Origin of the sequence: Moritella yayanosii, from assembly GCF_900465055.1 — a bacterium.
GTDB classification, from domain to species: Bacteria; Pseudomonadota; Gammaproteobacteria; order Enterobacterales; family Moritellaceae; genus Moritella; species Moritella yayanosii.
The window spans coordinates 3,229,604-3,344,946 of sequence record NZ_LS483250.1 but is presented as its reverse complement, the minus strand read 5'-3'; the positions used below and the strand labels follow the sequence as shown (position 1 = coordinate 3,344,946).

The 115,343-nt window shown below is 41.7% G+C and carries 109 protein-coding genes, 1 tRNA gene, 4 rRNA genes, 1 other RNA gene and 1 pseudogene (2 of these 116 running past the window's edge); 35 read left to right on the top strand and 81 right to left on the bottom strand.

Going from position 1 to position 115,343, the window contains the following annotated elements; translation table 11 throughout:
- From mraY to rsmI, 8 genes are all read right to left on the bottom strand, one after another.
- A protein-coding gene (gene mraY / locus MORIYA_RS15545; protein WP_112716584.1) for a phospho-N-acetylmuramoyl-pentapeptide-transferase crosses the window boundary here: on the bottom strand, positions 1 to 901 show its 5' portion. Its footprint begins 182 nt before the window's first position; 901 of the gene's 1,083 nt are visible here — the first part of the coding sequence; the start codon lies at positions 899 to 901; its stop codon lies off the left edge, out of view.
- A complete protein-coding gene (locus MORIYA_RS15540; RefSeq protein ID WP_112716582.1) occupies positions 895 to 2,331 on the bottom strand; it encodes a UDP-N-acetylmuramoyl-tripeptide--D-alanyl-D-alanine ligase in 1,437 nt (478 codons plus the stop codon). Before MORIYA_RS15540 ends, mraY begins: the two co-directional genes overlap by 7 nt.
- Positions 2,328 to 3,806, bottom strand: coding sequence for a UDP-N-acetylmuramoyl-L-alanyl-D-glutamate--2,6-diaminopimelate ligase (murE, locus tag MORIYA_RS15535; protein ID WP_232011645.1), 1,479 nt, complete (start codon positions 3,804 to 3,806; stop codon positions 2,328 to 2,330). The genes MORIYA_RS15540 and murE overlap by 4 nt, the downstream gene beginning before the upstream one ends.
- A gap of 84 nt (positions 3,807 to 3,890) precedes the next feature.
- Positions 3,891 to 5,621, bottom strand: a complete 1,731-nt coding sequence (locus MORIYA_RS15530; RefSeq protein WP_112716578.1) for a peptidoglycan D,D-transpeptidase FtsI family protein — start codon at positions 5,619 to 5,621, stop codon at positions 3,891 to 3,893.
- Positions 5,618 to 5,932: a cell division protein FtsL gene (gene ftsL / locus MORIYA_RS15525; RefSeq protein ID WP_112716576.1), complete on the bottom strand. Its 315-nt coding sequence runs from the start codon at positions 5,930 to 5,932 to the stop codon at positions 5,618 to 5,620. Before ftsL ends, MORIYA_RS15530 begins: the two co-directional genes overlap by 4 nt.
- A gap of 1 nt (position 5,933) precedes the next feature.
- Positions 5,934 to 6,875 carry a 16S rRNA (cytosine(1402)-N(4))-methyltransferase RsmH gene (gene rsmH, locus MORIYA_RS15520; protein WP_112716574.1) on the bottom strand — a complete coding sequence of 314 codons (942 nt, stop codon included), beginning with the start codon at positions 6,873 to 6,875 and terminating at the stop codon, positions 5,934 to 5,936.
- 179 nt (positions 6,876 to 7,054) lie between these two features.
- An RNA gene (rnpB, locus tag MORIYA_RS15515) (RNase P RNA component class A) lies at positions 7,055 to 7,430 on the bottom strand.
- A gap of 43 nt (positions 7,431 to 7,473) precedes the next feature.
- Complete coding sequence (rsmI, locus tag MORIYA_RS15510) at positions 7,474 to 8,313, bottom strand: 16S rRNA (cytidine(1402)-2'-O)-methyltransferase (RefSeq protein WP_112716572.1); 840 nt, start codon at positions 8,311 to 8,313, stop codon at positions 7,474 to 7,476.
- Between the two features lie 83 nt (positions 8,314 to 8,396).
- Here rsmI and MORIYA_RS15505 point away from each other — a divergent pair, with 83 nt between their 5' ends.
- From MORIYA_RS15505 to MORIYA_RS15490, 4 genes are read left to right on the top strand one after another with little or no spacing between them, the layout of a single operon-like run.
- The gene (locus MORIYA_RS15505; RefSeq protein ID WP_112716570.1) at positions 8,397 to 10,271 is read left to right on the top strand and encodes a penicillin-binding protein activator; all 1,875 of its coding nucleotides are present in this window, start codon (positions 8,397 to 8,399) and stop codon (positions 10,269 to 10,271) included.
- On the top strand, positions 10,234 to 10,641 hold the full coding sequence (locus tag MORIYA_RS15500) for a YraN family protein (RefSeq protein WP_112716568.1): 408 nt from the start codon (positions 10,234 to 10,236) through the stop codon (positions 10,639 to 10,641). The genes MORIYA_RS15505 and MORIYA_RS15500 overlap by 38 nt, the downstream gene beginning before the upstream one ends.
- A gap of 11 nt (positions 10,642 to 10,652) precedes the next feature.
- A complete protein-coding gene (locus tag MORIYA_RS15495; RefSeq protein ID WP_112716566.1) occupies positions 10,653 to 11,246 on the top strand; it encodes an SIS domain-containing protein in 594 nt (197 codons plus the stop codon).
- 50 nt (positions 11,247 to 11,296) lie between these two features.
- On the top strand, positions 11,297 to 11,800 hold the full coding sequence (locus tag MORIYA_RS15490) for a BON domain-containing protein (protein WP_232011644.1): 504 nt from the start codon (positions 11,297 to 11,299) through the stop codon (positions 11,798 to 11,800).
- A gap of 101 nt (positions 11,801 to 11,901) precedes the next feature.
- Here the strand turns inward: MORIYA_RS15490 and sspB are convergent, their stop codons facing one another.
- The 9 genes from sspB to zapE form a co-directional block, all read right to left on the bottom strand.
- Positions 11,902 to 12,393: a ClpXP protease specificity-enhancing factor gene (sspB, locus tag MORIYA_RS15485; RefSeq protein ID WP_197713394.1), complete on the bottom strand. Its 492-nt coding sequence runs from the start codon at positions 12,391 to 12,393 to the stop codon at positions 11,902 to 11,904.
- A 3-nt stretch (positions 12,394 to 12,396) separates the two neighbouring features.
- On the bottom strand, positions 12,397 to 13,032 hold the full coding sequence (gene sspA / locus MORIYA_RS15480) for a stringent starvation protein SspA (RefSeq protein WP_006032937.1): 636 nt from the start codon (positions 13,030 to 13,032) through the stop codon (positions 12,397 to 12,399).
- 112 nt (positions 13,033 to 13,144) lie between these two features.
- Positions 13,145 to 13,945, bottom strand: a complete 801-nt coding sequence (locus tag MORIYA_RS15475) for a cytochrome c1 (protein ID WP_112716560.1) — start codon at positions 13,943 to 13,945, stop codon at positions 13,145 to 13,147.
- On the bottom strand, positions 13,945 to 15,159 hold the full coding sequence (locus tag MORIYA_RS15470; protein WP_112716558.1) for a cytochrome b: 1,215 nt from the start codon (positions 15,157 to 15,159) through the stop codon (positions 13,945 to 13,947). The genes MORIYA_RS15475 and MORIYA_RS15470 overlap by 1 nt, the downstream gene beginning before the upstream one ends.
- Entirely contained in the window at positions 15,159 to 15,749 is a 591-nt protein-coding gene (gene petA, locus MORIYA_RS15465; RefSeq protein ID WP_112716556.1) for a ubiquinol-cytochrome c reductase iron-sulfur subunit, read from the bottom strand. Before petA ends, MORIYA_RS15470 begins: the two co-directional genes overlap by 1 nt.
- 371 nt (positions 15,750 to 16,120) lie before the next feature.
- Complete coding sequence (gene rpsI, locus MORIYA_RS15460; RefSeq protein ID WP_112716554.1) at positions 16,121 to 16,513, bottom strand: 30S ribosomal protein S9; 393 nt, start codon at positions 16,511 to 16,513, stop codon at positions 16,121 to 16,123.
- 18 nt (positions 16,514 to 16,531) lie between these two features.
- Positions 16,532 to 16,960, bottom strand: a complete 429-nt coding sequence (gene rplM / locus MORIYA_RS15455) for a 50S ribosomal protein L13 (RefSeq protein WP_006032932.1) — start codon at positions 16,958 to 16,960, stop codon at positions 16,532 to 16,534.
- 248 nt (positions 16,961 to 17,208) lie between these two features.
- Entirely contained in the window at positions 17,209 to 18,141 is a 933-nt protein-coding gene (gene coaA, locus MORIYA_RS15450; protein WP_112716552.1) for a type I pantothenate kinase, read from the bottom strand.
- Positions 18,142 to 18,391: 250 nt separating this feature from the next.
- Positions 18,392 to 19,504: a cell division protein ZapE gene (gene zapE, locus MORIYA_RS15445; protein ID WP_174216936.1), complete on the bottom strand. Its 1,113-nt coding sequence runs from the start codon at positions 19,502 to 19,504 to the stop codon at positions 18,392 to 18,394.
- 179 nt (positions 19,505 to 19,683) lie between these two features.
- Between zapE and MORIYA_RS15440 the strand changes: the two genes are divergently transcribed.
- From MORIYA_RS15440 to degS, 3 genes are all read left to right on the top strand, one after another.
- On the top strand, positions 19,684 to 20,055 hold the full coding sequence (locus MORIYA_RS15440; protein ID WP_112716548.1) for a YhcB family protein: 372 nt from the start codon (positions 19,684 to 19,686) through the stop codon (positions 20,053 to 20,055).
- 67 nt (positions 20,056 to 20,122) lie between these two features.
- Positions 20,123 to 21,481, top strand: coding sequence for a DegQ family serine endoprotease (locus MORIYA_RS15435; protein ID WP_112716546.1), 1,359 nt, complete (start codon positions 20,123 to 20,125; stop codon positions 21,479 to 21,481).
- 93 nt (positions 21,482 to 21,574) lie between these two features.
- Positions 21,575 to 22,663 carry an outer membrane-stress sensor serine endopeptidase DegS gene (gene degS / locus MORIYA_RS15430; RefSeq protein WP_112716544.1) on the top strand — a complete coding sequence of 363 codons (1,089 nt, stop codon included), beginning with the start codon at positions 21,575 to 21,577 and terminating at the stop codon, positions 22,661 to 22,663.
- 104 nt (positions 22,664 to 22,767) lie between these two features.
- On the opposite strand, the gene murA is transcribed toward degS, so the two are convergent.
- Both murA and MORIYA_RS15420 read right to left on the bottom strand, forming a co-directional pair.
- Complete coding sequence (gene murA / locus MORIYA_RS15425; RefSeq protein ID WP_112716542.1) at positions 22,768 to 24,030, bottom strand: UDP-N-acetylglucosamine 1-carboxyvinyltransferase; 1,263 nt, start codon at positions 24,028 to 24,030, stop codon at positions 22,768 to 22,770.
- A gap of 11 nt (positions 24,031 to 24,041) precedes the next feature.
- A complete protein-coding gene (locus MORIYA_RS15420; RefSeq protein WP_112716540.1) occupies positions 24,042 to 24,299 on the bottom strand; it encodes a BolA family protein in 258 nt (85 codons plus the stop codon).
- A 322-nt stretch (positions 24,300 to 24,621) separates the two neighbouring features.
- Between MORIYA_RS15420 and MORIYA_RS15415 the strand changes: the two genes are divergently transcribed.
- From MORIYA_RS15415 to mgtE, 10 genes are all read left to right on the top strand, one after another.
- The gene (locus MORIYA_RS15415) at positions 24,622 to 25,590 is read left to right on the top strand and encodes a calcium/sodium antiporter (RefSeq protein WP_112716538.1); all 969 of its coding nucleotides are present in this window, start codon (positions 24,622 to 24,624) and stop codon (positions 25,588 to 25,590) included.
- A 57-nt stretch (positions 25,591 to 25,647) separates the two neighbouring features.
- Positions 25,648 to 26,619 (top strand): KpsF/GutQ family sugar-phosphate isomerase, encoded by a 972-nt coding sequence (locus MORIYA_RS15410; RefSeq protein WP_112716536.1) that lies wholly within the window; start codon positions 25,648 to 25,650, stop codon positions 26,617 to 26,619.
- Positions 26,620 to 26,621: 2 nt separating this feature from the next.
- Positions 26,622 to 27,170 (top strand): 3-deoxy-manno-octulosonate-8-phosphatase KdsC, encoded by a 549-nt coding sequence (gene kdsC / locus MORIYA_RS15405; protein WP_112716534.1) that lies wholly within the window; start codon positions 26,622 to 26,624, stop codon positions 27,168 to 27,170.
- The gene (lptC, locus tag MORIYA_RS15400; RefSeq protein WP_112716532.1) at positions 27,167 to 27,727 is read left to right on the top strand and encodes an LPS export ABC transporter periplasmic protein LptC; all 561 of its coding nucleotides are present in this window, start codon (positions 27,167 to 27,169) and stop codon (positions 27,725 to 27,727) included. The genes kdsC and lptC overlap by 4 nt, the downstream gene beginning before the upstream one ends.
- Positions 27,711 to 28,211: a lipopolysaccharide transport periplasmic protein LptA gene (gene lptA, locus MORIYA_RS15395; RefSeq protein WP_112716530.1), complete on the top strand. Its 501-nt coding sequence runs from the start codon at positions 27,711 to 27,713 to the stop codon at positions 28,209 to 28,211. The genes lptC and lptA overlap by 17 nt, the downstream gene beginning before the upstream one ends.
- Positions 28,212 to 28,226: 15 nt before the next feature.
- Positions 28,227 to 28,952, top strand: a complete 726-nt coding sequence (gene lptB, locus MORIYA_RS15390) for an LPS export ABC transporter ATP-binding protein (RefSeq protein ID WP_112716528.1) — start codon at positions 28,227 to 28,229, stop codon at positions 28,950 to 28,952.
- A gap of 48 nt (positions 28,953 to 29,000) precedes the next feature.
- A complete protein-coding gene (locus MORIYA_RS15385) occupies positions 29,001 to 30,515 on the top strand; it encodes an RNA polymerase factor sigma-54 (RefSeq protein WP_112716526.1) in 1,515 nt (504 codons plus the stop codon).
- A gap of 31 nt (positions 30,516 to 30,546) precedes the next feature.
- Entirely contained in the window at positions 30,547 to 30,834 is a 288-nt protein-coding gene (hpf, locus tag MORIYA_RS15380; protein WP_112716524.1) for a ribosome hibernation promoting factor, read from the top strand.
- A 200-nt stretch (positions 30,835 to 31,034) separates the two neighbouring features.
- Positions 31,035 to 31,898: an RNase adapter RapZ gene (rapZ, locus tag MORIYA_RS15375; RefSeq protein WP_112716522.1), complete on the top strand. Its 864-nt coding sequence runs from the start codon at positions 31,035 to 31,037 to the stop codon at positions 31,896 to 31,898.
- 147 nt (positions 31,899 to 32,045) lie between these two features.
- On the top strand, positions 32,046 to 33,404 hold the full coding sequence (mgtE, locus tag MORIYA_RS15370) for a magnesium transporter (RefSeq protein ID WP_112716520.1): 1,359 nt from the start codon (positions 32,046 to 32,048) through the stop codon (positions 33,402 to 33,404).
- Between the two features lie 103 nt (positions 33,405 to 33,507).
- On the opposite strand, the gene pmbA is transcribed toward mgtE, so the two are convergent.
- Entirely contained in the window at positions 33,508 to 34,848 is a 1,341-nt protein-coding gene (gene pmbA / locus MORIYA_RS15365; RefSeq protein WP_112716518.1) for a metalloprotease PmbA, read from the bottom strand.
- Positions 34,849 to 34,973: 125 nt separating this feature from the next.
- Here pmbA and yjgA point away from each other — a divergent pair, with 125 nt between their 5' ends.
- On the top strand, positions 34,974 to 35,525 hold the full coding sequence (yjgA, locus tag MORIYA_RS15360; RefSeq protein ID WP_112716516.1) for a ribosome biogenesis factor YjgA: 552 nt from the start codon (positions 34,974 to 34,976) through the stop codon (positions 35,523 to 35,525).
- Positions 35,526 to 35,630: 105 nt separating this feature from the next.
- Here the strand turns inward: yjgA and tldD are convergent, their stop codons facing one another.
- From tldD to MORIYA_RS15230, 26 genes are all read right to left on the bottom strand, one after another.
- The gene (gene tldD, locus MORIYA_RS15355) at positions 35,631 to 37,079 is read right to left on the bottom strand and encodes a metalloprotease TldD (RefSeq protein ID WP_112716514.1); all 1,449 of its coding nucleotides are present in this window, start codon (positions 37,077 to 37,079) and stop codon (positions 35,631 to 35,633) included.
- A gap of 8 nt (positions 37,080 to 37,087) precedes the next feature.
- Positions 37,088 to 37,954, bottom strand: coding sequence for a carbon-nitrogen hydrolase family protein (locus MORIYA_RS15350; RefSeq protein ID WP_112716512.1), 867 nt, complete (start codon positions 37,952 to 37,954; stop codon positions 37,088 to 37,090).
- Entirely contained in the window at positions 37,954 to 41,838 is a 3,885-nt protein-coding gene (locus MORIYA_RS15345) for a YhdP family protein (protein ID WP_112716510.1), read from the bottom strand. Before MORIYA_RS15345 ends, MORIYA_RS15350 begins: the two co-directional genes overlap by 1 nt.
- Position 41,839: 1 nt before the next feature.
- Positions 41,840 to 43,315: a ribonuclease G gene (gene rng, locus MORIYA_RS15340; RefSeq protein ID WP_197713393.1), complete on the bottom strand. Its 1,476-nt coding sequence runs from the start codon at positions 43,313 to 43,315 to the stop codon at positions 41,840 to 41,842.
- Positions 43,316 to 43,331: 16 nt separating this feature from the next.
- A complete protein-coding gene (locus MORIYA_RS15335) occupies positions 43,332 to 43,949 on the bottom strand; it encodes a Maf family protein (RefSeq protein WP_112716508.1) in 618 nt (205 codons plus the stop codon).
- 38 nt (positions 43,950 to 43,987) lie between these two features.
- Positions 43,988 to 44,470, bottom strand: a complete 483-nt coding sequence (mreD, locus tag MORIYA_RS15330; RefSeq protein WP_112716506.1) for a rod shape-determining protein MreD — start codon at positions 44,468 to 44,470, stop codon at positions 43,988 to 43,990.
- Positions 44,467 to 45,336: a rod shape-determining protein MreC gene (gene mreC / locus MORIYA_RS15325; RefSeq protein ID WP_112716504.1), complete on the bottom strand. Its 870-nt coding sequence runs from the start codon at positions 45,334 to 45,336 to the stop codon at positions 44,467 to 44,469. The genes mreD and mreC overlap by 4 nt, the downstream gene beginning before the upstream one ends.
- 60 nt (positions 45,337 to 45,396) lie before the next feature.
- Positions 45,397 to 46,437: a rod shape-determining protein gene (locus MORIYA_RS15320; protein WP_112716502.1), complete on the bottom strand. Its 1,041-nt coding sequence runs from the start codon at positions 46,435 to 46,437 to the stop codon at positions 45,397 to 45,399.
- Positions 46,438 to 46,537: 100 nt separating this feature from the next.
- Complete coding sequence (locus MORIYA_RS15315) at positions 46,538 to 49,480, bottom strand: DUF6701 domain-containing protein (RefSeq protein ID WP_162629281.1); 2,943 nt, start codon at positions 49,478 to 49,480, stop codon at positions 46,538 to 46,540.
- A gap of 329 nt (positions 49,481 to 49,809) precedes the next feature.
- Positions 49,810 to 50,241, bottom strand: a complete 432-nt coding sequence (locus MORIYA_RS15310; RefSeq protein ID WP_112716498.1) for a PilX N-terminal domain-containing pilus assembly protein — start codon at positions 50,239 to 50,241, stop codon at positions 49,810 to 49,812.
- Positions 50,231 to 51,034 (bottom strand): PulJ/GspJ family protein, encoded by an 804-nt coding sequence (locus tag MORIYA_RS15305; protein WP_112716496.1) that lies wholly within the window; start codon positions 51,032 to 51,034, stop codon positions 50,231 to 50,233. The genes MORIYA_RS15310 and MORIYA_RS15305 overlap by 11 nt, the downstream gene beginning before the upstream one ends.
- A complete protein-coding gene (locus MORIYA_RS15300) occupies positions 51,034 to 51,591 on the bottom strand; it encodes a type IV pilus modification PilV family protein (RefSeq protein WP_112716494.1) in 558 nt (185 codons plus the stop codon). The genes MORIYA_RS15305 and MORIYA_RS15300 overlap by 1 nt, the downstream gene beginning before the upstream one ends.
- Positions 51,581 to 52,099: a type II secretion system protein gene (locus MORIYA_RS15295; protein ID WP_112716492.1), complete on the bottom strand. Its 519-nt coding sequence runs from the start codon at positions 52,097 to 52,099 to the stop codon at positions 51,581 to 51,583. Before MORIYA_RS15295 ends, MORIYA_RS15300 begins: the two co-directional genes overlap by 11 nt.
- 254 nt (positions 52,100 to 52,353) lie before the next feature.
- Positions 52,354 to 52,827, bottom strand: coding sequence for a type II secretion system protein (locus MORIYA_RS21635; protein WP_112716490.1), 474 nt, complete (start codon positions 52,825 to 52,827; stop codon positions 52,354 to 52,356).
- 264 nt (positions 52,828 to 53,091) lie between these two features.
- Entirely contained in the window at positions 53,092 to 54,309 is a 1,218-nt protein-coding gene (locus MORIYA_RS15285; protein ID WP_112716488.1) for a type II secretion system F family protein, read from the bottom strand.
- 22 nt (positions 54,310 to 54,331) lie between these two features.
- Entirely contained in the window at positions 54,332 to 56,242 is a 1,911-nt protein-coding gene (locus MORIYA_RS15280; RefSeq protein ID WP_112716486.1) for a GspE/PulE family protein, read from the bottom strand.
- Positions 56,242 to 57,363 (bottom strand): tetratricopeptide repeat protein, encoded by a 1,122-nt coding sequence (locus MORIYA_RS15275; RefSeq protein WP_112716484.1) that lies wholly within the window; start codon positions 57,361 to 57,363, stop codon positions 56,242 to 56,244. Before MORIYA_RS15275 ends, MORIYA_RS15280 begins: the two co-directional genes overlap by 1 nt.
- Positions 57,360 to 58,256 carry an ExeA family protein gene (locus MORIYA_RS15270; protein WP_112716482.1) on the bottom strand — a complete coding sequence of 299 codons (897 nt, stop codon included), beginning with the start codon at positions 58,254 to 58,256 and terminating at the stop codon, positions 57,360 to 57,362. The genes MORIYA_RS15275 and MORIYA_RS15270 overlap by 4 nt, the downstream gene beginning before the upstream one ends.
- Positions 58,256 to 59,854, bottom strand: coding sequence for a pilus (MSHA type) biogenesis protein MshL (mshL, locus tag MORIYA_RS15265; RefSeq protein WP_112716480.1), 1,599 nt, complete (start codon positions 59,852 to 59,854; stop codon positions 58,256 to 58,258). Before mshL ends, MORIYA_RS15270 begins: the two co-directional genes overlap by 1 nt.
- Positions 59,855 to 59,869: 15 nt before the next feature.
- Positions 59,870 to 60,214, bottom strand: a complete 345-nt coding sequence (locus MORIYA_RS15260; protein ID WP_112716478.1) for an MSHA biogenesis protein MshK — start codon at positions 60,212 to 60,214, stop codon at positions 59,870 to 59,872.
- Positions 60,207 to 60,992 (bottom strand): glucose-6-phosphate isomerase, encoded by a 786-nt coding sequence (locus MORIYA_RS15255; RefSeq protein WP_112716476.1) that lies wholly within the window; start codon positions 60,990 to 60,992, stop codon positions 60,207 to 60,209. The genes MORIYA_RS15260 and MORIYA_RS15255 overlap by 8 nt, the downstream gene beginning before the upstream one ends.
- A complete protein-coding gene (locus tag MORIYA_RS15250) occupies positions 60,989 to 61,588 on the bottom strand; it encodes an MSHA biogenesis protein MshI (protein WP_112716474.1) in 600 nt (199 codons plus the stop codon). The genes MORIYA_RS15255 and MORIYA_RS15250 overlap by 4 nt, the downstream gene beginning before the upstream one ends.
- A complete protein-coding gene (pilM, locus tag MORIYA_RS15245) occupies positions 61,588 to 62,481 on the bottom strand; it encodes a pilus assembly protein PilM (RefSeq protein ID WP_112716472.1) in 894 nt (297 codons plus the stop codon). The genes MORIYA_RS15250 and pilM overlap by 1 nt, the downstream gene beginning before the upstream one ends.
- A gap of 149 nt (positions 62,482 to 62,630) precedes the next feature.
- Complete coding sequence (locus MORIYA_RS15240; protein WP_112716470.1) at positions 62,631 to 64,547, bottom strand: EAL domain-containing protein; 1,917 nt, start codon at positions 64,545 to 64,547, stop codon at positions 62,631 to 62,633.
- A 260-nt stretch (positions 64,548 to 64,807) separates the two neighbouring features.
- The gene (gene ssb / locus MORIYA_RS15235) at positions 64,808 to 65,446 is read right to left on the bottom strand and encodes a single-stranded DNA-binding protein (RefSeq protein WP_112716468.1); all 639 of its coding nucleotides are present in this window, start codon (positions 65,444 to 65,446) and stop codon (positions 64,808 to 64,810) included.
- 1 nt (position 65,447) lies between these two features.
- Entirely contained in the window at positions 65,448 to 66,821 is a 1,374-nt protein-coding gene (locus tag MORIYA_RS15230; RefSeq protein WP_112716466.1) for an MFS transporter, read from the bottom strand.
- A 426-nt stretch (positions 66,822 to 67,247) separates the two neighbouring features.
- Here MORIYA_RS15230 and MORIYA_RS15225 point away from each other — a divergent pair, with 426 nt between their 5' ends.
- From MORIYA_RS15225 to MORIYA_RS15215, 3 genes are all read left to right on the top strand, one after another.
- The gene (locus MORIYA_RS15225; RefSeq protein ID WP_112718633.1) at positions 67,248 to 67,886 is read left to right on the top strand and encodes a LuxR C-terminal-related transcriptional regulator; all 639 of its coding nucleotides are present in this window, start codon (positions 67,248 to 67,250) and stop codon (positions 67,884 to 67,886) included.
- Between the two features lie 124 nt (positions 67,887 to 68,010).
- Positions 68,011 to 70,887, top strand: coding sequence for an excinuclease ABC subunit UvrA (uvrA, locus tag MORIYA_RS15220; protein WP_112716464.1), 2,877 nt, complete (start codon positions 68,011 to 68,013; stop codon positions 70,885 to 70,887).
- Between the two features lies 1 nt (position 70,888).
- Complete coding sequence (locus MORIYA_RS15215; RefSeq protein WP_112716462.1) at positions 70,889 to 72,598, top strand: PglL family O-oligosaccharyltransferase; 1,710 nt, start codon at positions 70,889 to 70,891, stop codon at positions 72,596 to 72,598.
- 163 nt (positions 72,599 to 72,761) lie between these two features.
- Here the strand turns inward: MORIYA_RS15215 and MORIYA_RS15210 are convergent, their stop codons facing one another.
- From MORIYA_RS15210 to bioH, 5 genes are all read right to left on the bottom strand, one after another.
- On the bottom strand, positions 72,762 to 73,880 hold the full coding sequence (locus MORIYA_RS15210; RefSeq protein WP_112716460.1) for a pyridoxal-phosphate-dependent aminotransferase family protein: 1,119 nt from the start codon (positions 73,878 to 73,880) through the stop codon (positions 72,762 to 72,764).
- A 194-nt stretch (positions 73,881 to 74,074) separates the two neighbouring features.
- Complete coding sequence (locus MORIYA_RS15205; protein WP_174216979.1) at positions 74,075 to 74,668, bottom strand: YhgN family NAAT transporter; 594 nt, start codon at positions 74,666 to 74,668, stop codon at positions 74,075 to 74,077.
- Positions 74,669 to 74,967: 299 nt separating this feature from the next.
- Positions 74,968 to 75,552, bottom strand: coding sequence for a DUF4202 domain-containing protein (locus tag MORIYA_RS15200; protein ID WP_112716456.1), 585 nt, complete (start codon positions 75,550 to 75,552; stop codon positions 74,968 to 74,970).
- A gap of 65 nt (positions 75,553 to 75,617) precedes the next feature.
- Positions 75,618 to 76,343 carry a hypothetical protein gene (locus tag MORIYA_RS15195; RefSeq protein ID WP_112716454.1) on the bottom strand — a complete coding sequence of 242 codons (726 nt, stop codon included), beginning with the start codon at positions 76,341 to 76,343 and terminating at the stop codon, positions 75,618 to 75,620.
- 189 nt (positions 76,344 to 76,532) lie between these two features.
- Positions 76,533 to 77,369, bottom strand: coding sequence for a pimeloyl-ACP methyl ester esterase BioH (gene bioH / locus MORIYA_RS15190; protein WP_112716452.1), 837 nt, complete (start codon positions 77,367 to 77,369; stop codon positions 76,533 to 76,535).
- Positions 77,370 to 77,434: 65 nt separating this feature from the next.
- On the opposite strand from bioH, the gene MORIYA_RS15185 reads away from it, so the two are divergent.
- Both MORIYA_RS15185 and nfuA read left to right on the top strand, forming a co-directional pair.
- Complete coding sequence (locus MORIYA_RS15185) at positions 77,435 to 78,148, top strand: ComF family protein (protein WP_112716450.1); 714 nt, start codon at positions 77,435 to 77,437, stop codon at positions 78,146 to 78,148.
- Between the two features lie 71 nt (positions 78,149 to 78,219).
- Positions 78,220 to 78,798: a Fe-S biogenesis protein NfuA gene (gene nfuA / locus MORIYA_RS15180; protein WP_112716448.1), complete on the top strand. Its 579-nt coding sequence runs from the start codon at positions 78,220 to 78,222 to the stop codon at positions 78,796 to 78,798.
- Between the two features lie 94 nt (positions 78,799 to 78,892).
- On the opposite strand, the gene gpsA is transcribed toward nfuA, so the two are convergent.
- The 3 genes from gpsA to MORIYA_RS15165 form a co-directional block, all read right to left on the bottom strand.
- Positions 78,893 to 79,900 carry an NAD(P)H-dependent glycerol-3-phosphate dehydrogenase gene (gene gpsA, locus MORIYA_RS15175; RefSeq protein WP_112718631.1) on the bottom strand — a complete coding sequence of 336 codons (1,008 nt, stop codon included), beginning with the start codon at positions 79,898 to 79,900 and terminating at the stop codon, positions 78,893 to 78,895.
- A 3-nt stretch (positions 79,901 to 79,903) separates the two neighbouring features.
- Complete coding sequence (secB, locus tag MORIYA_RS15170) at positions 79,904 to 80,389, bottom strand: protein-export chaperone SecB (protein ID WP_112716446.1); 486 nt, start codon at positions 80,387 to 80,389, stop codon at positions 79,904 to 79,906.
- A 68-nt stretch (positions 80,390 to 80,457) separates the two neighbouring features.
- Positions 80,458 to 80,886 carry a rhodanese-like domain-containing protein gene (locus MORIYA_RS15165; protein ID WP_112716444.1) on the bottom strand — a complete coding sequence of 143 codons (429 nt, stop codon included), beginning with the start codon at positions 80,884 to 80,886 and terminating at the stop codon, positions 80,458 to 80,460.
- A 312-nt stretch (positions 80,887 to 81,198) separates the two neighbouring features.
- Between MORIYA_RS15165 and gpmM the strand changes: the two genes are divergently transcribed.
- A complete protein-coding gene (gene gpmM / locus MORIYA_RS15160) occupies positions 81,199 to 82,731 on the top strand; it encodes a 2,3-bisphosphoglycerate-independent phosphoglycerate mutase (protein ID WP_112716442.1) in 1,533 nt (510 codons plus the stop codon).
- Positions 82,732 to 82,760: 29 nt separating this feature from the next.
- Positions 82,761 to 83,894: a murein hydrolase activator EnvC family protein gene (locus tag MORIYA_RS15155; RefSeq protein WP_112716440.1), complete on the top strand. Its 1,134-nt coding sequence runs from the start codon at positions 82,761 to 82,763 to the stop codon at positions 83,892 to 83,894.
- Here the strand turns inward: MORIYA_RS15155 and MORIYA_RS15150 are convergent, their stop codons facing one another.
- Positions 83,895 to 84,146 carry a YkgJ family cysteine cluster protein gene (locus tag MORIYA_RS15150; protein WP_112716438.1) on the bottom strand — a complete coding sequence of 84 codons (252 nt, stop codon included), beginning with the start codon at positions 84,144 to 84,146 and terminating at the stop codon, positions 83,895 to 83,897.
- A gap of 66 nt (positions 84,147 to 84,212) precedes the next feature.
- On the opposite strand from MORIYA_RS15150, the gene MORIYA_RS15145 reads away from it, so the two are divergent.
- Positions 84,213 to 84,629 carry an acetyl-CoA sensor PanZ family protein gene (locus MORIYA_RS15145; RefSeq protein ID WP_112716436.1) on the top strand — a complete coding sequence of 139 codons (417 nt, stop codon included), beginning with the start codon at positions 84,213 to 84,215 and terminating at the stop codon, positions 84,627 to 84,629.
- A 183-nt stretch (positions 84,630 to 84,812) separates the two neighbouring features.
- On the opposite strand, the gene rrf (MORIYA_RS15140) is transcribed toward MORIYA_RS15145, so the two are convergent.
- The 8 genes from rrf (MORIYA_RS15140) to MORIYA_RS15105 form a co-directional block, all read right to left on the bottom strand.
- Positions 84,813 to 84,928: ribosomal RNA gene (gene rrf / locus MORIYA_RS15140) — 5S ribosomal RNA — on the bottom strand.
- Positions 84,929 to 84,993: 65 nt separating this feature from the next.
- A 5S ribosomal RNA gene (rrf, locus tag MORIYA_RS15135) occupies positions 84,994 to 85,109 on the bottom strand.
- 150 nt (positions 85,110 to 85,259) lie between these two features.
- Positions 85,260 to 88,153: ribosomal RNA gene (locus MORIYA_RS15130) — 23S ribosomal RNA — on the bottom strand.
- A 219-nt stretch (positions 88,154 to 88,372) separates the two neighbouring features.
- A tRNA-Glu gene (locus MORIYA_RS15125) sits at positions 88,373 to 88,448 on the bottom strand.
- Between the two features lie 120 nt (positions 88,449 to 88,568).
- Positions 88,569 to 90,113, bottom strand: a 16S ribosomal RNA gene (locus MORIYA_RS15120).
- The 16S, 23S and 5S rRNA genes sit together here with 1 tRNA gene alongside, the layout of an rRNA operon.
- Positions 90,114 to 90,513: 400 nt before the next feature.
- Positions 90,514 to 90,744, bottom strand: coding sequence for a DUF411 domain-containing protein (locus MORIYA_RS21835; protein WP_162629280.1), 231 nt, complete (start codon positions 90,742 to 90,744; stop codon positions 90,514 to 90,516).
- 32 nt (positions 90,745 to 90,776) lie between these two features.
- A complete protein-coding gene (locus tag MORIYA_RS15110; protein ID WP_232011643.1) occupies positions 90,777 to 91,910 on the bottom strand; it encodes a glycosyltransferase in 1,134 nt (377 codons plus the stop codon).
- A gap of 13 nt (positions 91,911 to 91,923) precedes the next feature.
- Positions 91,924 to 92,787: a polysaccharide deacetylase family protein gene (locus MORIYA_RS15105; RefSeq protein WP_112716432.1), complete on the bottom strand. Its 864-nt coding sequence runs from the start codon at positions 92,785 to 92,787 to the stop codon at positions 91,924 to 91,926.
- Between the two features lie 219 nt (positions 92,788 to 93,006).
- Here MORIYA_RS15105 and rraA point away from each other — a divergent pair, with 219 nt between their 5' ends.
- Positions 93,007 to 93,492, top strand: coding sequence for a ribonuclease E activity regulator RraA (gene rraA / locus MORIYA_RS15100; RefSeq protein ID WP_112716430.1), 486 nt, complete (start codon positions 93,007 to 93,009; stop codon positions 93,490 to 93,492).
- Between the two features lie 50 nt (positions 93,493 to 93,542).
- Here rraA and zapB read toward each other — a convergent pair whose 3' ends face one another.
- From zapB to MORIYA_RS15085, 3 genes are all read right to left on the bottom strand, one after another.
- Complete coding sequence (zapB, locus tag MORIYA_RS15095) at positions 93,543 to 93,767, bottom strand: cell division protein ZapB (RefSeq protein WP_174216935.1); 225 nt, start codon at positions 93,765 to 93,767, stop codon at positions 93,543 to 93,545.
- Positions 93,768 to 93,928: 161 nt separating this feature from the next.
- Positions 93,929 to 94,708, bottom strand: a complete 780-nt coding sequence (gene cysE, locus MORIYA_RS15090; RefSeq protein WP_112716426.1) for a serine O-acetyltransferase — start codon at positions 94,706 to 94,708, stop codon at positions 93,929 to 93,931.
- Between the two features lie 37 nt (positions 94,709 to 94,745).
- A complete protein-coding gene (locus MORIYA_RS15085; RefSeq protein ID WP_112716424.1) occupies positions 94,746 to 95,636 on the bottom strand; it encodes a cation diffusion facilitator family transporter in 891 nt (296 codons plus the stop codon).
- Positions 95,637 to 96,062: 426 nt separating this feature from the next.
- Here MORIYA_RS15085 and MORIYA_RS15080 point away from each other — a divergent pair, with 426 nt between their 5' ends.
- Both MORIYA_RS15080 and MORIYA_RS15075 read left to right on the top strand, forming a co-directional pair.
- The gene (locus MORIYA_RS15080; RefSeq protein ID WP_112716422.1) at positions 96,063 to 96,746 is read left to right on the top strand and encodes a response regulator; all 684 of its coding nucleotides are present in this window, start codon (positions 96,063 to 96,065) and stop codon (positions 96,744 to 96,746) included.
- Positions 96,747 to 96,851: 105 nt separating this feature from the next.
- Positions 96,852 to 98,144: an ATP-binding protein gene (locus tag MORIYA_RS15075; RefSeq protein WP_174216934.1), complete on the top strand. Its 1,293-nt coding sequence runs from the start codon at positions 96,852 to 96,854 to the stop codon at positions 98,142 to 98,144.
- Positions 98,145 to 98,178: 34 nt separating this feature from the next.
- Here MORIYA_RS15075 and MORIYA_RS15070 read toward each other — a convergent pair whose 3' ends face one another.
- Entirely contained in the window at positions 98,179 to 98,415 is a 237-nt protein-coding gene (locus MORIYA_RS15070; RefSeq protein WP_112716418.1) for a hypothetical protein, read from the bottom strand.
- Between the two features lie 79 nt (positions 98,416 to 98,494).
- On the opposite strand from MORIYA_RS15070, the gene trmL reads away from it, so the two are divergent.
- Entirely contained in the window at positions 98,495 to 98,959 is a 465-nt protein-coding gene (trmL, locus tag MORIYA_RS15065) for a tRNA (uridine(34)/cytosine(34)/5-carboxymethylaminomethyluridine(34)-2'-O)-methyltransferase TrmL (protein ID WP_006030983.1), read from the top strand.
- A 58-nt stretch (positions 98,960 to 99,017) separates the two neighbouring features.
- Here trmL and fghA read toward each other — a convergent pair whose 3' ends face one another.
- The 8 genes and pseudogenes from fghA to lexA form a co-directional block, all read right to left on the bottom strand.
- On the bottom strand, positions 99,018 to 99,863 hold the full coding sequence (gene fghA, locus MORIYA_RS15060) for an S-formylglutathione hydrolase (RefSeq protein ID WP_112716416.1): 846 nt from the start codon (positions 99,861 to 99,863) through the stop codon (positions 99,018 to 99,020).
- A 55-nt stretch (positions 99,864 to 99,918) separates the two neighbouring features.
- Entirely contained in the window at positions 99,919 to 101,049 is a 1,131-nt protein-coding gene (locus tag MORIYA_RS15055) for an S-(hydroxymethyl)glutathione dehydrogenase/class III alcohol dehydrogenase (RefSeq protein WP_112716414.1), read from the bottom strand.
- A gap of 131 nt (positions 101,050 to 101,180) precedes the next feature.
- Positions 101,181 to 101,360, bottom strand: a complete 180-nt coding sequence (locus MORIYA_RS21450; protein WP_232011641.1) for a hypothetical protein — start codon at positions 101,358 to 101,360, stop codon at positions 101,181 to 101,183.
- Positions 101,361 to 101,503: 143 nt separating this feature from the next.
- The gene (locus MORIYA_RS21445; RefSeq protein ID WP_269461246.1) at positions 101,504 to 101,662 is read right to left on the bottom strand and encodes a methyl-accepting chemotaxis protein; all 159 of its coding nucleotides are present in this window, start codon (positions 101,660 to 101,662) and stop codon (positions 101,504 to 101,506) included.
- Positions 101,663 to 101,696: 34 nt separating this feature from the next.
- Positions 101,697 to 101,834, bottom strand: coding sequence for a hypothetical protein (locus tag MORIYA_RS21440; RefSeq protein ID WP_232011640.1), 138 nt, complete (start codon positions 101,832 to 101,834; stop codon positions 101,697 to 101,699).
- A gap of 266 nt (positions 101,835 to 102,100) precedes the next feature.
- Entirely contained in the window at positions 102,101 to 102,853 is a 753-nt protein-coding gene (locus tag MORIYA_RS15045) for an Hpt domain-containing protein (protein WP_232011639.1), read from the bottom strand.
- A 2-nt stretch (positions 102,854 to 102,855) separates the two neighbouring features.
- Positions 102,856 to 103,217: pseudogene (locus tag MORIYA_RS15040) on the bottom strand (response regulator).
- Between the two features lie 345 nt (positions 103,218 to 103,562).
- On the bottom strand, positions 103,563 to 104,186 hold the full coding sequence (lexA, locus tag MORIYA_RS15035; RefSeq protein ID WP_112716412.1) for a transcriptional repressor LexA: 624 nt from the start codon (positions 104,184 to 104,186) through the stop codon (positions 103,563 to 103,565).
- Positions 104,187 to 104,383: 197 nt separating this feature from the next.
- Between lexA and plsB the strand changes: the two genes are divergently transcribed.
- The gene (plsB, locus tag MORIYA_RS15030) at positions 104,384 to 106,819 is read left to right on the top strand and encodes a glycerol-3-phosphate 1-O-acyltransferase PlsB (protein ID WP_232011638.1); all 2,436 of its coding nucleotides are present in this window, start codon (positions 104,384 to 104,386) and stop codon (positions 106,817 to 106,819) included.
- Between the two features lie 106 nt (positions 106,820 to 106,925).
- Here the strand turns inward: plsB and ubiA are convergent, their stop codons facing one another.
- Together ubiA and MORIYA_RS15020 are read right to left on the bottom strand one after the other, a co-directional pair.
- Complete coding sequence (gene ubiA, locus MORIYA_RS15025; RefSeq protein ID WP_112716408.1) at positions 106,926 to 107,786, bottom strand: 4-hydroxybenzoate octaprenyltransferase; 861 nt, start codon at positions 107,784 to 107,786, stop codon at positions 106,926 to 106,928.
- A gap of 17 nt (positions 107,787 to 107,803) precedes the next feature.
- Positions 107,804 to 108,400 (bottom strand): chorismate--pyruvate lyase family protein, encoded by a 597-nt coding sequence (locus tag MORIYA_RS15020; RefSeq protein ID WP_112716406.1) that lies wholly within the window; start codon positions 108,398 to 108,400, stop codon positions 107,804 to 107,806.
- Between the two features lie 173 nt (positions 108,401 to 108,573).
- On the opposite strand from MORIYA_RS15020, the gene MORIYA_RS15015 reads away from it, so the two are divergent.
- Entirely contained in the window at positions 108,574 to 108,972 is a 399-nt protein-coding gene (locus MORIYA_RS15015; protein ID WP_112716404.1) for a flagellar basal body-associated FliL family protein, read from the top strand.
- A gap of 86 nt (positions 108,973 to 109,058) precedes the next feature.
- Here MORIYA_RS15015 and hldE read toward each other — a convergent pair whose 3' ends face one another.
- The 3 genes from hldE to glpE are packed head-to-tail and all read right to left on the bottom strand — an operon-like array spanning position 109,059 to position 111,676.
- Entirely contained in the window at positions 109,059 to 110,480 is a 1,422-nt protein-coding gene (hldE, locus tag MORIYA_RS15010) for a bifunctional D-glycero-beta-D-manno-heptose-7-phosphate kinase/D-glycero-beta-D-manno-heptose 1-phosphate adenylyltransferase HldE (RefSeq protein WP_112716402.1), read from the bottom strand.
- A 17-nt stretch (positions 110,481 to 110,497) separates the two neighbouring features.
- On the bottom strand, positions 110,498 to 111,346 hold the full coding sequence (gene glpG / locus MORIYA_RS15005; RefSeq protein WP_112716400.1) for a rhomboid family intramembrane serine protease GlpG: 849 nt from the start codon (positions 111,344 to 111,346) through the stop codon (positions 110,498 to 110,500).
- Positions 111,347 to 111,355: 9 nt separating this feature from the next.
- On the bottom strand, positions 111,356 to 111,676 hold the full coding sequence (gene glpE / locus MORIYA_RS15000; protein ID WP_112716398.1) for a thiosulfate sulfurtransferase GlpE: 321 nt from the start codon (positions 111,674 to 111,676) through the stop codon (positions 111,356 to 111,358).
- 313 nt (positions 111,677 to 111,989) lie between these two features.
- Between glpE and MORIYA_RS14995 the strand changes: the two genes are divergently transcribed.
- From MORIYA_RS14995 to waaA, 3 genes are read left to right on the top strand one after another with little or no spacing between them, the layout of a single operon-like run.
- Complete coding sequence (locus MORIYA_RS14995) at positions 111,990 to 113,024, top strand: CDP-glycerol glycerophosphotransferase family protein (RefSeq protein ID WP_112718627.1); 1,035 nt, start codon at positions 111,990 to 111,992, stop codon at positions 113,022 to 113,024.
- A 33-nt stretch (positions 113,025 to 113,057) separates the two neighbouring features.
- Positions 113,058 to 113,333 carry a nucleotidyl transferase family protein gene (locus MORIYA_RS14990; protein WP_112716396.1) on the top strand — a complete coding sequence of 92 codons (276 nt, stop codon included), beginning with the start codon at positions 113,058 to 113,060 and terminating at the stop codon, positions 113,331 to 113,333.
- Positions 113,334 to 113,358: 25 nt separating this feature from the next.
- Complete coding sequence (gene waaA / locus MORIYA_RS14985) at positions 113,359 to 114,666, top strand: lipid IV(A) 3-deoxy-D-manno-octulosonic acid transferase (RefSeq protein ID WP_112716394.1); 1,308 nt, start codon at positions 113,359 to 113,361, stop codon at positions 114,664 to 114,666.
- 83 nt (positions 114,667 to 114,749) lie between these two features.
- Here the strand turns inward: waaA and MORIYA_RS14980 are convergent, their stop codons facing one another.
- Positions 114,750 to 115,343: the 3' portion of a TetR/AcrR family transcriptional regulator gene (locus MORIYA_RS14980; protein WP_112716392.1), read on the bottom strand. It continues 81 nt past the right edge of the window; only the last 594 of its 675 coding nucleotides appear in the window; the start codon falls outside the window, past its right edge — the gene reads right to left on this strand; its stop codon occupies positions 114,750 to 114,752.

Genomic DNA, 115,343 nt, shown 5'->3' with positions numbered 1-115,343 from the left:
TTTCCATGACAAACACCCCACCCATGATCAGCAACATAAATTCTTGGCGAACTAATACCGCGAGCGTACCTAAACCTGCACCTAAGGCTAATGAACCAACATCGCCCATGAATACTTGTGCAGGATAAGTATTGAACCAGAGGAAACCGAGTCCGGCACCGACCATTGCCGCACAGACAATCACTAATTCACTGGCTTGGGGGATATAAGGGATAAACAGGTATTCGGCAAATTTAACATTACTGGTTAAGTAAGCCACTAACATAAATGCACCAGCCACTAACACTGTAGGTAAGATAGCTAAACCATCTAAACCATCGGTTAAGTTAACCGCATTACTACTCCCTACAATCACAAAGTAGGTTAATACAATGAATAACAGTCCCAATTCTGGCATGTACTCTTTAAAGAAAGGCACCACTAATGTTGTCTCTGCCGCAGAACCTGCCGTTACATAAAGGTAAACCGCAACGCCAATTGCAATCACGGATTGCCAGAAGTACTTCCAACGCGCGATCAGGCCATCCGTGTCTTTACGGATCACTTTGCGATAATCATCAACAAAACCAATCGCACCAAAAGCGACAAACACAAACATCATGATCCAAACATAGGCATTATCCAATCTTGCCCATAATAGCGTCGAGATTAAAATTGCAGCTATGATCATCACGCCACCCATTGTTGGCGTACCACGTTTACTAAAATGCGATTCTGGACCATCATCACGCACGACTTGACCAATCTGCATATCTTGCAAATAACGGATAAGCTTAGGTCCCATCCATAAGGTCAGGAATAACGAGGTGAGTATCGTGATAATTGCACGAAAAGTGAGATACGAAAAAACTCTAAATAGCGAGAAATGCTCACTTAACGATTCGAACAACCAAACTAACATTTTCTTTCCTTTACTGTATTTTCAACTAACGTTGTATTTTCGATTAATATAGCAGTGTGCTCAGCGAGCTTAGTGGTTAACAAGCCGATTGCTTGTTCCATTTTTGCGCTGCGAGAGCCTTTAAATAATAAGGTAAACATCTGCGATTCAGGCGCTGTGGTGATTAATTCAACTAACGCATCAACTAGTGCTGGTTGCGTTAAAAAGGCGCGCCCGCTAGCACCAGCGGTCAACGCGGCTTCACGACTGACCGTGCCACAGGTGTAAACATGATCAACCTGTTGCTCCTGGGCATAATGACCAATCTGCTGATGCATGTCCACGGTACTGCCGCCAAGTTCCCTCATGTCACCCATCACTAATACATTTTTCGATGGGAAATGGGTTAATACATTAATGGCCGCTTTTACCGACGCAATATTGGCATTATAGCTATCATCAATAATACGAATTCGCGGGGTTAATTGTGATATATTCAATCGACCCTGCACATTAACCATAGATTCCAGACCTAACTTAATGGTGTTAATATCAATACCAAAACAACTTGCCATTGCTGCGGCAGCTAATGCATTAGCAACATTATGACGACCTGCAACCGCTAAATTAATACCGCAATCACCGCTTGGCGTACATAAGGTAAATGCCGGGTTACCAGCGTCATCAAATTCAATATCAGCAGCAAAATAATCCGCGCTTGCATCAACCACCGAAAAGTTAACCTGTCGCTGCGCATCCACTTTGCGTAACCAGTATGAATAAAACTTATCATCACGGTTGAGTACCGCTAGACCTTGTTGTTTAACGCCGGATAATATCTCACTTTTAGCCAATGCGACCCCTTGTAGATCACCAAATCCGTCTAAATGTGCGGCATCCACATTATTAATTAACACCACATCTGGCAATACCAACCCTGTGGTATAAGCAATTTCTTTCTTGTGATTAGCACCAAGCTCCATCACCGCAAATTTGTGTTGTTGCTGTAAGCGCAATAAGGTCAGGGGAACACCGATATCATTATTAAAGTTACCCGCCGTCGCCAATGTGGGTGCGACTAATTTTAAAATAGCCGCCAACATCTCTTTGGTGGTGGTTTTGCCATTACTGCCGGTAAGCGCAGCAACTTTAGGAGCAACTTGTTCACGCACCATTTTTCCTAATAAACCTAAGGCAATACGGCTATCTTTGACAATGATTTGTGGGATATCAACCGCTTGCTTTTTTGTCACAATCGCAGCGATGGCCCCTTGTTCTGCCGCTGTCGCCACAAAACGATTGGCATCAAAGTTATCACCACTTAACGCAATAAATAAATCGCCCGCTTTGATCGTGCGGGTATCTGTTGACACAGCTGTGATAACAACATCATCACCCTGCCATTTACTATTAAGCTGTGCAGCAATAGCACTTAACGCTAAACTAATCATTGTTGGTTATCCAGCAGTTCGGAGATCGTCTCACGATCACTATAATGGTGTTTCTCGACACCGATAATTTGATAATCCTCATGACCTTTACCCGCCACTAAGATAATATCCTTTGCGCCGCTTTGCGCCATCGCCCACTGAATAGCACGACGGCGATCGTGAATAACGTGCACAGCATCAGGCTTAGCAAGACCGCTAAGCATATCCTTTACAATCGCAGCGGCAGACTCAGTACGCGGATTATCATCAGTAATGACAGCCATATCTGCAAATTGTTCAGCAACTTGTGCCATTAATGGTCGTTTACCTGTATCTCGGTCGCCACCACAACCATAAATACACCAAAGTTTGCCTTCACAATGCACACGTAATGCCTGTAATGCCTTTTCCAATGCATCTGGTGTATGAGCATAATCAACCACGCAAGCGGCTTGTCCCACTTGCTTAAATAGTTCCATACGGCCACACACTGCCGTTAATTTTGGTGCTACCTGTAATAAATCCTCCAGATCATAACCGAGCGCTAATAAACTCGCGCAAGCGGCCACTACATTAGAGGCATTGAATTCACCTATTAAGCCGCATTGCAGGGTACCGTCACCCCAGCTGGTTTTTAACTCACAGCGAAAACCGCCAGTATCAAAACTTAAATCGTTGCAATAAATAACAGCCCCGTGATGGGAAAATAAATCTTGTTGTACCGAAAATTGGATAGCATCCGGCCATTGCTGTGCCCACATTTTACCGTAAGCATCATCAACATTGAGGATCTTATGCTTTACCGACCCTTGAAATAAGATTTTTTTGGCATCGGCGTAAGCCTCCATATCACCATGATAATCAAGATGATCTCGGGTTAAATTGGTAAATAATGCTACATCAAAATCCAGCGCATTGACGCGACCTTGGATCAAACCGTGTGAGGATACTTCCATGGCGCATAATTCGGCACCTTGTTGCACCTGATTAGCGATTTCAGCTTGTACATCTAAGCCGCTACCGGTGGTATTTTCTGTTTGCACTAATTGATCGAATAAGCCATTACCGATCGTCCCCATCACCCCAGCTTTACCGTTTAATAAAGTTACCCAATTAGCAATGATCTGGGTAATAGTACTTTTACCATTGGTGCCAGTAACACCGATCAACTTTAATTGCTGTGAAGGCGATTGATAAAAGTTATCCGCTAATGCGGATAGGGCCTGATTAAGACCAAAGAAAGAAATGATAGGGCGCTGGTCGATATAGGTGATATGACCGTGTTCAGCAGGGTTATCGGCATCTTTGAGTACCGCCGTTGCACCACTTTTTAATGCCTTACTAATAAAACGACGACCATCAAGTGCATGACCATTGACCGCGACGAAACAGTCGCCAGCTTGTACCTTGCGACTATCAATGATCAACGCGTTAACGGCTAATTCAAGATCTATATTCCACGCTTGTAGCGATAATACTCGACAGGACGAATTCATTTCCAAACCCTTAATATTTAAAGCCCATGGCATTAAACAATCCTTAGCATCAAACAGTTCTTCAACGCCTGAGCGCCGTTTAATTTATTCAGAGTTTTTTGCTGTTATCGTTAAAGATTGTTTTTTATCTGGTGTGACATTCAACATTTGTAATGTTCTTTCCATGACTTCCGCAAATACTGGCGCCGCGATCACACCGCCGTAATAACGATCACCACTTGGCGAGTCAATCACCACTACTAATGCAAAGCGCGGATTAGATACGGGTGCGACACCGGCAAATAACGCAACATAATCATCGCCATAACCTCCCGCAATCGCCTTTCTAGACGTACCGGTTTTACCTGCAACGCGGTATCCATCGATGCGTGCTTTATCACCCGTACCGCCTTTTTCCACCACACTTTCCATCATCAGTAATAGCTCTTGCGCGTGCTGTTCAGATAACACTCGCTCTGACAATGGCGTGGTGTCTTGTTTTATGATCGTCAATGGGCGATATAACCCCCCAGAAGCAATCGTAGCATAAGCATGAGCAAGCTGTAATGTCGTCGCCTGCATACCATAACCAAAGGATAATGTCGCATTCTCAAATTCTGACCAACGCGAACGGCGTGGCATATAGCCTCTACTTTCACCGTTTAAGATCAAGCTGCTTTCATTACCAAAGCCAAATTGATAGTAAGTATCGAGTAACCGTTGATGGCCTAATTTCAGCGCAATTTTACTCACACCCATGTTCGACGAATAACGCAGAATGTTGCCCAGTGAAATTTCACCACGGTTGCGGGTATCTTGTACTAAACGCCCGCCTAAACGCATACGGCCAGGATTGGTATCAATGATAGAATCAGCAGCAATAATACCATTATCCAAGCCACTCGCAATAACCAGCGGTTTAATCGTCGAACCCGGTTCGTAACTATCTGTGATCGCGCGATTCTTTAACTTATAACTGTCATATTTACTGCGATTATTGGGATTAAACGACGGGCTATTGACCATTGCTAATATTTCCCCGGTTTTCACATCGATCATCACTAACGAGCCCGATACAGCGCCATTGTATTGCACCGCTTTTTTCAACCGTTGATAAGCTAGTGATTGAATACGCTGATCGATACTGAGTTGAATATTATTGGCTTGTTCAGTCTGCTGAATAACAGAGATATCCTCAATCACATTACCTAAGCGATCTTTACGGACCATACGTTTACCAGGAGTGCCGGTAAGGAAATCATTATAGGCTCTTTCAACACCTTCAATACCAATGTCATCAATATTGGTCATGCCGACCAGTTGGGCGCTTACTTCACCCGTGGGATAGAAGCGGCGTGACTCTGGTGCCTGACCCACACCGACTAATTTTAATTCATCAACATACTTAGCGACCGCAGGACTAATTTGGCGCTTGATATACATAAAACGACCATTAGATGCCATGATCTTGGCTTTTAGCTCAGCAAGATTTAGATCCAAAATCTCGGCAAAAGCCTGCCATGCGCGTTTGTTATCAAAGCTATTTTTATTCTTAATAGTACGAGGATCAACATGAATGGCCATCACCGGGACACTCACCGCCAATTCAACACCATTACGATCGGTAATAATACCGCGTTGCACTTGCTGTGATGTCACCCGCAGAGAACGCATGTCTGCTTGTTTACGCAGGTGTTCAGGATTGATCACTTGGATGTAAGCAGTGCGGGCGAGTAAGCTTAAAAAGATAATAACGACCGTGGCCACAATTAAGTGATAACGCCATAAGATAAAATTGGCGGGTTCTACGCTGGCAATATTTCGACGATTTGTCACTGCTGTATCACCAATTGCTCTTCTGCGGTACTTGGGCGATACATACCGAGTTGGTGTTTTGCGATATATTCAATTTTACTGTGTTCTTCTAGCGTACTTTGCTCTAACAATAAATTGCGCCATTCAATATCAGCAACGTCGCGTTGAGTCAGTAACTGTTCTTTGTTACTCGTAAGCAAGCGGGTTTCATGCGTTAACATGATCACGGCAAAAGCAAGAATTAAGATAGCCAATAACAGACTAACCACGCCTCGATGTTGGCCGATGTCAGTCATTACCACTTTGCCTAAATCCCACTTAATACCGAACATATTACAATTTTTCCGCCACGCGTAATACCGAACTACGCGCTCGAGGGTTTAATTCTAATTCTAGTTCTGAAGGTTTTAGCATTTTACCGATCGCCTTCATGGTACGCGTTTTATCAATTTCTGCTTGCATGATAGGTAAGCCGTATGGCACTTCTTTACCACGCGCTTGTTTACGAATAAATTGTTTAACAATGCGATCTTCTAACGAATGGAAGCTGATCACAGATAAACGGCCGCCTGACTTAAGACATGTTAATGCGCCAGCTAATGCACGTTCGATTTCTTCTAATTCACTGTTGATGTAAATACGGATCGCTTGAAATGAGCGTGTGGCCGGATGCTTGGTTTCTTTTTTCGATTTTGGCACCACACGGCAAATTAAACTTGCTAACTGTGATGTTGTTTCAAATGGCTTGTCGTCACGATCAAATACCACAGCACGGGCAATCTTACGGGCAAATCTTTCTTCTCCAAATACTTTCAACACCCAAACAATATCATCATAATCAGCTGTCGCTAACCATTTTGCGGCGCTAATACCGGATGTTGGATCCATACGCATATCTAATGGGCCATCACGTAAGAAACTGAAACCACGTGATGCGTCGTCTAACTGTGGCGAAGAAACACCTAGATCGAGCAACACACCGTCGATTTTTCCTGTCAGTCCTTTATTTTCCATGTAGTCGGCAATACCAGAAAATGGTCCGTGAACAATGTCAAAGCGCGGATCTTCTAATTTTAATGCTTCACCTACCGCGATTGCTTCAGGGTCGCGATCGATTGCGATCAAGCGACCATTTTCACCCAGCTGAGACAAAATAAAGCGAGAGTGACCACCGCGACCAAAAGTACCGTCAATATAAATACCATCCGGTTTTAGGTCTAGCCCAGCTACGGTTTCGTTAAGTAAAACGGATACGTGTGCAAATTCTTGTGTCATGTCGATGAAAGCTCTTAAAAATACTTTAGATTATAGCAGGTGCTAAAATGGTTATTGTAACGTAAAAGGTCTAGTTTAGGGAGGGGTTAAACGTATTGCAAGTGATGTAGGTAATCAGAAGGAAAAAATAAACAAGAACTTATCTATAATAAAGAAAGTTAAAGAAAGTATAGATAAGTTCTTGGAGTTGGTCGATAAGCCGGGTTTTGTCGTGGACAATCATTCCTCTAGGTCTGCAATCGCTCACAGACTCAAGCAACCTACCCGCTTTCAGCGTGGGCCACGCCTATAGAAAGCCTATTTGGTCTTGCTCCGGGTGGAGTTTACCCTGCAACGAACTATTACTAGTCGTCCGGTGCGCTCTTACCGCACCCTTTCAGCCTTACCTGTGCTTCCGAAAAAGCCATCGGCGGTCTTCTCTCTGCTGCACTTGTCGTAGGCTTGCGCCTCCCAGGCGTTACCTGGCACCCTGCCCTGTGGAGCCCGGACTTTCCTCCCCTCTATAACCTCGATATAAATACCGAGTCATAAAGCGGCGATTGTCTGACCAACTCCAAGGCGGAGGATAGTACATAATCTACATCAGAAAATCCAGCGATTAATTAAAGTTTTCTAAACCCCATTTGTACAAGGCGTTCTTTTTGCAGCCGTGGATCTCGGCAGTTAATGCGGCAGCTTTTTTAAGGGGTAATTCTTCATTTAACAACTTAAGTGTATTCAATACTTTAGCTGGAATTTCCAGGCCGGTTGGTTTATAACCAGAAACCAATAACACAATTTCACCACGACTTCGGTTGCTGTCTTGGGCAACCCAAACGGCTAATTCTCCAACAGGCATAGTGGTAATACTTTCAAACGCTTTGGTCATTTCGCGTGCAACACACACTTGACGTTCAGGGCCCATGATCGCCGTTAATGCATCTAAGGTATATTGTAGGCGACGCGGTGATTCATAAAAAATCATTGTGCGGGTTTCTTCTTTCAGCTCGGTGATCTTATCATTACGGGCTTTTTCTTTCGACGGTAAAAAACCTTCAAACGAGAAACGGTCAGACGGTAAACCAGAAGCACTCATCGCGGTTACTGCTGCGCAAGGTCCAGGTAACGGCACCACTTTAACACCATGTGCACGACAGGTATTCACCAAATGATAACCAGGATCACTGATCAACGGCGTGCCAGCGTCTGAAACCAGCGCGATGCTGATACCAGATTTTAATTTTGATACTAAATATTCGGCTTTTTGTTGCTCATTATGATCATGCAACGCAAATGTTTTGGTCTTGATTTGATAATGGTTTAGCAGTTTTCCGGTATGACGGGTATCTTCTGCGGCGATCAAATCAACACTTCTTAATATCTCTAAACCGCGTTCAGTGATATCAGAAAGGTTGCCAATCGGGGTTGGAACGATAAATAAAGTTGCTTGTTCAGACATTTCATTCTCATGGGTAGTTTTTTGTTAAGCGATGATGCTTTAGTATAGGGGTATTATAAATCTCTTTGCAGGATAATACACCAATGGAATTTAAGCACAGCTATTCCCGCTTGATTATGTTTTTTAGCTTGAGTTTACTGCTCAGCGCGTGTTCAAGTATCACGACATCTGAAAAAGCAACATCGACACCACAACCAATCGTTGCACCAGACGTACTGACAAAAATTGATCAGCCAGCACAATTCTACATTGATAAGATTGCATTAGCGAATAAACCACAAGCTATCGCATGGCAGTTATTATCTGCACGGGCTTTGATTGCAGAAGGTCACTCGCAGCCCGCACTGGATATGTTACTGTCGGTTGAACGTAATCCATTATCCACCCAACAATTATTTGAGATCGCATTAATTAAATCTGAAGCTTACCTCTTAGAAAAGCGTTATCAAGATGCCGCGACAGCACTTAATTTTAGTTCCACGCTAAGCACCACTGAACTGCCGCATTGGCAACGCTTCTACTTATTGAATGCGACTATTAGCGAATTGCTGAATAATAACGCTAAAGCGGTTGAATACCGTGTTGCGCTAAACGATTTCCTCGATGCTGAACTGCACAGCACCAACAATTCTCGTTTGTGGGAATTGGTTTCGGTAATACCATTAGCTAAACTACAAGCATTAACACTGCGTTTTAACACTGAACATCCGACGTTATCAGGTTGGTACCACTTAGCGGCAATCGCACAGCAATATCGTACTGAACCACAGTCATTAATCAATGAGTTACAAGCATGGAAAATAACTTACCCACAACATCCTGCATTAAGTGGTTTCCCTATTGCGCTTGTTAAAGCCATGGCAACAATCCCTTACGCGCCAAGTCAAATCGCGGTGCTGGCACCATTAACCGGTAAACGCGCAGTCGCAGGTAAAGCCATTCGAGATGGCATACTAAGTGCTTACTATCAAGTTAACGCCGCGGATCGTATCGATTTACGTTTCTATGATACCGCCACAGTAAGTGCTGATAAACTGTATTTGCAAGCCCTTGATGATGGGGCAGACTTTGTGGTTGGACCATTATTAAAATCAAATCTAGCGAAAGTATTACCGCTAGTGAAAGACGTGCCAATCATTTCGTTAAATAAACTGCCAGAAACACTGGCAGCAGAAAATATCTATTACTTTTCATTAAGCTCAAATGACGAGGCCATTGCCGCGGCTAAAAAGATGCATCACGATGGCATCAAACAACCTTTAGTCCTGGCGCCAAATAACCGTACAGGTAACCGTTTATCTGAGGAATTTAACCAACAATGGCAATCTTTGACGGGAGGTAGCAGCGAAACATATAAATATAAGAGTCGTAGCGATATGCAAAATACCGTAACCTCGCTGTTTGCTGTTACCTCAAGTAACCAACGTATTCGCTTAATGCAAAATTTGGTTGGTGCGGACGTTAAAGCAAAAACCCGTAGCCGCCGCGACATTGATGCTATTTATATTATCGCAACGCCTTCTGAAGCGATGTTAGCCATTCCTTACATTAGGACCACGCAGAACCCGTATGCACCTCAAGTAGCCCTATATGCGAGTTCACGTACCCATGGTAATAATCTATCTCGAAGCCAAAACCGCGACCTTAATGGCTTAATCTTCAGTGATATGCCTTGGTTGTTGAACCCAGATCGCGAACTAAAACAACAAACTTTGGCTCTGTGGCCAAATATGTCTAAAATACAACAAAACCTGTTCGCGATGGGCTACGATGCATTTAAATTAATTCCGACTCTGCTACAGCTACGTAATTTCCCTAATTTACGCTTAGCGGGCCAGACCGGCATTCTTTATATCAATGATAATGGTATTATTGATCGCGAATTTAGCTGGGCAAAATACCGTTCAGGAAAAATAAAACTTGAGGAAAGCTACCCTGAACCGAAAACAGCCCCGTAAACGCGGTCAGTATTTTGAAGGCATAGCGGCCGATTTTTTACAGCGCCAAGGATTAATCATCTTGGCGCGAAATTTTGCTTGTCGGCAAGGTGAAATAGATCTAATCTGCCAACACGGTGCCAGCTGTGACACTAAATCTTCAACAACACTACCCACCTTAGTATTTGTCGAGGTGAAATATCGCCAATATACCCATTACGGCGGTGCTATTTCTGCAATTCCAATCGCGAAACAACGAAAATTGCGTTATACAGCGCAATATTATATGGTGCGCCACGGAATAAATGAAAACTATACTCCTTGCCGTTTCGATGTGATTGCTATTGAAGGTTGCAGTGATAATATTCAATGGATAACCAATGCTTTTTAGAGTAGATACCCATGTTAGAGCTAATTAAAGAAAATTTTACTGAAAGTATTCAAACCAAGATCGCCGCAGCCGAGGCGTTACCAGAATACATTCAAAACTCAGCCATGATGATGGCTCAATGTTTATTAAACGGTAACAAGATCTTAATTTGTGGTAACGGTGCATCAGCGAGTTTGGCACAAATTTTTTCTGCATCACTGTTAAACCGCTACGAAACAGAACGCCCAAGTTTACCAGCACTGGCATTAACCCCAGACTGCACCTTAATGACGGCCATTGGTACAGATACCAGTTTCGATATGGTGTACTCCAAACAGGTACGAGCACTCGGTAATGACGGTGATATTCTGGTGGTGATCTCAGCCGGCGGTCATAGCCGAAATGTCATTAAAGCCATTGAGGCAGCCCTGACCCGAAATATGACCATCGTCGCTTTAACCGGTAAAGACGGCGGTGAGATCTCCGGATTATTGGGGCTACATGATGCTGAAATACGTGTACCCTCACGGCGAGAAGCAAGAATACAAGAAGTACATACCCTGATCATTAATTGTCTGTGTGACATTATCGATCAAACCTTATTCCCGCAGCAAGGGCACGAGTAATAACGATGATATTAACCAATAGATTAAAATTTGGGTTGCGGATCGCTGTGATGCTATTTAGCCTTGTGAGTATTCAAGGCTGTACTAACCACGGTAGTTTTAGTCAATTAATTGATGATGAAATTATTACCCTCGATATCACTGCAGGGCTGAATGATCACAATAAGCAATTGTTGCTCAATAATAATCTGCATATTCTCACTAACAACAGCAAAGTGCTATTGTCGGGTCAGGTAAGAAGCACCACAGAGCGTAATAAAATCGTCGCTATTGCCGCAGAAACTGCATCGGTACAGCTGGTGTATAACCAGATCCGCTTAGGTCCACCAATCTCATTTGAGCGTGCCAGTAAAGATACTTGGTTAACCACCAAAGTAAAAACCAGCATTCTCAATTTAAAAGGTATTGAACCACTCAGCATCAAAGTCATCACTGAGAATGCAGAGGTATTCTTAATTGGACGAGTAACAAAAGCACAAGGCGATCAACTTGCAGAAGCGGCACGTTATGTCGTAGGGGTGGATAAAGTAATTAAAGTATTCGAATATCGCTAATCGACAAGAATATCGATAACATCTACATAAAAAAATGCAGTACTGAATGATGTCCGTCGACATATTCAAGTACTGCACATATTCGTTAATTAAGTATTATGTTACTTAATGACCCGTAAAGCGGGTTTACCTTTCGTTGGTTTTGGACGTTCTGGCGTGTCACTCTGACTTTCAGAGCTAACAGCAGGCGCACTGACCAACGCAGGCTTGCTTTTCTCTTCACTTGGCTCAACAGCCACTTCAGCGCTATCTTGTTCAGCTTGATCGAGATATGCTTGCTCTGGTTCAAACATACTACCAGCACCGTTCTCACGCGCATAGATAGCAGTGATCGCTGCAATTGGTACATAAACATCAAAAGGTACGCCACCGAAACGAGCATTAAAGCTCAAAGCAGTATTGTTTAACTCAAAAGCAACCACAGCGCTAGGCGCAATGTTCAACACGATCTGGCCATCTTGAACAAACTGTTGTGGCACGTAAACACCAGCAATATGCGCATCAACAACAATGTGCGGTGTTAAGTCATTATCAAGTAACCACTCATAGTGGCTACGTAATAAATAGGGACGAATTGGGGTCATTTTATCCATAAATTACATTAACATTCTCATTTCACGTTCTTGTTCAGTTAAAGATGCTTGGAATGATTCACGATCAAATACTCGTAGCATATAGTTCTTTAACTCACTTGCAGCTTGGCCTGGAAGATCAATACCTAGTTCTGGTAAACGCCATAATAACGGTGCCATGTAGCAATCTACTAAGCTGAATTCTTCACTCATGAAGTATGGGTATTCAGCAAAAATAGGGCTGATACTCATTAATGCTTCTTGCAATTGCTTACGCGCTACAGCAGCTTCTTCAACAGAGCCTTTCATGATCTTAGTTACTAATGAATACCAATCGTTTTCGATACGGTGCATCATTAGACGGCTACTACCACGTGAAACAGGGTAAACCGGCATCAAAGGTGGATGCGGAAAACGCTCATCCAGATATTCCATGATGATACGCGAGTTATATAATGTTAGTTCACGGTCGATTAATGTCGGTACTGTTTGGTAAGGATTTAAATCAATTAAATCTTCAGGTAGGTTATTACGATCAACCTGATGAATATCAACACTTACGCCTTTTTCAGCTAAAACGATTCGGACTTGATGACTATATAGATCAGTCGGCTCCGAATATAACACCATAACTGAACGTTTATTAGCAGCTAATGCCATGCCACCTCCAATAAATTGTAAACACAAACGCCAATGATAGCCTAAACTAGCATTGGCGGTACGTAATTCTTTTACCAGCACTGTTACAAGTAATGCGGCAACATATCAGTGATTAGTGGATATCACGCCAGTATTCGCGGTTCAGGAACCAAGTAAATACAAGTAGAATAAGTAAGAATCCAATAACCCAGAAGCCCATTTCTTGACGTTCAAGCTGATTTGGCTCTGCTGAGTAAACTAAGAAGTTTACCAAGTCTAGCATTGCTTCATCAAACTCTTCTGCTGATAACTCACCGTTTCCATCGGGACTTAGGTAGCTAGTCAGAATTTCACCTGTTGCAACACCATTAGCGTCAACAACTGCGGTTTCTTTAACAATTCTAGCACCTTCCGGCAGATCTAGCTCTTCTTCGTTATGTTTTATTTCTAAAAGACGCGCTGTACCTTGTAGTTCTTCAAGTACATGCGGCATACCGACACTTGGGAATACCAAATTATTCACACCAAATGGGCGAGTTTCGTCAATATAGAAAGAACGCAGGTAAGTATAAACCCAATCTGCACCACGTAAACGCGCTTCAAGTGTGAGGTCCGGTGGGGTCGCACCAAACCATTTAGCACCACTTTCAGCAGGCATCGCCGTTAACATTAATGAGCCAACTTTCACCCCGGTAAATACCAAATTTTCAGACATTACATCACGATCGATACCCAGATCGTCGGCAACACGTGAATAACGTTGATATTGCGTAGAGTGACACGTAGAACAATAATTCATGAAGATTTTAGCACCATTTTGCAGTGATGCTTTGTCTCTTAAATCATAATTGGCTTCATCTAAATGTACAGCATTACCAGCTGCAAAGGCAGCCATAGGCAATAGGGTAAGTAACGCGATAAATAATTTTTTCATTACATTGTCACCCTTTTTGGTAAAGGTTTAGTGGTTTCATTCTTACTGTAGAACCACAGCAGAGCGAAATAACCAAAGTAACCTAATGTGGTGATTTGCGACAATAATGTACGACCAGGTGTTGGTGCTAATGTCCCTAATACGCCCAGAATAATGAAACAAATAACAAACTGAGATAAATTAAGTTTATGCCAAATACTACGATAACGGATTGATTTCACTTTACCGCGATCGATCCAAGGCACTAAGAATAGCATCAAAATAGAGAGGCCCATCATGATCACGCCACCCAGCTTGTCCGGCACCGCACGTAAAATGGCGTAAAACGGAGTGAAGTACCACACTGGCGCAATATGATCTGGTGTTTTCAATGGGTTTGCCGCTTCGAAGTTGGGCGCTTCTAAGAAATAACCACCACCTTCAGGCATAAAGAAGATCACAATACTACATAAGATAAGCATCACCACGACCGCAACAGCATCGTGCACTGAGTAGTAAGGGTGGAATGGAATAGCGTCTTTAGGCCAACCATTTTCATCTATATTTTCTTTGATCTCAATACCGTCAGGGTTATTTGAACCCACATGATGCAGCGCTACTATGTGTAAGAACACCAGTACCACAAGTACTAATGGCACAGCAATTACGTGTAATGCAAAGAAACGGTTTAATGTCGCACCCGAGATCACATAATCACCACGGATCCAAAGTGTTAAGTCATCACCAATAATTGGGATCGCACCAAATAACGAGATAATAACCTGAGCACCCCAGAATGACATTTGACCCCATGGCAATAAATAACCCATGAAAGCTTCCGCCATTAAGGCAAGGAAGAGTAAGCAACCAAAGACCCACAATAATTCACGTGGTTTCTGGTATGAACCATACATCAGACCACGGAACATATGCAGATACACCACCACAAAGAATGCGGAAGCACCTGTTGAATGCATATAACGTAACAACCAGCCAAATTCAACATCACGCATGATGTATTCAATTGACGCAAAAGCACCGTCGCCAGATGGGTTATAATTCATCGTTAACCAGATACCCGTTAGGATCTGATTGACAAACACTACCGTAGCTAAAATGCCAAAGTAGTACCAGAAGTTAAAGTTTTTCGGCGCTGGATATTGACCAGCGTGTTTATTCCACGTATCCGTCATTGGGATACGTTCATCAATCCAATTGACTAATTTACCAAGCATTAGGCAGCTCCCTTATCTACACCGATTAGAATCGTCGTTTTATCAATATAATAATGCGGTGGTATGACTAGATTCAACGGTGCAGGTACACCTTGGAATACACGACCAGCCATATCAAATTTAGAACCATGACATGGACAGAAGAAACCAGAAGAAACACCTTCGACTTGTTCGCCAAAGCTATCAGGCAGATAAGTTGGAGAGCACCCTAAGTGAGTACAAATACCAACAGCTACCAATAACTCTGATTTAATCGAGCGATATTTGTTCTGTGCGTAACTCGGTTGTTGTTCTTGTTCAGATGCCGGATCGCGTAACGAACCATCATGCTGTTCAAGTTCTTTTAACACGCTTTCTGTACGAGATACAAGCCATACAGGTTTGCCTCGCCATTCAACACGAATTAACTGACCAGGTTCAATTTTACTAATATCAACTTCAACCGGTGCACCAGCTGCTTTAGCTTTAGCACTCGGGTTCCAAGATTTGATAAAAGGTACGGCTGCGCCGACAGCTCCAATACCACCCACTACACATGTAGCAGCAGTTAAAAAGCGACGACGACCAGAATCAACAGGCGCATTGCTCATCCAATTATTCTCCCATTCGGACTCAGCGCAAATTATTGTTATTATCTTGCAGTGAATACCATTTCAAAAAAGATAACTTTTTATTAGCTAAAAAAGTTACATAAATGCCGTTGAATTTTAATTAATTGGTTACATTTTTACAAGGACAATGAGACATTAATCATATATTTTCATTGATTAAGTCAATATCTGTCGCTTATGACCCAGTAAATAGAGTAAGTCGCTCTCTTTCTGTGTTACGTACTGCTACGCAAGTCAGAAACAGCATTACATTTAACAAAGCTGTAACTACGTCAATTAAAAAAAAGACAAAAAAAAGCCTGGCATATGCCAGGCTTTCGTCGCAATAAAGCGAACCACCAAAAAACGAATTAACGTTTTGAGAACTGTGGACGTTTACGTGCTTTTCTAAGACCAACTTTCTTACGCTCAACTTGACGAGCATCACGAGTAACAAAACCAGCAGCACGTAGAGCAGGACGAAGAGTTTCGTCATATTCCATAAGTGCGCGAGTGATACCGTGACGAATTGCGCCAGCTTGACCAGTAGTACCACCACCAGAAACAGTGATGTTTAGGTCGAATTTGTCTTGTAGTTCAACTAAATTTAGTGCTTGACGAACAACCATACGAGCTGTATCACGACCAAAATAAACTTCCAAAGAACGTTTATTGATAGTTAGTTGACCTGTACCAGCTTTCATGAATACACGAGCTGTTGAACTTTTACGACGACCAGTGCCGTAGTATTGATTTTCTGCCATTTGCTTAAATTCCGTAAATTAGATGTCTAGAACTTGTGGTTGTTGAGCAGCATGATTGTGCTCAGGACCTGCGTATACTTTCATCTTACGGAACATTGCACGGCCTAGAGGACCTTTTGGCAACATACCTTTAACCGCAGACTGGATAACGCGCTCTGGAGCTTTTTCAATAAGCTTTTCAAAGCTAATTGATTTAATGCCGCCAATGTAACCAGTGTGCGAGTAGTAAATTTTACCTTTCGCTTTGTTACCAGTTACAACGATTTTTTCACAGTTTACAACGATGATGTAATCGCCAGTATCAGCATGAGGAGTGAACTCAGGCTTGTGCTTACCACGTAAGCGAGAAGCGATTTCAGTCGCAAGACGACCTAAAGTTTTACCTTCAGCGTCAACAACGAACCATTCACGTTTTATCGTGCTTGGTGTAGCAACAAAAGTTTTCATTTTATATTGAACCCAATAAAATTTGTTTAAACTATCACATACAGTTATCTATACGTGAACTATATACCTTACTCATCCCTTCGAATAAGTACATGGCGTCATTAGGACAAGGAACCACCACAGCACCTTGTTCGTGGGCACCGCGTAGTATAAAGAGAAATGAGCGAAATTTCACCTATATTTTAAAAAAAATAAGATTAATCTCGAAAAACATCAATATAAGGCCAAGAAAATGACTGAAATTAAGCTTATTTTCGTAATTTAACTTGATGCACTTGATGATTTAGGTCTTTAGTAAGAATGAGGTTAGCACGTTCTCGCGTTGGTAAGATATTTTCTACTAAGTTTTTACCATTAATTGTACGCCAAATGTTCAATGCCACATCTTTTGCTTCATCCTCATCTAATTTAGCATAGTGATGAAAATAAGAACTCGAATCGGAAAAAGCACTTTCTCGTAACTGTAAGAAACGTTGTACATACCAGTTTTCAAGGTTTTCAAGGTCAGCATCGACATAGATAGAGAAATCAACAAAATCAGAGACGAACACACGATGCGGATCATTCGGATACTCTAATCCTGATTGCAGCACATTTAAGCCTTCGAGAATCACAATATCAGGCTGCTCAACAACCACTTCGTCGTCAGGGTCAATATCATAAGAAAAATGAGAATAGACTGGGGCGGTAACACGCGCATTACCCGATTTAATGTCAGCCACAAATTTAACTAAGGCATTAATGTCATAACTTTCAGGAAAACCTTTACGTTTCATCATGCCATGTTCTTTTAAATACGCATTCGGGTACAAAAAGCCATCTGTGGTGATTAATGCAACTTTGGGATGCTCACGCCAGCATTGCAACAAGGCTTGCAAAATCCTTGCTGTGGTACTTTTACCAACGGCAACACTACCCGCAAGACTGATAATGTAGGGTACTTTAGCTACTTCGCGTCCCAAGAACTGATCACGGACAACACGACGCTGCATGCGATTAGTGACATATAAATTAAGCAAACGCGACAAAGGTAGATAAATATCGCACACTTCTTCAATTGAAACGCGTTCATTAATACCTTGTAACTGCTTTAATTCGATTGCCGATAAGGTCAGCGGTACCGACTCTCGCAGTTCAGCCCAATATTCCCTGTCAAACACTTGATATGGTGAATAATTCATTAAACTAAAAGCCTACTTAACACCCTAATAATTACTTGCTTCACGGATTTAGAAGCAAGCCTTTACGATGAATTTAATGGCGTAATAACACTCTATACGTCACGTTGTCAGTTCATGTCTGCCGAAACAATAGCCTATATACTCATCGTAACTCAATAAATAAATGCGTTAGTTAGTGTATTTTTTTAAATAACGCACACAAAAAACACCTATTTGGTGCTAAAACAGTCGAATTATAACGTAATTCCCACTAAGGTAAATGTTCACGCCCTAAATATTCATGTGATTGCATTTCTTGCAAACGTGATAAACATCGGCGAAATTCGAACTCTAATAAACCACTGGTATATAACGCCGACATTTCTAGTTCAGCTGACATTATCAAGGTGACATTGCGTTCGTAAAATTCATCGACCATGGCAATAAAACGACGGGCAACATCACCCGTTAACGGACCCATCTGTTTTACATTAGCCAGCAACACCGTGTGGTAGATACGCGAAATTTCCATATAATCAACTTGGCTACGAGGTCCGCCACATAGCTCATTAAAATCAATCATCAACACGCTATCGGCTTCAGCTAATGTCGGTATCTGACGATTTTCAATTTCGATTGGTTGATTATAGTTGCGGGGATCACAAGATAACAGCTGAAAATATTGGTCTAGATTTTTCTGTGCAGTACTGTCCAAAGGAAAATGATAGATCTCCGCTTGCTCTAAGGTACGTAAGCGATAATCCACGCCACTATCGACATTGATGATGTCGCAATTTTGATTAATCAACTGGATCGCAGGTAAAAATCGGGCCCGTTGCAAACCATTACGATAAAGCTCATCTGGAATGATATTCGATGTCGCCACCAGAATGACCTGATGGGTAAATAATTCTTCAAACAAGGTGCCTAAGATCATTGCATCCGTTATATCCGATACAAAAAATTCATCGAAGCAAATAATCCGTGTTTCATCTGCTAGCTTTTTTGCAATCACTTTAAGTGGGTCTTTCTGCTGCGTTAAACCTTTTAGCTCTTGATGAATTCGATGCATAAAACGGTGAAAGTGAATGCGGATTTTATTCTCGAACGGCAGACAATCGTAGAAAGTATCAACTAAATAGGTCTTACCTCTTCCCACACCGCCCCAAAAATAAATCCCTTTAACTGGATTAGCTTGCGTCAGCGTCTGCTTCGTCGTTAAGCTTTTTAGCTTGGCAAATAAACCGCGTTTGGCCGGTAACTCCGGTACCATTAATAATTCGTCAAACAAGCGTTGTAATGCCATTACTGCATTTTCTTGTGCGGCATCAAACAGAAAATCAGGGCGCTTTAAATCAAGCTGATATTTTTCTACTGGGGTCATTATAATTGCTAATCCTTTACTGTTTTTAACATCTTGTTTACTACGCATTAATAATAATCAATGCTACCATGTTGTATTCTTTTGAAATACACTATTTTAAAACAAAGGTGCTTACTATTAGAGTATCAAAAGAAACACGCTATTTTAGTGAGTGAAATTATCATTTAACGAGGTCTATTATGCCCTATCTTGAAATATTAATTAGTCTGGTTCTCGGTATTGTTATCGGTTTTGTTATTGCCAAGGCAACCAATAGCAAAGATCAAACAGGGAAGTTTAAGGGTAAGCTATTAGCCAAAGAAGCTGAGATTGAACAATACAAGCATGATGTTAATGAACACTTCACCAGCACTGAAGCATTATTAATGAAATTATCTGATACCTATGTTGAAATGCAGCAGCACTTGGCCAATAACGCAAAACATTTATTAGATAATGTTGCCGTTAAAGATATTCCCTTTCAGACCAAAGCAGAAATCGATCCTGCAGAGCCTCTTGAAGGTCAACCTAAAGATTACTCAAGTACGGCTTCAGGATTACTCAACAAATAACTTGAACTTTTATATCCTAGCTACATCTAACTATTTATGCTTGTAATTTTCAAAGGCTTAAATAGTTATGAACGTAAAATCACATTTAACGACGCTTACCGCACTAACATTAAGCACGGCAATAGGGTTAGCCAGTCTACCTGCAACAGCAGCACTGCCACTCGCTGTTGCAGGACAATCAATACCGAGTCTTGCCCCCATTCTCGAAAAAGTCACGCCTGCCGTCGTGAATATTTCAGTTTCTGGTACCAAGGTATCGCAGCAACGTATACCTGAAGCTTTTCGCTATTTCTTTGGGCCTGAAGGCCATGGTTCACAACAACGTCGACCTTTCCAAGGTCTGGGTTCGGGCGTAATCATCGATGCTGAACAAGGTTATATCCTCACCAATAATCATGTCATTGCCGATGCTGACGAGATCAAGGTCATGTTGAAAGACGGGCATGAATATGAAGCAAAACTTGTGGGTGCCGATAAAAGCAGTGATATTGCCTTATTACAAATTAAAGCAGAAAATTTAACCGAAATTAAATTCGCCGACTCGGATAAATTACGCGTCGGTGATTTCACTATCGCGATTGGTAATCCCTTTGGTTTAGGTCAAACCGTGACGTCAGGTATTGTCAGTGCCCTGGGCCGCTCTGGTTTGCAATTAGAAAACCTGGAAAATTTCATTCAAACCGATGCGGCGATTAATAGCGGTAACTCCGGTGGCGCCTTGCTTAATTTACGGGGTGAGTTGATCGGAATTAATACGGCGATATTAGGACCTAATGGTGGTAATGTCGGGATTGGTTTTGCAATACCAGCGAATATGGCCAATAATTTAGTACAGCAAATCATTGAACATGGTGAAGTTCGCCGGGGCGTATTAGGTGTTTCAGGCCAAGAACTGACCCCTGATTTGGCGAAAGCGTTCGATATCGATATACAATATGGTGCATTCATCAACCAAGTCACCCCAAACTCCGCTGCAGCAGAAGCGGGCTTGATAGCGGGTGATATTATTGTCAGTGTTAATAACAATAATATCCGTAGTTTTAGCGAATTAAGAGCACGAATAGGCTCGTTAGGCCCAGACAAACAAATCACGTTGGGCGTGGTCAGCAACGGGACCGAAAAGCGCGTAACGGCAACATTAAAACCCGCAGATAACAAACTTGCCAATGCCAGTAACTTACACCCAGGACTTGCAGGCGCAGCATTGACCACTGCCGACAACAATCAAGGCGTGCTGATTGCGAAAGTCGCCCCCCGTTCAATCGCGGCGGCATCGGGCTTAGAGGAAGGTGATATTATTATTGGTGTAAACAAGGATAAAGTGAAAAATTTAGCCCAGTTACGTAAATTACTCACTGAAGAAAAAGCCACTCTCGCACTTAATATCAAGCGCGGAGATCAGCATTTATTCTTGGTATTACGCTAGTACTTACATCACTTTACGTTATTCCCTACATTATAGTAGGCAGAGGTGCTATTCTCTACGTTGCGATTTTAGTGAGTAACGTAGGGATATCTCGTGCAAGGTTGGTGGTCATATATTTCAAAAAGTATCTTACTCGGTATCGCTGTAGCGGCAATACTGCTTTTGGCGTTACCGCAATTACAAAACAAGCAAAGTTTAGGACTGACTCAGCCATTTTCATTGGGCCTTAATGAACAAATGAGTTTTTCAGCGGCGGTAAAACGGGCTGCGCCTTCCGTGGTTAATATTTATACCCGCACCTACCAAAAATCAACGATCAATAGTAAACCAACACTACGCCCACAAAGCCTAGGTTCTGGCGTGATCATGAATAACAAAGGTTATTTACTGACAAATTACCACGTTATCGCCAATGCTGATCAAATTATTGTGGCGCTCCAAGACGGTCGGTTTTTCACTGCGGAATTAATTGGTTTTGATCGATACACCGACCTGGCTGTATTACACATAGATGCTGAAAATTTACCCAGTATTCCCCAGAGTAAACACGAGCAGACTAACATTGGTGATGTGGTACTCGCCATTGGTAATCCATACAATTTAGGTCAAACTATCACTCAAGGTATTATCAGTGCCCGTGGTCGTATAGGCATGAGTACCACAGGACATCAAAACTTCTTACAAACCGATGCGGCCATTAACGAGGGTAACTCGGGTGGTGCATTGGTTAATAGCTTGGGTGAACTAGTGGGTATTAATACCGCGTCATTTCAGGTCGCGAATAATGTTGAAACGATGGGGATCAGCTTTGCGATCCCCTATCCGTTAGCCGTTAAAATTATGCGTGCATTAATTGCCAATGGCCGGGTGATCCGAGGCTATCTTGGCATTGAAGGCACATCCATTAATGCCGTGATGGCAAAATTACTCGGTTTGAAAGCCAATCAAGGGATTGTAGTACAAAATACCGCGCCTGATTCGCCCGCAGAAAAGGCCGGATTGGTCGCCGGCGATGTAGTGATCAAATTCAACGGTGCTGAGATTGATAATGTTATTTGGCTAATGGATGTGGTGGCAGAACAGCGCCCAGGTTCAAAAATTAATTTAACCGTCATACGAGAAGGTAAGCAACTCGAGATCTCTGTCACACTCGGTGAATTGCAAGTACAACCACAGTCATAATTTAAGAAAAAAACAGATACAAAAAAGGCGCATATCAATGCGCCTTTTCAACATATATATAGACAAGTTATTTCAAGATACTACATCAGAGACGAGCAGCAATATTAGCCTTTAATACGGATAATATTGCCGCCTAAGCCTTGTAGCTTATCTTCAATAAACTCATAACCACGGTCAATGTGATAAATACGCTCAACCGTTGTTTCACCTGTTGCCAAGAAACCCGCAATAACCAGACTTGCAGACGCGCGTAAGTCGGTTGCCATCACTTGTGCGCCAGTTAAACTCTCGGTGTCACGACAGATAGCCGTATTACCTTCCAGTTCAATGTTTGCGCCCATGCGGGCTAATTCAGGCACATGCATGAAACGGTTTTCAAAAATAGTTTCAACGATCGTTGATGTCCCTTTCGCGATGGTATTTAATACTGTGAACTGTGCTTGCATATCCGTTGGGAAACCAGGGTAAGGCACAGTCTTGATATTAACCGCTTTTAAGTCACGGCCTTGCATATCAAGTGAGATCCAATCATCACCCGTTTCAATCGTAGCACCCGCTTCTTCAAGCTTGATAATGACGGCATCAAGTAATGAAGGGTCTGTTTTATGGCATTTAATTTTACCTCCTGTTACCGCAGCAGCAACAAGGAAAGTACCGGTTTCAATACGATCAGGTTGCACTGTATAGGTACCACCGTGAAGCTTTTCAACACCTTCAATGGTTAATACGTCAGAGCCCATACCACTGACTTTCGCTCCCAGTACATTTAAGAAGTTCGCTAAATCAACCACTTCAGGTTCTCTTGCGGCATTCTCAATAGTGGTAACGCCCTCAGCAAGTACCGCGGCCATTAATAGGTTTTCAGTGCCAGTTACGCTGACCATATCCATGAGGATACGGGCCCCTTTTAAACGGCCATCAACGCGGGCTTTAATATAGCCTTCTTCGACGCGAATGTCCGCTTGCATCATTTCTAAACCGTGAATATGTAGATTCACAGGACGAGCGCCGATCGCGCAACCACCCGGTAAAGAAACATCTGCCGTCGAGAACTTTGCAGTCAAAGGACCGAGTGCCAAAATTGACGCACGCATCGTTTTAACTAATTCATAAGGGGCTTTTTGGCAGTTAACAGTTCCCGCAGTGATAACAACATCACCGTCGACATTACGCTCAGCCTGTGCACCAAGCTCACGTAACAATTGCAACGTGGTCTTAATATCTCTTAATTCAGGCACATTCTTAATGGTGATGGTTTCATCACTTAGCAATGTAGCAAATAAAATCGGCAGTGCCGCATTTTTAGCACCCGAAATTGTCACATCGCCATTTAACTGACAAGGACCTTTAATTAAAAACTTATCCATTCTAATCCAACCTAAGAAGGTAATATGAATTTACGTTCGCGAACCCATTCTTCAGGTGTGTATGCCTTGATGGATAACGCATGAATACTATTTGATGCAATCTGCTCTTTTAATGGTGCATAAATAGCTTGTTGTTTTTTTACACGGTTCATACCGATAAACATCTCGGCGACAGCGATAACTTCATAATGGCTGCCTTCACCTTTCACGTGTAATTCCTGAAAGGTATATTTACTTTCCAGCAATGTTTGTAATTCTTTAATATCCATAATACTTAAATCCTATGATCGCCATTCTAAGCCGAGTTAAAACCGTACATGCCGCTAGCGTTAATCTGTAATAGCCTGTTACAACACGTTTAGTTCTAAGTGAATGGCGATCAGTCTGAGAGAATCGCGCTTAAAACTAAAGTATTAAAATAACCGAGTATTCTAAAAGTAATCGCTATAATACACAATCACAAAACATCACTATTCAGGATTTTTATCATTCAACCTTGAATAATGAACAAGATTTAACAATTTACCTTTTCTTTCAGTGAAAAAAGACCGAAAATAGTGTTCTTTACATATCAACTGTTAAATTGTGCCAATGCTAACTACAAATATTATAATTTTAATTCTTGGATTTATTGGTCTCGTCATTAGTGCCGATAAATTCGTCTATGGTGCTGCTGGACTAGCGCGAAACCTCGGTATTTCACCACTGGTTATTGGTCTAACCATTGTCGCGATGGGTTCGTCTGCGCCCGAGATGATGGTCGCGGTATCGGCATCCCTTAATGGTTCACCAAACACCGCGATTGGTAATGCGATTGGCTCTAATATTACCAACATCACCTTAGTATTAGGGATCACCGCGTTAATAAAACCATTACTCGTGGGCTCGACAACGATCCGTCGTGAGATCCCGATGGTATTAATTACCACACTACTGGCGGGTGTTGTGCTGTGGGATTTAAAACTGGAGATGTACGAAGGGGTGATTTTATTATTACTCTTCTTCATTACTATCCTCACCTTAACTATCCTCGCATTAAAACGTCCAAGCAATGATCCACTTACCCAAGAGCATGACGATGAAGTCCCTGAAGGCGTGCCAACCAGGACAGCGGTTGCTTGGTTAGTCTTCGGCATAATTGCATTACCTGTCAGTTCCCATTTCCTGGTCGGCTCAGCCGTGGTGATAGCCCAGCATTTTGGCATGAGTGATTTAGTCATCGGCCTGACTATTATTGCCGTGGGAACTAGCTTACCAGAACTCGCCGCATCGATATCGGGGGTATTAAAAGGTGAAGATGATCTTGTGATTGGTAATATCATTGGTTCTAATATATTCAACATCTTGGCGGTATTATCACTACCTGGTATTTTAGCGCCGGGCATGATTGACCCAGCTATTATTAGTCGTGATTTCTATTATATGCTTGGCGCAACGGTGTTAATGCTAGTGATGGCAATGGGTTTTAGAGGCCGTCCCGGACGTATTACGCGTGTTGAAGGTGGTATTTTACTCGCTGGTTTTTTCGTGTATCAATTCATTGTGTTTAGTAGCATTTAATCGTACTTAATATTTTTATAGCTCAGTATAAAACAGTCTTTAAATTAGGGAGTAACCATGTCGAGTCAGTTTAATTATTGCCAAAGCGCGCTTAATGTCATTAACACGGAAGCGGCAGCGATTACGCAATTAAGCCAATATATTGATGCCACGTTTACCGCGACTTGTGAATTATTAATCACATGTAAAGGCAAGGTCATTGTGACTGGCATGGGTAAATCCGGTCATATCGCCAATAAAATTGCCGCAACATTAGCCAGTACCGGCACCCCGGCATTCTTTGTGCATCCAGCCGAAGCAAGCCATGGTGATCTGGGCATGATTGAACGTGGTGATGTGGTGATGGCATTATCGAACTCCGGTGAATCAGATGAAATTTTAGCATTATACCCAGTGCTTAAACGTTTAAGCATTCCCATTATAGCAATGACAGGTAATGCTGATTCAACCATGGCACGCGAAGCAAAAATTAGTTTATGTATTAAAGTTGATAAAGAAGCTTGCCCGCTGGGATTAGCACCAACATCAAGTACCACAGCAAGTCTGGTGATGGGTGATGCTATCGCGGTGGCCCTACTCGAAGCCAAAGGATTTACCGCCAATGACTTTGCACTGTCTCATCCCGGCGGTCGCTTAGGCAGAAAATTATTATTACGTATTTCAGATATTATGCATAAAGATGACGGTGTGCCTTGCGTACAACAGAGCGAAACTATTTCAGAGGCGTTATTTGAAGTCTCTAAAAAAGGGCTGGGTATGACCGCCGTTAATAATGGTAAAAGGTTGGTTGGCATTTTCACTGATGGGGATTTACGTCGTATTCTTGATGCACGTATAGATATTCACCAAACCCCAATCAGTGAAGTAATGACCCGAAGATGTGTTACTATTAATGAACATATCTTGGCCGCAGAAGCCCTTGCCGTCATGGAAAATAAAAAAGTTAACGGTATAATTGTCGTTAATGAACTACAAGAACCGGTCGGCGCCTTCAACATGCATGACTTACTACGCGCAGGTGTATTATAAATATGATCAACACATTATATGGTCCAATCCCACAAGAGATCTTAACCAAAGCAAAAACATTAAAGCTACTCATTTGCGATATAGATGGCGTATTTTCTGATGGCCGAGTGTATATGGGTAACAATGGTGAAGAGCTAAAAGCTTTCCATACCCGTGATGGCTTTGGGGTTAAATCACTGCTCAATGCGGGTATCGAAGTGGCGGTGATCACCGGACGGCAGTCAACGATTGTCACCAACCGCATGCAAGGTTTAGGTGTTAAACATATCTATCAAGGTCAAGACAACAAAGTTATCGCCTTTAATATGTTACTCGAAAAATTAAACTTATCACCAGAGCAGGTCGGTTATATCGGCGATGACGTCATTGATTTACCGGTAATGAATCTCTGTGGACTCAGTGTTGCCGTGGCCGATGCCCACCCTCTGGTTAAAAAAGGTGCCGATTTTAGCACCTCAATCCGTGGTGGCTTTGGCGCAGTAAGAGAATTAGCCGATCTGATCTTATTAGCCAAGGGCGTTTTAGACCAAGCACACGGCACCTCGGTATGAGTCGCCAAAATATGGGGATTGTTATCCTCTTTTTGTGTGCTCTGGGTATTTGGCGATTTTTTTCGCCTGATGAACCGTCAACAACCACCACCTCAACCGAATATCAGCCTGATTTCACCGCCGAGGTCCTACGCAGTGTCGAATTCAGTATTGAAGGGAAAATCATACGTCGCATTTTTGCCGATAGTATGGAGCATTATGGCGAGTTAGGCATGACAATGTTCACTAACCCCGTTATTATCCTTTATGATGACAATGCCCAAGCAACGTGGAAGATCCAAGCAAAAGAAGGCAACTTCAGCAGTGAGGATGTCGCCACACTGCGCAATGATGTGATCATCAAGAATATGACTAAAAATGATTATATTGATGTCATCACCACCAGTTATTTACAATTAGAACTGACCAAAAACTTGGTCAGCAGCGATCAATTAATTACGATCACTGGGGCCTTATTTAGCCAAACTGGTATTGGCCTAGAAGGTGATTTAAAACAAGAATACCTGACTATCCTTAAGCAAGTTAAAGCGATATATACTAATGATGAAAAAATATAACATTTTACTATTAACATTATTGATGAGTAATGCAACGCTCGCATTAGAGTCTGACTTTGCAGAAAATGTTGTCGTAAACGCCAAACGTCAAGAAGTGTTTATTAAAGAGAACCGCGTTATTTTTTATGATAATGTGGTGGTGACTCAAGGCACTATATTAATTCATGCTGATAAGCTAACGGTATTAAGTCCTGGTGGCAAAGGTACTGAAGTGATGATAGCGACAGGTAACGTAGCCACTTTTTATCAAGAGCTTGATGACGGCAAAAAAATCTATGCTGAATCGAATGAGATCCGTTATGAACTCAGCAAAAAACGGTTAACGTTAACAAAAAATGCCCGCTTACGTCAGGCTGATAGCGAAGTCAAAGGTAACAAGATCATCTACCAAATTGACAAACAAGAATTGATAGCCGAAAGCGGGGATAATGAATCAGATCGTGTGATCACCATTTTCACCCCTGAAAATAACAAAACTAAGTAGAGTAAATAAATTCATATGGCGCGTTTAAAAGTATCACACTTAGCAAAAAGTTATAATAAACGTAAAGTTGTTTCTGATGTGAGTCTCGAAGTTGAATCAGGCCAAATTGTTGGTTTACTTGGGCCCAATGGCGCAGGTAAAACCACCACCTTTTACATGGTGGTTGGCTTAGTTAAGCGAGATCATGGACAAATCTTCATTGATGACCAAGAATTAACCCATGAGCCAATGCATATTCGTGCACAACAAGGTATTGGTTATTTACCCCAAGAAGCCTCAATTTTTCGTCGCTTATCGGTAACTAAAAATATCATGGCAATTTTAGAGTTGCGCCCAGAGTTAAGCCGTTTTCAGCGAAAAGAGAAATTAGAAGAATTACTTGAAGAGTTTCATATTACCCATATCCGCGATAGTTTAGGGATGAGCTTATCTGGTGGTGAACGCCGCCGAGTTGAAATAGCCCGCGCACTGGCAGCTGATCCTAAATTCATTTTATTAGATGAACCCTTTGCGGGTGTTGATCCTATCTCGGTTGGCGATATTAAAAAAATCATTCAACATCTGCGCGACCGTGGTTTAGGGGTATTAATTACCGACCATAACGTACGTGAAACACTGGATGTATGTGAATACTCTTATATTGTCAGTCATGGGCACTTAATTGCGTCTGGCACTTCAGAAGAGATTTTATCCAACGCAAAAGTGAAAGAAGTATACCTTGGAGATCAATTCCGACTATAGTTTGATATTGATACATAGCCGCATTAAGGAAGAGAGAGTAGTCGTTAGATGAAGCCATCATTACAACTTCGTATGAGTCAAACTCTGGCAATGACGCCACAGTTACAACAAGCTATTCGATTATTACAATTATCGACCTTGGAGTTACAGTTAGAGATCCAAGAAGCGTTAGACAGTAATCCGCTACTGGAACAAGAAGATCCCAACACCACGCCGTCAAATGATGCAGAAAGTAGTGACGCACACAACGCGGATAACGCGGATAATAATGACGCGATTACCGATAGCAGCCAAATCGAAGTCAGTGATGCCCTCGCCAGTGATTCCATCCCTGATGAACTGCCTACTGACAGTAATTGGGATGACGTCTATACCCCACAAATACAAAATCACAGCGGCGGCAGTGCCGGTATTGATGGACTTGATCAGGTTTACCAAGGTGCAACCAGCGAAGGTTTATACGAACATCTTATGTGGCAAATGGAATTAACCCCATTTACTGATATCGATCGCGCCATTGCCGTCGCTATTATTGACGGCATCGATGATCATGGTTATCTCAATCAAAGCTGCGAAGAGATCCTGCACAGCGTGGTTCTCGGCCACCAAGAACACGATGATAATAACGAAGATCAACTGGAATTAGATGAAGTCGAAGCGGTATTAAAACGTATTCAACATTTTGATCCTATCGGTGTAGCAGCCCGCTCACTACAAGAATGTTTATTGATCCAACTTCGACATTTGCCTAAAAATACCCCTTGGTTATCAGAATGCCAACAAATAATTCAATCCCATATGGATTTATTGGGCAATCGCGACTACCGTCAATTAAGTCGTAAAACAAAATTAAAAGAACCACAACTTAAAGAGATCATGCAATTAATTCAGAGCTTGGAACCAAGACCAGGTAATGTGATTGATCAGTCGGAAGGGCAGTATGTTATTCCCGATGTATTAGTCAAGAAAAAAAATAACCAGTGGATAGTCGACTTAAATCCTGACATTGTGCCAAGATTAAGAGTGAACACTGAATATTCTCATCTGTCGACTGGTAAGCGTAATAGTAGCGATGGGCAGTTTATTCGCGCTCATGTGCAAGAAGCAAAATGGTTTATTAAAAGCCTAGAAAGCCGTAATGAGACATTATTAAAAGTAACAAAGAGTATTGTTCAACGCCAAGTAGATTTCTTTGAATATGGCGATGAAGCCATGAAACCTATGGTACTGAATGATATTGCAGAAGAAGTCGAAATGCACGAGTCGACAATTTCGCGGGTAACAACGCAGAAATTTATGCATACACCACGTGGTATTTTTGAACTTAAGTTCTTCTTTTCAAGTCACGTCAGTACGGACAATGGCGGTGAATGTTCATCCACCGCGATTCGGGCATTAATTAAAAAGTTGGTGGCGGCAGAAAATGCCATGAAACCACTAAGTGATAGCAAGATTGCTGATTTACTTGCTGCTCAAGGTATCAAGGTGGCTCGACGTACGATCGCAAAATACCGAGAAGCACTGAGCATACCACCATCTAATCAGCGCAAGAGTCTTTTATAGCACTCACCCTACCTTCATAAGGGAGACATATATGCAAATTAATTTAACCGGTAGACATGTAGACATTACAGATTCACTGAAAGATTACATTGATAGCAAGTTTTCCAAATTAGAGCGGCATTTTGAGCACATTAACAATATTCATGTGATCTTAAATGTCGAAAAATTACTGCAAATCGCAGAAGCAAAAATACATCTAAATGGGGGTGAAATCTTTGCCGTACATGAACATAACGACATGTATGCTGCAATTGATGGCTTACTGGATAAGCTCGACCGCCAAGTGATTAAGCATAAAGAAAAATTAATTCGCCATTAATTTTAGTCCACAACAAATAACCTAAAGGAAAAACCCTTTTCCTTTAGGTATTCATGTTCCTGACATAATTAAAACATATCATATCCAAATCAATTGCGGGATAATGAGCACATATTTTATATCGAGGACAGAGTAAAAATTAGCCAGCTAACTTTTACTCTGTCCTCGATATATTCGCTGCGCAGATGTGAGGACAAAAAATGAAGTTAATAATAGTCAGCGGCCAGTCCGGATCCGGTAAATCAATTGCATTACGGGTACTTGAAGATTTAGGCTACTATTGCGTAGACAACCTGCCAGTGACATTACTCCCACAACTACTGCAAACCTTAAATTCCAAAACTGAACAAGTAGCAGTCAGTATTGATGTACGTAATTTACCGAAAGAAAAACAAGAATTAAACGATATTATAGCGGAGCTAAAAGCCAGTACTGAACTAACCAGTTTATTTCTGGATACTAACCAATCTGTCCTTATTAAACGCTACAGTGAAACACGTCGCCTGCATCCATTAACAAAAGACGACTTGTCACTCTCGCAAGCAATTGAAATGGAACAACAGCGCTTACGTCCTTTAGCCTTACTTGCAGATCTGAAAATAGATACCTCTGAGCTTAATATTCATGAACTCAGTGAACAAATCAAAGAACGTATTTTAGGCAAGAAAAAAAACCAACTGGTCTTAGTCTTCCAATCATTTGGTTTTAAACATGGCTTACCAATGGATGCAGACTATGTATTCGACGTACGCTTTTTACCAAATCCACATTGGATCCCAGAATTAAAACCTTACACAGGGCTTGATGAACCGGTCATTAACTACCTCAGTCAACAACCGGAAGTGATCAGCTTTGCGCTGCAAATTGAAAATCTATTAACGACCTGGTTACCGCTGCTGGAAAAAAATAATCGCAGCTATGTTACTGTTGCTATTGGTTGTACTGGCGGCCAACATCGTTCGGTATTCATTGCAGAGAAATTAGCGAAATACTTTAAACAGCAAGATTACGTGGTACAGACTCGTCACCAAACGTTAGAAAAAAACAAACATAAAATTAGCTAAGTATTCACTTAGCCATGGCATTAACAATCAATACAGTTCATTATTATAATTTATTGTTAATGCTGATTATAGATACCGATTAAGCTAGAATTGCACAGCATCAACGAGCAAGGTCTTGCAGCCGAATAATAAGAATGGGGACGACATATGCCAGAACAGATGGAGCATGAAAGTACACACCTACGTTTAAGTGAAATGAATGAAGCACTCGAGAGTGGTATGTTTGTTCACGTGAAGCGAATGCTCTACCAAACACCCCCTTGTGATATCGCCTTATTACTCGAATCATCACCACCAACAGGTCGTAAAGTCTTGTGGCGATTAACCGACTCTGATATGCAAGGTGAGATCCTCGATGAACTCAATGAAGATGCTAAAACCAGTATCCTCAAACTCATGGATACCGAATCCTTAGTCGCGGCGACAGAAGGCTTGGATACTGATGATTTAGCCAATGTGCTGCGTAGCCTGCCAGACAGTATCTACCAAGAAGTTATTACCCAAATGGATACCCAAGATCGACATCGTTTAGAAACCGCGATGGCGTATCCAGAAGACACCGCTGGCAGTATCATGAATACCGATACCATCACCTTACGTCCAGACGTAACCGTCGATGTGATCTTACGTTACATACGCTTACGCGGTGAATTACCCGAAGCCACTGATACCTTATATGTGGTGGATAAAGATGATCTTTTGATCGGTGATGTGCCTTTATCTATGCTATTAACCACAGATCCAAACAGTGTCATCAACAGCATTATGGATCGCCAGGCAGAAACATTATCGGCCAATATGGATACCTCGGAAGTCGCTAAACTGTTCGAGCGCCATGACTGGATCTCAGCGCCGGTAACTGATGACACAGGTAAACTACTTGGTCGTATCACTATTGATGACGTGGTTGATATTATCCGCGAAAATGCCGAGCATGACATGATGGGTCTGGCTGGTATGGATGATGATGAAGATACCTTCGCACCCGTGCTACAAAGTACCAAACGCCGCACACTTTGGCTGGGGGTTAATTTAATTGCCGCACTAACTGCCGCCTCCGTCTCGAACATGTTTGAAGCGACTTTAGAACAACTCGCGACACTGGCCATTTTAATGACCATTGTACCGAGTATGGGTGGTATTGCTGGTAATCAAACCCTCGCACTGGTTATTCGTGGTATGGCGGTCGGTCATATTAGTGACGACAATAGCCGTTGGTTAATCGGTAAAGAAGCCATGGTGGGCGTGCTTAATGGCGCTATCTGGGCAATATCCATCGCCATCATAGTCTCATTATGGAAGGGCGATCCATCGCTAGGCCTGATCATTGGTGGGGCAATGTTTATTAATATGTCAATGGGTGGATTGGCCGGCGTGGTCATTCCATTGGTGATGAAAAAATACAATATCGATCCGGCACTAGCCGGTGGTATGGCGCTCACCACCGTGACCGATGTGGTTGGTCTATTTTCCTTCTTAGGCATGGCCACACTGGTCTACGGTTAACCTTTTTAACCAAGGTAGAGAGCAAAAAATAAAGTTAATAGCCCATAACGTAAAAAGCCTGTGTCATCATGACCCAGGCTTTTTCATGTAAATCGAGGGAATGTTAATTACCCGCAATCTGCATTGACTCTAATAGTGTCGAGCCCATGAGAATACTACTGCGAATATCCACGTCGTTACCGACAGCAACGAGGTTTTTGAACATGTCCGTTAAGTTACCCGCGATGGTAATTTCATGCACAGGATACTGTAACTCACCATTTTCGACCCAGAAACCTGACGCGCCACGGCTGTAATCACCGGTAACAATATTAACGCCCTGCCCCATCAGTTCAGTCACTAACAAGCCGGTGCCCATTTGGCGACACAGTTGGTCTAATGTTTCGCCTTTGCCGGTGACGTTCCAGTTATGAATACCACCAGCATGACCGGTTGTTTGCATCCCTAATTTACGACCACTGTAACTGGTTAATAGGTAGCTTTTTAAAATACCTTGTTCTACCACATCTAAATCTTTAGTACGCACACCTTCAGCATCATACATTGATGAGGCTAAACCACCTTTAATGTGCGGACGTTCTTGAATGTTCAACCATTCTGGGAAAATCTGTTCACCCAGCTTATCGAGCAAGAAGGATGATTTACGGTATAAGCTACCACCACTGATGCCCATCACCAGTTGACCCATTAAGCTACTGGCAACATCGTGATGAAAAATCACCGGGACATTACAAGTATCAATCTTACGCGCGCCTAAACGGTCTACAGTACGATTAACAGCTTCGGTAGCAATTTGTTCTGGCGTCCACAATTTACTTTCGTCACGCGCCATTGAGTAGCCGTAATCACGTTCCATTACGCCGTCTTGTTCTGCAATCAATACCGAACTCATGCTGTGACGGGTACTGGCATAACCATTAATTAAGCCATGACTGTTGCCGTAAACTTTAATGCTGCTGTGGCTGGTAAAAGAGCCTTCACTGTTGACGATGCGTGAGTCTTTCGCTAAGGCTAAACGCTCAGTCAGGCAAGCTTGTTCTATAGCATACTCAGGTTCGATCTTAATCGGATGACATAAGTCTAAATCTTCCGGTGCAAACGCCATCAGCTCAAAGTCAGCTAAACCAGCAAATTCATCTTCAGCAGTATATAAGGCGATATCTAACGCGGCGGCGACTGTGCTTTTAATTGCCGCCTCACTTAAATCTGAGGTTGATGCATTACCTTTACGTTGACCGCGGTATACACAGATACCTAACGCGCCATCATGGTTGAATTCAACATTTTCAACTTCACCCATGCGTGTACTTACAGACAAACCCGTTTGTCGCGAAATAGCTACCTCTGCAGCACTCGCGCCCGCCTTTTTGGCGATATCGAGTGCTTGAGTAACGGCTAATTCCAATTTATTTTGTTCTAAAGTAATTTGCTGTTTTAAGTTCATGGGCTCGTTTCAATAAGTTATACTAGATTAAGCATACCATGTTGCGATAAAAATTCCTGCAGCAACTGCGCAATTAGCAATAAACTGATACAATTAACATATCAATCGTTTTGAAAAAGAATATTATGAGCGTAAAAGAACGGAATATTACCAGCGAAAAGTCTTACCGACGAGCTGAAGACGACGAGCTATATCAAAGTCGTGCAGAAAATAAAATTGAAATTGCCAAGACACTGAAACTCGCTGGCGCGATCTCTTTACTCAGTAAAGCAGAAATTGCCAAAATGGGTTTTTCTGAGCACTTACTCGCAGCAATTGTGACCGCAAGAAAAATTGCATTACGTACAGATGCTTACAGTAGACATCTATCGCACATGAGCAAGATCATGCGTAGCGATGGTCTCGAACCGATCCAAATGGCATACGATAAGATCACCAATAAACACAACCAAGCAACTATTGAGTTAAAAAAATTAGAGATGGTTCGTGATGAATTGATTGCCGGTGGTGATACCGCGATCACTGCATTATTAGAAACATATCCAAATGCTGATCGTCAGAAACTACGTCAATGGATCCGCCAAGTGAATAAAGAACTTAAAGCTGAAAAGCCGCTTAAAGCTGTAAAACCAAGCAAAGAGATCTTTAAACACCTCCGCGAGATTGCCGGTATATAATATTAATCTGCCATTTCGGCATAATTAATGTTTAACCAGTACCAACAATAAAGCCCTAGCCAGTCATTTATCGACTTGCTAGGGCTTTATTTTTATCCACTCAAATTAGCGACCAGTGCCACCCACCGTCATGCTATCGATTTTCAATGTCGGTTGACCAACACCTACCGGGATACTCTGACCTTCTTTGCCACAGATACCCACACCTTTATCTAATTCTAGGTCGTTACCAACCATTGAGATGTGCTGCATGGCTTCATGACCATTACCGATCAAGGTTGCTCCTTTAATTGGTGTGGTAATTTTACCATTTTCAATTAAATATGCTTCAGATGCAGAGAATACAAATTTACCCGAAGTAATATCAACTTGACCACCACCAAAGTTAGGGGCATAAATGCCCTTCTCAACCGTGCTAATGATCTCTTCTGGGGTATGCTCACCAGCTAACATGTAGGTATTCGTCATACGCGGCATCGGTAAGTGCGCAAATGATTCACGACGACCATTACCCGTAGACTCCACCCCCATTAAACGTGCATTAAGCTTATCTTGCATGTAACCTTTCAAAATACCTTTTTCAATCAGCATGGTATTTTGTGTTACCGTACCTTCATCATCGATATTTAATGATCCTCGACGGTTGGCTAATGTGCCATTATCCACAATAGTACACAGTGAAGACGCCACTTTTTCGCCAATTTTACCTGCGTAAGCCGAGGTACCTTTACGGTTAAAGTCACCTTCTAGACCATGCCCCACCGCTTCATGTAATAATACCCCAGGCCAACCAGCGCCAAGTACCACAGGCATAGGGCCAGCAGGTGCATCAATAGCATCAATATTGACTAACGCTTGACGCACTGCATCTTTGGCATAGCTAAATGCACGCTGCAGACCATCCACGTCATCTAAGAAGTAATCAAAACCATAACGGCCTCCGCCACCCGCACCACCCCGTTCACGCTTGCCATTCTTTTCAATTAACACCGAACAGTTCATGCGTACTAATGGGCGAATATCCGCCGCCAGAGTGCCATCTGTTGCTGCGACCAATATCTCTTCGTATACCGCAGATAAGCTCACGCTCACTTGTGTGACGTGCGTGTCTAATGAACGCGCGTACACATCCATTTCATGTAATAAGTCAATTTTACGCTGTCTATCCATACTCGTTAATGGATCGAGTGGCTGATAGATTTCACTACCTTGTGGTTTGCTCCACGCTTTAACTTTACCTTGACCACCGCTTGCCGCAATACCACGTGCCGCTTTGGCAGACTGCGTTAAGGCGTTTAAACTAATCTCATCAGAATAAGCAAAACCAGTTTTTTCGCCCGATACTGCACGCACGCCGACACCTTTCTCGATGTTAAACGAACCTTCTTTGACGATACCGTCTTCTAATCCCCAAGACTCATGTTTGCAAGCTTGGAAATAAAGATCACCATAATCAAGTTGATTACCCATCAATAATGATAATGTACTCTGCAGCTTATCTAAGTTTAGATCCGCAGGCAGTAAAATTGAATTTTCGACTTGTTCAAATCTCATCTGAGTTGTTACTCTTTATTTTTCAAGCTCGCCGTAAAGCGCGCGTGTTGTAAAATCGGTATATCAGTACGTATTTGTACTAACTTATGTTTGTCTAATCGCGCACAGCTAATGCCGCATGCCGACGTTTGCTGAGCCAGAATGTCGCCCCAAGGATCTAAGATAACAGAGTGGCCCCAAGTATGACGGTTATGGCCGTGATCACCCACCTGGTTCGCCGCTAACACATAGCATTGATTTTCTATTGCCCGGGCTTGTAACAAAGGTAACCAGTGCGCTTTACCTGTCGTATAAGTAAATGCGGCTGGTAATAATAAAACATCCACGTTCGCCGCACTGAGTACCCGAAATAATTCTGGAAACCGTAAGTCATAACAGATCGCCATACCAAATTTAATATCACCGGCAGTAAAGGTCGCAACCCGATCACCGGCAATAAAGCTATCTGACTCTTTGTATACTTGTGTCGTTGATCCGGTGTTAACTTGGCTATCACTCGCGGATACGGTTGGCACATGCGCATCAAATAAGTGGATCTTATTGTAATGTTGCACCAATTCCCCATTGGGGTCAAATGCTAAACTGGTGGTATAAATACGATCATCTATATTACTAAGAATAGGGAAAGAACCCGCAACCAGCCAACATTGATACTGCTTAGCCCAGTTGGCAAGTTGCTGTTGTACCGGCCCTTCACCTAATGGCTCAGCATGGGTGAAATAATCATCACGATGGGAAAATAAGGCAAAGTTCTCCGGTAATAATATCAAGGTCGGGGCAACCTGAGTATTAATCAATGCCAATTGCGAGGCCACATACGCTAAATTTGCTGCAATATCAGCACCCGAGGTCATCTGTATCGCCACTAATTGCATTATTTATTCCCCGTTCTTTTCGTCCCTGCAGCATTAATCAGTTTATCAGGCACCGTAATCGCTTGTTGATTACGTTTTACTTCGGTAAATACCGGATTATCAAGATCACCGCTGACGTTAAATTTAAGTTCAGTGATCACTTCGACCACTGGCTCGAGTAATTTCGACAGTGCAAAAACAGCCAATGCTGTGGTCGGCGTTACCGCAAACGCAGTCAATAGTGGTAAACTCGCGGTCACATCTGGAAAGAAACTTAAATTATAATTGATGGTATCCGTCACTAAATCAACATAGCCGCTACCCGTAATTTTACCGCTACTGGAATTAAGTAAAAAATCTTTATTATTAATCGCACCATCGGCAATCAGTAGCGAGGCCTGCATTGATGAATACGGAAAGCCATCATTAAACACATCACTAAAGTCTAAACTTAATCGCTTCACCAATGACTGTAAACTCAGCACACTTAAGAAGCGGGTGCCTTTGTCACTGACATTCGTGATCCGCCCTGCTTGGGTTGTTATCGTCGCGTTACCCTGCAGTGATTCGACATCAACATCGAAGGGCTGGTCTTGCCAAGCTAAACGAAAGTCGACCTCTGCTGGCGTCTTTGCTAACGGACTAATTAGCCCTAACCCCGTCATAAATTCTTCGATACTCTTGGTTTTTAATTCACCTCGCAATTGCGTTGCTTGCTTGCCTTGCTCATCAGTAAACCAGCGCCCGGTCATCGCCACCGTTGAATGTTCCATATCAATATCAAGTGCTTTAAGTGTCAATCCAGACGCGTTCTTAGTCACTTCTACGGATGTACGACCTAAATTAACTTTGCCCAGAATACAGGCACCACAATTGAAGTTGAAACCGGGGAAATCTTGCCAGACGAGGGTTGTGGCTTTGGCTTCTTGCGCGGCATCATCAATGACACCGGACGGCAACACCAGATCAGGTAAATAGAGATAATCAAAGTCGATATTGATATTACCGATATCCGGAATAACCACCGAACCATTAAACTCACTGGCTTTAAGCTCAATACCCCAGTTACGATAACCTTTGGTTGCCGTTATCGTTAAATCATCCAAGGGCTGTTGATAGTAAGTCGTATTTGCTACCACGACTTTAATTGAGGATAAAGGCTCTACCGCGCTACTCACATCAAATTTACTATCCGGTAGACCGCTATACCATAATTGCCACTCGGCGATATCAATATTATCCACATTAACCACGATGGCATTAGCGGCATCGCTGCTCAGCAGTTTGTCAACATTACCAATTTGTACTAACGATTGGATCAGGGCTAAATTATCATCGGCGTAATTAACTTGCCCAGAAAAATACAAAAGATCACTGCTATTTAACTGGATATGGGCTTGTTTATCATTACCCACCACAGAGATATTGGTTGGCCAATTATGACTAGCCAATTTAGCCAACGGCAACGGCAAATCGAGTTCAACCTGAGTTAAATCACTTTGCACATCAAATTCATAATTAAAGCCTTGCTCAGGAAAACGCATATTTAATGTGCCTTGCCAGTTCACATCACCAGACACGTATTGCTGGTATGCAGGCATGAACTGGGCCATCACCTTGTCACTAGACCAACGCCCAGCCAGTTCAACATTCACTTGATAATCATTATTGTTCTGCACGGTGCTAAAGCTAATATCAAGCGGTTCACCGAGCAATTTTGCGGTGAATGGGCTGGATAACAGGCCATCATCAGCAAATTTGAAGCGCCCCTGCACATTCGTCAAGGTTAATGCTAATGCGGGAAAGTAAATACTGTCATCGACCAAGTCTATTTCCCCTGTGACTGTGACTTGGTCATCGTCAGTGAATGGAATAACCAGATCGACTGTGCCGGTTATATCACCACTAACTTGCAGGCTGTTCAATACCGCCGTAACTTCAGGTAACGGACTTAAATCAATAAGCGCTTTGGCTTGCTTGCCGGTCGTTTTAAACTGCACCTGAATACCAAGCGCTTTGACGTCACTTAAGTTTGGTAACTGTACATCCACTCGCGATAAGGCTAGCGGCCCCAAGTTACCTTTGCGGGACGACATAAATAAATCGTCATTGTGAAATAATAATGCTAACTGTAATTCGGTTAAGCTGGGCCATTGTGGATCAAATTTAAACTCAGCATCAACGACATTTAAACGCGTCTGAAATATGCCATCACCTTGAGAATAAGGATAATTGGCAAACTCACCAAACCATAATAATTGGCCATTATCCGCATGCCCTTGTTTAAAAGCACCGCGAAGGTAATCAATGAGTGTTTCCCCCATATACGCCGTTGGGTAGTAGTAATGTACTTTACTGGCATCACGTAATGTTAACTCGCCAGCAAGGCTGAGAAACGGCGCGGCATTGGCCGGGATATCTAATAAAAATTGACTATCGAAGACCAATTCTGGGGTATCAACGAATACCTTATCGGCGATAATTTCAACACCAGAACGGCTAAATGTCCCAGCTAAATCAGTATCCCCATAGCGCTGCCAAGTCAGATCCGCGGAAAACTGATTAACCCGAATATCATGGTCTAAGTATTGTGTTAGATCTAATACTGTATCCTGCATAGCAATACTGACCTTGCCGCTATGTAAGTTACCCATCACCGCAATATCGACATTTTCGATACCCGGAAAACCCTGCCAACTGTGTAACTGCAGATCTTCCACTTGTAACTGATAACGCAACTGAGTCCAATCTTGCATTGGGATCTTAACTTTAATGTCACGCACTAGGCCATGTGGATTTAACGTTTTAAGATCATGAAATAAAGCTTCATCAACATAACGTGACAAGGCCACAATCGGCGCCAACTTAGACAACTCAACTTGATTAACAAAAACAAACAATTCATTACCTTGCTGCCTGAGTTGCAAATCAAGCTGAGGCCAGACAATACCATTAGTCACTAGCGCTAAATCACGGCTATCCAATTGCCAACCCGCATCCGTTAACTGCCATTCCAGCTCTCCCCCCAATATACTCAGGTTTTGTTGGCGATTAGCACTTGTCCAACTAAATGCTGAAGGTTGTAACTTTAATAATGCCGATGTCGGTTTATTGTTAACAATCTCAATCCAACTTTCAAAACTTAATGCGCCTTGTTTTAAGCCTTCTCGTTTAAACAATACTTTTTCAAACCAACTGGATAAACTCATGTTCTCGGCTTGCACATAAATCTGACCACTGACATTGGTTAAATCATTTTTGGCACTGGTCACATCGACCATGATGCGTAAATTGTTATCATCAATGTATGCCCAACCTTCGCCTCGATGACGATTGCCTTGATTTAACCAAGCAAACTCTGGAATATGAATGATCTTTTCTTCACCCGCAGGGGTTAATATCCGTAGATTACTATTGGTTAACTCGAAATGCGTAAGTTGACGGAAAAATACATCCAGAAGACGGGTTAATTCGGGTGAGGCTAGTTTAGGGGCTTTTTCGTCAGCATCTTGAAACAGAGAAATGGGTAATTTTATCTGCACGCCATCTAAGATCAGATTATCGACCAGCAGTTTTCGTGCGAATACACTGTTCCAAAAATCAATACTGATCTTGATACGTTCGACGTCAAAATCATACGGCAATAAGTCATCAAACTTAACGTCTAAGGTATTTATAATTAATACCGGGCCGAATTTATACCAGCCCGCATCAATACTTTGTATTTCAATACTCACCGATTGATCTGCCACCAACCAATCAATTACCCGATCATGATATTGATTCAGGTAGGGTAAACTCGCCCGTAGCAGACTAATCGCAACCGCAGAAAAAACCGCTAAGCAGGCAAAAGTATAAAAGCATATTTTACCACATCTTCTTAGCCAATTTTGTTTCCCTGCCACGTTACATCATTACCACATCAAACTGCTCTTGTAAGTACAGAGGTTCAGCTTTGATCTTCACCTGCTTACCCATGAATAATTCCAATTCAGCAATACTATGCGATTCTTCTTTTTCAATATACTCAGCAACGGCGACTGACGCATAGACGTTAAACTGGTCCGCATCGTAAGCACGATTAACACGGGTTACTTCACGGAAAATCTCATAACATACCGTTTCCACCGTTTTCACCGAACCGCGGCCATCACACGTTGGACAATCAGAACATAACACATGTTCTAATGATTCACGGGTACGTTTACGGGTCATTTCAACTAACCCCAGTGCCGAGAAATCATGAGTATTAGTTTTAGCGCGATCATGGCTTAATGCCGTCTCTAAACATTCCATCACCCGACGGCGATGCTCAGCACTTTGCATGTCAATAAAATCGATGATGATGATCCCACCCAGATTACGTAATCTCAGCTGTCGCGCTATCGCTTGGGTTGATTCCACATTGGTATTAAAAATAGTATCTTCAAGATTACGATGTCCAACAAAAGCACCCGTATTAATATCAATCGTGGTCATGGCTTCAGTCTGATCAATAATTAAATAACCACCTGACTTTAAAGTTACTTTTCGCTCTAAGGCACGCTGAGATTCATTTTCGACATCGTACATTTCAAAGATCGGACGCTCACCCGTATAGAGTTCTAAGGCGCTGACTAATTCAGGCACATAAGATTCCGTGAATTCACATAATTCCGTATAAGCAAGACGAGAGTCGACCCTGATCTTATCCATTGGCGAACCCACAAAATCACGAATAATGCGAAATGCTAATGACGGATCTTGATACAACATACTCGCACTTGGATTACTCCTTTTACGCTGTAGTACTTTACTCCATAAACGTTTTAAGTAAGCGATATCTTGTTCAATTTCTTTGTCACCCACCCCATCCGCGGCCGTGCGAATAATATAACCACCCAGTTCATCGAGTTGGGCTTCGGTGATACCTTTTAAGCGGCTACGCTCTTCTTCGCATTCAATGCGCTGTGATACACCCACATGGGAACTGCCCGGCATAAATACTAAATAACGCGAAGGCAGGGTAATATCTGTAGTGAGCCGTGCACCTTTCGTGCCCATCGGATCTTTCACCACTTGTACGGTGATATCCTGGCCTTGACGCACCAGCTGAGAAATATCCGCGACTTTAAAATGTTTTTTTTCACCCGCGGCAACGCACTCGGTATGCGGGACAATATCCGATGCATGTAAGAATGCCGCTTTATCTAGACCAATATCAATAAATGCCGCTTGCATACCTGGTAATACCCGACTTACTTTACCTTTATAGATATTACCCACGATGCCACGTTTCGCTTCTCGCTCTACATGTATTTCTTGTAATATGCCATTTTCAATCAAGGCAACACGCGTTTCGCTCGGGGTAACATTTACTAATAACTCTGTCGTTATACCCATATTATTTAGCCCTTCATTACTTATTTTGTTCTGCCTTAAAGGCTTGAATTAATTGCTCAGTTTGCATTAATGGTAAGCCGACAACGGCGCTATAACTGCCGCTCAGATGACGAACAAACTTACCTGCAAAACCTTGAATTGCATAACTACCGGCTTTATCGCTGGGTTCACCAGTACGCCAATAATCATGCATTTCAGGGCGTGATATTTCTCTAAACTGTACTTGAGTGGTGACGAGTTCAACCCAGCAACGGGTATTATCAGCGAGCGCAACGGCGGTCATCACTTCATGCTCATGACCTGATAATAAACTTAACATCCGAATTGAATCTGCTTCATCAACCGGTTTTTCTAATACTTGTCCGGCATAGACGACGATGGTGTCAGCACCTAACACCAAGTTGTCAGCGGCTGTATTCATACTAACCTGTGTGGCGTTCAATTTGATTAGCGCAGCAACACCGGCTTGCGCTTTATCCCGAGCGAGGCGTGACACATAATCAGGTGCTAGCTCGCCCACTTGCTGTTGCTCTTCTACCTCAACGGATAATACCGAGAATTCAACGCCAATTTGGGTTAATAACTCACGGCGACGTGGCGACTGTGACGCTAAGTACATGTTTATCTGTTTCATCTTATTATCTTCTGCACGATTAAGCTATCTTATGCCCACTAACTAATAGCAAACTGACGGCGGATTTTACGTAAAATCAAGAATATCCATGGCCATATTAACATTGTGGTTAGGATTGACCATAAGTACATGGGTGTTATTGAAATATCGAAAAGTAATTTTTCGGCCCAAAATACCACCAGTTTATTTAAGCCTGCTAAAAACCCAACAACTAATGCTTGTTGCCATAATGATAGATTCCGGATCAAACGATGATTCATCACCATAATATAAATGACTATCGACAGCGCCAAGGAATGGATACCGAGTGGCGCACCTAATAACAGATCTAGCACCAATCCTGAGATCCAAGCATAACCAATACTCACGCGATACGGCAAAGCCATACACCAATAACCCAATACCAATAACAGCCAATCAGGGCGGAAATGATTTAAAGGCTCAGGCACAGGTAGTGCAGTGAGTAATAACGCGATGATTAAGGTCAGGATTATTTTAAAACGACCGTTCGAATATGTCATAATACCTCCACCTTGTCACTCTGTTCAGCGTTGTTATTTGACATATTGCCTTCATCCCAAGTTAATAGAACGTAACGGATCCGCTCCAATTCGACCGCTGGTTTTGCTTCGACTTGCGCATAGGGTTGACCCGTCTGATAAGTAAAGGCCGAGATTGTTGCAACGGGATAACCTTCGGGAAACACGCCACCTAGGCCTGAGGTCACTAATACATCACCCACTTGCATATCGGTACTGTGTGGCACATAAGGTAGGTTTAGGCTGTTTAATTCCCCGCTACCATTCGCAATCGCTCGAATATCATTACGTTGTACTCGCACTGGAATACCATGGGTAATATCAGCAATTAATAATATTCTACTGTATGTGGCAGCCACATCGACGATTTGCCCCACCACACCTTGTTCATTTAATACTGGTTGACCAATATATAGTCCATCTGACGCCCCTTTATTAATCACCACTTGCAGTGACAACGGATCGGTATTAACGGTCATAATTTCAGCCACTAACTTACGCTGATCAGAGTGAACAGGTGAATTAAGTAACGCCCGTAGCCGTTTGTTTTCTTGTTTTAGGTGCTTAAATTCCAACAACTGGACTTGCTGAATGAATAGTTTGTCTTTTTGTTCTGCCACTTTTTTTCTTAAATCTCGGCGGCTGACAACAGTATTTGATACACCTTTGAGCATTTCACTGGGGATATTTGCGGCATAAATTAACGGTGATACCGCGGTATTTAAATAAAGTCGCACATTTGAAAATGAATCAAATTTTGAATCAAAAATAATCAATGAGAAAGAGGCGATAACCGCAAGGAACAGGCGCAGTTGTAAAGATGTAGAAGTAGTAAAAATAGGTTTCATTAGATGGTATTCTCAAAGGATGGCGCGTCCGCCATCCTACAGGATTATTTAATCAGGGGCTTAATCGTAAGTAAACAGATCACCACCGTGCATATCAATCATTTCTAATGCTGTACCACCACCACGAGCCACACAGGTGAGAGGATCTTCAGCGATAACCACTGGGATACCCGTTTCTTCAAGTAATAAACGATCAATACCACGGATTAATGCACCACCACCCGTTAGCACCATGCCTCGTTCAGCGATATCAGAGGCTAACTCTGGAGGGGTTTGTTCTAACGCTGTCATTACCGCACTAACAACGCCCGATAACGGCTCTTGCAGCGCTTCTAAAATTTCAGTGCTGTTTAAAATAAAGCTACGCGGTACACCTTCGGCAAGGTTACGGCCACGCACTTCAATTTCAATGACTTCATCAAGTGGATAAGCAGAGCCTATCTCTTTCTTAATACGTTCAGCGGTGGCTTCACCAATCAGGCTACCATAATTACGACGCACGTAGCTGATGATGGCTTCATCAAGTTTATCACCGCCAATGCGTACCGATGAAGAATAAACCACACCGTTAAGTGAGATGATCGCCACCTCTGTGGTACCACCGCCTATATCAACAACCATAGAACCGGTTGCTTCAGAAACAGGTAGACCAGCACCGATTGCTGCTGCCATCGGCTCATCAATCAAAAATACTTCACGTGCGCCTGCACCTTGTGCAGATTCACGAATAGCACGACGTTCAACTTGTGTTGAACCACAAGGCACACACACCAGAACACGTGGGCTTGGACGGAAAAATTTATTTTCATGCACTTGTTTAATAAAGTGTTGTAACATTTTTTCAGTCACGTAAAAGTCAGCAATCACACCATCTTTCATTGGGCGAATAGCGGCTATATTAGCGGGCGTACGACCCAGCATTTGCTTCGCAGCCGTTCCTACTGCCGCAACACTCTTATTTGATCCACGCTCTTGGCGGATGGCAACAACAGAAGGCTCGTCAAGTACAATACCTTGACCTTTAACATAAATGAGTGTGTTTGCGGTTCCCAAGTCGATTGATAAATCGCTAGAGAATAGGCCTCTTAACTTCTTAAACATGGTTATGGGCATTCCTATTTGTAAAATGTGGCAGGATCGGTTAACTTTACCAATGCGCAAAGAATGAGGCAAGTTTATCAGACTTTATGACCGACAAACATTAATTTAATCGCCTGCGGTAAATAACCCGATCATTGCCGCGGAAAAAGCCAAATACTATGTTCGCAGATGGTGATTGGTCAAATCCAGTATGACTCTCTTCCCACTTATATTTAAACCAATCATCAACGTTATAATCAAGTTGTACTTCACCGCTTCGATTCGGCGCTGCAATGATTAATCCCTGGGTGACACCATTGGTAAAACTTCCACTTCCTGAAAGCGCAGGTAGTACGCCGCCTAAAGAAATGTCGGTTAGGTGCGAATTTACAGAATCGAAGTCCGTTTTAGTATCATCACTGTGAGGAATAAAGTTTGTTCCGTCAAAATATTCAAGTTGCATAGTAGTGGCCAAATCATTCGATATTGGACCGTATCCATCAGCAACCGTCCAACGGCCATAACGTAATTCGCTGGTTTTTATCGATAACATACGTGCCGTTGCTTGCACCGCTGGAATATCTAAATCATTGAGAACAACGCTATCCTCATCCGTAATACTAATACCAAAAAGGGTATTTAGCATAGGACCATCTTCCAGGCCTGTTACATATCGAGAAAAATAACCGCTATCAAGCATATTAACTTCCCACGCCCCAGGTTGATAAACACCGTCATCCCAAGCGCCGCCATAATTTTGTAAGCGGGATGATAAATCGCGTCCATCAGCATTGGCGATAAAGATAACTGTCGCTTTATCATCACCATCATAATTTTTTGTCACTAAACCAGCGCTATTCCGCGCTTCGAGTCGATAGTCAAATGATAGCTCGGGTTGATCCATGTAAGTGAATACAGCCCCCGTGTCTGGTGACATGCGTAAAGTCCACGCCATTTGCCAATCACTGCCAACACCCGGTTCAAATTGATTTGAACCTTCACTCCACTGGACACAAAAACCATTGTTTGGCGGTTTTCGACACTCATAAACTTTACTATCTTTAGGCTGTAAAACAGTCGTTCCTGCAACATAACTCGCTAAGCTTTGGGGGAATACATAATCATAATCTGTTGCGATATTGCGGTTAGTGCCAATATAATTATCCACTGTCGATGACACTAATTCGAAATGCGATGGAATAAAACGACCTATCTTAGAACCGTTAGAGTTAGCCGAAAAGTTATCATCGACAGAAAATTGCATACCATAGTAATCGTTGTCTTTCACATTGATCTGAATGGCACCAACTTCACTATAAGTCGAGTCAACAAAGCGATAAACCCCTTTATCAAAGGTTGGCAAATCAGGCATTGCAACCCACGTTGCCCAGGTTGAGGTTAATAGCGTCTTATTCGTCGCATAACTAAATTGCCCCTCAAACGAGCCCGAACTAGGCATAGACCGGGTTAACTTGATACGTAAGTTATCATTTGAGTTAGGGACATAATTGAGCGTAATAACGTCTTCGTTTTTATTTGCATTCAGCGCTTGGATCTTAAACGTAAAGATATCTCCGGCTTTATGGGTATACTTAAACGCATGATTAGATCGCGCAGTTAAATCCGCCCATGTCTCGCCATTAACGCCTTCATTACGCGTGGCTTTAATTTTAAATTGATAGGGTCTCACAGCAAATTGATTACTTTGCCCTTTGATTGTTAACCCATCGAGATCATTTCTATTGTCGTTAATGGTATAACTGGCAATTAAATTTATTTTACCAGCATCTTGATATTGCACAGGATCAATCTGGGCGGCATGGTTACTAAATGTTAAATTAACCGCACTGTAATGGCTTTCTTCATCACCGCTATTTTTACCCAGATTCACTGTATTAGCGACGAAGTTTAAAGGCGAGCAACTATTTGGCTCTTGGCATTGAACACCAAGTTTCACTGGGATGACGTCATTATTTTTAAAGATGTTTTTACATTGGCCTTTTTTATTATAAAAAGCATCTAGTTTTATTGGTTTAGAAAAGTTAACACCCGCAACTTGGTTAGCAATATCGTCGCTACCATCGGCATTATCATAACTAAAGAAAAAACCGGTATCAGCAAAGTTAATATCGCAGTTACTCGTACCATTACATTTATACGGCTTATTAGTACCTGTTAATGACAGGGTTAAATCATTTTCTTGTAAATAACCTAAGTTAATATCGGTTGAGCCAGTAAAATTGCCACTTGGCTTAGAGATATAACCAGTACCAACCTTTGCAGTACCGACTAAAGTGACACTTGTCGAATCAGAGGATTGATTACAAGCCGACCCCGGCTGGAAGTTATTGGTACAAGCCTCGATGGTGACAACCGCAGGCTCGCAGGTTAATGCGCGATCACTATACGTTAATCGGTAGTGGTTAATAACATCTGACGGAGGTGTATCAGAACCAAACTTGATAACGATATCATCCCAAGAGATGTCATCTGCATCGTCATCATCCTCGACTTCAATTTCCAATTCATATTCCACGCCCGGTAATAACGTTTTATTTAATCGCCAGACAAAGTTACCCGAGCTAAAATCCGTATTCATATAGGTCGTTTGCTTGCTAAAGTTATTACCAGAGAAGGTAAGCTTGACATAATCACTGTTGGGAATAAGGTCTCGATAATTATAGAGTGTGATCGATTTTAAATTGGTGCGACGTGGCGGCGTAAATTCATATTTGACGTCATCACCTCCATGCTTATCTGGATACCAACGACCGCCATAACCATTATTTCGATTTTCATTAGAATCACCTATGTGACGGCGTTGTAAAAAGGTAATACTGTTTGTAGTTTGCCGTGTGATTAACTTAATATTGGTAAAATAAAAATCATCATAATCATGTTTATTACCGCTACAATTATTCTTCCAGCCTTGTGGTTGCCAACTACCCCACTTCTGCTTTAAGCATTGCCCAATAACGACGATTTGATAATTCCCCGCAGGTAAATTAGCATTAAAGAATTGACTATCTGAATATAATGAATAGGAGGAACGTGTATTAACCATGACTCCTCCATTACTATTCCAAATTACAAAATATAATGATGCATTAATTGAAGCTGCATTTTGTAACTGAATTTGAGTTAAATTAATGTCTTTAGAAAGATGGAAATTGATTGGATTAAATGCTTGAGGATTCTGCAAATTAGAATTGGCATGAGAGTTTTTTGCTGATAATAAATAGGTAGGGTGAATACGAAGAGTATCATTATCGCCTATTTTCATACTACCTTTTAATAAAATATCAGCTTGAACCGTTATGCTAACACTTAATGAAAATATTAAAATGCACAATACAGCACCCAAGTAAGAGGGCAATATTTTTATATTCAACATCATAACTTAACTTCCGCTTCAACTTTATGTTGTGCCACTATTTTCCCACCATCGCATGTACCGATAGAAATTAAATAATATTGCTTACTGTTATCCGGTAAGTTAATAGTTTGACAACGAATCTCAACATCACAATTTTCTAGTCCAACTTCATCACTCATATCAAAACCTGTAATAAGGTCATCCTCAGGAAACGCAGCACATACTAAACCGTTACTTAATACCTTATAAATCCCAAATTCCATACCACTATCTGCAGCATAATAAGCTTTCGCGCTATACACTTCATTGGCCACACTGTCCGCAGTCGAACTCAAAATACGACTTAATGACGCGGCTAATAACGAAATAACAACGATGATAAATATCGCAATGACCAACATACTGCCTTGTTGTTGCTGATAGCGGCTCGCGCTATGATTACGGGACATTGGTCATTACTACCTGATGTTCAAATTTAATATTACTGCCATCACGCAGTAAAAATCCGAAGCTTAACGCCAACATAGCATTGCTAAATTGCGTAGCACCCGTTAATGACATACTGCTATCAGTAGTGAGGTTATCAACCATTAACACCGATGTACCAAAAAGGCTATCTAATGAAGCCTCGCGACGTGACAAGCGCATAACACCACTTACTTGCGTTAAACAATATTGCACTTTATTTTCAGCAATAAAATAGCGTGAAACAGCAGAATCTCGAGTTAGATCCGATGAAAGCGTTACATCCGCTTGAGTAGGGTTTGCACCTGATACCGCTTCATACAAGGTGATTTCAGCAAGCGTACTCGGTGCTGATATTGAATAAAACTCGTTGACGTCAGTGGTGAGTATGCTTATGTACTGACCTGCAAAATCATTACTGTTCGGATCTGCTAGGTCTCTGGTTTCCTTATCCATAATTAACGACACGTCGGATTGTCCACTTACACTGCCAAGATATTGCCCTGCTGCCGTAAAAGGCACAAAGCTCATACAACTGCCATCAGCATTAACAACCACACTAAATGCAATCGCAGAATCTAGCTCTTTGCTCATTCGATTTAACACAAAGCGGGCGTCATTTAAACGTTCATTCTGATTCACCGAGGTTTGATAAAGAATCACGTTATCACTAATAAAACGGCTACTAAAAGTGCCAATAACACCTAATAATATAATCACCATAACCAGCTCGACGAGAGTAAAACCTGACTGTTTATACCTACTCATTTTAGGCATCAGTAGTTCCCCTTAAATGAAGTCAGCGTTATGGTTTCATTGTTCGGCATGAATACTGTAACTCGGATCCGTTTTGCGACATGGTTTTCACCTCTATTACCACCAAACTTATCTGCTGCCAACGAGGCACAAATTCTAACGCCATAACCTGGATACTCATTAGTGAAAAAGCCTAACGCCACTTTGGGATCATAACCCGTTTGGTCATCACAATAAATATGGTAATCATCAACGTCATTAAAGCCATCCGGGCTAGCTTTAGTCTCACCAACATCTAACCCTAAGCTAGCGCCACATGGAACAGCCACGCCACCGAAAATGACTTGGCCACAACGGATAGCACCGTTAGTCCGTGCATTTACATCATCATAATAACGAATCAGTACTTGGTTCATAATGCTCTTACCTAACGCTGTGGCTTTTATCTGATACATAGGCGTAGTCATTTTATTGGCTTGCGGTAAAAACACGCCAGTCACAATCGTCAACGCTATTGCCAGTACCACAATACCAACCACAATTTCGATTAAGGTGAAACCACGTTGTTTATTGTTCATGGATGTAACCTTGAGATTCAATGCGGATTGTTAATGTTTGATCGCCGATGATGCTGATATCACAGCCTAATGTGCAGTTCTTAACAATACCCCATGAATCAAACTCAAGCGTTGTGGTACTTATGTTTGCAGTGCCACTCACTGAAAAATTGACATTCGCACTATTTGCTTCTGTAACACTCATGCCTAATTGATTAGCAGGAAAATTAGTGGGTAAACGTGTGCCACAATTTGTTGGAATACCAAATCGCTCAGTTATGATGACGACGCGATTACAAGCATAAGGGTTAGCAGTACGGGGCTCACCATTATTTTTACGGCAATCATCATCACAACTCATCGCCTGTTGTTGTACGGTTTTTAATAATTGCAGTAATTGGTCACGGTAGGTCTGAGTTTCAAAACCATTATTACCAATAAATTTCGGGATCGCGGTCGCGGCAAGAATGCCTAAAAGGATAATAACGATAACCAGTTCAATGAGCGTAAAGCCAGATTTTTTAAACATATGCTCTCGTACCTGCTCCCTTAATGATTGTGGATGCTATTTATTAACCCATTCCCATTCCCATACTGAATATTGAATATTGATAATTGATAATTGATAATTGATAATTGATAATTGATAATTGATAATTGATAATTGATAATTGATAATATTATACATTATACATTAATAAAAGATGTATTAATCAACTAGTTGCTGAAAATAAAAAGGCTTACCGAAGTAAGCCTTTTATAAATAAAATCTAGTTTATCTAATTAACCACACGTAGGAGTACTTAGAACACCAGTATCACCAAAGCCAATTTTGTAACCTGTACCAGAAGCAGTTGATGTAGCTTGCGTATAAAGAATTGTACAATTACCAGAAGAAGCACCGTTTTCTAGATAAAATTGAGTTGAATTAGTTGGAGTTCCAGCTTTTGATTTAAAACCACTTAACTCAATTGAATTTTTAACATCTGTCGCAGCAGGGAAACCATATACAGTGGCAACACCAGTACCATTTGCAGCTGAAGTCGAAGCTAGCTTAGCCTCTTCACCATTAATAGCCGCTTTAGAGTAAACAATATTTGCCGCACTATGTAATGCAGCTTCAACACCTTTAAGTGTAGATTCTTTAGCATCATCTTGAAGATTAATAAATTTCGGCACTGCCGTTGCAGCTAAGATACCTAGTACAATAATTACGATCACTAATTCGATTAGTGTAAAACCTGCATTTCTTTTCATTTTAGCTCCAAAAACATTTTAGTATAAATTACATGAACATATAATCGGTAGTACATCCACCTAATTTACATTTATGCACGTCTTAGTATATTTTTCATACTATGCCAAAAAATAGACATTTACACTAGTTTTTTTTCATTAATTTGGCTTCATCACAATATCCTGCCTACCTATAAAACCCTAAATTGCAGCTGCCGAAACAATAAAGAATATGATGCACCATAAGCCATTAGTTAATACCATAGTGGTGGTTCAAGGTTAACCTTAACCTTGAACCACTCCCATCATATCCCACATCGGCACAAAAATACCCAGTGCTAAAATCAATACCATCACAGCAACAATGCAGATCAGTATCGGTTCGATCTTCGCGGTCAGCGATTGTAATTCATAATCCACTTCGCGTTCATAAAACTGGGCCGCTTCTAATAACAAATCATCCACTTGACCTGTTTCATCACCCACCGAGATCATTTGTAAAATAAGCGGGGTAAACATACCACTTTCACTCGCCGTTATAGTCAGACTTTTACCTTCTTCAATACCTGCTCGCATACCTAAAATACGCACTTCCATCCAAGCATTATTCACGGTTGATGCCACCAGTGACAAACTGTTATTCAGGGGGACACCGCCCCTGAGCATCAACGAAAAGCTGCGTGCAAAACGAGATAACAAGGTTTTTTCAATCACCGGACCAATAATGGGAATGCGAATAGTGAACAGCCCCCAACGTAATTTGCCTTTATCAGTTTGAATATAATATTTAAACCCAATAACAGCGGCAATCACCGCAATAATAATCAGATGCCAATAATTCACAAAAAAAGCCGATGAGGCTAATAATGTCCGTGTTGCCCACGGAAGTTCAACACCAAACTTATTAAACATATTAGCAAACGTCGGAATAACAAAAATATTCAAGATCACCATCGCGCCTGAAATAGCGATTAATACAAAAATAGGATAACGCACAGCACTGGCAATACGACGTCGAGTATCCATTTCTAATTCTAAATAATTGGCGATTTGTAAAAATGAATCATCTAAACGACCGGTATTCTCACCCACGCGCACAATGGAAACAAAAATAGAGGCAAATACATGCGGGTGTGCAGCCATGGATGCCGATAGTGTATTACCACTGTTTAAGCGCACAACCACATCATTAAGCACGTCTTTAAGCTTCGCATGTGAACTCGATTCTGATAAACCTTTGATCGCACGGATCATCGGAATACCGGCTCGCGTCAGTGAGTACATCTGCCGAGCAAAAATAACTAACTCGGCCAACGGGATCTTCGGTGTCAGCAACTGACTAAGATCAATGTTGTTACCACTGCGGCTCGCCACTTTAATGTCAGTAGGGGTAATACCTTTAGCCATTAACGATTGTACTAATGCATCTTGGTTCTGCGCTTCTTGTTTACCAGAAACAGCATTGCCTTGGCTATCGCGGCCTTTATACGTAAAATGTGGCATTGGCTAACCTTCATCGTCCTGTTTACTGACCACTGCGGTCCAGCGCTCTAACCGCGTTGACCAAACGTAACATATTTTCAATATCAACATTATCGACGTTATCTAACTCCCTGACATTGGCGGCAATATTGGCTCCCAAGGTATTAGAAACAGCGGGTTCACTCACACTAACAGTGGCTGAATGATGGCTATCCGTGCTGATGTCACTCTCGCTGTCATGATCATCAAGGGTCACTTCATCTGCCAGTTTTAATACTTCCTCAATAGAGGTCAAGCCTTGCTTGGCAAAATCCAGCGCTGACAAGATTAATGGACGATAATGTTTACTCTTACGTGCTTCGACCTCAAATTCAGCCACCGATTCACGTCGTAATGCATCCCCCATCGCATCATTAATTTCCAATAACTCAAATACGCCAATACGACCACGGTAGCCGCTGTAATTACAACTTTGACAACCAACGCTACGATAAAACTGTTCATCAACTAACGGCGCTTTGGCCATTTTTTCTAAACAATAAAGTTCACTGCTGGTCAGCGCATGGTTGCTTTTACATTGGTTACATAATTTGCGCACTAAACGCTGAGCAACAACCGCCCGTAATGCCGCACCAATTAAATAACCCGGAGCGCCCATATCCATTAACCGTAATGCACACGTGATCGCGTCGTTAGTATGCAGTGTCGATAACACCATGTGACCCGTTAATGCACCACGTAAACCAATTTCGACAGTTTCCTGGTCACGCATTTCTCCGACTAATAAAATATCCGGATCCTGACGTAAACAAGCACGCAGAATATGCGCAAAGTCTAAACCAATCTTAGGATTTACCTGCACTTGACTGATCCGCGGTAAACGGTATTCCACTGGGTCTTCCACGGTAATAATCTTTTTACCCGGTTCGTTTAACTCACTCAAGGCAGCATATAAGGTGGTAGTTTTGCCACTACCGGTCGGCCCAGTTACCAATACCATGCCATGAGGACGGCGGATCAAACCACGTAAGCGTTTTATCAAGTCGGCAGGCATCCCGGTACTTTCTAACTGGAAAATACCGGAATCTTGATTCAGTAATCGCATGACCACAGATTCACCGTATTGCACCGGCATAGTCGACATACGTATATCAATCGATTGATTACGTATCTTTAAGTTAAAGCGGCCATCTTGCGGTAAACGTTTTTCAGAAATATCTAAACCGGCCATTAATTTTAACCGTAATACCAACGCGGGTACGATAGCCACTTCATTCAAGACACTTTCTTGCAGCACGCCATCAACACGTAAACGAATACGCAGCGCGTTTTCATCGGGTTCAATATGAATATCCGAGGCGCCCACTTGCACCGCATCCTCAAACACCGAGTTAAGAAATTTAACCACGGTGGCTTCACTCGAGGCATCCTCGACATCTCTAAAAATATCAAATTCTTGCGCTGGTCTATGCTCATTTTCTAACTGCCCCGCAAACGCTTCAATGTCTTTGGTGCGACGGTATAAGCGGTCATAGGCGGGTAATAATTCACTTTCTCTCACAATCGCAAATTCAAGTTGATACGCCGATAGTAGATTTGATATCGCTTCAACCGCGCTTAAATCTGCGGGATCACTTAACGCAATCGTAAGTACATCATGTTCGGCTTTTACCACTAATGCCCGGTGACGGCGCGCGTGTACTTCCGGTAACTTCATCACGCTTTGTGGATCGATAGTCAGCGTGGCAATATTTAAAAATGGAATATCCAACTGTTGCGATAAAAAATTCAGCAGTTGCTCTTCCGTAATAAAGCCGAGATGCGTTAACGTGGCCCCGAGTTTACGACCACTACTGCGCTGTTCTTTTAACGCTAAACCAAGCTGTTCATCACTGATGATGCCTTCACCAACAAGTAAGTCACCCAGTCGTTGTTTTAATTTTAATTGCGCCATTACTGTTTCTCCAACTGGGTAATGCGAGCATTAATATAATTACGTGATGATGCCGATAGCTGCCCCATGTTTTGTGCCGTGTGATAAGCGTTTAACGCTAACGTCACTTGCTTGGCTTTATCTGCGGAAATACCCAGTCCTAACCACCATTTGGCACGGTTAGGCTCGTGATCGGTCAAGGTCTTATAAGCCGTTAATGCGCTATCCAAATCATCTAGACTTTGTGCCAAGCCAGCGAGGAGCGCGTAATAATCAACATTACCTGCCACTTCCGGTCGGTGTGGTTTAAGGTAATAATAGGCTTGTTGTTTATTTTTATTTTTTAAATAAATACGAGCCAACATTAACCGGAAATTCGTATACTCAGGCGATACACTCAAGCCTTCTTGCAACAAATTAACCGCAGATCGTGTTCGCTGCTCACCATATAAAATAGCGGCTAATGTTTCTCTAGAAAAATTATGTTTTTTATCAAAGGCTAATACCTTATAAAATAGTTTCTTAGCCCGTTCTTTATCACCCACCAGTAATGCACTATCCGCTTGTTCAGCATATAACTGCGCTTGCTGCAGAGACGTTCGCGTTACCGCTTTAATGGATACACGGTCTTCGATATGCTCAGGAATAGGCGTTGTCGCCTTAACGTGTTTAGCAACAGTTTGCGGTGCTGTAACGGTGACAGCTTCAATCGTTATCGGCGTTAGCTTCTCGACACGAGCAACTGCAATTTTTTTAACATAGGTCATTTTAGTTACTGCTGAGCCAGCGACTTTATTTGTGCTGTTTACCACTGCTACCGAAGTGTCAGTTACTGGTTCGACAGTCAATTTAGCCACCACGGTTTTCGTCACGATAAGCGGCTCATTAACTTGGGTATTATTGTCGCGGCTTACAGCTGGCACGACACTATGGTGTTGCACACTCACTGTTGTTGCACGACTTTGTTGTTGTACAAACAAATAGCCCGCTAACGCAGCAAAAATAACAATTGAAGAGAGTAATACGATGACGAGTTTATTTTTACTTTTTGGCGCAGCAACCATCACCGCACAACTCGGTTCAGCATCAGTCTGCTGCGGGCCTTTCTCTAGGCCTTGCAGCATTTGATTAATCACACTCACAGTATTGATTCTCCAAACCACCAAATGACTACAATAATTTCAATCACTAAAATAGCCACCATTATCGGTAACCGGAGATTACGTGGCTGAATGGCACTCTCTGTATCTTGTATCGCGAGTTTAACTAACTTGGTATTAATATTCCGCACATTTTCGCCATAACTTAACATTAAGCATTTGTTCGCCAATATATTGATTAAACGTGGAATACCACCACTAGCCTGATGTAATAATCGCAATGCTTTGGCTTCAAACAACGGCGCACCTCGATAACCCGAGACCGTTAACCGATGTTCAACATAGCTCGAAGTTTCATTGGCGAGTAAAGGACGTAGTTGGTAAGAGAAAGTAATACGCTGACGTAACTGACGTAAATTGTCTTGCTGCAAACGCGTGTCTAATTCCGGCTGACCAAATAACACTACTTGCAGCAATTTTTTGCTTTCAGTCTCTAAATTACTAATTAAACGCAAAGCCTCCAATGTTTCATGTGGCAACACCTGCGCTTCGTCAATTAACAGCACGACTTGTTTATCCTCTGCTGATAATGCAATTAAACGATGATTTAAGGCTTCGGTTAATTGGTGCTGATCTAAACTTGCATCAATACCTAATTCACTGGCAATCGCCGCCCGTATTTCATTTGGCGTTAAATACGGATTAGGTAAATAAGCGATGACATAATTGTCGCCAAGCTCATTCAGCAATTTTCGGCAAATGAGTGTTTTACCCGTCCCTACCTCACCCGTTACTTTAATAAAACCTTCGCCAGCAGCAAGCGCGGTCGTCAATACTTGCAGCGCTTCAAAATGGGGCACTAACGGATGGTAAAATTGCGTGTTGGGGGTCAGACCGAACGGTACTTCGGTCAAACCAAAATGCGCTTTATACATTACTCTTGCTCATGTGTTAATTCAGTTGGATACCATTGCTCGAGTAATTCAGCCGAGCGCTCTAGTTCAATACGCCAGGTATTTTGATCAACCACAATCGGTTTAATTAAAATAATCAATTCTGTTTTTTGTATCGACTGAGAACGACTGGTAAAGAGTTCCCCTAACCAAGGAATATCGCCTAAAAATGGAATTTTAGCCACGAGGTCTTTCTTCGCAGTTCTCATCAAACCGCCAATCACAATAATTTCACCACTTTTTGCTTTTACCACAGTATCAGTTTCACGCACTTCACTTTTCGCCAACGGTAACTCAATACCAGCAACAATCTTACTTGAGTCAGTGACCTCGATAATCGACGGATGAACGTGTAATAATACCCCGCCATCGCTATCAATTTGCGGTGTAACATCGAGCGCGATACCAGAGAAAAATGGAGTTAACACAACATTTTGCTCAATAGAATCATCGTCTGATGATAGTGATCTGGTACTGCTATAACCCGTCACAAAGTATTCATCACTGCCGACTTTAATTACCGCCTTTTGATTATTCAGCGCTGTGATCCGTGGACTAGAGAGGACGTTGACATCACCTTGGGTTTTTAACAAATTAATCGCCGCACTAAAATCATTGCCTGCCAGTGTTAATACGCTGGCACCAGACGCGAGATCAGTAATATCACTAATACTAAAATTGAACGATGTATCTGTTGCGACGTTGCTATTATTGACGTTCCAATCAATACCTTGCTTATAACCGTCATTTAATGTCACTTCCATGATTTTCACTTCAAGCAAGACTTGACGTTGTAAATTCTGCTCAGCTTTAGCCAGAAAATCTTTGATCTTACGAATATCTTTTGGATAACCCTGTACTGTCACTAAACCAGCCTGTGGGCTGATGATCACCTGGGTCTCTTTTTGATTCGCGGTTAACGCTAATAAAGTATGCTCTAATTCCGCCCAATAGTCGGTATCAGTTCGCGTTGAAATTTCGGTTCCGGTACTGCTTGATGACGAGTTTGATGAACGGTCATCATCAGAATAATTGCTCGACGAATTATTATCGGTGAGATAACCCGAGCTAATCGAGCTATTTGATAACCCATTACGCTTCATCAATAAATAATTCATTGGGATAATTTCGGTGCGAACGCCGGCACCATTAACACGGTAGGTATTACCTTGACGCTTAATATCATAGCCATACATATCAGCAACCGCATCCATGGTTTCCGCAATCGTCACATCATTGAGCACTACCGTGACTCGACCCGAAACATCGGGACTAACGGTTAAATTATATTTAGTGCCTTTTAATAACGAACCAAAGAATTGACGCGCTGAGACTGACTTAGCCGAAATATCCATACGCGGCTCAATGACCGGACGGTTTAACGCGTCATGACCATCGAATTCTGGTAACAATTCAGCACTCACATCATCAGGGACAGTCCAAGCTTGTTGTTCTGCATCAGCTCGATCTAGTTCTGCTTGAAGAAATGCTTTGATCTCCACAGGCTCAAGCGAACTACGCGTTGTTTCGCAACCCGTTAAAAACGCCCCTAAAATAATTGCAAGATACCACTTGTTCATAATTAAATCTGAGCCTTAATGTTTAATTTCGCTGCCGAATAATGACAATCTAAATTCTTTATCGTTACGTATAAAATACACAAAATCGTCGGTAATGCGACGTACCTGAAAGCCCGATATCCAGCTGCCAGCAGCGACTTCGTTATCGTTCATGATGGCGATATGGCTATTATCTCGCACAAAAATAGCCTGTAAGCGGGGGATCTGAACCTTTGTTTTATTTTGACTGCGCACAACGGGATCTGCCCCCCCCCAAGGACCGGTTGGATCATCAAGTACATGACCATTAATCACACCTTGACCGGCTTGCGCAATGCTTAAGCTTAATAGTATGAATATAGGCAGTAGTCGTTTAACCACGAATAAACTCCTTATTGATACTCAAGGTATAGATTTCCATTACCACTTCGGCGATTGGATATTCTTGCATTTGATAATCAAATACTTGCCAATAAAATTTCTTAGGTAATTGCTCAATTGAATCGAGGTAGGCTTGAATGTCAAAAAATGTGCCAGTCATCGTAATGCGTAAACCATGACGATAAAGCAATACTTCAGCACCGCTCGAGTCGAGCATGGTATCAATATTACTGGTCAGCGCTGGCGGGTTGGTCATGTCATCCACATTGAGATCTTTGTCTTTGCGACTCGCCAATTTTGGTTTAGCTTTACCCTGCTCTTTTGCTAATGCCCGCTTATTACTCTTACCCGTGATTATCGTTACCGGTAATGATTCAATGGCGATCAACTTCACCTGTTTTGCTCGACTTAATACATCACCAAGCACCAAAGCCATTTGATTTGAATTGATTAAATCTGCAGTCAGATCCGTTAATTTACCATTGGCTTTATTAAGCGCATTTTCGGCACGTGAAATACGCAATTTTATCACTTTATTCGGGTCGGTCGCCAGTACATGCTGTAACTCAGCGAGTGTAAAATCATGCTGGCGTTGCTGTTGGTCTAAAGACGACAATTGCGATGTTAGCTGTTTATTACGGGTATAGCTTGGTGCCAGCACAAAACTATCAATAACATAAATAATCGATGCGACTAATGACACGACAATAAGGATACGTTCACGCATCGATAATTGTCTGAATTTATCATTCATCGTAAGCCAATGTTGCTTCATCATTTACTGGCCTCCGTGATCACCTGATTCGTCAAGGTAAACACGATAATGTCGTCCTCATTACGGCTAATATTTAACCGGCTAAACTCTCGCCCTTGCAACGATTCAGCGGCCGAAAATTTACCAATCCAGCGTGGTATCGCATCATGATTCCGAGCCAGACCAGTCAATGTCATATTCTCACCCGCTACACGAATTTGAGTGATGCGAATATCTTTATCTCGCTGTGCTGCCAGATCAGACATCAAGATAGCAAAACCACTGGTTTGTACCTGTGCCAATTCAGACAGTTGCACAAGTAACTCATCACGGTATTGTAAGCGGGTATTCAATAATGCTAATTGTTGATCTAACGCTGGATTTTGCACATGACGCGCAACCTTAGCAGATAATACGTCGACTTCATCTGCTAACTCACTCACTGCTTTTTTCGCAAGTGCCACTTTGTGCGTTAGCAAGCTATTTTCATTTTCAGACAGTATGGTCAATGTCAGCATCAGCAGTATAGAACTGACAATAGCAACAATCGCCAGCGTTAAGGTAAGACGCTCTTTCTTTGGCCTAAACGCCTGCGTATATAAATTTACGCGAGTTTTCATCACAGTTGTTCCAACGCGCCGCCAATGGCAGGTAAAAATCCAGTATCGACATTCTCAGCAATAAACGCATGCTTTAACGGCGTCACCGGAATGGTAAAGTTAAGTTGAAGGCGGGCAATTAGCGGTGCTAAAATCGCACTCGGCAAAGCTAAGTTAATTTCTTTTACTTCAGGTAACTTTAATTGACTCACAACAAAATCAGCTGAGCGTTGAATTTCTAAACTAAAGTTATCTAATAGCGCGGTATCAAGTTGATCTTCCTGTAAATCACGTAATCGCGAAAAACCACGTAAGCGTCGTGAGAAATACAGCTGATTATCATGAATAATCGTCAAATTAATTTCTTGGTGATCCTGCTGAGCAATTAACATTTGGGTACTTTTTCGATCATCATTAGCACTGGTATTAAATAGATTGGCTGTCGCTAATTCCTCAATACCGATAGTCACCAGTTCGAGTTTTGCTTGCTGGATTGCCGTAATAATTAATTCAACCAAATTTTTCGGACAATAAACGAGATTAATTTTATTTTGATTCGGAACCGAAAAATAATCAAAGACAACTGTATCAATTGCTTCATTAATGAATTCTTTAGCAATGAAGGGTAATGTACTGGACACTTCATCATCTGGCACATTTGGCTTATCAATTTGCAATAACTGATACAGTTGATTCGACAGCACCACATGGCAAGTTGCAGCCTGCAGATTATGTTTTGAAATCAGCTTGCTCAGGGTATTAATCAGTTCTGAAACATCATTAAACGCACTTGAGTCAAGTACTGCAATAGCCTCATTACCCGCTGACAAGGCACAAATATCAACGCGCTGTTTAGCAATAAAAACACCCAGTTTTGCTTGTGTATGACGATTTTTCAACCAGGGTATACGCATAAACTCTATTGCACCTAAATATAATGAATACTTAATTATAAATCACTTGATAGCCATCATACTTCAATCAGCTTTAAGTAGTAAGCAAAGTGTGAGATTAGCACAATAACAATCTTTTAAAATAGTAACATCATCACCGTAAAGTCACTTTAAGACTCTGCCAATACTCTGACTTGATTACAAAAATAACCTTGAGCTCCATACACACCCAGTTTATAGAGGGCATCCCATTCATCTTTCGACTCAACACCAACAGCGACCACCGTCGTGACCAAGTTAACAGAGCCACCAAGAATACTTCGAATCGCTAATTGATTGATTTGGCGTTTATGTAAATCACGCACCAAACTCGGGTGGAGCTTAATAACGTCCACGTTTAACTTCTTAATATAAGAGGAATCCACCACATCCTGACCAACCATATCCACAGTGATGCAACAACCGAGTGTTTTAAGGTTTTTAGCCGGTTCTAATAACATCTCTAGATTACGATTAATTTGATATTCATGGATCTCAAAATACAATAATGAACGTAATGCCGTGGGTAAGCGAATAATATCTAAGTACACAGCGCGCATAAAACGCTTATCTAAATAACTTTGAATATCTAAATTTATCCCGCAGGCAATAGGCTCATTCATCTCTAAATTAGAAATTGCATATTCCACAGTCAAACGGTCAATACGTTTCAATACACCACACTTCTCTGCCATCGGCAAAAAGACCCCAGCATGAATCCATTCATTATTTTCATCTTGCAATCTTGGGTAAATTTCATGACCTAATACCTGATTATCAGCCATGCTTAGAATTACTTGCTGCTCGTAATGAAACGCATTATTCTTAAAAGTTTGCTCAAACAAGCTACGCCATTTTACGGTACCTTTGGCATAGATAGGCGTTTGCTCATCTTGCTCATATAAAAACCAACCTGAACAACCTTGTAACACCGCAATTTTTAAGGCTTGATCAACGTTTTCTAATACCTCTTCTGCCTGTTCGCCATAATGATAGATAGCGACACCAGTATAAAATAACTCATCGCAATCGACCGGCGTTGATAAGCCCACTCTGGTTAGCAGTTTATACAGCTGCTTCAGCACAATTTCAGATTCCGACCCGGTGATCCTAGGTAGCAAAATCATAAACTGATCACCGCGGTAGCGCGCCAGTACAGACCCAGTAAAACGGTCGACAAATTTACTTAACAGTTCACTGACCGATTTCACCATTCCGTCGACATCTGCAACACCATGGTTATAATTTAATTGTGATAATTCATAGAGTTCAATCTTGATAACGGTACCCGCGATGACACCGGGATCGGATAACATCGCTTCTAATTGATTTAAAAAGAAATCACGATTACCAATACCAGTAGATGCGTCAACAAAGGCATTGGTACGCATATAAGAATCAAAACGACTACGCTCTTGTTTGGTATCTTCGAGATCCGCAATGAGTTTATCAAACGCACGGCTGGTTGCTTTGGGCCACTCAGACTCAGAACCCACCGCTACTTTAACGTGATCGCCATTGAGGATCTTATAACTGCGCGTGGACAGTAATTCAGCCCCATACATGCCCTTTTTAAGCAACCGAATGGCAATAACTAACCCGAACAAAGCAATGAGTAACCCCATAGTTACACCGGTGAATAATTCCGGTGGGTATTCCATCGCATAATACGGCGAAAGCATGACAACTTTAACCGTGAAATCACTATTTTCTTGCAACTCAAAATGGTATTCTTTCAGAAAGGAAGTGACGGCAAAGGTATCTGGCGTTAGCGCCTTAAAGTCGTAACTGACGATGCCATTTTTTTCCACCGTAAGCTCTAATACCGAATGCGCACGTAATAATTCGGGCAGCCAGAATGCAAAGCGTGGTTCGCTGTCTTCCATTGCCAACTGCTCATCCATCACATCAATCAATCGAGAGATATTTTGTTTTTGGGTTTCAATCGCGAGACCACGTAAACTAACGCCGCCGCCGAACAGCACCACACCGACTGATGAGAGCACACAAAAAATAATAAAACCAATCAGTTTATTAGTGAATTTCATATATTCTTATACATCCCTATATCAGAATCTAATTTTGTAAAATTTAATATTACCGACGATAACGAACTTACCGTATCTGCACAGATTCTACTTCATTTTATCGCGAATAACAGATAAAACACCCAACACGACACACGGTGTCATGTTGCAAGTTCGCGAGAAATTAACAGCTAAATAGTAAAAAACCCCGAAAAATCGAGGTTTTTATATCATCTTGTTAAGCAACAATGATGTATCAATATGTCCGTTTAAGCCGGGAGCTAGAACGGGATATCATCATCAAAATCAGCTGAAGGTTCGTTAAAACCTTGCTGCGGAGCTTGCTGTTGAGGTGTCGAAGTCGGATCTGGAGTTTGCTGCTGTGGCGCCTGTTGTGATGCTTGCTGTGGTTGTTGGTTACTATTATTATAACCGCCACCCTGTTGTTGCGGTTCAGCAGCAGATTGTTGTGGTTGACCCCAATCCGCATTTTGATTCTGCTGTTGTGACTGTTGGTTACTATTACTATTGTAAGTACCGCCACCTTGCTGCTGTTGTTGACCGCCTTGACGAGCACCAATCATTTGCATTACACCGTTAAAACCTTGTACTACTACTTCTGTAGTGTAACGGTCTTGGCCATTTTGATCTTGCCATTTACGTGTTTGTAATGCACCTTCAATATACACCTGTGAACCTTTACGTAAGTATTCACCTGCAATTTCAGCTAATTTACCGAATACTGCAACACGGTGCCACTCTGTTTTCTCACGTTGTTCGCCAGTTTGCTTATCTCGCCATGATTCACTTGTCGCAATTGTTAGATTGGCAACCGCGCCACCATTTGGAAATGAGCGGATTTCAGGATCATTACCTAAATTACCAAGAATAATTACTTTATTTACGCCACGACTGGCCATGCTAGCTCCTGTGCTGTTCACGAACCAGGTTCAAAGCCTGGTCTATTTCAAAATCTTTAGTCGCTTTTAAATAAGCAACCTGCTCTTCTAATACTACTACAGCTTCATTAATACCGGAAAGCGATATTAGCTTTTCGGCGATTAATTCAGCTTCTCTTTGATTTGCGATCGTCACTGCGATGGTATGCGCCTTCACTTGACCGACATTTTCTAAACCCAAAGAAATACCAAACCACACTATCATTACAGCAGCAATGATAAAGAATAAACCTTGTGAACCCAGTTGAGAATATAAGCTACCGGCGATAATACCACCACAAAATGCACCCGCAAATTGTGATGTTGAATAGATGCCCATTGCCGAGCCCTTTGCACCCGCAGGTGCCGACATCGAGATCATCGCTGGTAACGAGGCTTCTAAAAAGTTAAAGGCGGTAAAATACAAAACGATAGCAAGTGCAAACAACCATACACTACCACTTGCAAAACCCATTACACACAGCGCAAGGCCCATTAATGCAATCGCGAATAAGAAAAATTGTTTATTCATTTTCTTTTTCGCCGCAATAATCAACATAGGTACCATCAGTACGAATGATAGCAGTAATGCCGGGAAATATACCCACCAATGGTGCTCACCAACCAGTCCTGCCGCTTCTAATTCAAATGGCAGTGATACAAATACCGCCGTCAGAGTTAAGTGTAATAAAAAAATACCAACATCGAGACGCAATAATTGCGGATCACGCAACATGGATCTTAACTTGTTGCTATTGGTACTCGCATCACCAGCAGGTGCTTTGGTTGTCGGGTTTGGTACAATATAATGCACCACCAACATACCCACAATAGCCAATGCTGCGGTGACAAAGAAAATACCTTTAAGGCCGATCCACTGTGCTAAAACCGGTCCAGCCACCAGCGCAAAAGCAAAGGACAGTCCGATACACATACCGATGACAGCCATCACTTTCGGTCGTTGTTGCTCACGGGTTATATCAGCCGCTAACGCAAGAATGGCACTGGCAACAGCCCCCGTACCTTGGATTATGCGTCCAAACGCCACACCGTAAACGGAATCAGCCATACCTGCAACAATACTGCCTAAACAAAACAAACCTAAACCAGCAATAATAACCGGCTTACGACCGATACGGTCAGATAATTGTCCCATTGGTATTTGCAATATCGCTTGGGTTAACCCATAAGCACCAATGACGATACCGACCCAAAGTGGTGAATAACCAATTAAATCGCGTCCATAAATAGCAAAAACCGGCATGATCATAAATAAACCAAGCATTCTTAAGCCAAAGACCAATGCTAACGACACTGCTGCTTTTTGCTCTAATTTAGATAAAGCCACATTATCCATAATTAACCCATCAACCCCTTAATATTTACAGCGCCATGTTAACACGTCATTCCAGCTGACAATAAAATTTTATTTAAAACAACCACAATGATGCTAGCCATGCTTTAGCATTAACAAAAAACAAAAAACAAAAAACAAAAAACACCGTAAAACACCAAGTTAATACTATCTAACGAAATAAAACGCCAATATAATTGGCTAACACAATGAAAACAAAAGTTTTACAGCCTATTAAACCATCAATATAACTAAAAGATAAAAGTATGAGTCGAGATAAAACTCAATGCCAACTTGACTCATTTATGCCACCCCGATATGTTAACTACATTTAACACCTTAATTAAGTCATTAGCTAAGTTTAATCGCTTTATAATGCAATTAAGCATAGATATGGATATCACCACACAAACTAAAGGATTTAATCATATGTCGGATTACCCAAATGTAGTACTGCTGTCTCAGCCTAGTCTGCAAGTTGCCACGTTAGTCTCTTGCTTAAGAGCTAAACTCGATATACCCGTGCAACAGCTGCGTGACGTAGCCGAGGTTGAACGGATCTCAATTGATGACAACTTATTATTACTCGTTGATACCGATAATCTCAGTGCCACTTCGCAAGAACAACTGAAAAACAAATTGAAGCAATATCACGGTATGTTTCGGTTAGCATTGATTAATTTAAGTGATGATACCACGATGGAAAACATTTCCACTTGGCCATCGATATTCGGCGTGTTTAATAAGCGTGATGAACTCGATGTGGTGTGCAAAGGCATACAAAAGATCACTGAAGGTGAATTCTGGATGCCAAGACGCACTCTAAGCTCCTTGATCTCTATTTATCGTTCAACTAAAGCCGTTGATTTAGACCGAAAACCTGAGCTAACGACACGTGAACAAGAGATCTTACGCCAGCTAATGACGGGATCATCAAATTTAGAAATTGCCGACGCATTATATGTCAGTGAGCATACGATCAAGTCACATTTATATAATGTATTTAAAAAGATCAAAGTCAAAAATCGCCTGCAAGCGGTATCTTGGGCAAAAGAAAATCTGATCTAAAAATTAGCTCATTCTGTGTCACCAGACGGCATTCTGAATATTGAACAGAGTTTCTTCTAAAGTGATGCCTAGCAAGCCCTAATATGCGATACTGATTGATTATTTTATGTAGTGTGAGTTATGTATGGATCAAATCATTGTTCGGGGCGCACGCACCCATAACCTTAAAGATATCAATGTTGAACTACCTCGAAATAAGCTGATTGTGATCACTGGGTTATCGGGTTCTGGAAAATCGTCATTAGCATTTGATACGCTTTATGCAGAAGGTCAACGCCGTTATGTAGAATCGCTTTCTGCCTACGCCAGACAGTTCTTATCCTTGATGGAGAAGCCTGATGTCGACCATATTGAAGGTCTGTCACCGGCGATCTCCATCGAGCAAAAATCCACATCCCATAACCCACGATCAACGGTCGGCACTATTACCGAGATCTATGATTACTTGCGCTTATTATTTGCCCGTGTTGGTGAACCACGCTGTCCAACCCATAATGCCCCTTTAGCGGCACAAACCATTACCCAAATGGTGGACCATGTGTTGGAATTAGAGACAGGCCGTAAACTGATATTACTCGCGCCGATCGTGAAAGAGCGTAAGGGTGAGCATGTTAAAACCCTGGCCAGTTTAGCCGGCCAAGGTTATATCCGCGCGCGTATTGACGGTGAAATCTGTGATCTGTCCGATCCACCAACCTTAGACCTACATAAAAAACACACCATTGAGGTTGTCATCGATCGCTTTAAAGTGCGTGATGATCTGCAACTGCGTCTGGCGGAATCGTTTGAAACCGCACTCAATATGTCTGGCGGCACCGCTTATATTACCGATATGGATGATAGCGAGGCAGAGCCGATCGTGTTTTCGGCTAACTTTGCTTGCCCCCATTGTGGTTACAGCATGACCGAGCTTGAACCAAGGGTCTTCTCATTCAACAATCCAGCTGGCGCCTGCCATACCTGTGACGGTCTTGGTGTCCAACAATACTTTGACCTCGAACGTGTCATCATTAATGCGGATCTTAGTCTCTCAGGGGGGGCCATCCGCGGTTGGGATAAACGTAATTTTTATTACTTCCAAATGCTCAGCTCACTGGCTAAGCACTATAAGTTTGATGTCACCAAACCGTTTAATTCCTTAACCCCTGAAGTACAAGATTACATCCTACAAGGCAGTGGCGAACAAGAGATTGAATTTAACTATGTCAATGATCGCGGTGATATTGTCATTCGCCGCCACGCTTTTGAAGGTATTATTCCCAACATGCAGCGCCGCTACAAAGAAACAGAATCCAATGCGGTCCGCGAAGAGCTCGGTAAATACTTAACCACCAAATCTTGCGAAACCTGCTCAGGCTCTCGACTGCGCCAAGAAGCTCGCCATGTTTATATTCAAGAAACAACATTGCCAGAAGTATCACGTATGGCGATTGGTGAAGCATACGAATTCTTTTCCAAAATGACGCTATCGGGTCAAAAAGGCCTGATAGCCGAAAAGATCCTGAAAGAAATTGGTGATCGTCTGGGTTTCTTAGTCAATGTTGGCCTGAATTATTTAAGCTTAGAACGCAGCGCCGAAACATTATCTGGTGGTGAAGCGCAGCGCATTCGTCTTGCCAGCCAAATTGGTGCAGGCTTAGTTGGCGTGATGTATGTACTCGATGAGCCCTCGATCGGGTTACATCAACGGGATAACGCACGCTTATTGCAAACCCTGATCCATCTACGTGATCTTGGTAATACCGTGATAGTGGTTGAACACGATGAAGATGCGATCCGCGCTGCCGACTATATCTTGGATATTGGTCCAGGCGCTGGTGTACACGGTGGTGAGATCGTTGCCAGAGGCAGTATTGATGATATCTTAAAAAGTAAACATTCACTGACCGCAGATTACCTCAGTGGCCGTAAGTGCATTGCGGTGCCAGCGCAACGCACCCCATTAACCGGCAAATGGGTACATCTCAAAGGTGCCAGCGGTAACAACCTTAAAAATGTTGATTTGTCCGTGCCGATTGGCGTGATGACGTGTGTCACCGGTGTATCAGGTTCAGGTAAATCGACTCTCATTAATGATACCTTCTTTAAGATCGCCCATATCGAATTAAATGGCGCAACAGTGACAACCCCGTTACCTTATACCTCGATTGAAGGCTTAGATCAGCTTGATAAAGTCGTCGATATTGATCAAAGTCCAATCGGACGTACTCCACGCTCTAACCCAGCAACCTATACCGGTATTTTCACGGCTATCCGCGAGATATTTGCAGGCACCCACGAAGCGCGTTCACGTGGTTATAAACCAGGACGCTTTAGCTTCAACGTTAAGGGCGGCCGCTGTGAAGCTTGCCAAGGTGATGGCCTAATCAAAGTTGAGATGCACTTCTTACCGGATGTGTACGTTCCTTGTGACAACTGTAAGAGCCAACGTTATAACCGTGAAACATTGGAAGTCCGCTACAAAGGCAAAAATATTCACGAAGTATTGGATATGACCGTCGAAGAAGCCAATGCCTTCTTTGCACCGATCCCCCCTATCGCCCGTAAGTTACAAACCTTAGTGGATGTAGGGCTGTCTTACATACGCCTTGGCCAATCCGCGACGACGTTATCCGGTGGTGAAGCACAACGGGTGAAACTGGCGAAAGAGTTATCTAAACGCGATACCGGCCAAACCTTGTATATCTTAGACGAGCCCACCACAGGGCTGCACTTTCATGATATTAAGTTACTCATGAAAGTATTACATCGCTTACGTGATCACGGCAATACCATCGTCATTATTGAACATAATCTTGATGTAGTGAAAACGGCAGATTGGGTTATTGATCTCGGCCCTGAAGGTGGCAGCGGCGGCGGTGAAATTCTGGTTGTAGGGACACCGGAAACGGTATCGGAGCACCCTGATAGCCATACCGCACGTTTCTTAAAACCTATGCTAGCACGCGCGAAACAGCTTAGTACCATCAACCAACTGAATATTATTAACCAAGAGTCATAGTATGAACTTAACACCATTGAAAAAAGGATTTTTCATTACGTTCGCCGTCTATATGCTGATCGGGATGCACTATTTTCAGCATAATGGTGGCGGTTCAGGTCTGCACCTGCCTTTTAATGCCATAGGTTGGATGTTTATTTCAACCTTAATCGGCATTGGCCTGTGGCAAGCAACAGTGCAAGGGAAGTTGGTTTACTCCCCACTGAGCTTAATGTTTATCGCCGCCACGCTAGTGATGCTCATTCCGGTATTATATGCCGACCCAATAGTTGCAGGTCTCAGCTATACCCGATTATTCGGTTTAATCGGGGGGTTATTGTTTTTTATTGCCTTACAACAATTGCAGCTTAATCAACAACAACGGCTGCTGTTATTGTATCTAATATTAGCGGCGGTATTTGTCGAGGCGTTATTTAGTCTGGTGCAATATTACTTATTACCAGTCAATAATACCGTTGGTTATCAGAAGATTGCCAATCGCCCTTATGGTATTTTTCAACAACCCAATGTTTCCGCTTCATTTTTAACAACCGGGATTGCTCTCGCCTTATACCTGCTGACACAAACGAAATTGGATGAACAAAAAAAACGTCTATTTTGTTATGTCACCACCTTCATGGCCGTTATTCCTGTGGTGTTATTGCAGTCTCGCACTGGTTATTTGTCATTATTGATCGCACCATTGCTGCTATTACCTTGGGCGTGGCAACAATTACGTGATACAGAACAATCAAAAAGCTTATTTCTTTGGCTAGTTTGCTGTGTCATCGCGGTTGGCATTGGTGCTTATTCATTAGAAACTGCCGAAAAAGTCGCGCGTTCAGCTGCAGCTCTCACCGATCCAGGCGCACGTGTTCCTATCTATCTACATGGTTTGGCTATGTGGTTAGACAAACCAATACTAGGTTGGGGTTATGGTAGTTTTGAAGTGGCTTATCTTAACTCATACAGTGACGCGCTAAGCCAAGGATTGGCCTTACCAGGATCACCAGAGAATCTTGATCACCCCCATAATGAATTATTGTATTGGGGCATTGAAGGTGGCTTGATAGCGTTATCCGGCATCGCTTTATTGGTTGTCGGCTTCCTGCACATTATCCTCAAACAACCAGTATGGCAAGCATTGGCATTGTTAGGGCTGGTATTTCCGTTAGTGTTACATAGCCAAACCGAATACCCATTTTACCATGCAATCGTGCACTGGCTCGTATTCTTAACCTTGGTTTGGTATATCGGCAGTCGTTATGGCAATACGCAGAGCATCGCGTTCAATTACACCTTTTTATTACGTACTTTAGCTTTATTGATCCCCCTGGTTACTGGCTTATTCATGTTAACCACATTGCATACCAATAAACTGCTCACGCAATATGAGCGCAGTGATCGCAGTGATATAACCCCGCTAACAAAAATCGTTAATCCGGTGGCTTGGATCACCCGATTAGAGTTCAATGCCATGATGTATCGCTTGCAAATCGCCATGTACAACAATGACATCGAAGAGCTGAATAACTATTTAAATTGGGCCTCAGAGATAAGTCAGAGAACACCCAGAGCGAATGTTTATATTAATTGGGTGCGCGTATTAACCAAGCTTGGGAAAAACCAAGCGGCGAAGGTATTAATGCAACAGACAGTACATCTCTACCCACGCAATCGATTGGTGCAACGATTTGCCGCTAGTCAGGCGGATACCACTCAATCTCAGTAGATAATAACCGGCGTTTATTACTACAGACTAAAACCCAAAAGGCCACACGTCAGGATCCATGAGGTGTGGCTTTTTGCATATTCATACGCTGGATTAACGGAACCACACCACGCTAATTTAACCTACGTTAATCTAGAGCGTATTTTAGTGCCAAATTTATTCTTTAGTTCAACGTTTCTTCTAGTGCACGTAAACACAATGCCACATTTTCAGCACGTGCCGCATAACCCATCAAACCAATACGCCATGCTTTGCCTGAAAATGCCCCCAGACCGGCTCCAATTTCAAGGTTATAGGTTTGTAATAAGTGGTTACGCACAGCTGCGTCATCAACACCGTCAGGAATAACGACGGTATTAAGCTGTGGTAAACGACACGCCTCATCAACAATAAACTCAATGCCCATTTTTTCTAAACCAGCACGTAGTGCTAAATGTTGTTGTGCATGACGCGCCCAGGCATTCTCTAGGCCTTCAGTTTGTAATTGCACCAGAGATTCGTGTAATGCATATAAGGTATTTACCGGCGCAGTATGATGATAACTGCGTTTACCTTCACCTGACCAATAACTCATCACCAGTGTTTGATCTAAGAACCAGCTTTGCACAGGAACAGACCGGCTGTTAATTTTGGCCACCGCAGCAGGACTAAAGCTCACTGGTGAAATCCCCGGCACACACGACAAACATTTCTGGGTACCAGAATAAATCGCATCAATACCCCAATCATCGACATACAGAGGAACACCGCCAAGTGATGTCACCGCATCAACAATGGATAAACAACCGTATTGTCTTGCTAACGCACATAATGTTTTGGCATCCGAAAGTACACCGGTTGAGGTTTCCGCATGTACAAAGGCGACAATTTTGGCATCCGGATGGGATTTTAACGCAGCTTCCAATTTTGCCGGATCAACAGGTTGACCCCATTCATCTTCAACTTTCACCAGTACACCACCAGAGCGGGTGACATTTTCAGCCATACGGCCACCAAACACACCATTGATACAGACAATGACTTTGTCACCTGGCTCAATTAAATTCACAAAGCAAGTTTCCATCCCAGCAGAACCCGGAGCAGAAACAGCCATAGTACAAGGGTTCTTGGTTTGAAATGCATATTGCAGCAGTTCTTTTACTTCATCCATCATTTTTATAAATGTCGGATCAAGGTGGCCAATGGTCGGGCGGCTTAATGCTTGTAATACGTTCGGATAAACATCTGAAGGACCTGGGCCCATCAACGTACGTTGTGGTGGGTAAAAAGAGGTAATGCTCATTCACTTTCCTTGTCATATGGTGAGAACTTATGATCAGAAGCAGTATCCCTAAATGATATTGCTTTGCCATACATTCTAAACTTTCTGTTAAGCTTAGTTAGGTATTAAGATAGATTAATTTACCATTGCGGCAGCGTATTGCAAACAATAAAGCAAAGTTTTGCTTACAAAAAACCAACAACAATGGCAGTTTATCAGCTTAACGTCGCCAGATAATCAGCAATACCATCCAGTAACATCTGTACTGATATCATCACTAATAACATACCCATTAAACGCTCGACCGCGGCTAGGCCTTTGTCACCGAGAATACGGTTAAACCCTTCATAAAACATCAAAATAAAGGCACTTAAACCCCAGGCAATTAGCAAGGCTGCAGACCATTCAAACATTTTATCGGGGTCTTGATGGGCTAATAACAACAAGGCAGCGAGGATTGACGGTCCCGCTAATAATGGGATCGCCATAGGCACAATGAAGGGTTCTTCACCTGCTGCGAGGCCGGTTAATCCACCTTCGGTCGGGAAGATCATCTTAATGGCAATCAAGAATAAAATAATACCACCGGCGATACTCACCGCTTCTTGTTTTAAACTTAAGAAACCTAGGATATTTTCACCTAAGAATAAGAATAACAGCATTACAAACAGGGCAATTAGCAACTCACGGATCATGACTGCACGTCGACGCTTTTTATCAATGTGTTTTAAAATAGACAAAAATATAGGTAAGTTACCTAGTGGATCCATGATCAAAAATAGCATCACCGCTGCCGAGATTATTTCCATTTCCATTAACGTTACTCCCTAAATCATCCAATTAGCCGAATGTAATTGCTGAGCTCAATATACCAGAGAGATTATAGATATAAAGTATTTAATTAGCAGATAATAATAAATAAGAACACGATTAAAATAGGGATTAAAGCTAACACTAAGCTGATATTCTCAATGGATTTGCAGGTTCAATTAACGTAATTAAGAAACGTAATATAAGAAAGAGAAGAAGCTTAGCAGATAGGAGGCATTATTCACTGCAACTCAAGTAAGCGGCAGTGAATTTGCAGTATTAAATCCAGCGTAAAATATTAACCGAGCGCTTTAGCCAGTAACGCTTGCTGCTCTGGTGTAAACGGTAATTTCAATGCCGCTTCATGGCCCTTTTCTGACATTTTAGCCCAAGTCTTTTGCACAATCACAATCAATTTTTCGGGTGTGTGTTTTTCTGCAAACGCGGTAAAATAATATTTTAAGAATACCAAGCAGATAACATCTTCTAGCGCTTGTACTTGTGGATCACGCTTGATTTTTTCTTTGCGTAACATACGGCCAATTGCTTGTATTTCGGCTTGTTCACAACCTACTTGTGCAGCAATCGCCATGGCTTCCTCTGCATGCAGGCGACCCAATGATTGACGCCATTTGTAATAACCTTCACGTCCGAGTGGATGCTCGCTGCGTGGAATACTCCAACGTTTAATATGTTGTGCTCGTGCAGCTATCTGCAATGCTGTGGATGCTTCAGGTATAAACTCAGCCAAGCATTCACTCATACGCAGACCATATAACCATTCTTTTGGCTGTGCTATTCCATCTACAATTTCACTGACTGGATCACCCTGATTTATTTCATCAATTAATTGTATTGCTTGCTTTATCCGTTGCTCTGACATGACATCCTCGTTATTAGTATGGTTATAAGTCCATACTAGCAAAGCCCACAGAAAGTTATCTATAATTATTCTTGGTGATCGATCTGAGAAGGTGGTTGTGGTTCGATATTCTCGCCATAAAAATAACCAACAACGGCGCCGGCCAATTTGAATTTTGCTGATACAACCCCCTTTGCTACGCCCACGTCATCATCAAAAGAAGCAGCAAAAAGATCATCCAATGCGACAACGTGAGCATGCACATCTTTACCTTTTAATACACCGGTTGCACTGGGTAATGTTGATGCCAGCGCTTTAACGTCATCAAGTTGCTTTAACCGTAATAGATCAGCTAGCGCCGTTTTTATAATGTGATTTATCTCGGCAAGCTGTTGACGATCGCCAACCTTGAGGGCCGGTTTAGCTAAGATCGCCTGTCGTAACAACAGCACTGCAACAATAATCGTTTCAGGGGGACCCGTCATATCAATCGATAATGTCACACCTTCAAACCCATTGTTGATCGTCTCAACATCATCAACAAGATCTTCTTTTTCGACTGCAGTTTCATCGTCATCAGATGTAAGCAACGATGGATTTTGAGTGGGTTTCTTCTTACGACCCGGGTCATTTTTTTTCGGGTGATAACTGAGAAGATCTTTTTCTTCGGTGCTATCACCCGTTGAGGCCGATGCACTATCAGGGGTGATCGCTGGGGTGATCTCACGTTTTTCCGCATCACGTTCTACCGCAGCCGTGGTTGGATTTAATGCATTAGGGATCCCCGAAGGTGGTGGCATAACTAATACCATCTGCTAGCGTCTCCCTTGATAACATTCACACAATGCAGATCACTAATCGTAGCTTGTGAGTGTATGAACATATCTTTCCTTCATTATCATAAATAACGGCTGCTCAGCAACACAGCGTTACCATATTTAAAAATGGAATAACGATTATCTACATATTGCGCCTTGTGCTGATAGCCCTGCTAGTTGAGTTTATAACGCATTGTTAATAAATGCCTGCAGTTTATTAACAAAAAGCGTGGGTTCAGAAATAAAAGGTGCATGTGAAGACGCTTTAAATATCAAACTAGGGGATTGTGGCAGATAGTTATCCATCCACGCAACCGTCGCTTGTGGCACCAGCGAATCTAACCGCCCATAACAACGATAGAATGGCATTGTTAAATTTGCTAACTGAGCACGTAAATCCACCGTCGATAATAACGTTAAGCCATTACTAAGCGCTTGTGCATGCGGCTGTGGCCGAGCAGCTAATAAGGATTTTAATTGCTTAATATCTTGCTTCGCTGTTGCACTACCCATGCCCTGGATAGCTAAAAATCGATTGATAGTTTGCGAGAGATCCTGTTGCAACTGTTGTTGAAATTGCGCTAATACTTGTTCCGCAATGCCAGGCCAAGTCGCGGAGTCCTCGACCTGAGCTGCCGCCATAAATTTCGGCGAGCTAGCAACGGTAACCAAAGCAGAAACCCGGTGCGGATATTGCAGTGCAAAATCAGTGGCGCAAAGTCCACCTAACGACCACCCCAACCAAACGGCGTTAGCAGGGGCAATCTTTATTAAGGCATCAGTGATATCTGCAAGAGTACCGCTGGCAACATGACAGTCATGACTAAAACCAAAACCAGGTAGATCAACTAAATGTAAGCGATAATGTTGAGATAATAACGGCACAATCGATTGCCAACACGCACCATTCAGTCCCCAACCATGTAACAGCACTAAATCTGGGCCATCACCGACAATATCGACATGCAACGTTGTGCAAGGGCTTGCATTTTTACTTTCTGTGGCGACGATTTCTGACATTTGACTCTACACTTGACGAATTACTTAGCAACGAGGATATACTAATCAAACGTGTAGATATAGCCATGATCCGCAAACTCAGCATGACACTATTACAACCTCGTTGTTATTTATGCGATATGCCCATCGATAATCCACAACCTTTTCTATGTTTATTATGCTTACAAGAACTGCCTTATTTACCCAATTCGCACTGCCTTCGTTGCGCCCTACCACAACGTAAAAATCAGCAACAATGTGATGAATGCAACCAACAAACACCACCGTGGCAGCAATTAATTGCCTGTATGAGCTATACCTTAGAATGCCAATATTTAATTAAACAATACAAATTTTCCCAACAACCACAATTGCATTTACTCTTTTCTGGTTTATTAAGCCGCACAATCACCAGCAATATAATGCAACATAATTACAGTTTACCTGAAGCGCTAATTTGCATTCCGCTACATAAAAAACGTCAAGCCAAACGGGGTTATAACCAAGCCCAGTTACTTGCCAGTGCTATATCTAAACAATTACAAATACCGCTCATTGCCGAAAAAAAGTTTATCCGCGCAAGATATACAGCGCAGCAAGCACAACAAACAGCCGTCGAACGTAGCGCCAATATGCACAATGCATTTCAAGTAACTCAGCATTTTAGCGTTAAACATATCGCCCTGATAGATGATGTCGTCACGACCGGTGAGACCATCAAAGCAGCCTGCTTAACATTATTTGCAGCAGGAATAGAACGTATTGATATATGGTGTATCGCCAGAACATTAGCGGATTAGTGGTTTATCATCTTAAATAGCGTTACAATTAAAGACATAGTAAATTAGTCAGGTATGACAACGAGGGCACCATGATAACAATTACTGAAGCGGCACAAACTCATTTTGTAAAATTACTTAGCAACCAAAAAGACGGCACTAACATTCGTGTATTCGTCGTTAATCCAGGCACCGCAAATGCAGAGTGTGGCGTATCATATTGTCCACCTGAAGCAATTGAAAGTACTGATATTGTATTACCATACAGTGGCTTTGATGCATTAATTGATGACATGAGCAAACCATTCCTAACCGATGCTTATATCGATTTTGTGACGGATAAAATGGGTTCTCAATTGACACTGAAAGCGCCTAACGCAAAAATAAGAGCGGTTGCAGATGATGCACCACTGACAGAACGCGTTGACTATGTGATCCAAACTGAAATTAATCCACAACTTGCAGGACATGGCGGTAACGTGGTATTGACTGAAATCACTGATGATGGCATTGCTATCTTACAGTTTGGTGGCGGTTGTAATGGTTGTAGCCAAGTAGACTTTACGTTGAAAGAAGGGATTGAAAAACAGTTACTCGAATTGTTCCCTGAAGAACTAACGGCTGTTAAAGATGCTACTGAGCACCAAGCTGGTGAGCATTCTTACTATTAGACTTGGTTAAAACATCTAATCGAGATCGATTTTAAATAAATCGGCAATAAAAAAGTGACGGCTTTCGCTGTCACTTTTTTTATAGACAAAATATTTATTCGCCTTTTTTATCTCGTGCTAATAATGCTAAAGCAGCTTCTTTTGGAGGCTTATTCTCATATAACACTAGATATATTTGCTCCGTAATTGGCATTTCTACACCAAGACGCGCAGATAACAAATAAACTTCTTTGGTATTGCGATAGCCTTCCACAACTTGACCAATCTCAACTTGTGCTTCATCAACGCCTTTACCTGCACCCAGTGCAAGACCAAAACGACGATTTCGACTTTGATTATCAGTACAGGTTAGTACTAAATCACCCAAGCAAGACATACCCATGAAGGTATTTTTTTTTGCACCTAATGCTTCACCAAGACGACATAACTCTGCCAAACCACGAGTAATTAATGCAGTACGCGCATTAGCACCAAAACCAAGTCCATCAGATAAACCAGCGCCAATAGCAATCACGTTTTTAACCGCGCCGCCAAGTTGCACGCCAATAAAATCATTATTGGTATAAGTACGTAAACTACGGCCACAATGCAATAAGTGTGAGAGATCATCAGAAAATTTTGGATCCGTTGACGAGATACTGATTGCAGTTGGTAAACCCGCAGCTAACTCTTTCGCAAATGTAGGTCCAGAAAGTACCGCTAATGGATAACCACCGCCAAGAATATCAGTCGCAACATCTTGCAATAGACGTCCAGTGTCAGCTTCTAACCCTTTTGTAGCCCAAGATATACGCGAATTCTCACGCAGAAATGGCTTAATCTGCTTTAATACATCACCAAAAACATGGCTCGGCACGACAATCAGAATATCTCGACTTGCGGCCACAGCTTGTTCAAGGTCCGCCTCCAATACCAAAGCATCAGGAAAAGCGATACCAGGTAAGTAAGCCTCATTACTGCGCGCTTTAGCAAGCTCGGCAACGTGCTGTGGATTATGACCCCACAACACGGTTTTGTTACCATTACGTGCTAAGGACATCGCTAATGAAGTACCGTAAGAACCAGCACCAAGAACGGTAATTAAAGCTGTATCAGTCGCCATCACTTAAGAGTCCAGTTTTTGCTCTGCAAGAGCCGGAGCAGGAGTTTCAGATGCTTGTTGTGCTTGTTGAACATAAGATGCAAACAGTGCATCGAAGTTAACTGGCGCCAGATTAAGTTGTGGGAAAGAACCACGACTTACTAAGCTAGCAATTGTTTCACGCGCATATGGAAATAATATATTTGGGCAGAAAGCACCTAGACAATGTGCTAGTTGACCTTCGCTTAATTCGCCAACACTAAAGATACCAGCTTGTTGAACTTCACATAGGAACGCCACTGTGTCGCCATCTTTAGCGGTTACAGTCAGTGATAATACAACTTCAAATACACCGTCACCCAACTTAGAGCTACGAGTATCAAGATCTAATTTAACTTCAGGTTTCCATTCTTTTTGGAAGATCACTGGAGAATTAGGACATTCAAAAGATACGTCTTTAATGAAAATACGTTGGATATTAAATTCTTGCTGGCTTGCTGATTCTGACATAAGTAAATTCCAATATTTTATAGATTCGAACTGAGTAATTAATGCTTAGTTATCTGACGGGTAAATTATTATTTTTTAACCGTCGGTAATTTAGCTTCTTGCCAACTTGCCATGCCACCAGATAAATTATAAACAGTAGTAAAGTCCATTTTCGCTAGACGATTCGCAGCACGACCTGAACTCATTCCGGTGTCACACATAACGATGATTGGGGTATTTTTGTATTTTTCAATCATTGTTAGCTTATTTGCCTCAATATCAGCAGTAGGAACGTTAATTGCGTTTAAAATATGTGACTTACGATAATGTTCTGTCGCGCGTACATCAACAATAATGGCATTTTCTTTATTCATCAAAGTTGTCGCTTCGTGATTGTTCACCGACTTCACTTTTGACAGGGCACTGGTGCCAAATGAATAAATAAGGAAACCAGCAATAGCTACCCAAGCGAGAGATAAGGCTGGATTATTTGAAGCAAATTCAATATATTCTTGCATGTGATTATGACTCTAAAATTTAATAATAATGGATTCTTCTCAACGCAGTATACATGTGCCAAGGAATAAAAGCAGCTCAATAATACATTCCTCTCCAGCGTTATGAATAACTCAAAGATAACGTTAATCACGTAATTTGTATAATAACACGAAGAACTCGTAGGATGAAATGGCTGGATATGTAGTAATATTACCGATATTAACCATTAAATATCTCCAATATTCTACCTAGATCATAAATAAGAGCCTATTTATCCCCGAGAAGTGTAGTAATATTCCTATATTTAACTTTAATAACCTAGAGGTAAACTCATGTCTAAGGCGAAGAAAACAATTGCACTTATCATTATGGATGGCTGGGGCCACCGTCTTGATCAACAAGATAATGCCATTGCCCATGCAAAAACACCCATTTTAGATAAGCTTTGGCAAGATTGCCCAAGCATGTTGATTTCAAGTTCAGGTTTAGATGTGGGATTGCCTGATGGTCAAATGGGTAATTCAGAAGTTGGCCATGTCAATATTGGTGCAGGTCGTATCGTGTATCAAAATTTAACTAAAATCGATAAAGCAATCGATGATGGCGAATTCTATCACAATCCAGCACTTGTTAAGGCCGTTAATGCCGCGGTTGCGAATGATAAAGCCGTGCATATCCTAGGCCTAGCGTCACCCGGTGGCGTACACAGCCATGAAGATCAGATCTTAGCCATGATCGAACTTGCAGCAAAGCAAGGGGCAACAAAGATTTATCTACACGCATTCTTAGATGGCCGTGATACTCCTCCGCGTAGCGCACTGGCTACATTAGAAAAATTTGATGCTAAATTTGCTGAAATTGGCGCAGGTAAAACGGCCACATTAATCGGTCGCTATTTTGCAATGGACCGAGATAATCGCTGGGATCGTGTTGAAGAAGCATATAATTTATTTACTCAAGCTGAAAGCCAATATACGGCCGATAGTGCAGTAGCAGGTCTTGAAGCCGCTTATGCACGTGATGAAAATGATGAGTTCGTCAAAGCAACGGTCATTGGCGAAGCTGTACCAATTTCGGATGATGATACGGTCATTTTTATGAATTTCCGTGCCGATCGTGCACGTGAAATTACCCGTGCATTCGTCGATATTGATTTCACTGGTTTTGAACGTGCTGTAACACCGAAACTCGCTGATTTTGTTATGTTGACTGAATATGCTGCAAGCATTGAGACTAGCATCGCGTTCCCTTCGGTTAAATTAGTGAATACCTTAGGTTCGGTACTTGAGCAGCAAAATAAAACCCAATTACGTATTTCTGAAACAGAAAAATATGCCCACGTGACCTTCTTTTTTAATGGTGGCGTTGAAGACCCTTTCACAGGTGAAGATCGTGAATTGATTCCATCGCCACAAGTAGCCACTTATGATCTGCAACCTGAAATGAACTCAGAAATGCTCACAGACAAGTTCGTTGCGGCAATTGAGAGTAAAAAATACGATGTGATCATTTGTAACTATCCGAACGGAGATATGGTTGGCCATACCGGTATATTTGACGCGGCAGTAAAAGCGTGTGAAGCCGTTGATCAATCAATTGGTCGTGTCGTTGAAGCATTAGAAAAAGTCGGTGGTGAATGCTTGATCACAGCCGATCACGGTAATGCTGAGATGATGATCAATCCAGAAACTGGTGGCGTTCATACTGCACATACTAACTTACCTGTACCACTGATTTATTTTGGGCGCGATGCCGTGCCTGCCGAGACAGGTCGCCTATGTGATCTGGCTCCGACCATGTTGACTTTACTTGGTCAAGAGATTCCAGCGGAAATGACTGGTAAGAACCTGATGAATCTGAAATAATCGTTTCCCTACGGGGAAAGGATGACGTCATGAGATTTTTAAAAAACAGCATGGCCTATAACGTTATAGGCCTGCTGATATTGCTATCATTAAACGCTTTTGCAGCCAATAATCAGTCTGAACTGAATCAACTTCGCAACCAAATAAAAGCCCAAAATGCAGCTATCAAAAAGCAGCATCGCTACTTAAACAATTTATCAAAACAAACACAAAACACCGATCGCGCGATTAGTAAAGTCGCAGCACAGCTGAGTAATACCAAATCTTTAATCCGTAATATTGAGCAAGATCTCAGCGCACTCGTTACGCAACAAAAAGTATTATTAAAAAATAAAAAAAAGCAGCAAAATATTCTTTCTGCGCAAATTGAAACCGCCTACTTAAGTGGTAATAATGATTACCTTAAATTACTTTTAAATCAACAGAGCAGCAGCGAAATTGAACGCTCATTGGTTTATTATAAACACCTCCATGCAGCGCGAGCCCAGTCGATTGTAGAATTTAATGTCACGATCGATAAAATAACCGAGAATAAGTTGGAGCAGCAAAAAATCAAGCGACAATTAATTATCATCAAGACCTCACAACAACAAAAAGTCAGACAGTTAGCACAACAAAAAACGCAACAGAAAAAAAGCAATAAAAATATCGCCCATAACATTAGTAAACAAAAGAAGACCCTGACAGAACTAAGTATTTCAGAACAAAAACTAACACAACAAATATCATTATTAAGACAAAAACAGAGCTTGCAGATATCATTCGCAGGCTTAAAAGGAGACAAAGGGAAACTCGACTGGCCAATAAAAGGTAAAGTGCTTCACAACTTTAACAGCAAGCGTTTTAATAATGTCAGTTGGCGAGGTCTCGTTATCAGTGCGCATGAAGGCGCTAAAGTCAAAGCAGTGAGTGCAGGCAAAGTCGTCTTTGCTGATTGGTTACGCGGTTTCGGTATGGTGATGATTATTGATCATGGCCAGGGATATATGAGCCTATATGGCCATAACCAAACATTACTTAAAGTGTCCGGAGAAAAAGTACGTAAAGGTGATGTGATCTCATTAGCAGGGCGTAGTGGGGGCCAACTAGTGTCTGGCGTTTACTTCGAGATCCGCCATAAAGGTAAAACAGTTAACCCACGCTTATGGCTTAAGCGTTCATAGTTACGCGGTTTGTATTTCTAAATCAGTGATGAGAAATAATGCTTCATCACGGTTTTCACCACAGACATCACTACTGGCCTTAAACGTATCACACAATGCAGGTCGTTCCTGATCGGTAAATATCAGACATAAATTATCCGCAGATAAATTAACACAGCGCACACCTGCAGGCTTGCCATCTGGCATTCCCGGAATATAACTGGTAATGCTTGGCGCTTCGCAACACGCACCACAATTCATTCTGCATTGCATAAAACAAACCTTAAATATCTAATCATAATAGCGTAATATCTGCCTGTATCTAAAAAAGGGAACAGCATGAGATTATCAGCATTTACAGTAACAGAATCAACACCACAGTTACTTATTGATATAACAAAATTATATCGACCATTTCAGCATGATGAAGCTGAGATTAGCAACAGTTTCGACAAATTGCTTCAAGACGATAACCAAACACTATTTGTAGCTAAATTTAATGCTCGCCATATTGGTGGGTTAATCATGCAACATGATGCCACCACGTTATTCTTAAGCTGCATTGCAGTAAGAGATATCACTCAACAGCGTGGTGTAGGTAAATATCTAATACAGCAAGCAATTGAACACGCTAAATCACTGCAGCTAGAAACGATTACCGTCATTAAAACAACGCAAGTTTCCGCTGAATTAACTGCGTTTTTAATTCATCAAGGTTTCACAGAACAAGACTCAGCACTTAGCTTTAGCTGTTAATACCAATCACAATAAATAGATGATCATTCTTTCTGATTAAAATAGATACTAACTACGTTGTTAAGTTTGTAATTAGAATAACTAGTTACGGCAATTGATATAATAATTTACAGATATAAAAAAAGCCGATATCAATGATATCGGCTTTTTTTGTTCAAGACTTAGTCTTAAATCTAATGTGACGTTTGGCGATGTCCTACTCTCACATGGGGAGACCCCACACTACCATCGGCGTTATTACGTTTCACTTCTGAGTTCGGGATGGGATCAGGTGGGTCCGTAACACTATGGTCACCAAACAAATTCTTCGAGTCTTACGAATCATCTGCTCTTATTCAAGACTGAGTCTCGAATTTAATTTGGCGCTTGGCAATGCCCTACTCTCACATGGGGAGACCCCACACTACCATCGGCGTTATTACGTTTCACTTCTGAGTTCGGGATGGGATCAGGTGGGGCCGCAACACTATGGTCACCAAGCAAATCTGGTTTGCTTTCTATAAGAAAATTAATTTCTATTGTTAATCTGAAAAGCTATAAATAAAGAAGTCTTTAAACCCTATCTTTCGATAAATAGTGCGTTCAATCTATTCTTAAGTCAAAATTTCAATTAATCATACTTTAATTTGTATGGTTAAGCCTCACGGGTAATTAGTACAAGTTAGCTCAATGCCTCACAGCACTTACACACCTTGCCTATCAACGTTGTAGTCTCCAACGGCCCTTCAGGGAGCTTAAAGCTCCAGTGAGAACTCATCTCGAGGCCTGCTTCCCGCTTAGATGCTTTCAGCGGTTATCAGTTCCGAACTTAGCTACCGGGCAATGCCATTGGCATGACAACCCGAACACCAGTGGTTCGTCCACTCCGGTCCTCTCGTACTAGGAGCAGCTCCTCTCAATTCTCAAACGCCCACGGCAGATAGGGACCGAACTGTCTCACGACGTTCTAAACCCAGCTCGCGTACCACTTTAAATGGCGAACAGCCATACCCTTGGGACCAACTTCAGCCCCAGGATGTGATGAGCCGACATCGAGGTGCCAAACACCGCCGTCGATATGAACTCTTGGGCGGTATCAGCCTGTTATCCCCGGAGTACCTTTTATCCGTTGAGCGATGGCCCTTCCATTCAGAACCACCGGATCACTAAGACCTACTTTCGTACCTGCTCGACGTGTCTGTCTCGCAGTTAAGCTGGCTTATGCCTTTGCACTAACCACATGATGTCCAACCATGTTTAGCCAACCTTCGTGCTCCTCCGTTACTCTTTGGGAGGAGACCGCCCCAGTCAAACTACCCACCAGACACTGTCCGCAACCCCGATAAGGGGCCTACGTTAGAACATCAAACGTACAAGGGTGGTATTTCAAGGTTGACTCCACATCATCTAGCGACAATGCTTCATAGTCTCCCACCTATCCTACACATGTAGGTTCAATGTTCAGTGCCAAGCTATAGTAAAGGTTCACGGGGTCTTTCCGTCTAGCCGCGGGTACACTGCATCTTAACAGCGATTTCAATTTCACTGAGTCTCGGGTGGAGACAGCGTGGCCATCATTACGCCATTCGTGCAGGTCGGAACTTACCCGACAAGGAATTTCGCTACCTTAGGACCGTTATAGTTACGGCCGCCGTTTACCGGGGCTTCGATCATGAGCTTCGACCTAAGTCTAACCCAATCAATTAACCTTCCGGCACCGGGCAGGCGTCACACCGTATACGTCATCTTGCGATTTTGCACAGTGCTGTGTTTTTAATAAACAGTTGCAGCCACCATTTCTCTGCGACCAACAATAGCTTACGGAGCAAGTCCTTCACCATCATTGGCGTACCTTCTCCCGAAGTTACGGTACCATTTTGCCTAGTTCCTTCACCCGAGTTCTCTCAAGCGCCTTAGTATTCTCTACCTAACCACCTGTGTCGGTTTGGGGTACGATTCTCTTATATCTGAAGCTTAGAGGTTTTTCCTGGAAGCCGGGTATCAACTACTTCATCTCCGTAGAGACTCGTCATCAGTCCTCAGCCTTAAGTGCGCCCGGATTTACCTAAGCACACAGCCTACAACCTTAAACATGGACAACCATCGCCATGCTAGTCTAACCTTCTCCGTCACCCCATCGCAATATAAGTGAGTACAGGAATATTAACCTGTTTTCCATCGACTACGCCTTTCGGCCTCGCCTTAGGAGTCGACTCACCCTGCCCCGATTAACGTTGGACAGGAACCCTTGGTCTTTCGGCGTGGAGGTTTTTCACCCCCATTATCGTTACTCATGTCAACATTCGCACTTCTGATACCTCCAGCAAGCTTCTCAACTCACCTTCGACGGCTTACAGAACGCTCCTCTACCATGCAAAGAACACGTCTTTGCATCCGTAGCTTCGGTGGTATGTTTAGCCCCGTTAAATCTTCCGCGCAGACCGACTCGACCAGTGAGCTATTACGCTTTCTTTAAAAGATGGCTGCTTCTAAGCCAACTTCCTGGCTGTCTGAGCCTTTCCACATCGTTTCCCACTTAACATACACTTTGGGACCTTAGCTGACGGTCTGGGTTGTTTCCCTTTCCACGACGGACGTTAGCACCCGCCGTGTGTCTCCCGCGATTGAACTTATTGGTATTCGGAGTTTGCAAAGGGTTGGTAAGTCGGGATGACCCCCTAGCCTTAACAGTGCTCTACCCCCAATAGTTAGACGCGAGGCGCTACCTAAATAGCTTTCGAGGAGAACCAGCTATCTCCCGGTTTGATTGGCCTTTCACCCCCAGCCACAAGTCATCCGCTAATTTTTCAACATTAGTCGGTTCGGTCCTCCAGTTGATGTTACTCAACCTTCAACCTGCCCATGGCTAGATCACCGGGTTTCGGGTCTAATCCCAGCAACTATTCGCGCAGTTAACACTCGGTTTCCCTACGGCTCCGCTATTCGCTTAACCTTGCTACTGAAATTAAGTCGTTGACCCATTATACAAAAGGTACGCAGTCACCCAACAAAGTAGGCTCCCACTGCTTGTACGTATACGGTTTCAGGTTCTATTTCACTCCCCTCACAGGGGTTCTTTTCGCCTTTCCCTCACGGTACTGGTTCACTATCGGTCAGTCAGTAGTATTTAGCCTTGGAAGATGGTCCTCCCATATTCAAACAGCATATCACGTGTGCCGTCCTACTCGATTTCACAATAAGGTCGTTTTCATGTACGGGACTATCACCCTGTATCGTGGCACTTTCCAGAGCCTTCCATTAACTTCCAAACTGCTTAAGGGCTAGACCCCGTTCGCTCGCCGCTACTAAGGGTATCTCTATTGATTTCTTTTCCTCGGGGTACTTAGATGTTTCAGTTCTCCCGGTTCGCTTCGTAACGCTATGTATTCACGTTACGATACCTTACAAAGTAAGGTGGGTTCCCCCATTCGGACATCTGTGGATCAATGCTTTTTATCAACTCCCCACAGCTTAACGCAGATTAACACGTCCTTCATCGCCTCTGACTGCCTAGGCATCCACCGTATACGCTTAGTCACTTAACCATACAATCTAAAGTCGACCGTACAATTGAAATAACTAGGTATTATCTAGTTTTTTTCGCCTCAAGAATACTCAAGAACACTCTATTGTTATTGCCAAAGCAATAACGTGTTTTAAGAACTTCTTTATTTATTCAGCTTTCCAAATTTTTAAAGAGCAATTTGCTAAAAAGCAAAGATAAACATTACTGCTTAGCTTTGATTTTTAATCAGAAAGAAAAGTGGTATCCCGTACGAGATTTGAACTCGTGTTACCGCCGTGAAAGGGCGGTGTCCTAGGCCTCTAGACGAACAGGACACTATTTACTTTCTACGGTTGGATTTCATCCCGACCGTTGCCTTATTTTCATAAGACGTGCAATTTAATTTTCTATTCAAGCAATTTGTGTGGGCACTTACAAAAATTAACAACTTTACGTAAGGAGGTGATCCAGCCCCAGGTTCCCCTAGGGCTACCTTGTTACGACTTCACCCCAGTCATGAACCACACCGTGGTCATCGCCCTCCCGAAGGTTAAGCTAATGACTTCTGGTGCAGCCCACTCCCATGGTGTGACGGGCGGTGTGTACAAGGCCCGGGAACGTATTCACCGTGACATTCTGATTCACGATTACTAGCGATTCCGACTTCATGGGGTCGAGTTGCAGACCCCAATCCGGACTACGACGCACTTTGTGGGATTCGCTTACCATTGCTGGTTTGCAGCCCTTTGTATGCGCCATTGTAGCACGTGTGTAGCCCTACTCGTAAGGGCCATGATGACTTGACGTCGTCCCCACCTTCCTCCGGTTTATCACCGGCAGTCTCCTTAGAGTTCCCACCATTACGTGCTGGCAAATAAGGATAAGGGTTGCGCTCGTTGCGGGACTTAACCCAACATTTCACAACACGAGCTGACGACAGCCATGCAGCACCTGTCTCATAGTTCCCGAAGGCACCAATCCATCTCTGGAAAGTTCTATGGATGTCAAGAGTAGGTAAGGTTCTTCGCGTTGCATCGAATTAAACCACATGCTCCACCGCTTGTGCGGGCCCCCGTCAATTCATTTGAGTTTTAACCTTGCGGCCGTACTCCCCAGGCGGTCTACTTAATGCGTTAGCTTAAGAGCCCAGTTCTCAAGGAACCAAACTCCGAGTAGACATCGTTTACGGCGTGGACTACCGGGGTATCTAATCCCGTTTGCTACCCACGCTTTCGCATCTGAGCGTCAGTTACTTGCCAGGTGGCCGCCTTCGCCACTGGTATTCCTTCAGATCTCTACGCATTTCACCGCTACACCTGAAATTCTACCACCCTCTCAAGAACTCTAGTTTGCCAGTTCGAAATGCAGTTCCCAGGTTGAGCCCGGGGCTTTCACATCTCGCTTAACAAACCGCCTGCATGCGCTTTACGCCCAGTAATTCCGATTAACGCTCGCACCCTCCGTATTACCGCGGCTGCTGGCACGGAGTTAGCCGGTGCTTCTTCTGCGAGTAACGTCACAGTGATAACGTATTAAGTCACCACCTTTCCTCCTCGCTGAAAGTACTTTACAACCCTAAGGCCTTCTTCATACACGCGGTATGGCTGCATCAGAGTTTCCTCCATTGTGCAATATTCCCCACTGCTGCCTCCCGTAGGAGTCTGGACCGTGTCTCAGTTCCAGTGTGGCTGATCATCCTCTCAGACCAGCTAGGGATCGTCGCCTTGGTGAGCTCTTACCTCACCAACAAGCTAATCCCACTTGGGCTCATCTAGTCGCGAGAGCTTTCAAGAAGAGGCCCCCTTTCACCCGTAGGTCGTATGCGGTATTAGCAGTCGTTTCCAACTGTTGTCCCCCTCGACTAGGCAGATTCCCAAGCATTACTCACCCGTCCGCCGCTCGACGCCAGAATAGCAAGCTATTCTTCGTTTCCGCTCGACTTGCATGTGTTAAGCCTACCGCCAGCGTTCAATCTGAGCCATGATCAAACTCTTCAATTAAAAGTTTTTGACTAACTGCCTAAGCAATTAAGTCGGCTCAATGAATTCTGTACTTCAACAATAAAACCAAAGTTCTATTGTTTATAAAACTATCATCTTTCGATTTAAGTTTAATGTTCACAATTACATTGATATAATATTTGGTCATTATATCTCTGCAAGTGCTCACACAGATTGCTTGAATAAATTGTTAAAGAGCGTTGACCTTGACGTGTTCCGTCGTAGTCAGGCTGCGTATTATACGCAATACCAGATTCGAAGTAAAGCATATATTTACACTTTATTTCAGGATATTAAAAAAGTAACTTTCGAAACGCTTAAACACCTTTACTTAGCGGCTACTGCCGTGTCAGTGAGGTCGCATTATAGAGATTTAGTCGTTCTAAGCAAGTACTTTCTATCATTGATGATGAAAACGTACAAAATAAAAAAACACGTATAAAAACGCCGCTTTAAGTACAAGAAACAACCTTCTTGGTGTTAATTTCATTAAATACGCACTGCATTCTAGGTGTTGCAATGCCTTATATTGGGCTAACAACTTATTGATATCAATGACTGGAACATGCCCTTCGACAATATAACCATTAACAATTGGTATGAAGAATGCGCATATTATGAGGAACCCCATAACGATAACCATTGTAGTACAGGTAAGATCAATTACGTTGCGAGGGTCACAGCCGTAAGCACACTTTTGTATTCACTTATATATCGTCGACTCATATGAAGATAATTGAATTCATGCATGACACGCTCATAAGCAAAGGTAGTTTTAATCTGGCTTTGATTTTGGACAAGACTTTTTGATATTGCAATTTGTAATGCTAATGGATCTTTAGGCGGCACGATCCAGCCTCCATCGCCATGCGCGAGCATATGAGGCATACCGCCCACGTTAGTAACAACACAAGGAATTTTTGCTTGCATTGCCTCGAGTAGGGCGATAGGAGTGCCCTCTGTAATAGAAGGCATTACAAAAACATCAAATAGGTTAAAATAACTCGATAGTGACTCTACAAAGCCAAACAATAGAACATGTTCATTTAAGTCCAATTGCCTAATTTTTTCTTGTAAGCGATGTTCTTCACTTCCCGCACCAAATATAACAAGTACAGTATTTAGATCACGTTCAATCAACTTAGGTAATGTATCGATAAGCGTATCAAAACTTTTTTCAACAGCAAGACGGCCAACGGCCATTAATCGTGTCGTTTTATCATGAAGAAAAGTGACTAAGCGCTCTTCTATTTCACAAGTTGACATGTAACCACCGATACCATTCTCAATAACGCTATATTGATTGGTCTCTAACCCTTGGATACTGGGTATATTAGTCATGTGCTGGCTAACAAGAAAAATCCTATTTAATCGCTTCAACGAGTATTTATCTAGATATTGATACAATGCCATTTTACTAAATTTAGGTGCAGAGACATAACCATGTACTGTTGAACAAAAACATTTAAAACTGTTCTTTTTAGACATTAAGCCAAACAGTATGTTGAATTTATAGCCGTGAGAATGCACAACATCAAAATTATGTTTATCTACAAAATCTTTTATGTAACGAATAATACAAAAAGATTCTACTTTATTCACCCGAATAGAATTTACAGCGATACCATATTGACGACAAATAATTTCAAACTCTTTTTCTTCTTGTCCCTTATAGCCAAAACTAAGCAAAGCAGCTTCATGACCTAGTTCCTTTATACCGAGCATCAATTCAATTAAAACTCTTTCAGCACCATAAAAACCACCACTTTCTATCACATGCAGAATTTTCATTTCCATAATATCCTTATTATTAACTTACACAGCGCCCTTTCCTTTTGTTTATACTGTTTAACTGTAATACTTTATGTAGATATATATCGCTGACGGTTTGCCAGTCATATTCAGAAAATAATTGATGTAGAATGAGGGGCGTCTCACGAATATGATAACCATGTAGCCATTTTTTAAATAAACTATCAGCTCGAATATTAGGCTGCATATTATCCATAACCCAAGTTGATATACAACCTAGCACTGGTGTTCTAGTCTCCTCAATAAAACACGCTATAAGCTTACTACTTAATTCATATTTTCTGAGGCGGATACTATTAGTATTAATAATTTCATACTGTTTTGTTAGCACTTTATGCGTCGATACATTTAAATGCTGAAAATTATCAACAACACAATTTATGACACCCTCCGATTTATTGACTTTATTTGGACCATTAGCGCTACTATATTCATACCCCGCTAGCACTAATTCTTCTTCTAACCATGCCAAAGTTACACTGCATAGTTGCATATCGCTCCGATAACCGACAACACCACGACCCGTTACTTGTGATAACTGATCTTTATAACGGTTGAAATTTTCGATAATGTCACGCTGATTAAGATGCTTCATATCCGGTGGACAGTAATGTCGATAAGCAAGTTCATGCCCCTGCTCCACTATCTTCTGTAACATCAAAGGAAAGTGAGTAACCGTCCAGCCATAAACAAAAAATGTAGCCGTTACATGGTGGTCACTTAATAATAGTAAAACTCTATCGACTGCATATTCAATACGAGGTGAGAATAAACCCCAATCACTTTCTTTAATACTGTATTGAAACGCTGGGGCTTGAAAATAATCTTCCACATTGATAGTTAGTGCATTAATAATTGTCATAACGACCCACTCATCGATGATCTATTCTATTATCATAAAGAATAGACCATCACATCGTTCTATTCGGGGTTAACACGATATTTGCTAAACATCGATGTATATTTTATGTAGCAAGCCAAATTTTGATTTATCTAATGATAATAAAGGCTTAATTTATATGCTAACAATGCTATGATTTATTGCTAATGACCTAACGTTCTTTCTTAAAAGGTGCTGCTCATGGAATACAATACTTCTGAACTATGCGACATTTACGCTGATATGATTGATGTTGTTGAACCTATGTTTATGAATTTCGGTGGTAAGTCATCATTCGGCGGTAAAATCAGCACTATCAAATGCTTTGAAAGCTTAGGGCTGATCGCTGAAACCGTTCAGCAGCCAGGGTTGGGGAAAGTGTTACTTATTGACGGTGGTGGTTCGCTAAGAAGAGCTTTGATTGATTCTGATATTGCGCAAACGGCATTTGAGAATGAATGGGAGGGTATTATAGTTTACGGTAGTATTAGAGAAGTCGACCAATTAGACAACATCAATATCGGCATTCAAAGTCTTGCATCTATTCCAGTTGGTGCAGATGATAGTCGTACTGGGGAACTAGATATGGCGGTTAATTTTGGCGGCGTGACATTCTTACCTGAAGATCATGTCTATGCAGACAGCACAGGTATTATATTATCCCCTGATCCACTTGATATTGAATAAATGGATCGAAACAGAGGTATCGGCTTTTTCAACCATACCTCTGAATCAAATTATGCTTCTTCTAGCTCTTCTAGTTCTTGAACTTCATCCATTCGGCTTAGCAATGAACGTAAACGATCTTGCCACACGTCTTGCTGGCTTTTAAGTTCAGCATTATTCGCTAATAGTCGGTTGTTTTCTTCTTTTAGCTCTTCTAATTCCATTTGTAAAAGGGTAATGGTATCAACTGCTGTTTGAACTTTACTTTCTAATTTATCTAATACGTCAAAATTCATTTTTTCACCCATGATTTAAGAATTCAATATCGTGCTGAGAGGGCTTATCCCTTAACTAGAAGAATACAACGCTAATTAACCGACAACAAGTCTTATTAGTTAATTTATGATGCGCCCAAACAGAATTTAGTTTTTGATTGTGAGCCCTGACATTTATGTCATCAAATTGTTTGATTCATCGCTAATGAAGGCATATCAGAATCAGGTTTACCAACAACTTTAGCAGGGACACCAGCGACTGTTGTGTGTGCCGGTACAGGCTCTAGCACCACACTACCAGCACCGACTTTAGCTCCTCTGCCGACTTCAATATTACCCAATATTTTAGCGCCAGCACCAATCATCACACCGGCTCTAATTTTCGGGTGACGATCGCCACTTTCTTTACCGGTACCACCAAGCGTGACACTTTGTAAAATCGACACATCATCTTCTATAATTGCCGTCTCGCCAATCACAATACCGGTTGCGTGATCAAGCATAATACCTTTGCCTATTCGAGCAGCTGGATGAATATCAACAGCAAACACCACAGAAATTTGATTTTGTAGATAAATAGCTAATGCTTCACGCTTTTGCTTCCAGAGCCAATGCGCAATTCGATACGACTGCAGGGCCAAAAAGCCTTTCAGATATAAGAGTGGTGTCGAGAAATATTCGACCGCCGGATCTCGTTCCTGCACTGCACATAAATCAGCAGCAACCGCATGTAAGATATCCGGTTCTGCTGTTAATGCTTCTTCAATCACTTCGCGTAATAGAATAGCTGGCATTGTCGCGCTATCGAGCTTATTTGCTAATTGAAAACTCAATGAGCATTTTAAACTATCGTGATTTAGTATTGTTGAATGGAAAAAACTCGCGAGCATAGGTTCCTGTTCAACTAATAATTTCGCCTCACCTTTAATTTTAAGCCAAGACATTGAAAGTTTATCTTCCATGTTCATTCCTCTACAACATTTAGAGTTCACGTTTATATTAATCATTTTTCGTCTTTACAATTGAAATCGGGTCTTGGTGAATAAGCACTTCCGTATTCGCGAATTCACGGAGTAAATTAGTTTCTACATTATCAGCAATAGCGTGCGCTTGGAACAAAGTAAGGTGGTCATCAAGTTCAATATGCAATTGAATAAAACGCATATAACCTGATTGCCTAGTCCGTAACTCATGTAATCCCAGTACATTTTCCGTATTCGCAACAATCGTCGTTATTTTAGTAATATCTTCAGCCGCTAATTCATGATCCAGAAGCATCTGAATTGATTCCATACCGATCTCATACGCACTGTATAATATGTAACAGGATATCAAGATTGTCGCTAAACCATCAACCCAATAAAAACCATAAGCAGATAAGCTAAGTGCAATTAATACCGCCGCATTAAGCCATAAATCTGACTTATAATGGAGTGAATCAGCTTTAATCGCAATACTACCAGTTTTAGTGACTACAAATGTTTGATAACGTATTAATACAAAAGTAAGTAATAATGCAAAAATCGAGACGGCTATACCAAGTTCTGAACGTACAATTGGCTGCGGGTCTAATAAGGCGCTAATACCATGTAACATCAATAAAATAGAAGACCCAACGATTAATGCGGATTGCACCAACCCAGCCAAAGATTCAGCTTTACCATGGCCAAAACGATGCCCATCATCAGCGGGTACTAATGCGTATTTAATCGCAAACACATTAATAATGGACGCACCCATATCCAAAAAAGAATCCGTCAATGACGCGAGTATCGACGATGAACCCGTCGCAAACCAGACAAATAATTTACTGCATAATAAAATAACAGCTGTCGCGACCGATGCATAACTCGCACGTTTGACTAACTGTTCATGATCAGAATCTATCACAAGCTTACCTTTTACATTCTCTTGCGTTTATTATAAACCGAGGCAGTAGAAAAACAACGTCAAGTTATTCATCTAAACCGGCTTAAAATCAAAGATAATAGGCATAATAAAAACATTATGTTGTTATTATGGATAGCAAAGGCATATAGATATAAATAAGACTTTTATACTAGCCTCTTCATCTAAAATAATAGTAACAAATATTACGTAATTAACTTCTCATCATAAATAAAGCCATCATGTAGCGATCACCATCTCCGTCCTTTTAGTTGCAGATAGCATTGTTTATTATACTATCTTAGTTAAACTGACCAGGCATCACCAATTTATTGTTGCGCAAAAAATGTAAAACAAAGTAAATCTTCAAATTATTTACTGCTTAACCCAGTATCCTATACCATAAGAACACTTAACAGAGTATCTAATATGACTAAACTATTATTAATTGATGATGATAGAGAATTGGCCGAACTACTAGCCGAATTTTTGAGTCTCGAAGATTTCGATGTCGATATGGTGCATGATGGTAAAGCCGGTTTAGCCGCAATCAGAGGCAATCAATATGATATGGTTCTTTTAGATGTCATGATGCCAAAACTAAACGGCTTTGAAGTATTAAAAAAACTGCGTGTTGATAACAACATTCCAGTCTTAATGTTAACAGCGAAAGGTGATGAGATTGACCGCGTACTTGGCTTAGAAATGGGTGCCGATGATTATTTACCAAAACCCTTCAGTGAACGTGAATTATTAGCCCGAATTAGAGCTGTATTACGTCGCATCGAACCACCAACAACTAAAAAAACAGAATTGCTGACACACTTAGATATTGAAATAAACAGCCGAACCCAAGAAGCATGGTGCCAAACTATTCTGCTTGACTTAACCAGCACCGAACTGATGTTATTAGAAGCACTCATCTCATCTCCAGGTACGATCCTAACCAAAGCCGATTTAAGCGAGCAAGTACTGGGGAAAAAACTGACGCCGTTTGACCGTAGTATTGATATGCATTTAAGTAACTTACGTAAAAAGTTACCCGAAAGAAAAGATGAAAAAATGCGCATTCGCACACTTCGTGGCCGTGGTTATATGTGGTTAGATACATAATCAGACCCGCTTACACTTCTATCATTTTTGAAATAAGGTTATTAACACGTGCTTAGACGCAAGTTGAATCAATTGTTCGTTAAAATTTTTGTTTGGTTTTGGTGTATGCTACTACTCGTTGTTGCCGTCGTTATAGCACTACCGACGTTAGATAGCCGAGTCATGAGACAACTCGACCCGCGATCAGTCAGCATTTTAAATAGCATTGCCCATAATATTGCCCGCTCAGCTGAGCGCTATCCTAACATCCCATTACAAGTGTTAATAACCCCTAAAGAAGCACAAACAAAAAATTTTTATTTAGTCCGTATGAATGGTGATATCATTTCAAGTAGCAAAGCCTCTAAGGCTATTCGCCGCTTTATTTTGCAAAGTGAAGAATCGCCACAACCGAAAGTAAAACAATATAAAAACTGGTTAATGACCGGACCGATCCCCATAAAACTACGCGGTGAACCATTCCAATTGTATGCCGCACAACAGTTACCAGCTGAGCACAATATCTGGTTAATTAATGTCTTAGATAGACCATTCCTATTACTTTTCATTACCATGTTTGTCAGTATGCCATTATGTGCGTCTCTCGCATGGCATATTTCAAAACCATTACAAAAATTACAACGAACCGCAGCCGAGATCACCGATGGTAATTTAGATGCCGTCGTGCCAGCAACGCAAAGACAAGATGAAATTGGTGAATTAGCGCGAAGTTTACGTACTATGATGTTCTCTATTCGTGAACATATTTCACTTCAGCATCGTTTATTGAGTGATATTTCTCATGAGTTAAGATCGCCCTTAACGCGGTTAAAAATGTCAGTTGCATTATCTAAACGCCATTATGGAGAGACCAAAGAGATCTTACGTATCGATACCGAGTCGCAACGTTTAGAAGAAATGATCTCAGCGTTATTAAACTTATCGAAAACCCAGTTAAATGCCACAAACAAAGAATCCTTTAATCTTGATTCACTGTTACAGCCTATTTGTGATGATGCAATTTTCGAAGCGGAACAATTAGACAAAAGTTTCAGCCATCAATCGATTCCAGATCTAAATATCAAAGGTTTCCCTGCACTTTTCGGCAGCGCTATCGAAAACGTCATTCGCAACGCATTACGCTATGCCAACCAGCAGGTTCATTTAGCTATCCGCAGCGACACCGATAAGATAACGTTTGTGATCACTGATGATGGTCCTGGTGTACCAGAAGACGAAATTGAGCAGATCTTCAAACCTTTTTATCGCGTATCACAAGCCCGAGACCGTGAATCTGGCGGTGCCGGTTTGGGACTGGCTATTACAGAAAATGCGATCAGGCAACATCATGGTAAGATAGTGGCAAGCAATAGAGAAACTCACGGCTTGCAAATCACTATCTCTATACCAATCAGCTAACATCAATACTGGAACAATATAGATGATAAGTCGATTATTGCTTCTCTTCTGCCACGTTATCTAGAGTGAATTGTGGACGTAATGGATCTTTAGTATTTAACTCAGGGAACATCTTTTCTATTTGTCGACGCTGTTCCACCCGGGCCTTTTTCTTCTCATACATTTCTGTATCTAGATCTGCAAAGAACATATTAATCAAAATATTTAAACTAAAAGGTATCGCGCTTAATATAATCAAGCCTGCTACGATCAAAGTACTACGCTTTTTCATCACTTTTACCATTAGGTTGTTAAATTTGCTATTCTACGCAAAGTACCCACGTTATATAACCCTGAACTGAGACTTTATTATGTTACAGATAGCACTATTCGAACCTGAGATCCCACCTAATACAGGTAATATCATTCGCCTTTGTGCCAATTCTGGTTTCAAATTGCATTTAATCGAACCGCTTGGCTTTGAGTGGGATGATAAAAGGGTAAAACGGGCGGGACTGGATTATCATGAATTTGCAGACGTAAAACGTCATGCTAATTATCAAGCATTTTTAGATTGTGTGGGGGATGCGCGTATTTTCGCCTGTACCACCAAAGGCACGAAATACCATCATGAAGCGCAATATCAAGCCGGTGATGTGTTATTATTTGGACCTGAAACACGTGGTCTACCGCCAGAAGTACTCGATACATTGCCACAAGAGCAAAAGGTAAGAATTCCGATGCTACCAGAGAGTCGCAGTATGAATTTATCTAACGCGGTATCTGTGTTTATCTATGAAAGCTGGCGCCAGCTGGGTTTTGCCGGTTCAAAATGACCAGAAAGGGGGATAGATACGAGATCCACCACCCTTATCATAAGATTATGTATAATCCTTATTTCGCTAAATTCGCCGCATGAAAACGCATATGTTTTTCAATAAATGTGGCGATGAAATAGTAACTATGATCATAACCATCATGCATTTCCAGTGTCAGAGGATAACCCTTTTTCTCCGCCGCAGCTGTCAACATGTTCGGCTTAAGTTGCTCATCCAAAAATGAATCATCTTTGCCTTGCTCTACCATCGCAGGTACAAATTTATCCGCTTTCGCCATCAGTAAACTCGCATCGTATTGTTGCCACGTTGCTTTATCTTTACCGAGATAATTTTGTAATGCTTTTTGTCCCCAAGGACAATTGATTGGATTACTAATCGGACTAAATGCCGTCACGGAACGATAGCGCTCAGGATTGCGCAGTGCCATCACTAACGCACCATGTCCACCCATCGAATGACCACTGATCACACGCTCTTGTGTCACCGGGAAATTAGCTTCAATTAATGCTGGTAATTCATTGAGCACATAGTCATACATTTGATAATGCGTATTCCACGGTGCTTGTGTGGCATTTACATAGAATCCAGCACCTAAACCAAAATCATACGCTTGCTCAACATCATCAGGTACACCCTCACCACGCGGACTCGTATCCGGTGCCACAATCGCAATACCCAGTTCTGCCGCAATACGCTGAGCGCCGGCTTTTTGCATAAAGTTCTCATCCGTACACGTCAGGCCAGACAACCAATACATCACAGGTACTTTACGCATATTTGATGCTTGCGGTGGTAAATACACAGAAAAACGCATCTGGCAGTTTAATACACTCGACGCATGATTATATTGATGCTGCCAACCGCCAAACATTTTATTACTACTAACAACTTCTATAGACATGACAAACCTTTAGTCGCCCCGCTATGTCGACGATAAATAACGGGGCATATGATAATTATTTATCGAAGTGGATCACGCTGCGGATACTTTCACCGCGGTGCATTAAGTCAAATGCTTCGTTGATATCTTCCAGACCCATAGTATGAGTAATGAAATCACTTAACTTAAATTCACCCTGTAGGTAACGTTCAACGTAATCAGGTAACTCGGTACGGCCTTTAACACCACCAAATGCAGAACCACGCCATACACGACCAGTTACCAGTTGGAATGGACGCGTTGAGATCTCTTTGCCTGCACCGGCAACACCAATAATGACTGATTCGCCCCAACCTTTATGACAACATTCTAATGCCGAACGCATTAAATCAACGTTACCAACACACTCGAACGAGTAATCTACACCACCGTCAGTAAGTTCAACGATAACGTCTTGGATAGGTTTGTCATAATCTTTTGGATTGATGCAATCTGTGGCACCTAATTTTTTCGCTAGTTCGAATTTACTTTCGTTAATGTCAATCGCAATGATACGACTTGCTTTCGCCATTGTTGCACCGATAACCGCAGAAAGGCCAATACCACCTAAACCGAAGATGGCAACTGTAGCACCTTCTTCCACTTTCGCCGTATTCATTACCGCGCCCATCCCCGTTGTGACACCACAACCAAGGAGACATACTTCTTCAAGCGGCGCGGCTTTGTTCACTTTCGCTAACGATATTTCTGGTAATACCGTGTATTCAGAGAATGTTGAACAGCCCATATAATGGAAGATTGGCTGACCGTCTTTATAGAAACGCGTCGTACCATCAGGCATTAAACCTTTACCCTGTGTTTCACGGATCTGTTGGCAAAGATTTGTTTTACCTGATTTACAGAACTTACATTCACCACATTCTGGCGTATATAAAGGAATAACGTGATCGCCGACTTGCACGCTGGTAACGCCTTCACCAATTTGTTCTACGATACCACCACCCTCGTGACCAAGAATGACAGGGAAAATACCTTCTGGATCATCACCCGATAATGTAAATGCATCGGTATGACAGACACCAGAAGCGATAACCTTAACCAACACTTCACCTTTTCTTGGTAACATTACATCTATTTCTTCAATGGATAGTGGTTGATTTGGGCCCCAAGCAATCGCGGCTTTAGATTTAATAAATTTGTCAGTCATGTTCATCTCCATTGGGATAAAATTAATATGCCGTAATACCTATCTATATATTAGGTCAGTCATACTGTATGGCGCTCATTATATTCATTTACACAGAAATGATAATACCATTAAAACACAAATCACTTTTGCTAAGGTGTAACAATAAAAAAGCAAGAAAAATACCCCGAACTAATCGTCTTGTTTTGCACTTGCAGTGACTGCTGTTTGAACTGTTCCGCGGCAGCTTTCAGTTTATCAACAAAGATATCTTGTTCGGCATGTTCCTCTGTAGATAACAACTCACTACAGGCCAGTAATACTTGTTTCATATTCTCCGCTTGCAATATATTATGTTTCGATAATTGGCTGATAATATCTTCAACCTGCAGACTTCTAACTGTGCAAATTTAATTAATTCTTGGTGTAACCGCGCTTGTGTCACTTGTGCTCTGATCTCCTCATTAAATTTATTTTAAGTATCCGATAATAATCGAATTTCTTGTGCTACAACGGCAAAACCACGACCCATCTCACCAGCCAGAGCCGCTTCAATGGCGGCATTCAAGGAAAGTAAATTAGTTTGACTAGCGATTTTCTGTGCATTATCAACAAGCCCATTAATATTATTCATTTGGCTTTCCATCACTGTGATCTTATTTACCGCCTCATTGCTTTGCTCTACTGACATACGTAATAGACAGCGTCAACGGTAAACGGATCGAGAAACAACTGCCTTCACCCGCCGTCGATTCAATTTTAATATCACCACCGAGCGATTCAATGTTACGCTTTACGACATCCATACCAACCCCCACGCCCAGAGATATCACTCACCGTTTCGACGGTTGAAAAACCAGACGAAAATATAAATTCATCGATTTGATTATCACTATAACGCTGATCTTTATTCGCGATACCCTTTTCAATAGCCTTGGCATGGATCTTCACTTTGTTTAACCCTCGGCCATCATCTCGGATCTCAACAATAATCTCACCACTTCGCCAACCATAGTTAATTAAAGCATCGACTCTGCTAACACCTTATTATCAGTAGCCAATGCCTCACTTGCTATTGATTGAGATCGCATACCTGCGCTGTAATGGTAATGGTTGATTCATCTTCGACCCACTCAAAGGCTTCTTTTATTTGCACTTCACTTACCTGACTGATTAATTCAAGATCCCAAGTTACATAGATATCTTCAGGTGATAAATTATTCCACAAAGGTACATTGTCAAGTTTAGGCATCACCTTAAGTTCACCCATATCTTGTAACTCAACAAAAATTAAACGCGGCTCGTTACCTTGTTTTAAAATATCTTGCCCGGGAACAAAGTGAATCAACCAATCACCATCGTCGAGTCCCTTCATCGCTGGCGGCTTCGATTTAGCGAGCGGCTCATCCCCCGTAGATAATACGTCCTGATTAACATCACGTTGTAAGAATTGATTATATTGCTGCTTTAGGCTTTCTGCCGCATCAGGAATTGATTCCGAATCATCAGCTAACAGTTGGACCCACGCTCTTAAACAATCTACTGTTTGTAAAAAAAGGTTAATATGACCATCGATAAGGGGCAGTCTTTCTGCGCGAAAATCATCAAGTAAGGTTTCGGCTACGTGGGTAAATGCCGTTAATTGATGAAATCCGAATGTGCCTGCACCGCCCTTAATTGAGTGAGCGACTCTAAAAATGGTATTAATGACTTCGCTATCTACCGAGCCAGGATGTAACTTTAGCAGTTCAGCTTCCATCACCTCCAGTCCTTCTAGGCACTCTTCAATAAACACTTGTTGAAACTGTTTAAGATCAATATCCATGCTTACCTCAATACTTTTTTGACAGTAGCAATGAGTTTTTCTGGGTTAAATGGCTTCACTATCCAGCCTGTTGCACCTGCAGATTTGCCTGCCATTTTTTATCTGTATCCGATTCCGTCGTTAACATTAGGATTGGCGTAAATTTATACGCACTTTCACTACGTAATTTACTGATTAAGCTAATGCCGTCCATCCGTGGCATATTAATATCTGAAATAATAAGATCAAAGTTTCCGCTTTTAGCTTTTGCTAACCCATCAACACCATCGACGGCAGAGTCCACCTGGTAACCCGCCTGTTTTAAAGTAAACAGCACCATTTCACGAATGGATACCGAATCATCTACCGCTAATATTCGTTTCATTACAGATCCTCACATTGATGCATAATTAAAGTCGGTTTCAAATCCTAACGCTTTCACCACCGTCATAAATTTCTCCGATGGCGATAGGGTTTTGTTCCATAAACTAATCCTGTATTTACGCAAACGTCACAGAAAATAAATTCATTAATTATTTTATAACTCGTGTTGAGTATAGGAAAAGATTTTATAAATAAGCAGGCAATACAAAGAACTGTGATCTGAGAACAGAATTGGAAATGGTTTCTATAAATTACAGCATCATCGGGAGGACAAAATATAGAGATAGAGATAGTCAATAATGAGAATATTAACTATCTCCCTTCAAAGTAGCTGAGATAAGTGTGATTACATCCAGTCTGTATTACGAATAATACCGACAGCAACCCCCTCAATGTCAAAACTTTGGCAATTTAAATCGACACGTATTGTGCTCATTTCATCATTTTCAGGATGTAATAAAATTTCATTGCCTTGTTGCTCAAAACGTTTAACGGTGACTTCATCATCAACACGTGCAACAATAACTTGGCCTTTACTGACATTTTTGGTTTTATGTACCGCCAATAAATCACCATCCATAATACCAATGTTACGCATGCTCTCACCGCGTACCCGCAATAAAAAATCTGCATTTGGCGTGAACATCGATGGATCGATATTGTAGTGCGTTTCAATATGCTCTTGCGCTAAAATTGGTTCGCCGGCAGCAACTTGTCCGATTAAAGGTAAACCCTTATCATTGCTGGCGTCTTCAGCATTAACCAACAAGCGAATACCACGTGAGGTGCCCGCTAGAATTTCAATATGACCTTTTCGTGCTAATGCTTTTAAATGTTCTTCCGCCGCATTAGGTGAACGAAAACCAAGTTCCTTCGCAATTTCAGCTCGGGTCGGTGGCATACCAGTATTTTTAATATGTTGTTTAACTAATTCAAGTACTTCTGCTTGTCTTTTTGTCAATGCTTTCATCATGAACCCTAACTGGTTTTATATACAGTTTCTTGTAATTATATACAGTAATATCAAGTTTGCAATATTAGTAGTGGGGATATCTGGAAAATAATGAATTAATCGCTGACCGACGCTTAAACACAGATTTATGACTACACATCTGATATTATTAGAGTAAGCACTCTCGCACTTTAATCAACAGAATGATACCACTTATGCAACAAACACCGTCAATGTTAATTCGAAGTTTCGTTAACGGCTTAGTTAAATCTCAATACGTACCAGACAATCCAGTTGATGCACTAAAGTTAGATTTAACGCGTCCTATTGTTTATGTTTTGAAAACTAAATCGATGACAGATCTGGTCGCATTACAACGTGCCTGTAAAGAACGAGGCTTACCAGACCCTCTTACGCCAATTAAAGTGAATGGCGTCATCATTCCCAGTTATGTTTGCTTAGATAACCCTGCGCCACTGTTTGGCCAAGTAAAAGATAAAAACGTGTTTTTTAACGAATTTCAACAATTATTACGCTTACACAAAGATGATAAAGTCCTTGATATTCAGTTAATGCCCGTCTCATTATTTTGGGGCCGCGCACCGGGTAAAGAAGGTCAAGTACCACTACTGTCATTAGCGAACAGTATTTCTCCAAGTCGTTTACGGAAAACCCTCATTGTTGGCCTTAACCGCAAAGACAACTTAGTCCGTTTTAATAAACCCGTATCACTACGTTTCATGGCCGATCAGCATGGTAGTGATGAAAAACTTGCGCAAAAATTAATTCGTGTCGCCAAGATCCACTTCAGTCGTCAAAAACTAGCCGCATCGGGACCGAAACTGCCAAATCGCTATCAATTATTTGAACAACTGCTGCGTAATCCAGAAGTTAAAAAAGCCATCCAAGTTGAAATCGAAGAACAAAAAATTTCAGCGCAAAAAGCGGAAAAACGGGCCCATGATTATATCGATGAAATTGTCAGTGATTTTTCTTATAAATTTGTAAAAAACACCAGCAATTTTCTGGGCTGGATATGGAATAAGATCTACAGTGGTATCAAGGTTAACAACGCCGAACAAGTGCGTAAACTGGCCGCTGATGGTCATGAAATTGTCTTCATGCCTTGCCATCGCAGCCACATGGATTACTTGCTTATTTCTTATGTTATTTACAATGAAGGCTTGATCCCCCCACACATTGCCGCCGGCATTAACCTTAATTTCTTCCCTGCTGGACCGATGTTCCGTCGTGGTGGTGCATTTTTCTTACGCCGCACGTTTAAGGGTAATAAACTCTATGCAACAATCTTCAGAGAATACCTCAGCTTATTATTCTCAAAAGGTTATTCTGTTGAATTCTTTACTGAGGGTGGCCGCAGCCGTACCGGCCGTTTATTACCACCAAAAACCGGCATGCTTAACATGACGTTACAAGCGATGTTAAGAGATCAAAGCCGACCGATTACATTAGTTCCAGTATACCTTGGTTACGATCATGTGATGGAAGTGAGTACCTACGTAAAAGAATTATCCGGTGCCCATAAGAAAAAAGAAAGTGTATTCCAAATATTTGGGATCGCCAAAAAACTTAAAAATTACGGCCAAGCATTTGTTAACTTTGGTGAGCCAATCAACCTTAACCAATATTTAAACAAACACGTGAAAAACTGGCGTGATGACATGAACATGCCCGTTGATGAACAACCTGCTTGGTTAAACCAAACAACCCGTGAACTCGCCAATCAAGTAATGGTGAATATCAACAGTGCAGCGGCAGTAAACGCCTTAACTATTTGCGCATTAATTTTACACGCTGCGCCACACAAGGCATTGAGCCGAGAAATTTTAGTTAAACAAATTGATAGTTATTTAAAGCTATTGCGTAATAATCCATATAGCGAATTCAGTACCTTGCCGGAAAACAGTGCAGAAGAAATTCTCGACCAAGCGATCGCACTGAAAAAATTCACCGTACGTGAAGATAGCTTAGGACAAATGCTATCTATGTCATACGAACAAGCGGTGCTATTAACTTTCTACCGGAACAATATTTTACACCTGTTTGCACTGCCGTCATTAATTGCTGCGTTAGTGACAGAGAAAGCGCAAACCAGTATAAAAGAAATTAATGCCAAGGTTTACCAACTGTACCCGTTAATTCAAGCTGAGCTATTCTTGAAATATGCCGCAGATGAATTGAGTACGTGCGTCTCTAACACATTAGCTGAAATGCAACAACAAGGTTTAATCCGTAATCAAGAAGGGGTAATCACACCGGTAACTGAACGCCTGATGTCGATCAAATTACTAGCAGCAAGTATTCAAGAAACACTACAACGTTATGCCATTGTACTGACCGTATTAGAGCATGACCAAGTGATTGAAAGAACAAAATTGGAAGATCGCAGCCAGCTGATTGCAGAGCGTTTATCCTCGCTTAATGGCGTCAGTGCACCGGAGTTCTTTGATAAAAAAGTATTTGCTATCTTTATCAATAAACTGCAAGAATTACATTACTTGTCAGATGCAGGTACCGTAAAAGCAGATAAGATCAGTCCGCTCGCGAATGTTGTGCGAGGTTTAACAACCCTCGAAGTAAAACAAACAATATCGGATGTGATGCTGAGTCAGCAATCTAACGAAGTCTAAGCGATGGGTATTTCGTTGATATAACGCGATCTTTGTATTGCTTATGACCAATAACAAAAAAGGAGCTGCGGCTCCTTTTTTGTTATTGGTCATAAGCATTAAACACTTACAAGTAGCTTAAAAACAGACTCACAAATATAACCATACCAACATAATTATTATGTAAAAACGCCTTAAAACAAGATGCTCTGTCACGATCAACAATCAATTTCTGCTGATAAACAAACAAGCCAGCGACTATCGTTAACCCCATAAAATACACGTTAGGTAATACTAATAACCACCCCAGCATACCAAGGCATAATAAGGATGATAACTGTAATAAACCGACAATCAATTTATCCTTCTCGGCAAATAATATCGCCGTAGACTTAATACCAATCTTTAAATCATCATCACGATCCACCATGGCATATAAGGTGTCATACGCCACGGTCCATAAAATATTAGCGACAAATAATAACCATGCATAATTCGGTACTAAATCTAATTGCGCCGCAAACCCCATCGGAATAGCCCAACCAAATGCCATCCCTAATACCACTTGTGGCAAGTGCGTATAGCGCTTCATAAACGGATAACACGCGGCAAGACCCACTGCCACAAACGATAATATTATCGTCAATTTATTCATGGTGAGTACGAGCAAAAATGCCAATAAAGTCAAGACAAAGAAAAGTATCAACGCCGCACGACTCGATATACGTCCAGCGGCAAGCGGTCTATTCTCAGTGCGTTTTACATGAGCATCAACACGTCGATCGGCAAAATCATTGATAACACAACCTGCCGCGCGCATTAAGATCACGCCCAATGTAAATACTAGCAATACATCTAATTTTGGTAATCCTTCCGCCGCTATCCACAGCGCCCACAACGTAGGCCACAATAACAACAGGGTACCAATTGGTTTATCTACACGAGTAAGCTGGATGTAATCTTTCATTTTGACAGTCATGAACGACATATACTTAACGTCCTTTTTTATTTATATGCCAATGCATCGGGTAAAAACACTTCGGATACCAGTAATAATTTCCCACCGAGCAGGAAACATGAACGCCGACCAAATAATGATGTTTTCAGGCTTGACGTTAACTGGCAAGATAAACCATATACGTTACTCTGAGCATCAAACTCAGCAATTTCAATTTCACTGCGCTGCATATCGGGAGCACTAAATAACACACTACCTAATGACCGATTACCTAATTTATCTAGTTCACCACCAGGCGCTGTCAACATATTAAGCGGCATCACACTACGCGCAAAAACCCAAGGGGTACCGTCCAGTTTTAACAGTACTTCACGCACAAAACCAACATTTTCAACTAAGTTTAATTTTATCTTTTCATCATCAGATAATGGATAATTGCCTTCCGTTAATATTTCAACCGTAAATTCCTGACAATATTGTTTCAGTCTTGCTGTTAGTGAACCAGTATCAACTAACCAATCATAAAGGCGCGCAGATAGTCTATCTTCTAATATGGTAGGCCATCGCCATTTAGACTCACAGCCAATCGGATAGTTTGGTAACGACAACGAACTTATTCGCTTCTTATTTATATTTTCAGACATAGTATAAATTACTTTTTTAACAACAAGATCAGGCGTAATTATCTGCTATTCAGCTCAAAATTGTAAGCAAGGACGCAACTTGTTGGCTGATTTATGTCATTAATCAATTGAAAATGAGTATACTGAGTCACAACCTTGTTTTTTCATCTCTCATTTTACGAAGGATACGGTAAATGAATAAATTATTCTGGCTATTAAGTATGCTCACAGCTCCACTCTCCACCGCCGTATCAGCTAACGATCACCAACCTGTGTATATTTATTTCGGTTTAGAACCCGATATTATTACTAACTACACCAGTGAAACGAACAAGATTGGTTTTATCAGTGTCGCTGTAGAATTTATGCTAGCTGACAATAACGGTTTGGATATTATTGAAATGCATGAACCCTTGATCAGAGATAAAATAATTTCATTATTGGGTCAACAATCACCTCAGCATTTACGTTCCCTGACTGGTCGAGAAGAGATCAGAAAAGAGATCCAAAATGAAGTGAACAACTTACTGAAACAAGAGACTGGTGAGGCCGTTATTGAAAATCTATTATTTACCAAATATTTATTAATGTAATAAAAAAGGAGTACGCCGCGTCGCCTACTCCGTATCCATTTACTGCGTCAAAACAATCAACTGATCGCTCATTATCTTAAATAGCATTAACCTTTAATCGCATTAATGATCGCAGTTGTAGAGCAACCATCTTCAAATTGTAAAATGTTAACCTTGCCACCATTCGCTAATACTTGTTTATGCCCAGCGATTTCTTCCACTTTGTAATCGCCACCTTTAACTAATACATCAGGTAGTAATTCAGAGATTAAACGCTCAGGTGTTTCTTCTGTAAATTCCACAACCCAATCCACAGCACCTAAAGCAGCAAGTACCGTCATCCGACGAGCACAAGTATTGATCGGACGACCAACGCCTTTCAACCCTCGCACAGAAGCATCCGAATTAACCGCCAGAATTAAACGTTGGCCTAATTTACGCGCGGAATTTAAATAAGACACGTGACCCGCATGCAGAATATCAAAACACCCATTGGTCATGACAATATTTTCGCCACGTAACTTAGCCGATTTAACCGCAATTTTTAGCTGTTCTTCGCTTAATACACCAAAGCCACTTTCGTGCGAACCATACACTGAATTTGCTAATTCCATCGGGCTCACAGTCGACGTACCAATCTTAGCAACGACAACACTGGCACCCGCATTTGCAAGTGCACAAGCTTGTTCTAATGATGAGCCAGCAGATACCGCTGCTGCTAATATCGAAATAACCGTATCACCCGCACCCGTCACGTCATACACCTCTTGTGCTAATGCAGGTAAATGAAACTCATCTTGCTCTGCTCGAATTAACGTCATGCCCTTTTCACTACGCGTAACCAGTAACGCTTCAAAATCATGTTGCGCAATTAACTGACGGCCCTTTTCAACCAGTTCTTGTTCACTCTGACAATGCCCAACAACGGCTTCAAACTCCGATAAATTTGGCGTTAACAAGGTCGCACCACGGTATTTTCCAAAATCACAGCCTTTTGGATCAACAAAAACTTTAACGCCTTGTTGCTTTGCTGCGTGGATCATTTGTTGCACTTCAACCAAAGCGCCTTTATTATAGTCCGACACAATCATCACAGAATAATCGGCCAAGTTAGCAATGGTTTTAGCCACAAGCGGTTGCGTGTCCACCGCCGCAACAGATTCTTCAAAATCTAATCGAATCACTTGCTGACCACGGCTTAATACCCGTAATTTAGTGATCGTTGGGTAATCATCTAATTGCAAAAAATCACAAATAACATCAACAGCATTCATTTTACCGCATAGCGCTTGTGCCGCTTCATCATTACCCGTTAAACCTAACAGTTTTGCACTCGCACCTAAAGCCGCAAGGTTAAGCGCCACGTTAGCAGCACCACCGGGACGATCTTCAACATTATTCACTTTAACAATAGGCACTGGCGCCTCTGGAGAAATACGACTCGAATCGCCCGTCCAATAACGATCTAACATGACATCGCCAACGACCAAAATACTCGCTTTAGTAAAATCAGGTAAAATGATTTCCATTATTCTCTCGATAATTTCTAATTAAAAGATTTAAATTTATGGTCTAAAAATGCTTGGCCGCAACCAACCACTAAACCAAGTACATGTGCTGCATTGGCAACATTGAGACCAAATATTGGGAAGAAACCTAGCACCAGCCAAACCAGCATAAAACCAACATAAGGTTTAGGTAAATTAAGACCTTGTGCGGGCGCTAACCAACCAGTCCACCAAATATAACCGACCAGCGCATAAACCACACCCGATAAACCACCAAAATTAGGACCGGATAATAAAAACTGGCCGATATTGGGTATTAACGCGGCAACTAGAAACAACAGTAACAATTTTTTACTACCTAGCTTATTTTCAATCTGGCCACCAAGATACCACCACCATAATAAATTAAATACCAGGTGTAAAACTGAAAAATGCATGATCGCAGGCGTAAATAAACGCCAAATTTCACTCAGTGAGTTGGCACTTAACTCAAAAGGAAAATGCAGCGCCGCATAAATAAATTCATTTTGTGTCAACATACTGAAATACATCGCCACAAAAACAACAACACTTAAGACAAAAACAGTCAGCGTCACTTTACCTGCATGCATCAAAAAATTAGCCAACATATTACCTGAGCCATAACTGAAGTTCGCGGTACGCGTATCAGCAACATCCCAAGAAGCCGCTTGGTATTTATCTTGGTAAGGGTCAGCCAAAAACAAATCAAGTTCTTGCGAGGCCACGTCAACATGGGTCATCGCAGGTAAACAAATTGCAAAGCCATCGTCTGTCTGTGCAACTTTTGCCTCAATTTTTTGTACCGCTAAATAATCCACAAAAGCCTGCGCCATACGTGGATTATTAATTACACCAATCTCGATCATCACTATTACCTATGTTGATACAAATGCACATTCTCGACGCCAAGCTTCAAACCCACCGTCCATGCTATAAACCTCTTCAAAACCTTGCTCAACTAAATATTGCGCCGCGCCTTGGCTACTACGTCCATGATAACAAACCACCACAACCGGCACATCAAAGTCAGTTTGCTGCATGAAGTTACCTAACACTGAGTCAGTAAGATGCAATGAATCTGCGATATGTGCATCGGTGAATGATTGAGGGTCACGAATATCGACAATTTTAATTGGTTCCTGATTTGCTACTTTGTCCTGCACTTGTGTAACCGATATATGCTGAAATGTATCCACTCTTTACCCCTATATTTAATACGCTAAATATTATAATCATACACATTGTGGGTGATATGCATATATAGATTCAAGTGCTATCGAAATAAAGTCACACGAACGCCACAAATCCCGCTATTTTCTGAGAAATAATATGCTAATAAATTTAATTGCCATCCATAAACAGTTACTCATCATCGATATCTAGTCAATTCAAATTATTTCTGTAGGTTTACCTGTAGAAGTGTAATTTAATTTACAACTCAACAGTATTTTTCAACGGAAATGTTAAACTAAAGAAAACCCTTTAAATGAACATACTAGAATGACGCTAATGCCAAAAACACAACATAAATACCTCATGTATGTAGAGCAAAATTATTCTTTCGAAATCTTACAACCTATCGTAGATGCTATTGCAAGAGAAGGAAGCATAAGTGCTTGGTATATTCACGGTAACAAGGCCAACGCAAAGCATTTACCGGAGAATAGCGTATTGCTTGATTCCGTTGACGCCGTTAAAACATTTAATCCAAGGGCAGTTTTTGTACCAGGAAATGTAGTACCTGATTTCTTCCCCGGTATTAAAGTTCAAGTATTTCATGGCTTAGAGTGGAAAAAGAAAGACCATTTTAGATTACGAGGATTTTTTGATCTTTACTGTACTCACGGCCCAATAACTAGTGAAATGTTTAAACAGTTGAGTCTTAAACACCCTTACTATAATGTCATTGAAACGGGTTGGTCTAAATTAGACCCTTTATTCTCAACAACTGAGATAGACAAAGAGCAGCAAGATAAATTACAGATATTATATGCCCCTACTTTCTCTAAATCCCTGACAAGTACAGGCGCGTTGTACGCAAAAATAGCGCAATTAAGCAAAACAGGTCGGTTTAATTGGAAAATCCGCTTCCACCCTAAAGAAGATCCACAGACCGTTGAAAAGTATAAAAAACTTTCTGGTCCCAACCTTTCTTTTGATAACAACAGGGATATTACATTATCACTACAACAATCTGACATCTTACTATCAGATACATCATCTGTCGTGTCTGAGTTTTTGCTGTTGAATAAGCCCGCGGTCACCTTCGACAATAAAGAACCTGGGGATTATATCATTAATATTACCGATGCAGACAAGCTTGAGCAAGCATTAGACCTCGCATCTCAGCCAAGTCAAGAATTACATCAGCTAATAAAAGGTTACAATCAGCAAGTCCATCCCTATACAGATGGTAGTGCAAGTGAACGTATTCTCGAGGCCGTAGAGCAATGCATTCAAATACCAGCAGAAAAATCAAAACCATTAAACTTATTAAGAAAATTAAAAATAAGACGTTCACACGCATATTATAAGTTTAAATAGTGCCGACTTGAACCATATTCAGATAATTTAAACATGAGCAAAAAGCAGCGCTATCCGATTTATAACGACGAAGACAGAATGCATATCATTAGCTCGCTATCATGTGTAGATTATGTATTTCTTGAAGAGTCACTCGAAAATAAAAAAGAATATATCCAAAAGTACAAAGCAGATATGCTCATTATGGGTGATGATTGGTTAGATAGGTTTGATGATATGAAAGCGTTTTGCCAAGTAAAATACTTACCTAGAACGCCATCAGTGTCCACAACTGAGATAATTGAAATTGTTAAACATACCGTACGCTAGAATTATATCAACAAAAGGACATTGAATGCTTAGCCGAACACTCTACACCACGCTACTTTATGCAACTTCACCGTTGATATTTTCTTTATTATTGAAAACTAAGAAAGGTAAACCGCCCATTGGTGAGCGTTGGAAAGAATTTGTCGGTATCGCGCCTAAATTAGCCCAAGCACAGCAACCAATTTGGATCCACGCGGTATCAGTCGGGGAAGTGATCGCAGCAACACCCATTATCAACGCCTTACAACAGCAGTATCCAGCGCTACCATTACTTATTACCACAACTACAAGTACTGGTGCAGAGCGTGTTGCGGCCTTAACTGGTAACATTGAACACAGATACTTCCCCGCTGATTATCCTTGTGCAGTAAAACAATTTATCAAGCGTATGAATCCAGCATTGTGTTTAATTATGGAAACCGAGTTATGGCCTAACATGCTGACAATTTGTAAAGACCGAGGTATTCCGACCATAGTGGTGAATGCGCGCTTGTCTGAAAAATCGCAACAAAAATACCAACGTTTTCAGTCATTGTTTTCAGCACCATTACAAAAAATAACCCATATTTTATGTCAGGATGAACATGATCAACGTCGTTTTAAAACGTTAGGCTTAAGCCAATCTCAACTTTCTGTCACAGGTACCGTTAAATTTGATATTCAATTCTCAGAGAACATCATCAATAATGGCTTATCACTGCGCCAACAATTGGGCAAACAACGTCCTGTCGTCATCGCCTCAAGTACACATAAGGGTGAAGATGAGATAGTGCTTGCAGCATTTGCAAAAGTAAAACAGCAACATACTCATGCTGTTTTAATATTAGTGCCTCGCCATCCAGAACGCTTTGATGATGTTGCGACTCTGTGCTTAAGTAAGTTCCCAAAAACGCAGCGACGAAGCCAAAGTAAGGCAACTGATGACCTAAGTGATATTGATATTTATTTAGGGGATAGCATGGGTGAAATGCCGATCCTACTCGCTGCCAGTGATATCTGCTTTATGGGCGGCAGTTTAATTGGTGACAAAGTCGGTGGACATAACTTATTAGAACCCGCAGCACTATCAAAAGCCTGTATTACTGGGCCAAGTTATTTTAACTTTGCTGATGTAACGACGCAATTACTCGATTGTAATGGCGTTGCGGTCGTCAATGATGAGCTTGAATTGACCAATAAGATAAGTGAATTAATGTCACAACCTGAGATTGCAGAAACGATGGGGCAACAAGCAAAGCATGTCGTGGAGAAGAACAAAGGCGCACTAAGCAAGATCATGCAGACACTAACCTATTACATTGATCAAACGATCAAGCCAGCCCATACCAAATAGTGGCTATCATCAATATGGTTTATCTTAATCACCCACATTATTAGCGATAAAGAAAAACCATATTGTACATCTATCTACTCGCGTTAAAACAATTCACCATTAATATCAGGGACAACTGTTTCAGCCGTGGCTAAACGTAAATAATATTCACGCATATGCTGATAATCAACAAGGGCTTGTTCAGTAAAATAGGGTTTCATCATAAAGAGTGTTTTCAGAATACCGCGATAAATATCAGTCTTATATACTTTTGCATCTTTACTGATTGTGGTGCGATAACTTACCCAAGAAACCAGTACAACCTTAATTGAATTGGCCAACTCATCCAGATCTTCCATCTGGATATTGACCACATTATTTTTCTGTAAAGAAAATAGCAGATCAACTTCACGCTGCGCAGAAATCTCTTGAAATTTTAAATACTTCTTATGTAAATTCGGGTCTCGAGATAACAAGCTCGGTAAACTGTAATACAAGAATCGAAAACGCCACATCGTTTCAAACATTGAATCTAAATAACGCATCATCACTTCTAATGTCACGTCACCTTCGCTGTGAGGTTGAAAATTGTCAGCTAAATAATTCACATACTGATCAAAAATTGAGTCAATAATGTCTTCTTTATTACGAAAATGATAATAAAGATTACCTGGGCTAATGCCTAAATGCGCGGCAAT

Coding starts and splice junctions, on each gene's coding strand:
- MORIYA_RS21635 (WP_112716490.1), bottom strand. CDS start 52,827: ATGAAAAGAAATGCAGGTTTTACACTAATCGAATTAGTGATCGTAATT.
- nfuA (WP_112716448.1), top strand. CDS start 78,220: ATGATAACAATTACTGAAGCGGCACAAACTCATTTTGTAAAATTACTT.
- MORIYA_RS15295 (WP_112716492.1), bottom strand. CDS start 52,099: ATGTTTAAAAAATCTGGCTTTACGCTCATTGAACTGGTTATCGTTATT.
- plsB (WP_232011638.1), top strand. CDS start 104,384: ATGCAACAAACACCGTCAATGTTAATTCGAAGTTTCGTTAACGGCTTA.
- MORIYA_RS15045 (WP_232011639.1), bottom strand. CDS start 102,853: ATGGATATTGATCTTAAACAGTTTCAACAAGTGTTTATTGAAGAGTGC.
- lptB (WP_112716528.1), top strand. CDS start 28,227: ATGGCGCGTTTAAAAGTATCACACTTAGCAAAAAGTTATAATAAACGT.
- MORIYA_RS15200 (WP_112716456.1), bottom strand. CDS start 75,552: ATGTCAGAGCAACGGATAAAGCAAGCAATACAATTAATTGATGAAATA.
- MORIYA_RS21835 (WP_162629280.1), bottom strand. CDS start 90,744: ATGGGGTTCCTCATAATATGCGCATTCTTCATACCAATTGTTAATGGT.
- gpmM (WP_112716442.1), top strand. CDS start 81,199: ATGTCTAAGGCGAAGAAAACAATTGCACTTATCATTATGGATGGCTGG.
- waaA (WP_112716394.1), top strand. CDS start 113,359: ATGCTTAGCCGAACACTCTACACCACGCTACTTTATGCAACTTCACCG.
- kdsC (WP_112716534.1), top strand. CDS start 26,622: ATGATCAACACATTATATGGTCCAATCCCACAAGAGATCTTAACCAAA.
- MORIYA_RS15320 (WP_112716502.1), bottom strand. CDS start 46,437: ATGTTTAAGAAGTTAAGAGGCCTATTCTCTAGCGATTTATCAATCGAC.
- trmL (WP_006030983.1), top strand. CDS start 98,495: ATGTTACAGATAGCACTATTCGAACCTGAGATCCCACCTAATACAGGT.
- MORIYA_RS15300 (WP_112716494.1), bottom strand. CDS start 51,591: ATGAACAATAAACAACGTGGTTTCACCTTAATCGAAATTGTGGTTGGT.
- petA (WP_112716556.1), bottom strand. CDS start 15,749: ATGAGCAATGCGCCTGTTGATTCTGGTCGTCGTCGCTTTTTAACTGCT.
- MORIYA_RS15210 (WP_112716460.1), bottom strand. CDS start 73,880: ATGAGCATTACCTCTTTTTACCCACCACAACGTACGTTGATGGGCCCA.
- mgtE (WP_112716520.1), top strand. CDS start 32,046: ATGCCAGAACAGATGGAGCATGAAAGTACACACCTACGTTTAAGTGAA.
- MORIYA_RS15070 (WP_112716418.1), bottom strand. CDS start 98,415: ATGAAAAAGCGTAGTACTTTGATCGTAGCAGGCTTGATTATATTAAGC.
- MORIYA_RS15080 (WP_112716422.1), top strand. CDS start 96,063: ATGACTAAACTATTATTAATTGATGATGATAGAGAATTGGCCGAACTA.
- MORIYA_RS15315 (WP_162629281.1), bottom strand. CDS start 49,480: ATGGTTAATACACGTTCCTCCTATTCATTATATTCAGATAGTCAATTC.
- MORIYA_RS21440 (WP_232011640.1), bottom strand. CDS start 101,834: ATGGATGTCGTAAAGCGTAACATTGAATCGCTCGGTGGTGATATTAAA.
- MORIYA_RS15505 (WP_112716570.1), top strand. CDS start 8,397: ATGGAATTTAAGCACAGCTATTCCCGCTTGATTATGTTTTTTAGCTTG.
- MORIYA_RS15195 (WP_112716454.1), bottom strand. CDS start 76,343: ATGGTATTAGTTATGCCACCACCTTCGGGGATCCCTAATGCATTAAAT.
- rsmI (WP_112716572.1), bottom strand. CDS start 8,313: ATGTCTGAACAAGCAACTTTATTTATCGTTCCAACCCCGATTGGCAAC.
- MORIYA_RS15490 (WP_232011644.1), top strand. CDS start 11,297: ATGCTATTTAGCCTTGTGAGTATTCAAGGCTGTACTAACCACGGTAGT.
- lptA (WP_112716530.1), top strand. CDS start 27,711: ATGATGAAAAAATATAACATTTTACTATTAACATTATTGATGAGTAAT.
- MORIYA_RS15435 (WP_112716546.1), top strand. CDS start 20,123: ATGAACGTAAAATCACATTTAACGACGCTTACCGCACTAACATTAAGC.
- MORIYA_RS15540 (WP_112716582.1), bottom strand. CDS start 2,331: ATGATTAGTTTAGCGTTAAGTGCTATTGCTGCACAGCTTAATAGTAAA.
- glpG (WP_112716400.1), bottom strand. CDS start 111,346: ATGATCGAGATTGGTGTAATTAATAATCCACGTATGGCGCAGGCTTTT.
- coaA (WP_112716552.1), bottom strand. CDS start 18,141: ATGAATTATTCACCATATCAAGTGTTTGACAGGGAATATTGGGCTGAA.
- rplM (WP_006032932.1), bottom strand. CDS start 16,960: ATGAAAACTTTTGTTGCTACACCAAGCACGATAAAACGTGAATGGTTC.
- murE (WP_232011645.1), bottom strand. CDS start 3,806: ATGAATTCGTCCTGTCGAGTATTATCGCTACAAGCGTGGAATATAGAT.
- cysE (WP_112716426.1), bottom strand. CDS start 94,708: ATGGAAGATAAACTTTCAATGTCTTGGCTTAAAATTAAAGGTGAGGCG.
- mreC (WP_112716504.1), bottom strand. CDS start 45,336: ATGAAACCTATTTTTACTACTTCTACATCTTTACAACTGCGCCTGTTC.
- MORIYA_RS15155 (WP_112716440.1), top strand. CDS start 82,761: ATGAGATTTTTAAAAAACAGCATGGCCTATAACGTTATAGGCCTGCTG.
- lptC (WP_112716532.1), top strand. CDS start 27,167: ATGAGTCGCCAAAATATGGGGATTGTTATCCTCTTTTTGTGTGCTCTG.
- MORIYA_RS15305 (WP_112716496.1), bottom strand. CDS start 51,034: ATGCCTAAAATGAGTAGGTATAAACAGTCAGGTTTTACTCTCGTCGAG.
- MORIYA_RS15145 (WP_112716436.1), top strand. CDS start 84,213: ATGAGATTATCAGCATTTACAGTAACAGAATCAACACCACAGTTACTT.
- MORIYA_RS15285 (WP_112716488.1), bottom strand. CDS start 54,309: ATGCCACATTTTACGTATAAAGGCCGCGATAGCCAAGGCAATGCTGTT.
- ubiA (WP_112716408.1), bottom strand. CDS start 107,786: ATGTCGTTCATGACTGTCAAAATGAAAGATTACATCCAGCTTACTCGT.
- zapE (WP_174216936.1), bottom strand. CDS start 19,504: ATGACCCCAGTAGAAAAATATCAGCTTGATTTAAAGCGCCCTGATTTT.
- MORIYA_RS15225 (WP_112718633.1), top strand. CDS start 67,248: ATGTCGGATTACCCAAATGTAGTACTGCTGTCTCAGCCTAGTCTGCAA.
- MORIYA_RS15105 (WP_112716432.1), bottom strand. CDS start 92,787: ATGACAATTATTAATGCACTAACTATCAATGTGGAAGATTATTTTCAA.
- MORIYA_RS15205 (WP_174216979.1), bottom strand. CDS start 74,668: ATGGAAATAATCTCGGCAGCGGTGATGCTATTTTTGATCATGGATCCA.
- MORIYA_RS15165 (WP_112716444.1), bottom strand. CDS start 80,886: ATGCAAGAATATATTGAATTTGCTTCAAATAATCCAGCCTTATCTCTC.
- rraA (WP_112716430.1), top strand. CDS start 93,007: ATGGAATACAATACTTCTGAACTATGCGACATTTACGCTGATATGATT.
- rng (WP_197713393.1), bottom strand. CDS start 43,315: ATGGGTATAACGACAGAGTTATTAGTAAATGTTACCCCGAGCGAAACG.
- MORIYA_RS15280 (WP_112716486.1), bottom strand. CDS start 56,242: ATGGCGCAATTAAAATTAAAACAACGACTGGGTGACTTACTTGTTGGT.
- lexA (WP_112716412.1), bottom strand. CDS start 104,186: ATGAAAGCATTGACAAAAAGACAAGCAGAAGTACTTGAATTAGTTAAA.
- bioH (WP_112716452.1), bottom strand. CDS start 77,369: ATGTCAGAAATCGTCGCCACAGAAAGTAAAAATGCAAGCCCTTGCACA.
- ftsL (WP_112716576.1), bottom strand. CDS start 5,932: ATGTTCGGTATTAAGTGGGATTTAGGCAAAGTGGTAATGACTGACATC.
- MORIYA_RS15495 (WP_112716566.1), top strand. CDS start 10,653: ATGTTAGAGCTAATTAAAGAAAATTTTACTGAAAGTATTCAAACCAAG.
- MORIYA_RS21445 (WP_269461246.1), bottom strand. CDS start 101,662: ATGAATAATATTAATGGGCTTGTTGATAATGCACAGAAAATCGCTAGT.
- MORIYA_RS15015 (WP_112716404.1), top strand. CDS start 108,574: ATGAATAAATTATTCTGGCTATTAAGTATGCTCACAGCTCCACTCTCC.
- secB (WP_112716446.1), bottom strand. CDS start 80,389: ATGTCAGAATCAGCAAGCCAGCAAGAATTTAATATCCAACGTATTTTC.
- MORIYA_RS15335 (WP_112716508.1), bottom strand. CDS start 43,949: ATGAAACAGATAAACATGTACTTAGCGTCACAGTCGCCACGTCGCCGT.
- hldE (WP_112716402.1), bottom strand. CDS start 110,480: ATGGAAATCATTTTACCTGATTTTACTAAAGCGAGTATTTTGGTCGTT.
- MORIYA_RS15055 (WP_112716414.1), bottom strand. CDS start 101,049: ATGACTGACAAATTTATTAAATCTAAAGCCGCGATTGCTTGGGGCCCA.
- tldD (WP_112716514.1), bottom strand. CDS start 37,079: ATGAGATTTGAACAAGTCGAAAATTCAATTTTACTGCCTGCGGATCTA.
- MORIYA_RS15215 (WP_112716462.1), top strand. CDS start 70,889: ATGAACTTAACACCATTGAAAAAAGGATTTTTCATTACGTTCGCCGTC.
- MORIYA_RS15420 (WP_112716540.1), bottom strand. CDS start 24,299: ATGGATATTAAAGAATTACAAACATTGCTGGAAAGTAAATATACCTTT.
- ssb (WP_112716468.1), bottom strand. CDS start 65,446: ATGGCCAGTCGTGGCGTAAATAAAGTAATTATTCTTGGTAATTTAGGT.
- MORIYA_RS15470 (WP_112716558.1), bottom strand. CDS start 15,159: ATGCTTGGTAAATTAGTCAATTGGATTGATGAACGTATCCCAATGACG.
- mreD (WP_112716506.1), bottom strand. CDS start 44,470: ATGACATATTCGAACGGTCGTTTTAAAATAATCCTGACCTTAATCATC.
- yjgA (WP_112716516.1), top strand. CDS start 34,974: ATGAGCGTAAAAGAACGGAATATTACCAGCGAAAAGTCTTACCGACGA.
- pilM (WP_112716472.1), bottom strand. CDS start 62,481: ATGCGTATACCCTGGTTGAAAAATCGTCATACACAAGCAAAACTGGGT.
- gpsA (WP_112718631.1), bottom strand. CDS start 79,900: ATGGCGACTGATACAGCTTTAATTACCGTTCTTGGTGCTGGTTCTTAC.
- sspA (WP_006032937.1), bottom strand. CDS start 13,032: ATGGCATTAGCTGCTAATAAACGTTCAGTTATGGTGTTATATTCGGAG.
- MORIYA_RS15415 (WP_112716538.1), top strand. CDS start 24,622: ATGCTAACTACAAATATTATAATTTTAATTCTTGGATTTATTGGTCTC.
- MORIYA_RS15385 (WP_112716526.1), top strand. CDS start 29,001: ATGAAGCCATCATTACAACTTCGTATGAGTCAAACTCTGGCAATGACG.
- MORIYA_RS15230 (WP_112716466.1), bottom strand. CDS start 66,821: ATGGATAATGTGGCTTTATCTAAATTAGAGCAAAAAGCAGCAGTGTCG.
- MORIYA_RS15255 (WP_112716476.1), bottom strand. CDS start 60,992: ATGATGAAGCAACATTGGCTTACGATGAATGATAAATTCAGACAATTA.
- MORIYA_RS15270 (WP_112716482.1), bottom strand. CDS start 58,256: ATGTATAAAGCGCATTTTGGTTTGACCGAAGTACCGTTCGGTCTGACC.
- MORIYA_RS15350 (WP_112716512.1), bottom strand. CDS start 37,954: ATGCAATTAGTGGCGATACAGATGACCTCGGGTGCTGATATTGCAGCA.
- rpsI (WP_112716554.1), bottom strand. CDS start 16,513: ATGGCAGAAAATCAATACTACGGCACTGGTCGTCGTAAAAGTTCAACA.
- mshL (WP_112716480.1), bottom strand. CDS start 59,854: ATGAACAAGTGGTATCTTGCAATTATTTTAGGGGCGTTTTTAACGGGT.
- MORIYA_RS15475 (WP_112716560.1), bottom strand. CDS start 13,945: ATGAAAAAATTATTTATCGCGTTACTTACCCTATTGCCTATGGCTGCC.
- MORIYA_RS15410 (WP_112716536.1), top strand. CDS start 25,648: ATGTCGAGTCAGTTTAATTATTGCCAAAGCGCGCTTAATGTCATTAAC.
- MORIYA_RS15075 (WP_174216934.1), top strand. CDS start 96,852: ATGCTACTACTCGTTGTTGCCGTCGTTATAGCACTACCGACGTTAGAT.
- MORIYA_RS15310 (WP_112716498.1), bottom strand. CDS start 50,241: ATGTCCCGTAATCATAGCGCGAGCCGCTATCAGCAACAACAAGGCAGT.
- zapB (WP_174216935.1), bottom strand. CDS start 93,767: ATGAATTTTGACGTATTAGATAAATTAGAAAGTAAAGTTCAAACAGCA.
- MORIYA_RS14990 (WP_112716396.1), top strand. CDS start 113,058: ATGAGCAAAAAGCAGCGCTATCCGATTTATAACGACGAAGACAGAATG.
- rsmH (WP_112716574.1), bottom strand. CDS start 6,875: ATGACACAAGAATTTGCACACGTATCCGTTTTACTTAACGAAACCGTA.
- MORIYA_RS15440 (WP_112716548.1), top strand. CDS start 19,684: ATGCCCTATCTTGAAATATTAATTAGTCTGGTTCTCGGTATTGTTATC.
- murA (WP_112716542.1), bottom strand. CDS start 24,030: ATGGATAAGTTTTTAATTAAAGGTCCTTGTCAGTTAAATGGCGATGTG.
- pmbA (WP_112716518.1), bottom strand. CDS start 34,848: ATGAACTTAAAACAGCAAATTACTTTAGAACAAAATAAATTGGAATTA.
- hpf (WP_112716524.1), top strand. CDS start 30,547: ATGCAAATTAATTTAACCGGTAGACATGTAGACATTACAGATTCACTG.
- MORIYA_RS15185 (WP_112716450.1), top strand. CDS start 77,435: ATGATCCGCAAACTCAGCATGACACTATTACAACCTCGTTGTTATTTA.
- MORIYA_RS15150 (WP_112716438.1), bottom strand. CDS start 84,146: ATGCAATGCAGAATGAATTGTGGTGCGTGTTGCGAAGCGCCAAGCATT.
- rapZ (WP_112716522.1), top strand. CDS start 31,035: ATGAAGTTAATAATAGTCAGCGGCCAGTCCGGATCCGGTAAATCAATT.
- MORIYA_RS14995 (WP_112718627.1), top strand. CDS start 111,990: ATGCCAAAAACACAACATAAATACCTCATGTATGTAGAGCAAAATTAT.
- uvrA (WP_112716464.1), top strand. CDS start 68,011: ATGGATCAAATCATTGTTCGGGGCGCACGCACCCATAACCTTAAAGAT.
- MORIYA_RS15110 (WP_232011643.1), bottom strand. CDS start 91,910: ATGGAAATGAAAATTCTGCATGTGATAGAAAGTGGTGGTTTTTATGGT.
- fghA (WP_112716416.1), bottom strand. CDS start 99,863: ATGTCTATAGAAGTTGTTAGTAGTAATAAAATGTTTGGCGGTTGGCAG.
- MORIYA_RS15250 (WP_112716474.1), bottom strand. CDS start 61,588: ATGAAAACTCGCGTAAATTTATATACGCAGGCGTTTAGGCCAAAGAAA.
- MORIYA_RS15020 (WP_112716406.1), bottom strand. CDS start 108,400: ATGTCTGAAAATATAAATAAGAAGCGAATAAGTTCGTTGTCGTTACCA.
- MORIYA_RS15240 (WP_112716470.1), bottom strand. CDS start 64,547: ATGAAATTCACTAATAAACTGATTGGTTTTATTATTTTTTGTGTGCTC.
- sspB (WP_197713394.1), bottom strand. CDS start 12,393: ATGGATAAAATGACCCCAATTCGTCCCTATTTATTACGTAGCCACTAT.
- MORIYA_RS21450 (WP_232011641.1), bottom strand. CDS start 101,360: ATGAAACAAGTATTACTGGCCTGTAGTGAGTTGTTATCTACAGAGGAA.